This is a genomic window from Actinomadura geliboluensis (assembly GCF_043197915.1).
In the GTDB taxonomy this organism is placed as follows: Bacteria; Actinomycetota; Actinomycetes; order Streptosporangiales; family Streptosporangiaceae; genus Spirillospora; species Spirillospora geliboluensis.
In genome coordinates this window covers 108,260-219,689 of record NZ_JBICUA010000008.1, presented here as the reverse complement: position 1 = coordinate 219,689, position 111,430 = coordinate 108,260, and the positions used below count along the sequence as shown (strand labels likewise).

Below are 111,430 nucleotides of genomic sequence, written 5' to 3'. Positions count from 1 at the left end.
GCCAGTTGGCGCTGGGCGGTCTCGGCGTCGGCGCGGGTCTCCTCCAGGTCGCCGAGGACGATGATGTTCTCGTCGTTCAGCGTCGTGGCGGGCGCGGTGTAGTTGAAGCTGCCGGCGATCACCAGGCGCTCGTCGATGACCATGAGCTTGTGGTGCACCTTCCGGACGCCGGTGCCCGGCTTGTTCTCGAACAGCTGCACCCCGGCGGCCTTCAGCGGCTCCGTGGCGGCCCACGCCTGGGCGCCCTGGCCGTGGTCCAGCACGCCGCGGACGCGCGTCAGGGACGGCGCCAGCCTGATCATCGTGTCGTCGATGCCGGACGAGCGGGCGAAGGTGAACATCGCGAAGTCGACGCTCGACGCGGCCTTGAGCATCTGCTTCATGATCTCCATCTCGGGGCCGTGCCGCGGGGCGAACAGCGGCTTGACGCGGACCTGGCCCAGCCGGAACTCCGCCGGGCGCGGCTCCACGCGCTCGTGCATCGCGCCGAACGTCCCCGAGCGCATCCGGAGGAACTCCTCCAGGTAGAGCGCCGCCGCGCGGCGGCCCCGCAGGATCAGGACGTGGTTGAGGTTGTTGCCCGCCTTGCCGGCGGAGCCGCCCGCCGGGTTGGTGCCGGTGTCGGTGAGGGTGAAGTTCGCCGAGCCGGTCAGCACCGCGGCCGTCGGCTCGCCGGCGTCGCGCACGATGAACTTCTGGTGGAAGATCGCCGGGTTCAGGTCGGTGACGAGGTCCACGCCCGCGCGCAGCAGCGCCGCGTGGATGAGCCGGTTCTCCTCGTTGGCCCCGGCCGCCGCCCACGGATCCGCGGCCGGACGGTCCTCCCGCAGGTAGTCGCCCTCCAGGATGATCTGCACCCGCACACCGCGCGCCCGCGCCGCGAGGATCGCCTGCGCGATCGTCCGGGAGTCCAGTTCCTGCACCGCGACGCGCAGCGTGTGCCGGGCCTCGGTGACGAAGTCGCGGATCACCGCGTCCAGGTCGTCGGGGCCGCCGAGGACGGTAGGTCCCGCGTGGAGTTCGATACCGCCGATCCGGACAGCCATGACGCCCCCAGCCTCGCCGCCACCACTCCCCTACATTTCCCCACAATATGGGGCGATCTTCCAGAGGCAGCTTGACGGCTTCTGATGCGGAGTTACCCTGCCTGACCTGGGCTTATGTGGTCTCGAAAAAATCTTGAAGAAAAATCGGGCGGGATGTCGATTCGGTCGGGGTCCGTGCGACGTGTCAGTGAAGGCCGATGAGATGCACCGCACGGAAGGACCACCGCCATGACCGCTCAGACCGCTCAGACCGTCCAGTCCCCGACCACCGCCGCTCCCGTCGAGTCCACCGCTGACGGTGGCTCGGTGCGCAAGGTGCTGTGGGTGCCGCAGGTGCTGCTCGCGGCGTTCCTGCTGATCGCCTCGGGGCTGCCCAAGCTGGTCGGGCAGGCCGACGCCGTGGAGACCTTCGATCTGATCGGGTGGGGCCAGTGGTTCCGCTACGTCACCGGGATCGTCGAGGTGTCCGGCGCGATCGGGCTGCTGGTGCCGCGCCTGGCCGGGCTGGCGGCGACCGGGCTGATCGGCCTGATGGCCGGCGCGATCACCACGCACCTGCTGGTCCTGGACCCGGCCTGGAGCCTGATGCCCGCCGCGTTCGCCGTCATCTTCGCCGCCATCGCCTGGAACCGCCGCCACGACACCCGCGAGTTCCTGCACTCCCTCAAGCACTGAGCCAAAGCACCGCACGGCGGACGACCCGAGGCCATCCGGCTCCGGGTCGTCCGCCGTTTCAGCGTCCGGTACGGAGGCGCAGGGTCAGCACGGTCGTGAGGGCGGTAGCCGTGGCCAAGGCGAAGGCCGTGCGCAGGCCGATGAGGCTGTAGTCGGACAAGGCCCACACAGTCGTCGCCAAGGCGGGACCTAGGGAGAAGCCGAGTTGGCGGGCCAGGCTCTGTGCCGCTCCGGCCGTGCCCTGGAGGTCGGGTGGCGCGCTCGACATGAGCCTTGCGAACGTCGGGCCCGCGAAGAGGCCGGTGCCCGCGCCAACGATGGCCAGGCGCCAGCTCAGGTCGGCCGGGTGCCAGCCGGTGCCGAGGGGCACCAGCAGCAGGACGCCGGCGGCCGTGACCGCGGCTCCGAGGACGGCCGCGCGGTCCGTCCCCCAGCGGTCGCCGAGGACGCCGCCGACGGGGCCCGCCGCGACCATCGTCACGGGGAACGCCAGGATCGCCGCCGCGGTGGCGGACGGGGAGAGCCCCAGCGTCCGCTGGAGGTAGAACGGCGCGAGGAACTCGGTGAGCGAGATGACCAGGGCGTTCAGCATGATCGCCGCGACGGGCGCGGCCAGCGCCGGGACGCGGAGGAGGGCCCGGACGGGGTCGCTCGCCCTCGTCCGGCCCCAGAGGCAGAGGGGCGGGACGGCGCCGAGGGCCAGGGCCAACCATGCGATGCCGTGGCTCGCCGACAGCGAGAGCGAGAGCAGCAGCGTGACGCTCGCCGCGGCGAGGAGCGCCGTCTCGGCCAGGAAGGCGCGGCCCGGGAGGCGGAGGGCGTCCGGCGGCAGGGTGGTCAGCGCGATGGCCGTGACGAGGACGCCGATCGGGATGTTGATGTAGAAGATCCACGGCCATCCCCAGGCTTGGACGATCAGTCCGCCGAGCGGCGGGCCGCTCACGGCGCCCAGCGGGCCGAGCGTCATGACGAGCGCGCCCGCCCGTCCGGCCAGGTCGGGGCGGACGGAGCGGATCACGATCGTCGGGATCACCGCGAACAGCACCGCCGCGAAGGCGCCCTGAGCGACGCGGGACGCGACCAGTTGTGGGAGGGACGGGGCCAGCCCGGCGGCCAGGCTGCTGAGCGTGAAGCCGGCCACGGCGAGCAGCAGCGCCGCGCGAGGGCCGGTGCGGTCGAGCCACCGGCCGGCGGGGAGCGTGAGCGCGATCAGCGGCGCGAGGTAGCCGAGGACGACCCATTCGGCGGCGGACGTCCGCACCCCGAAGCCGCGTTCGAGCGACGGCAGCGCCACCGCGACGATGCTCGTGTCCAGGGTCGCCATGAAGACGACGAGGCCGCTGCCCGCGACCGGCCACCACTGCCGCACACGTCCCCCTTAACTGCACATGATGTAAAGTTGAAAAGTACACATTCAGTGCAGTTTCGACAAGGCTGGAATCATGGGGCCATGCCCAGGTCGATCGAGGAGCCGCGGAACGCGCGGAGCCGCCGTTCCCGGATGGCGCTGCTGCGGGCCGCCCGCGAGCTCGTCGAGGAGCGCGGCATGGCGGCGACGACGATGGCGGCCGTCGCCGAGCACGCCGGGGTGTCGCGGCGGGCCGTCTACCTGCACTTCGCGTCCCGCGCCGACCTGATCACCGAGCTGTTCGGCTACGTCAACGAGGTCGAGGACCTGGAGGGCCGGTTCGCGCCGATCAGCGAGGCGCCGGACGCGGTGGCGGCGCTGGAGGCGTTCGCGTACCGGCACGCCGACTTCATGGCGCGCATCCTGCAGGTGTCGCGGGCCGTCGAGCGGGAGGCGGGCAACGACCCGGACGCGGCGCGGCACTGGGAGGCGGCGCTGTACTGGCGGCTGGAGACCAACCGGGCGCTGATCCGCCGGCTGGACGAGGAGGGCGTCCTCGCTCCCGGCTGGACGGTCGACACCGCCACCGACATGCTGCTCGCGCTCATCTCCAACGGGGTCGGCGAGACGCTGCTCAACGAGCGCGGGTGGACGCCGGAGCAGATCGGCGAGCACATGGCGCGGTTGCTGCGGTCCACGTTCACGACGGGCGGGTAGGACGATCCCGACTACCCCCGTTCGGGGGTGGCGCGGGTCACCCGGATGGCCAACCATCCAGGTGACCGGGTGTCCGTGCGGCTACGAGGAGAGACCATGCCCGCAGTCGAGTTCCGCGCGGCGCGCGACTTCCTGCTCGCGCATCGCGACGACTACGCGACGGCGTACGAGAAGTTCCGCTGGCCGGTGCTGACCGGTTTCAACTGGGCGCTGGACTGGTTCGACAAGATCGCCGAGGGCAACGACGCGCCCGCGCTGTGGATCGTCGAGGAGGACGGCTCCGAGGCGAAGTACTCGTTCGCGCAGCTGTCGCGGCGGTCCAACCAGGTCGCGAACCTGCTGCGCCGGACGGGCGTGCGCCGCGGCGACCGGGTCATCCTGATGCTCGGCAACCAGGTCGAGCTGTGGGAGACCGTCCTCGCGGTGATGAAGCTCGGCGCGATCATGATCCCGTGCACGCCGCTGCTCGGCACGGCCGACCTGCAGGACCGGCTGACCCGCGGCAAGGCGCGGCACGTGGTGGTCGCCTCGGCCGACACCGGCAAGTTCGACGGCGTCGAGGGCGACTACACGAAGATCGCCGTGGGCGCGCCCGTCGAGGGCTGGACGACGTACGCCGACGCCTACGAGGAGGGCGAGTCGTTCACCCCGTACGGGCTGACGATGTCGCGGGACACGCTGCTGCTCTACTTCACGTCCGGGACGACGGCGCAGCCGAAGCTGGTGGAGCACACCCACGCGTCCTACCCGGCCGGGCACCTGTCGACGATGTACTGGATCGGGCTGCGGCCCGGGGACGTCCACCTCAACATCTCGTCGCCGGGCTGGGCGAAGCACGCGTGGAGCAACATCTTCGCGCCGTGGGACGCCGAGGCGTGCGTGTTCATCTTCAACTACACGCGGTTCGACGCCGACCGGCTGCTCGACACGATGGAGCGCTGCGGCATCACGAGCTTCTGCGCGCCGCCGACCGTGTGGCGGATGCTGATCCAGGCCGACCTCGGCCGCCTCGCGACGCCGCCGCGCGAGGTCGTCGCGGCCGGCGAGCCGCTGAACCCCGAGGTGATCGAGCGGGTGCGGGACGCCTGGGACCGGACGATCCGCGACGGCTTCGGGCAGACCGAGACGACCGTGCAGATCGCCAACACGCCGGGCCAGCCGGTCAAGCCGGGGTCGATGGGGCGCGCCGTGCCGGGCTACAAGGTGGCGCTGATCGACCCGCTGACCGGGGAGCCGGGCGACGAGGGCGAGATCTGCCTGGAGCTGGAGGACCGCCCGCTCGGGCTGATGACCGGCTACCACGGCGACGAGGCCCGCACCGAAGAGGCCATGGCGGGCGGCTACTACCACACGGGCGACATCGGCTCCCGCGACGAGGACGGCTACATCACCTACGTCGGACGCGCCGACGACGTGTTCAAGGCGTCCGACTACAAGATCTCCCCGTTCGAGCTGGAGAGCGTGCTGATCGAGCACGAGGCGGTCGCGGAGGCGGCGGTCGTGCCGTCGCCCGACCCGGTCCGCGCGGCCGTGCCGAAGGCGTACGTGACGCTCGCGAACGGCTGGCAGCCGACCGCCGAGACCGCGAAGGCGATCTTCGAGCACAGCCGGGCGCAGCTGTCGCCGTACAAGCGGGTGCGGCTGCTGGAGTTCGCCGAGCTGCCGAAGACGATCTCCGGCAAGATCCGCCGGGTCGAGCTGCGGACCAGCGAGATCGACAAGCATCCCGGCCCGGACGACCGGCCGCCGGGTGAGTTCCGCGAGGAGGACCTACGATGAACCTCTCCTACGCGTCGGGCGTATCGACCACCCCCCTGCTCGGTGACACCATCGGCGCGAACCTCGACAAGACGGTCGCCGCGTTCCCCGAACGGGACGCGCTCGTCGACCGCACTTCCGGGCGCCGCTGGACGTACGAGCAGTTCGCCGACGACGTGGAGGCCGTGGCGCTCGGCCTGCGCGACCTCGGCGTGGTCAAGGGCGACCGTGTCGGGATCTGGTCGCCGAACTGCGCCGAGTGGATGCTCGTCCAGTACGCGACGGCGAAACTGGGCGCGATCCTCGTCAACATCAACCCCGCCTACCGGGTGCACGAGCTGGAGTTCGTCCTCAACCAGGCGGGCATCCGGACGCTGGTGTCGGCGTCCACGTTCAAGACGTCCGACTACGCGGCGATGGTGGACGAGGTCAAGCCGAAGTGCCCCGCCCTACGCGACGTCATCCTCATCGGCACCTCCGACTGGGACGGGCTCATGGAGGCGGGCCGGACGAGCGACCCGGCCGTCCTCGTCGACATCGCGCGGACGCTCACCGCCGACGACCCCATCAACATCCAGTACACGTCCGGGACGACGGGTTTCCCCAAGGGCGCGACGCTCTCGCACCACAACATCCTGAACAACGGCTACTTCGTCGGTGAGCTGTGCGGCTACGACGAAGAGGACCGCGTGTGCGTGCCCGTGCCCTTCTACCACTGCTTCGGCATGGTGATGGGGAACCTGGCGGCGACGAGCCACGGCGCGTGCGTCGTGATCCCGGCGCCGGCGTTCGACCCGAAGGCGACCCTCGAAGCGGTCGCCGCCGAGCGCTGCACGTCGCTGTACGGGGTGCCGACGATGTTCATCGCCGTCCTGAACGAGCCCTCGCTGGACGCCCTCGACCTGTCCACCCTCCGCACCGGGATCATGGCGGGGTCGCCGTGCCCGGTCGAGGTGATGAAGCAGGTCATCGAGCGGCTCGGGATGGGCGAGGTCGCGATCTGCTACGGCATGACGGAGACGTCGCCGGTGTCGACGCAGACCCGGGCGGGCGACTCCCTCGACCGCCGGGTGTCCACGGTCGGCACCGTGCTGCCGCATCTGGAGATCAAGATCATCGACCCGGAGACCGGCGTCACCGTCCCGCGCGGCGTGCCCGGCGAGTTCTGCACCCGCGGCTACTCGGTGATGCTCGGCTACTGGGAGGAGCCGGACAAGACGGCCGAGGCCATCGACGCGGCCCGCTGGATGCACACCGGCGACCTCGCCGTGATGGACGACGCCGGCTACGTCAACATCACCGGCCGGATCAAGGACATGGTCATCCGGGGCGGCGAGAACATCTACCCGCGCGAGATCGAGGAGTTCCTCTACACCCATCCCGACATCGTGGACGCGCAGGTCATCGGCGTCCCCGACGAGAAGTACGGCGAGGAGCTGATGGCCTGGGTGCGGCTGCGCGAGGGCGTGCCCGGGATGACCGCCGGGGAGCTGCGCGCGTTCTGCGAGGGCAAGCTGGCGCACTACAAGATCCCCCGCTACGTGCACGTCGTGGAGGAGTTCCCGATGACGGTCACCGGCAAGATCCGCAAGGTGCAGATGCGCGCGGAGGCCGTCGACATCCTCGGCCTGGAGGACGCCGCCACCGCGCGGCACGCCTGACCGCCTGCGGAAACCCCCGCGTTTCTCCGCGTCCGGCCTTTCGGGGCGAGGGTCGCGCAGGGCATGCTCGGAGCATGGATGCGGCTGAACCGGGGGCCTCGGGAGGGCGCGCCCCCCGAGGCGCGCGCGACGACGCGGGATCCGTCCGGTCGGCGGTGCTGTCCCTGCACCGCACGACCGGGCTGCCGATGGTGTTCGGCGGCGCCCTGAGCGGCCGGGACCGGCTCTGCATCACCGAGCTGGTCGGCAACACGACCGACTCGCTGAACGGCCTCGTCGTGCGGCGGGGCAACGGGCTCGGCGGCAAGGCGATGGCCCTCGGACGTCCCGCCTGGGTGAGCAACTATCCGTGCTCGGCGGCCATCAGCCACGACTACGACAAGCCCGTGGGGCGGGAGGGGCTGCTGTCGATCGTCGCCGTGCCGATCGTCGTCCGGCGGCGGGTGCGCGGCGTCCTGTACGGCGCGCTCCGCGAACCGCTCGGCCTCGCCGACCGCATCGTGGGCGCCGCCGTCCAGGTCGCCCGCGACCTCGAACAGGACCTCGCCGTCCAGGACCGCGCCGACGACGCGCTCGCGCGGGCGCGGCCCGGCACGTCGGCGGCGCGCTGGGAGGAGGTGCGGGCGGTCCACGCGGAGCTGCGGGCGCTGGCCGAGGAGGTCAGCGACCTGCCGACCCGCGACCGCCTGCGCCGGGCGTCGCTGCGGCTCGCCGCCGCCGGGCTGGACGACGCGGACGCCGCGCCGCGCCCCGTCCTGTCGCCGCGCGAGCTGGACGTCCTGTCGTACGTGGCGATCGGCTGCACGAACGCGGAGGCCGCCGAACGGCTCGGCCTGCTGCCGGAGACGGTGAAGAGCTACCTGCGCTCGGCGATGCGCAAGCTCGACAGCCACACCCGCCTGGAGGCCGTGACCGCCGCCCGCCGCGCCGGCCTGCTCCCGTAAGGCCGCCCTGCGCGGGGGAATGGACCCCGGCCGCCGCCACCGGATCGCGGTGGGACGGGCCGATGGGCCGGTGGGGCCGGTGAGAACCGCGGGGCCGCGCGGCTTCTCGGTGGATCGGCCCGGCGACGGGGTCAGCGCCGCGGGCGGCGACGCGGGCGTGTTCCAGCACAGATCGGCCCCCGTGGCGCACTGCCTGGACACTCGGTCACCACACGCCGGCTGCGCCGGGCCGTGATCGCACGGCCGTCCCGGCTCGAATCCGGCCGGGGACGTCCGGCCCCCGATATTGCACTGAAGACCGTAACACCTCTGGCGAACATGATTGTTCTTAGTGAAAGGGTTACGGCGATCGGCGCGAGCCTGTTGCCAATTTATGCGGATGTGTACCGGCAGCTCCCTCTCCCACCTGCGGGAACTCGCCGAGGACGTCCACCGCCCTGCCGTCAATGGCCATGCGTCCGCCTCCCGTCCGCCGGGGCGGCGGCGAACCGGCCCCTGGCCACCAGCTCCAGTGTGATCAGCACGGCGATCGACTCGATCGCCAGCAGCCCGATGAGGACGAGCAGCTGCACCGCGCCGGCCTGGACCGGGTCGGCGCCGCCGAGCAGCACCCCGACGAACGCGCCCGGCAGCGTGACCAGCCCGACCGTCCGGGTCTGGTCGAGGACGGGGAAGAGCGCGAGCGCCGCCGACGAGCGGCACACCTCCAGCGCGGCGTCGCGCGGCAGCAGCCCGAGCGCGAGGCCGCCCTCGTACTCGCCGCGGCGCGTCGCCAGCTCGTCCAGCGCGCGGCGGCCGGTGAGCCCGGTCGCCGACATGGCGCCGCCGATGAAGATCCCGGCGATCGGCAGCACCGACACCGTGCGGGCCGGGACGAGCGAGGTCGCCATCAGCAGCCCGAGCACGGGCCCGACGCCGCTGATGATCGGCAGTGCCGTCCACCAGCCGGGGCCGCGCCGCGACCGGGTGATGCGGCGGCCCGCCGTCACGACCGCGATCACCACCATGCCGGCGATGAACGCGGCCGTCAGCCCCGCGCTGCGCAGCACCGCCGCGATCAGCAGCGACACCGCGGTGAGCTGCACCGCCGCGCGCACCGAGACGACCAGCATGTCCCGGCCGAGACCGAGGCCGCCGACCCGGACCAGCAGCGCCGCGACGGCCGCCAGCGACGCCAGCACGAAGGCCAGCAGCGGACCGACCTCCGGGGTCGCGCTCACCTGCCGCCCAAATGAGCCGATTGTGATCCCATAGCGACCCCCTACCCGGTTAAAACCTCGATAGCGTGGGACTTGTGGAGGTTGAGGAGTCAGGTGGGACATCCCGCCGCAAAGCGCTTCTGCTGCTGGGTGCCGCCGGTCTCGCCACGCTCGGCGCCGACGCAGCGCGGCCCTCGGGCTCCCGCGCCGCGGCCGCGCCCGCGGCGACGCCCCGCGCGCGGCCGGTGATCCATCCGACGCCGACCCCGACGCCGACGCCGACCCCCACGCCGCGGGCCGCGTCCTGGACGCCGGGCAAGCTCACCGCGCTGGAGAAGCCCGTCCGGGAGCTGTCGCAGCTGGCCCCGCCCGCGCCGCCGAAGTCGATCGCGCTGACCATCGACGACGGCCCGAACCCGACGTGGACGCCGAAGATGCTCGACCTGCTGGCCGAGCACGAGGTCCACGCGACGTTCTTCATCATCGGCGAGCAGGTGAAGGAGTACCCGAAGCTCACCCGCCGCATCGCCGACGCCGGGCACCAGATCTGCAACCACACCATGACGCACCCGATCGCCATCGCGAGCCTGCCGGAGAAGAGGGTCCGCAAGGAGATCGTCGAGGCGCACGACCGGATCGCGGACGTCACCGGCGTCGTCCCGCAGTTCTTCCGCTCGCCCGGCGGCGCCTGGTCGAAGACCGTCCTGGAACTGGTCGCCGAGCACGACATGCTCCCGATCGACTGGGCCGTCGACCCCCGCGACTGGGCCCGCCCCGGCGTGGGACGCATCCGCCGCGCCCTGCTGAAGGGCCAGGAGAACAACATCGTCCTGTGCCACGACGGCGGCGGCGACCGCTCCCAGACCATCAAGGCCCTGCGGGACGCCATCCCGAAGCTGAAGAAGCGCGGCCTGACCTTCGTCGCCCTCTGACCGCGCATCGCCCTCCGACCGGGCGCTGCGAGGTCGGAGGGCGAACAGGTCCTAGCGAGCGGCCACCAAGTCTTCCGTGGTGCCCGCGCGCAGGTCGGGGGCGGGAGCGAGGGCGGGCTCGTCGCCGTGGGAGATGCGGGGCAGCCAGTTCAGCCACGCCGGCAGGTACCAGTTCGCGCGTCCCAGCAGCGACATCACCGCAGGCAGCAGGACGACCCGGACGATCGTCGCGTCGATCAGGACGGCGACCGCGAGGCCGACGCCGAGCTGCTTGAAGTCCTGCATCGACAGCGTGCCGAAGATGCCGAACGTCGCGATCATGATGACGGCCGCGCTGGTCACGACGCCCGCGGTGGCGCGGACGCCCTCGTGCACGGCGCGGGGCGTGTCGAGCCCCCGGTCATACGCCTCGCGGATCCGGGAGACGACGAACACGTGGTAGTCCATCGACAGGCCGAACAGGACGACGAAGACGAAGAGCGGGATCCAGGATTCGAGCGCCCCGGCGCCCGTCGTGCCGACGAGCGAGTCTCCCCAGCCGTGCTGGAAGACCGCCACCATCACCCCGTACGCGGCGCCCACCGACAGCAGGTTCAGGACGATCGCGCTGGCGGCGATCAGCAGCGAGCGGAAGAAGACCAGCATCAGCAGGAACGTGATGGCCATGACGAACAGGAAGACCGGCGCGATGCTCGACTTCAGCTGCCCGTTGTAGTCGGTCGACCAGGCGAGCTGCCCGGTGACGGGCGCTTCGCCGACCTTGCCGACCGTCTCCGGGACGATCCGCTCCCGCAGCGTCTCCAGGGCGTGCTTCGAGGTCGCGTCCGAGCCCGTCCCGGCGAGCGGGACCTCGATCTCGGCGACGTTCGCGCGGTCGTGGACGGTGACGTCGATCGGCTCGTTCAGCTCGCCGGACGCGGCCGCCCGCCGCTTCAGGTCGTCGATCGCCCGCGTGACCTGCGGCGCGTTGATGTCGCGGGCCTTCAGCACGACGACCGCGGGCTCCGGGTTGCCGGGGAACGCCTCGTTCAGCCGCGTGTAGGTCTGCGCGATCTCCTCGCCGGGCGGGATCTGCTGGTCGATGCGCAGCCGCTCGGTCTTCATGCCGAGCGCGGGCGCGGCCAGGGCGAGCAGCAGGCCGGCCGACAGCAGCGCGGCGATGCCGGGGCGGGCCAGCACGGGCCTCAGCAGCGTCCCGACCACGCCGGCGCGCTCCTCCCGGCGGCGCCGGGGCAGCCGGACGCGGCCGAAGTCGACCTTGTCGCCGAGCAGGGACAGCAGCGCGGGCAGGACGGTCACCGAGCCGAGCATCGCGATGAGGACCACGAGGATCGTCGCGATCGCGAACCCCTTGAAGAGCAGCAGACCGGACAGGAACATCCCGGACATCGCGACCATCACGGTGATGCCGGAGACGAGCACGGAGCGGCCGGAGGTCGCGGCGGCGATCGCCAGGGCGGTCTCCCGGTCGCGGCCCTTGCGGCGCTCCTCGCGCTCGCGCTGCAGGTAGAACAGGCAGTAGTCGACGCCGACGGCGAGGCCCATCAGCAGCATCACCGAGTTCGTCGTCTGGTCGACGTGCAGCGCGTGGCTGACCACCGCGAGGACGCCGCCGGCGGCGAGGAACGCGGTGAACGCCAGGACGACGGGCAGCACGGCGGCGAGCAGCGCCCCGAACGCGACCAGCAGGATGCCGAGCGCGAGCGGCACCGCCGTCAGCTCGGCGCGCTTGAAGTCGGCCCCGAGGGCGTCGTCGAACCAGGCGTCGGCGGTGGCGCCGCCGAACTGCCCCATCCGCACGGACGGGTTGCCGCGCTCGGCCTTCGCGACCGCGTCCCGCACGGCGGGCAGCGGGTCGTCCGGCGCCTCCTTCAGCGTGAACTGGACGATCACATGGCGCCCGTCCTTGGCCACCACGTCCGGGCGCAGGTCGGTGATCAGGCCCGTGGCCTGGACGTTCGCCCGCACGTCCGCCACCGCCCGGCGCATCTCCGGCGAGGCCGCGGGGGCGCCGTAGAGCAGCACCGTCTCCCGGTCCGGGTCCTCGATGCCGGCCTCCGCGACGATCTGCGCGGCCCGCGCCGACTGCCCGACGCCCTGCTCGTGGTCCGCCATCGTGATCTGGCCGGCAGCGCCGCCCAGCACCGAGGCCAGCACGACGAACAGCAGCCAGCCGAGGACGGCCGTCACGCGGTGCCGCGCGCTCCAGCCGCCGAGCGCGGCGGCGAGGTTTCGCTTCATGGGGGTTCCCCTGGTTAGGTCGTCTGCGGGGTGACACCCATTGACGCTAGGAAGCGCGCGTCCGGCGGGACATGGCTCTAAACGGCGTTCCGGGGTGGACGTAGGTACACCCCAGGTTCGGTGTGCGGGCACACTGTGGACGTGGGTGCTCGCCAGAAGACTGGATTCCAGATGGCAGGTGAGCCTTGGAGGATCCAGTGAGCGGTGAATTGGTGAAGGAAACACGACTGCTGCGCCATGCGAGGGCGCCCTGGCGCGGGCTGGCGCTGTGGATGCTGGCCGTGCCGGCGACGCTCGCCGGGCTCTGGTTCCTCACGGTCATCTCGATGATCACGAGCTTCATCGGGGTGCTGCTGTTCCCGTCCGCGACGATGCTCATGCGCACCCAGCTCGACGCCTACCGCGAGCGCATCAACAAGTGGACGGACGCCCGGATCGAGCGCCCGTACCTGCCCGAGCCGGAGCAGGAGCCCGGCCTGCACGGGATGTTCAAGCGGTTCATCGCGCTGATCTCCGACCCGGCCACCTGGCGCGACTACCTGTGGGTCGTCACCGACCCGTTCGTGGCGCTGTTCACCGCGGCGCTGCCCGGCCTGCTGATCATCTACGGGCTCTGGGGGTACCTGCTCGCCGCGTTCGCCGGCGACATGATCGGCCACTACGGCGGCAGCGACTGGTACGCCTACGTCCACATCACCGAGGGGTACGGCCGCGAGCCCGGCCGCGTCCTGTCCACCGTGGTCGTCGCCACCGCCTGCATCGCCCTCGGGTACGCGATCGGGCCGAAGATGATGACCGTGTACGGGCGCTGGGGCCGGACGATCCTCGGGCCGACGAAGAAGTCGCAGCTGGCGCTGCGCGTCCAGCACCTCACCGAGACCCGGTCGGAGGCCGTGGACGCGTCCGCCGCCGAGCTGCGCCGCATCGAGCGCGACCTGCACGACGGCGCGCAGGCCCGGCTCGTCGCGATGGGCATGACGCTCGGCGCCATCGAGCACCTCCTCGACAAGGACCCGGAGAAGGCGCGGCTGCTGCTCGCCGAGACCCGCGCGTCGTCGGCGAAGGCGCTGCACGAGCTGCGCGACCTGGTCCGCGGCATCCACCCGCCGGTGCTCGCCGACCGCGGCCTCGGCGACGCGGTGAAGGCGCTCGCGCTGGACCACCCGATGCGCGTCGAGGTCGAGGCCGACCTGCCCGGACGGGCCGAGCCGCCGGTCGAGTCCGCCGCCTACTTCGCGGTGTCGGAGATCCTCACCAACGCCGCCAAGCACGCCGGCGCGTCCCGCGTCTGGATCGACCTGCGCTACGAGGGCGGGATGCTCCGCATCACCGTCACCGACGACGGGCGCGGCGGCGCCACCCTCGACGGCGGGACCGGGCTGCGCGGCATCGAGCGGCGGATCGGTACATTCGACGGCGTCCTCGCCCTCAGCTCGCCCGTGGGCGGCCCGACGATCGTGACGCTGGAGCTGCCGTGCGCGTTGTCCTCGCCGAAGACCTCGCCCTTCTGAGGGAGGGCCTGGTCAGCCTGCTGGAGACGCACGACTTCGAGATCGCCGCCGCCGTCGACAACGGCCCGTCGCTCCTGAAGGCACTGCTCGACCACCGCCCGGACGTGGCGGTGGTCGACGTGCGCCTGCCGCCGTCCTTCACCGACGAGGGCCTCCAGGCCGCGCTGGAGGCCCGCCGCCGGGTGCCGGGCCTGCCGGTGCTGGTGCTGTCGCAGTACGTCGAGCAGCTCTACGCCCGGGAGCTGCTCGCGGACGGCACCGGCGCCATCGGCTACCTGCTGAAGGACCGGGTGTTCGACGCGGCCCAGTTCGTGGACGCGGTCCGCCGGGTCGCGGCGGGCGGCACCGCGATGGACCCCGAGGTCATCTCCCGGCTCGTCGCGTCCAGCACCCGCGACACCCCGCTGAGCCGGCTCACCCCGCGCGAGACCGAGGTGCTGGAGCTGATGGCGCAGGGGCGCTCCAACGCCGCGATCGCGGAGCGGCTCGTCGTCACCGAGCGGGCCGTCACCAAGCACACCGCCAACATCTTCACCAAGCTCGACCTGCCGGTGACCGGCGACGACAACCGCCGCGTCCTCGCCGTCCTCGCCTATCTGAACAAGTAGGGGGCGTTCTCCGCGCCCCGCCGGGGCCGTACCGGGTGGCATAGTCTGCTCCGCGAGACGGCCCCGGGAGGGCGCGATGACGGTGGTTCTGGTCCTGCTGTGCCTGGCGATCGCCGGGCGGGAGCTGTATCTGGCGTTCGAGCGCCGGCATTCCCCGGGCGCGCCGGAGATCGCCGACATCCGCACCCAGCTCCGCGCGCTCAAGGGCACCCGGGACGAGCTGGAGGGGTTCCGCGCCTCGCAGCGGGAGCGGCTCGACCGGCTCACCGCCGAGCAGGACCGCGACCGGGAGGCGCTCGGCGCCGCCGACACCCGGATCCGGTCGCTGATCTCGCAGATCAACGACCGGCTGCTGCCGGACGTCACCGCGCGGCTGAAGCAGCAGCGCGACGCCGCCGCCGAGCAGCGCGACGCCCTCGACCGGCTCGCCGCCGAGGTCGCGGTGCTGCGCGCGCACCTCGTCGGGCGGCTCGACCAGGCCGTGGCCGCCTCCCTCGGCGCCGAGCCCGCCGAGCTGGTCGCCGGGGCGCTCACCGCCGACCCGCCCGACGCGCGGCCCGCGCTGGCCGGCCCCTACGAGCGGTTCGCCGAGCAGTACGGGCTGCGCGTCGAGCTGACCGACCGCGACCGCTACTACCTGTCCGGGCGCAGTCCGCGCGCGCTGGAGCGCGACTTCGTCGACCTCGTCGCCGCGCTGCGCGAGGACTGCCCGGAGACCACCGGCAAGGCCCGCGGCCTGCTGGGCGCGCTGCGCGGCGTCGACCGGGGCGGCGCGCAGATCGGGCCGCTCCTGATCGTCCGGACGCCGGACGCGCTGGTGTGCGGGGTCGTGCCGCTCGCCGAGCTGCGCCGCCCCGAGGGCGCCGTGCCGCTGGACGACCCGTCCGGCGCGGCGCGGCGCCTGCACCGGCTGCCGGAGGGCCGGTTCTGCGACCTGTCGGGCTGGTCCGCCGGCGCCCCGGCCGGGCTCAGCGAGTAGGGGCCGTCCAGGTGAACGCGGGCGCGCGGCGCTCCAGGAACGCGGCGATGCCCTCCTCGACCTCGCCGCTCGCCGCGACCTCCGCCAGCCACCGGTCCGTCTTCTCCCGGACGGGCCCGGCGGCGGCGATCGCGTCCACGATGTCCTTGGTGGCCTGCTGGGTGAGCAGCGACCGGGACGCGAGCGTCGCGGTGAACGCGGCGACCCGGTCGCGCAGGCCGCCCGCCGGGACGACCTCGTCCAGCAGCCCGATCCGCAGCGCGTGCCCGGTGCCGACGAGGTCGGCGGAGAACAGCAGGTACTTCGCGGCGGCCGGCCCGACGAGCCGGACCAGCCGCGCCGTCGCGCCCGCCGGGTAGACGATGCCGAGCTTGGCCGGGGTGATCCCGAACCGGGCGTCCTCGGCGGCGAAGCGCAGGTCGCAGGCCGCCGCGAGCTGGCAGCCGCCGCCGACGCAGTACCCCTCGATCGCGGCCAGCGTCGGCTTCGGGAACGCGGCGAGCGCCCGCTCGGCGACCGTCGACAGGTGCGAGTCGTCGTCGCGGTGGATGTCGTTCAGCTCGGCGATGTCGGCGCCCGCGCAGAAGTTCCCGCCCGCGCCCGTCAGCACCACGACCCGGACGGCCGGGTCCTTGGCGAGGGTCTCCAGGATGCCGGGCAGGGCCCGCCACATGTCCGCCGACATGGCGTTCCGCTTGGCCGGCCGGTCGATGGTGATCGTCCCGACGCCCTCGGCGACCTCGAAGTCAAGCCCGGCGGCCATGGTCCTCCCTCGCCCGGACGCCCCGCCCGGATGTCGTCGCGCCTCGACCCGGCTCATCGTACGGAGCGCGCGGCGCCCGGACGATCCCGGGGCGGCCGGTCCCGGCCGCGGACCGGAGCGCCGTCCGGGAACCTCGGGGCCGCTCGGGGAGTCATACGGTGCAATTGGCCGCCTCTGCCGTCGGGGGACGCGCGCAGGCGGCCGCCGGCGGCGCCGCACGGCGCCGCCGCATCGGTACAGGGGGCTCGACCTTCATGAGGAAAATCGGCGGCGATCGGGGAATGCGCAACCCGCGTCGCGTGCTGTACTGTCAAGGCAGTGCCTTCGGATTCCGTGAATCGCCTCGAAGGCCCTCTCTTCCCCGCCCGGGCCATCTGAGCGCCCGGTGATCCTCCCGGTTCGGCGCGCGCACCTCGGCGTTCCGGACCGCCGCACAAGGGAGCCGACGTCAGCCCGGTGAACCGAGCTGCATCTCTCGCATTCCTCTCGCGTACGCGCCGCGGGTTCCGCCGCCGTACCCGGGAAACGACTCCAGGCGGCGCGGACCGCTCCGCGCGAGCCTGAGAAGGGACCCGCATGTCCACTTCCACCCTCACCTCCGAACCCGCGACCGGGCACACCGCCGCCGGTCGCCGGTCGCAGGCGCACACCGTGCCCGCGCAGAACGCCCGCAAGGGCGGCCAGCAGGCGCGGCGCACCGCCGACGACGGGCCCGCCGTCCCGTTCCACGGCCTCCTCGCCGTCCAGGACAAGCACGCCTTCGTCCGCACCTCCGGCTACCTCGCCGGGCCGGAGGACGTGCACGTCTCCCTCGCCCAGGTCAAGGCGCACCACCTGCGCCCCGGCGACGTCGTCGCGGGCACCGCGAAGGCGCCGAAGTCCGGCCGGGAGAAGTTCGGCTCGCTCGCCCGCGTCGAGACCGTGAACGGCCTCCCGGCGGCCGAGGCCGCGAACCGCCCCGAGTTCGGCAAGCTCACCCCCCTGTTCCCGGACGAGCGGCTCCGCCTCGACACCGGCCCCCTCGCCACCCGCGTCATCGACCTGGTCGCGCCCATCGGCAAGGGCCAGCGCGGGCTCATCGTGTCGCCGCCGAAGGTCGGCAAGACGATGGTCCTGCAGGCCGTCGCGAACGCGATCGCGCAGAACAACCCCGAAGTGCACCTCATGGTCGTGCTCATCGACGAGCGGCCGGAAGAGGTCACCGACCTGCAGCGGACCGTGCGCGGCGAGGTCGTCCACTCGACCTTCGACCGTCCCGCGCAGGACCACACCGCGCTCGCCGAACTCGCCGTCGAGCGGGCCAAGCGGCTCGTCGAGCAGGGCCACGACGTGGTCATGCTGCTCGACTCGATCACCCGGCTCGGCCGCGCCTACAACCTCGCGGCGCCCTCCAGCAGCCGGATCCTCGCCGGCGGCGTCGCGACGACCGCGATCTACCCGCCGAAGAAGTTCTTCGGCGCCGCCCGCAACATCGAGAACGGCGGCTCGCTGACGATCCTCGCGACCGCGCTCGTGGAGACGGGGTCCCGCATGGACGACGTCTTCTTCGAGGAGTACAAGGGCACCGGCAACATGGAGCTGAAGCTCGACCGGGGCCTCGCCGACCGCCGCGTCTTCCCCGCAGTCGACATCGAGGCGTCCGGCACGCGCCGCGACGAGCTGCTGATGTCCCCCGAGGAGCTCGCGCTCTCCTGGCGGCTGCGCCGCGCCCTCCAGGGGCTGGAGAAGCAGCAGGCCGTCGAGCAGCTCCTGGAGAAGATGAAGGGCACCTCGTCCAACGCCGAGTTCCTGCTCCGCCTCCAGCAGACCACCTGAGCCGCCGCCCCGGACTCGGAACGGAGGAGACCCCTCAGTCGCGCTCCTGTGCCTTCTCCTGCTTCTGGTGCTTCTTCGGCTTCTCCGGCCTGAACGACTCCAGGATCCGGTCGTAGAGCCGCTGGCCCGGCGTCCAGTCGGGATCGGGCGCGGAGAAACAGAACTCGTACCCGGCCGCCCGGCTGCACAGCACGTGCCTGACGCCGTCGCCCGTGCCCGACCGCCAGGTGAACTCCCATTCGGCGCCGCCCGCGGCGACCTCGGGGGCGGGTTCCAGCCGCAGCCTGCGGTAGCCCGGGAAGCGGTGCTCCCCCACCGCCCGGTGCTCCTCGGCGCGCAGCCCCGCGAGCGGATCGCCCGGTGCCGGGGAGATGCGCAGGCCCCGCCCCGCCCCGGCGTCCTTCCAGGTCATCACGGTGCCGCTGCGCTCGGACTGCCAGCCCGCCGGCACCCGCACCGAGTAGGCGCCCGTCTCGTGGTACTTCGCGGTCTTGGCGGTCACGCCCGCCGCCGGCCGCAGCGCCACCGCGTCGCTCTTGCCGATCGACGTCCAGCGGGCCGCCCAGGTGCCCGTGCCCGCCGCGAGGACGGCCAGCACCGCGACCCCGGCGACCGCCCCCGGCCGGAGCCGCCGCCCCCGGAACGACGGGGTCTTGAGCGGCGGGGTCTTGAACCGCGGGGCCTTGAACCGCGGAGGCTTGAACCACCGGCGGGAACGCGGCGAACCGCACGGCGCCTTCCCGCTGCGCAGTGTCCACGGGACGCGCGGCCCGCGCAAGGCCCGCCGCGTGGCCGGGACGCGCACCCGCTCGGGGCGCGGCGCCCGCGTGATGCCCGGTTCCGGGAGGTCGGCGACGACGTCCCGCAGCAGGTCCGCCGTGGCCTCGGCGGTCAGCCGCTCCTCCGGCCGCTGCCGCAGCAGCCCCTCGATGACGGGGGTCAGGGGGCCCGCCCGCGCCGGGCGCGCGTAGTCGCCCAGCATCACCGCCATCATCGACGCGAGGGCGTGGCAGCGCAGGAACGGGGCGAAACCCTCGACCGCCATGTAGAGCGTCGCGCCGAGCGACCACAGGTCGGACGCCGGCACGCTCAACTGCCCGTCGATGCGCTCCGGCGGAAGATAAGCGGGAGATCCCTCAATGCCCGTGGGCATTGTGTCGGCCAGCTCCCGGCCATTGTCCATTTGGACGGCGAGCCCGAAGTCGCTGAGCAGAACGCGGCCGTCGTCGCAGAGCAGCACATTGCTCGGCTTCACGTCGCGGTGCAGGATGCCCGCCTCGTGCGACGCCCGCAGCACCGACAGCACGGCGGCGCCGATCTGCGCCGTCCGCCGCACGCTCAGCGGGCCGTCCTCGATGACCAGCCGGTTCAGCGAGCACCCCGCCAGGAACTCCATGACGATCCAGGGCCGGCCGTCCTCCACGATCAGGTCGTGCACGGCGATCACGCCGGGATGCCGCAGCGCGGCCGTCGCGCGCGCCTCCTGCAGCAGCCGCCGGCACAGCACCCTGCGCTCGCTCTGCGTGATGCGCGCCGGCAGGTGCACCTCCTTGACGGCCACGTCCCGGTCGAGCATCTCGTCGTAGGCGCGCCACACGGTGCCCATGCCGCCCCTGCCGACCACAGAGAGCAGGCGATACCGCCGCGCGAGCGGTATCGGCCGATCCCCATTCATGACGTGGTTATTCGCCGGAACGCGCTCAAGGCACGCTCCCTCGGCATCAATTGTTTTTTGACCGCGGTCCAGCGAGAAAAGCGCGCGCAGCCGTGGTATAACCGCGCGGGCCGCATTTACCGGCGCGGTGCCGTCAGCCGAGGACGGTGCGCGCCCACTTGTAGTCGGACTTGCCCACGGCCGTGCGCTGCACCTCGTCCACCAGGGTGATCTGGCGCGGCAGCTTGTAGCCGGCGAGCCGGCCCCGGCAGTGCTCGGTGAGCTGCTCCAGCGTGACGGTCGTGCCGGGGCGGGGCGCGACGACGGCGGCGACGCGCTGCCCGAACCGCTCGTCGGGCAGGCCGACGACGACCGCGTCGTACACGTCCGGGTGGTCCTTCAGCGCGACCTCGACCTCCTCCGGGTAGACCTTCTCCCCGCCCGTGTTGATCACGAGGGAGCCGCGGCCGAGCAGGGTGATCGTCCCGTCCTCCTCCAGGCTCGCGAAGTCGCCGGGGATCGACCAGCGGGTGCCGTCGGCGGCGGTGAAGAACGTCGACGCCGTCTTCTCCGGGTCGTTGTAGTAGCCGAGCGGGATGTGGCCGCTGCGCGCGAGCCTGCCGATCTCGCCGGGCTTGACCACGTTGAGGTCGTCGTCCAGGACGGTGATGCCCGGCTTCATCATGAAGCGGGCCGTCCCCTCCTTGGAGTCGACGGACGGGCCGCACGCGCCGGTCTCCGAGGCGCCGTAGTTGTCGAGGAACATGATGGTCGGCAGGTGCTCCTGGAGGGCCTGCTTGGCGCCCTCGGTGAGCGGCGCGCCGCCGGACGCGATCGCGATCAGCGACGACGTGTCGTACCCGCCGCCCGCCAGCGCCTTCGCGACGGGCCGCGCCATGACGTCGCCGACCAGCATCAGCACGTTCGCCTTCTCCTCGGCGAGGAGCCGCAGCGCCTTGTCGGCGTCGAACGCGTGGTCGGTGTAGAGGACGACCTTGGCGCCGGTGAACAGCCCCATGTACGCGACCCACTGGCCGGCGCCGTGCATGACGGGCGCGCAGTCGAGGACGGCCATCCCCGGCTGGTCGGCGTTGGCGGCCAGTTCCTCGGGGCTGCCGATGGGGTCGCCGAGGACGTTCCCGCCGCCGAGCGCCCCGAAGAAGATGTCCTCGCAGCGCCACTCCACGCCCTTCGGGTAGCCGGTGGTGCCGCCGGTGTACATGATGTAGCGGTCGTCGCTCGAGCGCTCGGGGAAGTCGTCGCTCGGGTCGGCCGCCGCCAGCGCCTCTTCGTACTCGACGGCGCCGGGGATCTCGTCCGCCGAGCCGTCCTCCAGGACGACGACGTGCCGCAGCGCGGGCAGTTCCCCGCGGATCTCCTCCACCTTCGCCAAGAGCGAACGCTCCCCGATGAGCGCGACCGAGTCCGAGTCGGCGAGCACGTGGCGCAGCTCGGCGGCCACGTAGCGGTAGTTCACCGGGATCGGCACGGCGCGGGTCTTGAACGCGCCGAGCATCGCCTCGATCCACTCGGCCCGGTTGTAGGCGAGGATCGCGACGTGCTCGCCGGGCCGCACCCCGGCCGCCGCCAGATGGTGCCCGACCCGGCTCGCACGCTCGCTGAGCTGCCGGTACGTCCGCCGCTCGGTCCCCGCCACGAGGGCCGGACGGTCCGGTCCGGCGGCGGCCAGGATCTCGATCAGGTCGGCCAGGTTGTAGCTACGCGCCATGCCACGTCCTCGCGGGAGTCGGGGTGGGACCGATCCCGATCCTGCTCGTGGACGGCGCGTGAACTCAATGCCTATTGGCGTCCGGTCCAATGAGATGAGTCACATCCCACACCGCCTGATCCGGCCACGCGCGGGGTCCTTACACGGCTCTTATCTGGGTACCGGCATGCTTGGCCGTAACGATTCAGTATCAGACGGGGGTAGTGGTGAGCGCAGGCGCGATGGCGTGGACCCCGCCGACGTGGGAGGAGATCGTCAGCGAGCACTCGACGCGGGTGTTCCGGCTGGCGTACCGGCTGACCGGCAACCGGCACGATGCCGAGGACCTGACCCAGGACGTCTTCATCCGGGTGTTCCGCTCGCTGTCGTCGTACAGCCCCGGCACGTTCGAGGGCTGGCTGCACCGGATCACGACGAACCTGTTCCTCGACCGCGCCCGGCGCAAGCAGCGCATCCGGTTCGACTCCCTCGCCGACGACGCCGCCGAGCGTCTGCAGGGCCGGGAGCCGTCGCCCGCGCAGGCCTACGACGACCGGCACCTCGACGCCGACATCCAGCGGGCGCTGGACTCCCTCGCCCCCGAGTACCGCGCGGCGGTCGTGCTGTGCGACATCGAGGGGCTCTCCTATGAGGAGATCGCCGCGACCCTCAACGTGAAGCTCGGCACCGTCCGCTCCCGCATCCACCGCGGCCGCGGCCAGCTCCGCGAGGCCCTGGAGCACCGCCGCCCCGCCGAGTGCGCGCAGTGACGAGCATCACTAGTGACCGCTGAGTAACTTCCGGCCTACCCTGCGGCCGTGGACATCGTCTTCGACCGCCGCGGCGACGGACCGCCCCTCGTCCTGCTGCACGGCATCGGACACCGCCGCCAGGGCTGGGCCCCCGTCATGGACCTGCTCGCCGCCGAACGCGACGTCATCGCCGTCGACCTGCCCGGCTTCGGCGACTCCCCGGCGCTCCCGCCCGGCACCCCCTACACCCTCGACACCGCCCTCGACGCCCTCGCGGCGAGCTTCGCCGAGCTCGGCCTCGACCGGCCGCACGTCGCGGGCAACTCGCTCGGCGGCCTGTTCGCGCTCGAAGCCGCCGACCGCGGCCTCGCCAGCTCCGCCACCGCGCTGTCCCCGGCGGGCTTCTTCAACGCCCTCGAACTCCGCTACGGCATGTCGGTGCTGCGCGCCTCTCGCCTCGGCGCCCGCGTCCCGGAGACCTTCCTCACCCGCCTGGCCCGCTCGCCGCGCCGCCGCACGCTCATGTTCGGCATGATCTACGGCCGTCCCGACCTGATGGACATCGACGCCCTCACCGGCGACGCCCGCGCCATGCGCGACGCCCCGGGCTTCGAACCCACCCTCCGCGCCGGCCGCACCACCCGGTTCCGCGGCTCCTGCGCGGACGTCCCCGTGACCATCGCCTGGGGCACCAAGGACCGCCTGCTGCTGCGCAGCCAGGCCGTCCGCGCCCAGCGCCGGCTTCCGAACGCCCGCTTCGTCTGGCTGGAGGGCTGCGGCCACGTCCCCATGGCGGACGACCCGCCCCTGGTGGCCAAGATCCTCCTGGAGGGCAGCGCCCACCCGCTGAAGGCGCAGTCCGCCGCCTGAGCCCCGGCACGGCCGAGCGGTCACCGCGCTCGCGCTTCTATTCTAGTACTAGGATAGAAGCATGGCCGCCGAGTTGACGCCCGCCGAGCTGACCCTGCTCGGCCTGCTGATGGAGAAGCCGAGGCACGGCTACGAGCTGGACGAGGTCATCAGCGCCCGCGGCATGCGCGAGTGGACGGAGATCGGGTTCAGCTCGATCTACTACCTGCTGGCCCGGCTGCGCGACCGCGGGCTGATCGCCGAGATCGACGCGGAGCGGCCGGCGCGGGGCAAGGCACGGCGGGTGTACGGGCCCACGACCGAAGGGCGCCGGGCGTGCGCGCGGGCGGCCGAGGCGGCGGTGGCCGAACTCCGGCCGGTGTTCCCGCCCGTCCTGGTCGGCCTGGCCAACCAGCCGGTCATCCCGCCCGAGCGGCTGCGGGCCGCGCTCGACCGGCGGGCGGCGGCCCTCGCGGAGAAGATCGCCGAGATCGGCGCGGCCCGCGACGCCCAGCCGTGGATGCCCGGCTTCGCCCGCGCCGTCTTCGACTACACGCTCGGCCAACTGACCGCCGAACAGCAGTGGCTGGCCGCCTACCGGGCGGAACTGGCCGACGACCCCCGCCAGGAAGGCGACGGCCATGACCCGCTATGACATCAAGCAAGAGCTCAAGCAGTGCTACGCGCCGAGGAACCGCGACTGGGCTCTGGTGGACGTGCCCGCGCAGCGGTTCATCGCCGTCGACGGCAGCGGCGACCCGAACACCAGCGCCGACTATGCCCGCGCCGTCGAGGCGCTCTACACCGTCGCGTACACGATCAAGTTCGCCAGCAAGCGCACCCTTGACCGGGACTTCGTCGTCGGACCGCTCGAAGGGCTGTGGTGGTCCGACCGCCCGGAGGTGTTCACCGCCCGGGACAAGGACGCCTGGCAATGGCGCATGCTCATCAGCCAGCCCGACTGGATCACCGAAGACTTCATCGACGACGCCAAACAGACCGCCCTGACGAAGAAGGGCCTGCCCACCATCGCCGACGTCCGCTACGAGCCCATGCACGAGGGCCTCTGCGCCCAAGTCCTGCACATCGGGCCGTACGACGACGAGGGCCCCATCCTCGCCGCGCTCCATGGGGAGTACCTCGCGGCCAACAACCTGCGCATGACCGGGCACCACCACGAGGTCTACCTCGGCGACCCGCGCCGGAGCGCGCCCGCCAAGCTCAGGACCGTCCTCCGGCAGCCCGTCGAGCGGGCGGACTAGGTCGCCAGGACCGTCCCCAGGACGACGAGGGCGAGGCTGAGGAGGCCGATCGAGGCGCGCAGCAGCCCGGCGTTGCGCGCTCCGCCGCGCACGCGGGCCGCCAGCGAGGCGTCGTCCGGGTGGGCCAGGGCGTCGCGGCGCAGGCGGGTCATCCGGCGCGCCTGAAGGACGCCGAAGGCGAGCGCGGCGACGAGGGCGGCGGCCAGCACGGCGGTCGCGGTGAGGGTGCCGTCCCAGGGGCGGTCGGCGACCAGGGCCGCGCCGCTGCCGAGGGCCAGCACCAGCGCGCCGGTCCCCACACCCAGGTAGAGCCGGCCCAGCGCGCGGAAGAACGCGACCCGGTCACCGGGACCGAGCGTCCGGACGCTGACCCGCGCGACCACGCCGATCGCCACGAACCCGCCGACCCACACGGCCGAGGCGAGGACGAGGATGCAGGCGAGAACGACCTCGACTCCATGAGACATGTGCACCCGCCAGGCTTCCGCGCTGAGACCACCTATTTCTCACTTTTTTACAAGAATGACTGTGTAAATACAAGCCGGAAGCGGTGTGGTCCCGCTCGCTCTCCCGGTCTGAGCCGGGTTTTCGGACGGGCGGGGCCGGGAGTTCCGGGATGGCCGTGGAGGCGGAGCGGAGTGGCCACATGTGGACTCCGACATACGGCACAAACAGGCACATATGTCTCATGTTCGGCCACAAGTGTGCACTTGCTAATGAGGAGGGTGCCGGGCCGGCATGGCCCGGCACCCTTCTCGGGGGTGTGTCAGCCGGTCACCGGGAGGTCGCCGGTCACCGGGGTCGGGACCGGGGCCGGGCTGGACGGCGCCGACGGGGCGGGCGCCGGGGTCTCGGGCGGCGGACCGCTCGGCTTGCCGGGCTGCTCGGGCTCGCCGGGCTTCCCGGGCTTGCCGGCCTTGCCGCAGGTGACGGACGCGATGCTGAGCGTCTGCGTCTTGCCGGCCAGCGTCGCCACCACCTCGATCGCGGTGATCGTGAGGCTGCCGTCCTTGTCCTTGACGTGCTTGTTCAGCGTGATCGCGGCGGTGCCGAGGCCCTTCAGGTCGGCGTTGATCGCGGTGTTGGGCGTCGCGCCGAGCTTCAGCGTCCGGCCGTTGAGCGTCGCCTTCGTCAGGTGCGAGACGCCGTTGCCGTTCTCGCACTTGGCCGTCACGGCGTGCGCGGCGAGCCCGATGCGGGGCACCTTCAGGTCCGCGACGGACGCGCGGCCGTGACCGGACCAGGCGGCGACGTTGAGCAGGCCCGCCTCCACGAGGGGGTTGGCGGGCAGTTCGGCGAGGCTCTTGCGGGCCGGCTGCTGCGCGGACGACGTGACCGTCGGGGTCGCCGGGATCGCGACCGGGCCGGTCGCGGCGACGGCGGTGGCGGAGCCGGTGCCGCCGCTGGTGGCGGACGCGGCCGGGGCCAGGCCGAAGGGCAGGGCCAGCGCGCCGGCGACGGCGACGGCCTTGGTGAGTGACGGCAAACGCACGGTTTCTCCTCAAGTTGGGGGTGCAACGGGACCGGCCACGCGGCCGGAGGTCTGGGTCAGGCGGTGACGAGCACGGGGGTGCCGAGCGGCACCTTGGCCAGCCGCTTCAGCGCGTCCGCCGGGACGCGGACGCAGCCATGCGTGACGGCCTTGCCGAAGACGTCCTTGGACGGCCAGCCGTGGAAGGCGACCGTGCCGGGCCCTCCGCCGAAGGTGTCGAGCGTGTCGGAGTGCGCGCCGACCGGCAGGATCAGCGGGCTGTAGGTCGGTTTCGCGGGGGCGAGGGAGGCGAGCATGAACGTCCGGCCGGTGGGGGTGGGCGTCTTCGGCGCGCCGACGGCCACGGTCCAGGCGCCGACCTTGCGGCCCGCGTCGTAGAGGGCCATCCTGCGGTCGCCGAGGTCGACCTTGACGACGTGTCCGCTGCGCGCGGCCTTCAGTCCGGTGTCGGGGATCCAGCCGGTCACGCCGTTGGGGCGGCTCGGCAGCAGCACGCGCCGCCAGCCGGGCCGGGACTCGACGACGGGCACCCAGGTGGGGCCCTTCAGCTGGGTGCTCGGCAGTTCGGCGACGGCGGGCGCGCCGGGCTTGGCGGAGATCGGGGTCGCGGCCTCGGGGTGCACCACCGTCCCGTCGCCCGCGGTGGCCGCGGTGTCCGTCGGCAGGTCGTCGAGGGTCGTGTAGGTGGTCGCCTGCGGCAGCGCGGTCGCGCCCTTGGCCGGGGCGGCCTTCGCCGGTCCGGGCTCGCTCCCGCCGCCGCAGCCGGTGACGAGCAGGGCCGCCGCCAGCAGGACGGCGGGGACCGCGACCCCGGCCGCCGGCAGGGCGGCGCGCGGTGGTGCATCGCTCACGAAGACTCCAATGATCCCGCCGGAGGGACTCCGGCTCGCCTCTGTGCCCGCTGATTACGCATGAGGCGCGCCGGAGGTTGCACGCTGTGTGGACCGAGTTGCAGGCGGTGAACCACCCCTCCCCGGCGGGCCACCGCGCGGGCGTGGAACAATCCGGGATTGACAGGTGTTTGAACCCTCAACTAACCTTCGACGAGTCGTTGAAGTTTCAAGCAACTACCTCTACGGGAGTCACCATGAGCATCGCCGCCGTCGCCCCCGAGCTGACCGCCGGGACCTGGAACATCGACCCCGGGCACTCCGAGGTCACCTTCGTGATCCGGCACCTGATGACCAAGGTGCGCGGCACCTTCACCGAGTTCACCGGCTCGGTGCAGCTCGCCGAGGAGCTCAGCGAGTCGACCGCGACCGCCGAGATCCAGGTCGGCTCGCTCGACACCCGCAACCCCGACCGGGACGCGCACGTGCGCACCTCCGACGTCCTCGACGTCGAGAAGTTCCCGACCATGACCTTCGCGACCAAGGGCGTGCGGGCCGAGGGCGGCGAGTACTTCCTCGACGGCGACCTGACCATCAAGGGCGTCACCCGCCCGGTCACCCTGTCCGTGGAGTTCAACGGCGTCGCCGAGGACCCGTGGGGCGGGACGCGCGCCGGGTTCTCCGCCGAGACCTCGATCAACCGCAAGGACTGGGGCATCGAGTTCAACGTCCCGCTGAAGGGCGAGAAGGCCCTGCTCAGCGACAAGGTCGACATCCAGCTGGAAATCCAGGCCGTCCGCGCCTGAGCGTCCCCGCACCCCCGCTTCAGCGAGAAGGGCCGTCCGGTTTCGGGCGGCCCTTCTCGCGTCCCTGCGGCGGGACGAGCGGCAGCCGGAGCGCGAACCGGGCCCCGGCGGCGCGGTGGTCCTCGACCCGCAGCGTCCCGCCGTGCGCCCGCGCGATCTCGCGGGCGATCGCGAGGCCGAGGCCGGTGCCGCCGGCGTCCCGGCTGCGGGCGGTGTCGAGCCGGGTGAAGCGCTGGAAGACGCGCTCCCGGTCGGCGGGCGGGATGCCCGGCCCGTCGTCGGTGACGGCGAGCAGCGCCAGCCCGTCCTCCCGCCGCACCTCCACCGTGATGGACGACCCGGCGAACCGCTCGGCGTTGTCGAGCAGGTTCCCGAGCAGCCGGACGAGCTGCATCCGCACCCCGCGCACCGGGACGCCCGCGGACAGCTCCGCGGCGATCCGCACCGGGAACGTGCGGCGTCGCAGCTCCGCGCCGGTGAGCACGGCCAGGTCGATCGGCTCCTGCACCGCCGTCCCGCTCGTGCCGATGCGGGCGAGCAGCAGCAGGTCGGTGACGATCGACTCCAGCCGGTCGGTGTCGCGCAGCGCCGACCGGACGACCTCCCGCAGGTCGGTGTCGTCGGGGTGCATCGCGGCGTCCTCCAGGTTCGCCCGGAGGCCGGCGATCGGCGTGCGCAGCTCGTGCGAGGCGTCGGAGGCGAACTGGCGCTGCCGCGCGACCGCGCGCTCCAGCCGGTCGAGCGTCGCGTTCGCGGTGCGGGCGAGCTGGGCGATCTCGTCCTCGCCGGGCGGCTGCGGGACGCGCCGGCTGAGGTCGGTGGCGCCGATCTCGGCGAGCTGCGCGCGGATGGCCTCGACCGGGCCGAGGGTGCGGCCGACGATCCGCCAGGTGACCCACGCGACGCCCCCGGCGAGCAGCAGGACCGCGGCGCCGAGCACCCCCTCCAGCACCCCGTTCACCAGGTAGGACGGCAGCCGCTCCGCGGCGTACACGACGACGGAGTCCGGCGCGGTGCTGACCCGGATCGCCTCGACGACGTAGCAGTCCCGGCGCGGCCAGGCGCCGTCGCACACGGTGAAGTCGCGGACGCGCAGGTTGCTCGACGGCCAGAGTCTGCTCACCGGCGGGCGGTGCGCCGCGCCGGGCGTGGCGTTCGTCACCCGCCCGCCGGGCTCGACGACCTGGATGAGGAGGCGCCCCCTGGTGTCGTCGGGGATCGCGCCCTCCAGCGAGCCGTCGCGGACGCCGCCGCTGACGCGGCGCGCGTCCACCTGGGTCTGCCGGAGGAGATCGGCCTTGACGTCGACGCGCACGGCGACGTCGACGCCGGCCGCCGTGATGCCGAACACGAACGCGGCGATGACGGCGGCGGCGAGCGTGTCCCGGGCCCGGATGGACCGGGGGCGCATGCGCATGGTCCCTCCCGGGGAGACACGTTATCCATCGCTCACCGACGGGGAGTCCCACCATGGATGCCGGGTTTTCGCCTTCGCTTACCGGGACATCCCGTTTTATGACGGTTCCTCCGAAGCACAGGGACGGACACATGGGCAGGGACGTGGCTTCGGTCACCATCAGCGGCGAGGACCGGCGGCGGTATCGCGACAAGGTGCGCAGGTGCCTCGACGTGCTGGCCCGCATGCTGGGCGAATCCCAGTTCGACTTCGAACGCCCGCACATCGGGCTGGAGATCGAGCTCAACCTGATCGACGCGCTCGGCGACCCGCTGATGCGCAACGCGGACGTCCTCAAGGCGATCGCCGACCCGGCCTGGGCGACGGAGCTCGGCCAGTTCAACCTGGAGATCAACATCCCGCCGCGCGAGCTCGGCGGGGAGAGCACCGGCGAGCTGGAGGCCGAGGTCCGCGACCACCTCCGGCACGCCGACGACCGCGCCACCGAGGTCGGCGGCCGGCTCCTCATGATCGGCATCCTGCCGACCCTGCGGCGCACCGACATCGGTGAGGAGACCCTCTCCGCCAACGCCCGCTACAAGATGCTCAACGACCAGATCTTCGCCGCCCGCGGCGAGGAGATGCGCATCGCGATCGACGGGCGCGAACCGCTGCGCATGCACGCCGACACGATCATCCCCGAGGCCGCCTGCACCAGCGTCCAGTTCCACCTCCAGGTCAGCCCCGACCAGTTCGGCGCGTACTGGAACGCCGCCCAGGCCATCGCCGGCCCCCAGGTCGCGATGGGCGCCAACTCCCCGTTCCTGTTCGGGCACCGGCTCTGGCACGAGACCCGGATCACGCTGTTCGAGCAGGCCACCGACACCCGCCCCGACGAGCTGAAGACGCAGGGCGTCCGCCCTCGGGTCTGGTTCGGCGAGCGCTGGATCACGTCCGTCTTCGACCTGTTCGAGGAGAACACCCGCTACTTCCCGTCGCTGCTGCCGCTGTGCGACGACGAGGACCCCCGCGAGGTGCTGGACGACGGCCGCATCCCCGAACTCGGCGAGCTCACCCTCCACAACGGCACGATCTACCGCTGGAACCGCCCCATCTACGCGGTCGTGAAAGGGCGCCCGCACCTGCGCGTCGAGAACCGGGTGCTGCCCGCCGGGCCGACCGTCGCCGACGTCGTCGCCAACGGCGCCTTCTACTACGGCGTCGTCCGGATGCTCGCCGAGGCCGACCGCCCCGTCTGGACCCGGATGTCCTTCGCCACCGCCGAGGAGAACCTGCACCGCGCCGCCCGCGACGGCCTCGACTCGACCCTCTACTGGCCCGGCATGGGCGAGGTGCCCGCCGCCGAACTCGTCCTCCGCAAGCTGCTGCCGCTCGCCCACGAGGGCCTCGACCGGTGGGGCGTCGACCCCGCCCGCCGCGACCGGCTCCTCGGCATCATCGAGCGGCGCTGCGTCACCGGGCAGACCGGCGCCGCCTGGCAGATCGCCACCGTCAACGCCATCGAGGAGTCGTCGGGCACGTCCCGCCACGACGCGCTCCGCATGATGACCCGCTCCTACACCGAGCACATGCGCGCCAACACCCCCGTCCACCTGTGGCCCACCGGGCCCTGATCTTCACGGCACCTCCACATTCCACGCCCTGCGCACGCATACCGGGCTCTTAGAGTCTGGTCCCGTGACGGGTAACGAGACTCGCGTCCTCGTGGTCGAGGACGAGCCGACGATCGCGCGCGCCGTGGCGGACCGGCTGGCCGCCGAGGGCTTCGGCGTGGAGACCGCCGGCGACGGACCCTCGGCGGTCGAGCGGGCGCGCGCGTACGAGCCGCACCTCATCGTGCTGGACGTGATGCTGCCCGGATTCGACGGCCTCGAGGTGTGCCGCCGCGTCCAGGCCGAGCGCCCCGTGCCGGTGCTCATGCTGACCGCGCGCGACGACGAGACGGACCTCCTCGTGGGACTCGGCGTCGGCGCCGACGACTACGTGACCAAGCCGTTCAGCATGCGCGAGCTGGTCGCGCGCATCCGGGCGGTGCTGCGGCGCGTCGAGCGGCCCGCCATGGAGCCCGCCGACGGCGCCGTGCGCGTCGGGGCGCTGGAGATCGACGAGCGCGCCCGCCGCGTCCGCCGGGACGGCCGCGAGGTGCACCTCACCCCCACCGAGTTCGACCTGCTCACCTGCCTGCTGCGCAACCGCGGGGCGGTGCTGACCCGCGCCGTCCTGCTGGAGCAGGTGTGGGACTGGGCGGACGCCTCCGGGACCCGCGTCGTCGACAGCCACGTGAAGGCGCTGCGCCGCAAGCTGGGGCAGGAGCTGATCCGCACGGTGCACGGCGTCGGCTACAGCCTGGAGCCGGCGCCGTGACCCCGATCGTCCACAGGCTGTGGGCGCGGCTGCCCCGCCCGCTGGACCCGCTCCGGTCGATCAAGGTGAAGTTCGGCGTCGTGGTCGTCGTGACCGCGTGCGTCGCCGTGCTGATCGTCCTGTGGGGGTACCCGATGGGGTTCCGCGCGCGGCAGACGATGCCGGTCGGCGTGCTGATCTCCCTCGTCGTGATACAGCTCCTCGCGCACGGGATGACGGCGCCGCTCCGGGAGATGACGGCGGCGGCTCGGGCGATGGCGCGCGGCGACTACAGCCGCCGGGTGCGGGCCACGTCGCGGGACGAGGTCGGCGAGCTGGCGCAGGCGTTCAACCGGATGGCCGCGGACCTCGCCGAGGTGGAGCAGCAGCGCCGCGACTTCGTCGCGAACGTCTCGCACGAGCTGCGGACCCCGATCAGCGCGCTGCGGGCCGTCCTGGAGAACGTCGCGGACGGCGTCACCCCGGCGACGCCCGACGTCCTCGAGACCGCGCTCGACCAGACCGAGCGGCTCGGGCGGCTCGTCACCCAGCTCCTCGACCTGTCGCGCGTCGAAGCGGGAGCGGCCGTCCTCGACCTCGCCGACATCGACGTGGCCGAGTTCGTGGACGGCGTCATCGCCGAGGCCCGCGCCGGGCACCCGGAGGCCGTGTTCGCGACGGACGTCGCCACCGACCTGCACGCCGTCGCCGACCGCGACCGGCTCCACCAGATCGTCGCGAACCTGCTCGACAACGCGGCCCGGCACGGCCCGGACGGCCGCCCCGTCACGGTCACCGCGCGTCCCGCGAACCTTCCGGGCGGATTGATCATCGAAGTGGCCGATGAGGGACCCGGCATTCCACCCGAAGAGCGGGCCCGCGTGTTCGAACGCTTCTCCCGCGGCACCGCGTCCGGCACCCGCGCCGGCACCCCCGGCGGCGGCACCGGCCTCGGCCTCGCCATCGCGAACTGGGCCACGGACCTGCACGGCGGCGACATCACCGTCCTGGACACCCCGACCGGCTGCCGCATCCGCGTCCTGATCCCCCCGACGACCGGAGACCCCACATGACCCAGACCCCCGAGGACCCGCCCGAACCTCCCGCCCCCGGCGAGGCCGCGGACCAGACGCCGACCCCCGACGCGGGCGGACCGCCCGGTGCCGACGGAGCACCCGGTGCCGACGGAGCACCCGGTGCCGAGCCGGCTGCGACGCCCTACGCGAAGCCGGGCCGGACGCCCGCGGCGGGTGGCGAGGGCGCACCCGCGGCGGCGGGCGCCGCCCGGCCGCCGGTGGCGGGCGGGTTCGTGCCGCCCGGGACGGCGCCGCCTCCGGGCGCGGTGCCCTATCCGCCGTATCAGGGGCGGCCGGGGCAGCCGTTGTACGGGGCGCGGCCGGGGTATCCGGCGCCGCCGCTCGTGTACGCGCCCACCAAGCTCGAAAAGGCGCTGAAGGCGTGGAAGCGGCCGGCGCGGCCGATGGCGCCGTCGCTGCTGGCCGGCATGCTGATCGCCGGAGCGATCGGGGCCGTCACGGTCGGGCCGCCGCTGCGGGAGGGGCTGTTCGGCGTCGGCGCCGTCATCGCCGCCGTGGCCGTCGCGTACGTGGCGGCGGCGTCGGCGTGGTCGGCGGGACGGATGGTCCGGCCCGGCTCCGGGAAGCGGCGGCCGCGGGTCAACCGGACGGCGATCGTGTTCGGGCTGCTCTCCCTCGGCCTGGCCTCGACCGTCGCGCTGCGGGAGGCGGAATGGGTCGTCGTGCCCGCGCTGCTGCTCGCCGTCGCCGTCGGGTCGTACGCGGCGTCCGGCGGGCGGTCGTGGGCGGAGGTCCTGCTCGGCGGGCTCGCGGTCGTGCCCGCGGGCGGCGCCATGCTGCCCTGGGTCGCGGAGAGCGCTTACGGGACGGTCACGTCCGACAAGAGCAGGGCGTGGCCGGTCATCCGGACGTCCCTCATCGCGGGCGGGCTGATCGCGGTGTTCGGCGCGCTGTTCGTCGGGGCGGACGCGGCGTTCGGCAGCCTCGCCTCGGGCCTCGTCCCCGAGGTGTCGCCGTTCTCGGTGGTCGTCTACGGGGCCGCCGGCGTCGTGACGATGGCGCTGGCGTCCGCCGGGGCCTACCTCGGGCAGGCGCCGCCGCCGCTGCGCATGCTGGCCCCCGGCCGCGGCAGGCCCGCCGGGCGCTGGTCGTGGGCGGTGCCGATCGCGGCGCTCGACCTGCTGTTCCTGCTGTTCTGCGCGATCCAGGCCGGGGTGTTCCTCGCCGACGACAAGGACGAGCTGCTGCGCTCGACCGGCCTCACCTACGCCGAGTACGCGCGGCAGGGGTTCTTCCAGCTCGTCGTGGTGACCGTGCTGGTGCTCGTGGTCGTCGCCGTCGCGAAGCGCTACGCCCCGGACCGGGGCCGGGGCGACGACGTGACCGTCCGGGTGCTGCTCGGGCTGCTGTGCGGGCTGACGCTCGTCGTCGTCGCGGTCGCGCTGCGCCGCCTCTACCTGTACGAGGAGACGTTCGGCTGGACGCGGCTGCGGCTGTGGGTGCACGCGTTCGAGCTGTGGCTCGGCCTCGTCGTGGTGCTGGTGGCCGTCGCCGGGGTGGTGCGGGGGCGCGTCCCCTGGCTGCCGCGCGCGGTCGCGGGCAGCGGCGCGGCGGCGATGATCGCCCTCGCGCTGCTCAACCCGGACGGGTTCATCGCCGAGCACAACGTCGCCCGGCACGCCGAGACCGGCAAGATCGACGTCCCGTACCTGCGGGACCTGTCCGCCGACGCGGTGCCCGCGCTGGACCGGCTGCCGGAGCCGCTCCGGACGTGCGCCCTGCGCGAGATCGCCTACGACCTGGACCAGGACGAGCCGGCGATGAGCGCCAACCTCGCGCGGGCGCGGGCCAGGAAGATCCTGGAGCGGCGCCCGGCCGACGGCTCGGTGGACTGCTTCAGCTCGTCTCGTCCATCGTGAGCAGGGCGTAGGCGGCGAGCGTCGAGTCGTCGGTGATGCGGCCCGCCCTGATGAGCGCCTTGAACTCGTCCCTGGACACCCACTTCTGCCGCATGTCCTGCTCTTCGGGCTCCCGGTCGGCCTCCCCGGCCGCGAGGTCGGACGCGACGAAGATGTCGAAGCCCTGGCCGCTCGTCCCGTGCGAGCAGTTCAGGTGGCCGAGGTGCCGCAGCGTCCCGGCGCGCAGGCCCGTCTCCTGGGCGAGTTCGAGGCGGGCGAGCTCCTCCGGGTCGGCGGCCCGCCGGCCGGGGAGCGAGCCCTGCGGGAAGCTCCAGGTGCGCCTGCCGATCGGGTACCGGTACTCCTCGACGAGGTGGAAGCCGCCGTCCTCGACGGGGATGACCAGCACGAAGTCGGGCTTGTCGACGACGCCGTAGATGCCGCGCGAGCCGTCCAGGCGCTCGACCTCGTCCTCCCGGACGACCATCCAGGGGTTCTCGTAGACGATCCGCGATGCGACCTGGCGGACTGCGGGCTCTTCGGTCATGTCAGGCTCCCGACCCGTAGCGGTAGACGAGTTCGTGGCGGTCGCCGACCACCACCCGGTGGGTGACCTCGACGACGCGGTCGTCCTGGTCGTAGGCGCGCCGCCACAGCGTGAGGACGGGCTGGTCCGGGCCGATCCGGAGCGTCTCCTGCTCGTCCGCGCGGGGCAGCCGGCACGTCACGGTCTCCTCGAAGGTGATGCGGTGCCCGGCCTCCTCCAGCCGCGAGTAGATGCCGCCGGGCCCGGTGTTGACCTCCAGCAGCACCGGGATCTGCTCGACGACGGGCCAGATCACCCAGGTCGTCGCCGTCTGGACGGGCGGCTCCCCCTCCACGCCCTGGACGCGCGCCCGCTCCAGCACACGCGTCCCGACGGGGACGTCCAGCCGGGGCGCGAGCCGCTCGCAGGCGCAAATCTCCGACACGGTCGTGCGGGTGAACGGGCGGCGCCCGCCCGTCTGCGCCGACACGTGGAAGCCGCGCCACTCGCCGACCTGCCGGGTGATGTCGGCCGCCGCGCGCCGCACCCGCGGCGCGGTGCGGACCTGCGCGCCCGCGCCGTGCCGCAGCTGGACCAGGCCCGCCTCGGCGAGGATCCGCAGCGCCCGCCGCACGGTGGACCGGTCGGCGCCGAACTCGTCCGCCAGCCGCCGCTCGGACGGCAGCCAGGACCCCGGGTCGAGCTCGCCCTCGACGATGCGGGCGGCGAGCGCGTTCGAGATCACCTGTGCCTTCGTGGGGGGTCGCGGCATACCAGATCAGATCCTGCTCCGGGTCGGTGCGTTGACCTCACACCGTACAGATCCCACCCGTCCCGGCGGCCTTTTGGGGTTCTGCGGAACGCGTTGTGGGCGGTGCTTGGTAGTCCTATGGTAGACCTACCATAGGCCGACCGAGGGAGCCCCGGACCATGTCGGTGACCATGTGCATGCCCGGATGGCGCAGCGAACGCTCGGACGAGGGGCTGCGCGCCACGAGGGTCACCCGGCTGTCGGACTACCAGCTCGTCAACGGCTGCCTGGAGGAGATCCACGCGACGGACGAGGGCGAGCTGTGGCTGCTGTGCGACGCGCAGACCCGGCTCGCCGAGCGCGTCGCGACCGCCGAGCGGCTGCGCTCCCTCCGCCGCGTCTAGCCGCGGCGGAGGGCCCGGCCGGGGTCAGCTCCGGCGGAAGCTGACCACCTCGCCGGAGTCGCCGACCGCCTCGCGGGACGGCGTGATGATCCGCTCGCCCGCGTTGTCGGCGAGCAGCGCGCGGGCGCGCAGCACGATCTCCAGGTCGAAGCGCAGGTCCGGGTCGAGCAGCTGGTCGCCGAACAGCTCCTCCAACTGGCGCAGCCGGTACCGGACGGTCTGCGGGTGGACGTGCAGCCGCATCGCGACCTCGTTGGCGTTGCGGCCCGACTGGAGCCAGGCGAGCAGCGTCTCGGCGAGCCGGTCCTGCTGGCTCGGGCGCAGGTGCGCCAGCGGCGCGAGGCGCAGGTCGGCGAGCGAGGTGATGAGACCCTCGTCCTGGAACAGGATCAGCGTGGACATGTGCTCCACGCTGCGGATCACGCCGCTGTCCGCCTCGATGACGCCGCGCTGGACGAGCGACAGCGTCTTGCGCGCCCACTGGATGGACCGCGCCGCCTCCATCAGCGGGACCGTGGGCCCGACGACGGCGAGCGTCCCGGACAGGGCGCGGTCGACGAGCTTCGCGCGGCCGGGGCCGTCCGGGTCCGGGATGATCAGGCTGGGGGTGCGGCGGGTCAGGTCGGCGAGGACGTCCGGCGGGAACGCGGGCTGCCGGGCGTCCTGGTGGTGCCGGCCGAGCGCGACCGCCGCGACCGTCCGGGGGACGGGCCAGTGCGCGGCGGCGGCGAGGTCGGCGATGGCCTCCTGCGCGGCCGGCGGGTCGGCGAACAGCAGGTCGAGCAGCCGCTTGCGGCGGCGCTGCATCTCGCCCGCGACGGCGGCCTTGGCCTGCGAGAAGCCCTCGGCGGCGGCGTGCGCGAGCTCGTCCTGGAACTGCATCAGCACCTCCCCGACGGCGCCGAGCGTGCGGGGGGAGACCTTCAGCGCCTCGGCGCCCTCGGTCATCCGGCGCCAGGCCACCATGCCGCCGACCCGCATCGCGGTCTGCATGGCGTCGAGGCTGCGGCCCTCGCCGGCCTCGCCGCGGCCGATGGCGCGGAAGAAGTCGGTCACGGGTGCGGGGTCGTGCGCCGGGTCGCCCACCCGGTCGACGAAGAAGTGCAGCACGCGCTCGACGGCGAGGCGCAGGGTGCCGGAGTAGGAGCCGTCCCCGGGGCGGTCGTACTCCCTGACGCGCGTCTGGATCTCCAGGATCATGTCGTCCGCCACCTCGTCGAGGTGCGGCCTCATGTGATCTGCCAGTTCCCTCGGCAGATCCGCCCACGGGCGCCCATTAGTGGTCGAACCGTCGTTCGCCACAGGTTCTCCCCCTCCTCGTCCCCCAGCGTTGCGCGCCGTACACGGGGGGTAATTAATTACTTATGAGACCTATGTGGGGCAAATCATGACCCGTGGCGAGCCTGGGCGCAAAGTCTAGGTCGACATTCGACCAGCTTCGGCCGACCGAATGACCGAGATTCGACAGGTCCGAGAACCCTCGCCGAAGACCTGTCACCCCCGGCGTCCTCCGTCACTCTCAGTCACCCGCGCCCCGGCAAGTACTTGACGGATCGGAAAGTAGAAAGTACTTTCTTCATCGGAAAGTACTTCTTGAGCAAGCAGGAGCCCCCCATGAGCGACCAGTTCACCGACGCCTCCGAGGCCCTCGCCGCGATCGAGCGGACCCAGCAGCGCGCCTACGCCGACCAGCGGCTGCCGGTCTGGTACCTCCCGGGCGTCATCGGTCTCGGCACGGCCGCCGCGGTCGGCGCCGAGCTGGACGGGGCCGCCCAGGTCGGCCTCACCGCCGCCGCGGTCGCCGGGCTCCTCGGCCTCGTCGCCGCGCTGTCCGCCCGCACCCGCATCAGGTTCCGGCCGCACACCTGGACGCCGAAGGCCGGTGCCCTGATGGCGCTGTGGATCACCTCGATCTTCGTGGTCTGGGGCGTCGTCCCGCCCCTCGTCGGCCTGGTCACCGACTCGGGCGGCTGGCAGAAGGCCGTCGCGGGCGCCGTCGCCGCCGCCTACAGCGCGGCGACCCTGCGCCGAGCGGAGACCATGGTGTTCGCGCGGCTCGCCGGGAAGGTCGCCCGATGAACCTCGACCCGGTGATCCACACCCCCGCGCGGCTGCAGATGGTCTCCCTGCTGGCGACGGCGACCGAGGCCGAGTTCGGCTTCGTCCGCGACAGCCTCGGGCTGAGCGACTCGGTGGTGTCCAAGCACGCGAGCGCGCTGGAGAAGGCCGGCTACGTCGAGATCCGCAAGGGCTACGTCGGCAAGCGCCCCCGCACCTGGTTCAAGCTCACCCGCGAGGGCCGGCGCGCGTTCGACGAGTACGTCGCCACGCTCCAGCGGATCGTCGGCCGTCCCCTCGCCGGCACTCCGGCCGAGGACGACCGCTGATCGCGCGGGCCGCCGGAGAAAGCGGTCCGCCCGAGACATAGCGGCGCGCGACCGGAGGCGTCTGAAGGGGGACAGCAATCCGGAGGTGACGATGGACGACGCAGCGGAGCGGCGTTTCCGCGAGTTCGTCGAGACGAGGTCGGTGGCCCTGATGCGGCTGGCGTACCTGCTCGCGGGAGGCGACCAGCACGCGGCAGAGGACCTCCTGCAGACCGCGCTCGCCAAGACCGCGGCGCGCTGGGGCAGCGTCGACAACCCCGAGCCGTACGTGCGGCGGACGATGTACCGCCAGCAGGTCAGCAACTGGCGGCGGACGCGGCGGCGGCGCGAGACGCAGGTCGGCGTGCTCCCCGACCAGGCCGGGCGGGCCGGGCCGGACGCCGCGTCGGCGGTCGATCTGAAGCTGACCGTGCGGACGGCCCTGGCCCGCCTCACGCCCAAGCAGCGCGCGGTACTGGTCCTGCGGTTCTTCGAGGACCTGCCCGAGGCGGAGGTGGCGCGCATCCTCGGCTGCGGCGTCGGCACGGTGCGCAGCACCACGCACCGCTCGCTCGCCAGGCTGCGCGAACTCGCCCCCGAACTGAACGCACTGGAGCCGGAGGAGGCCCGCCGATGAAGCCGGACACGATCGTCAAGAGCGCGCTCGACGAGTGGGCGGGCGAGGCGCGCGTCCCCGCCGGGCTCGCCGACCGCGCGCTGCGCCGCCGCGCCCGCCGCCGCACCGTCAAGGTCGCCCTGTTCGGCGGGACGAGCGCGCTCCTCGCCGGGGCGACCGCCGTCGCGCTCGTCGCGGGCGGTGCCACCGGCGGCGGCCCGGACCGGCCGGAGGTCGCGTTCGAGCCGGTGTCCCTGTCGTCGGACACTTCGCTGCGGACGGACCTCGGCAGCGCGTTCCCCCGCCGCCTCGTCGCCGCGGGCCACACGGCCGTGGCCGCCTACTACACCACCAACGCCGGCATGAGCCGCGACGCCGGCACCGTCCGCCGCACCTGGCACCTCTACAACCCGTCGACCGGCGAGTACGAGCGGACGAGGTGGACGTACCTCAGCGTCGCGCCCGGCATGCAGCGCGCGGCCGTCCTGCAGGGCCCGCTGCCCGCGAGCAAGGTCGGGGTGCTCGACATGAAGACGCGGAAGGTCACGCACTGGATCCCGGTGGACCGGCCCGTGGGAGGGGCGGCCTGGTCGCCCGACGGCCGCCGGCTGCTCCTGACGTCCTACGCCTCGAACCCCGACGTGATGGGGCAGCCGCCAGAGACGGCGCCGAGGACCGGCTACTACATCGCCGACGGAACGGCCGGCGCCGGCCCGTTCCACCCGCTGCCGCCGGCGCCCGGCAACCCGAACTACCGGCAGGACCTCGGCTGGAGCCGGGACGGGACGCTGATCTGGGCGCCGACCGCCCAGGTCCCGAGCAAGGTCTTCTACGCCCCCGGCGGCGGGCGGCGCCCCGCGCCCGCGCACGAGGCCGGCGACCAGGAGGCGGCGGGCCTGTCCCCGAACGGGAAGTTGCTGCCTGAGTTCGGCCCGCGTCCCGGTCCCTCCGTCACCGTCACCAACGTGGAGACCGGCCGGAAGGCGGCGGTGCTCCCCGTCCAGCAGGCCCTGGCCTGGGCGGACGACGACCGCCTGTTCGCCATCGGCTGCGACGTGAAGAAGTGCACCCGCAAGAACGAGTTCCGCAACCGGCTCCTGCTGGTCGACCTGAAAGGGAAGATCACCCCGCTCACCGGCTACCAGCGCTCCGACCGGGCGGGCTCCTGGATCCCGGTCTTCACCCACCGCTGATCCCGCCCGCCGGAGCCCTACGGGGTGAGGCGGGCGCGTTCGAGGGCGGCCGTCCGGGATGCGATCGCGTGCACGACCGCGGCCATGTCGGACGGCCCGTGCCCCTGCTCCTCGGTCTCGCGGTAGAGGGCATGGCAGGCGTCCAGGACGGGCGAGGCGATGCCCTCGTGCCGGGCGGCCTCCGCGATGAGGCGGTTGTTGTCCAGGACGTTGGTGATGGACGCCTGGACGCTGAAGTCGCCGTCCAGGAGCTTGCGGGCCTTGGCGCGGGAGACAGTGCTGGCCATCGGGCCTGCGTCGAGGACGTCCCGCAGCAGCCGCCGGTCGAGCCCGTACCGGTCGGCGAAGTGGAACGCCTCGGCCAGCCCGGTGACCATCGTGATCAGGTGCAGGTTGACGGCGAGCTTCATCAGCAGCGCCCCCGGCACCGGCCCGCACGCGAACACCTGCCGGCACATCGGGGTGAGCAGCGGGCGGACCGTCTCGACGTCGGCGGGCTCGCCCGCCACCAGCGCGACCAGGTCGCCGGTCTCGGCGGGCCCGCGCGACCCGGACACCGGCGCCTCGACGTACCGGCCGCCCGCCGCCGCGACGTCGGCCGCCAGGCCGCGGGAGTAGCCCGGTGACGTGGTGCCCATGTGGACGATCACGCGTCCCGCGACGGCGGCGGCGAAGCCGGGCGTGCCGCGCCCCAGGACGGCGTCCATCGCGGGGCCGTCGGCCAGCATGAGCAGGACGACGTCCGCGCGCCGGCACACCTCGGCGGGGCCTGACGCCACCTCCGCGCCCGCCGCGCGCAGCGCCTCGCTCCCGGCGGCACTGCGGTTCCAGACGGTGAGGGGGACTCCGGCGCGCGCGAGGTTGAGCGCCATGGGGCGTCCCATGACGCCGAGTCCGATGAAGCCGATGTTCGCGTCCACCTTCGCCTCCGGTTCCGGGCCGGGCGGCGCTCCGCCCGGGGTGGCGGCGGAGCGCGCGCGGGACCTGCCGACCTTGCCGATTATGACAGCGGTCATGATAATGGTCCAGGTGAAGCCGGAAATGGACGATCGAGGGCCCCGGGAGCGGATGGTCTTCAGCGCCGCGCAGCTCATCCGCCGGGACGGCGTCGCCGCCACCGGGATGCGCGAGGTCGCCGCCCGCGCCGGCGCGCCGCGCGGCTCGCTGCAGCACTACTTCCCCGGCGGCAAGGAGCAGCTGGTCAACGAGGCCGTCGAGTGGGCGGGCCGGTACGCCGCCGCGCGCATCGACCGGTTCATGGCGTCGATGCCCCGGCCGACGCCCGGCGGGCTGTTCGCGGCGATGGTGCGCCAGTGGACGGACGAGTTCCGCGCGCAGGGCTCCATGGGCGGCTGCCCGGTCGCGGCGGCGACGGTCGACTGCGCGGACTCGGTCGCGTCCGCGCGGGCCGCCACCGCCGCCGCGTTCGCCGAGTGGCGCCGCCCCATCGCCCGGGAGCTGACCGCGATGGGGGTGCCGTCCCGCAAGGCCGCCGGTCTCGCGACGCTCATGGTCGGCGCGCTGGAGGGCGCGATCCTGATGGCGAGGGCCGAGCAGAGCGTCCGCCCGCTGAACACCGTCGCCCGCGAGCTGGGCCCCTACCTGGACTCCTGCGTCGAACGCGGCTCAGGCCAGGACCCGGTCTAGGACGAGGTAGGCGCCCAGCCCGATCATGGCGGCGCCGGACAGGCGGCTGATCAGGCGCGTCTTGCCAGGCGCCCCCTTCAGGACGCTCCGGGTGAGCGTGCCCAGGCAGAGGTACCAGACCCAGCAGGTGGCCATGAAGGTGAGGCCGAGAACGCCGATCTGCACGGCGATGGGCCAACTGCCGTCGGGATCGGTGAACTGGGGCAGGAGGGCCAGGAAGATGAGCAGGCCCTTGGGGTTGAGCCCGCTGACGCCCATGCCGCGCAGGAAGGCACGCCGCCCGGTACCGGCCTCGGGGTCGGCGCCGGCCGTGGCGGGATGGGCGAGGGTCGTCGCGCCGTGCCAGATGAGGTAGGCGCCGCCGACCAGCGTCAGGGCGGTCAGCGCGGCCGGAGAGCCCGCGACCAGGGCACCGACGCCCGCCGCGACGACGAGTGTGATGGCGGCGTAGCCGGCGACCAGCCCGCCCACCGCCGGGAGGACGGAGCGGCCGCGCAGACCGGCGCCGATGGTGAACGCCCAGTCCGGGCCCGGCACGGCGATGAGCAGTAAGGCGATCGTCCAGAAGGCGAGTACGGAGCCTGCCCCCATGATTTCCTCCCCATGTCCGCCAATGCGGGAAGGCTAATCACGATCGGCCAGAAGGTGTTCCCAACTTTTCCCCGAAAGCTGGGCCATCATGGAAGGATCTTCTTCATGGACGCGATCGACCGGAAGATCCTTGCCGTCCTCCAGGAAGACGGGAGGCTCACGATCACGGAACTGGCCGCGCGGATCGGGCTGAGCGTCTCGCCCTGCCACCGGCGGCTGCGGGAACTGGAACGCAGCGGCACCATTCGCGGCTACCGGGCGGTCGTCGACGCCGCCGCCCTCGGCCTGACCTTCCAGGCGCTCGTGTTCGTCACCATGCGGCAGGAGGACAGGGACACGCTGCTCGGCTTCGAGGAGGCCGTGGCGCGGGTGCCGGAGGTCGTCCAGGCGCAGCGGCTGTTCGGCGACCCCGACTACCTGCTGCGCATCGTCACCGCCGACCTGACCGCCTACCAGGAACTGGAGGACGACGTGCTGTCCGCGCTGCCCGGCGTGCAGCGGCTGAACTCCACGCTCGTGATGAAGCACGTCGTGGACGAACGGCCGCTGCCCACCTGAGCGGCTCCTACTGGCGGACGATCCAGTGGTCGTTCGCCCCGGCCTTCACGAATTGCAGGGACGGGCACAGGTAGTCGTCCGGATCGGGCGTCGCGGTCGGCTCCCAGGGCGAGTCGGACGGCGCGGCCGGGCGCCACACGCCATTCCGGCGGAGCTGAATGCCGCTGCTTTCGAAGACGACGTTCCTCGCGTCGGCGCAGTAGTAGGCGTTCCCGGTGCGCGGGTCGCGGGTCGCGTATATTTCGAAGATGTCCCAGCCGTAGCCGAGACTGCTCGTGTCGCTGCCGGCCTTGCTGTAGAAGAGATTCCAGCTGCCGGTCGTGTGGTTGTAGAGATACGCCGACCAGGCATTGGTGGACGCGTTCGTCCGGACGAGCTGGACGCTGTAGGCCGGGTGGCCGTTCACGGGCCGGGTGTAGGTCTGGAGGAAGCCGGCGTCCATCGCGATCTCCTTGCGGGGCCCGTTGCCGCCGCACCAGTCCCACGCCCAGATCTCGTTCCCGACGGCCTGCGAATACACCGTCGTGATCTCCATGCACGACCCCGCGGCCTTGATGGTGGGCGTATAGGTGAAGTCGGCGCTGTTCGACACCCGGTAGCTCGTGTCGACGCTCTGGGATGCCATGAACCCGTCGTGCGTTCCGGCGGCGGGCTCGACGCCCCAGAAATGATGGATCTGCTCGCGGCGGAGCCGGGACCGGTGCAGCCCGCGGAACTTCTCGACGGCCTCGGCGTTGCGGGCGGACGGCGTGAACGTCCGCGCACCCGCCACCACGCCGCGCTTCGGCGCGTCCGGGCTCGGTGCGACGGGCGGTTCCAGGGTGGAGGCGGCGGCGCCGGCGGAGGCCGGAACGGCGGTGAAGGCGGCGAGGACGGCGCAGGCGAGCAGGGTGCGACGCTGCATCACACAACTCCTTGTCGGGGCGGGGAGCAGTCTGCAAGCGCGCGCTGACCGTGGCGTGAATTGGGGTGGATCACGCCGTCACAAAGAATCCGTCCCGCGTTCCCCTACTGTCAACGAGTCGTTTTTCAACGCCCGTCCAGTACGCGCTGAAAAAACGTGTCATCCGACCGCCCCGCACGGTGAGGCGAAGTTCACTCCCCGAAGAGATCACACCAGGCACGGTGATCACGATCACATCAGTCCGCCCGCATTCACCATTTCACCCTGCGTCATTTCCGCTGATCAGCCGGGCCGATGTGGGAAGAAGTCGCGCGGACGCGAGCGGTGGTTTACGCGGCCATCGCGGATGACCATGTCCGGCCATCGGGCGGGTGGACCGTCCATATGCCCTGGTGGAGCGGCCGGACATCGCTAAGCTACGGGCTCAACATTCTCCTTCGTCTCCCTGGCACCGTCCTGCGAGTGCCCTGCATTGCCAGCCGCCGGCCCGCGGCACATCCCCCGCCATTGCACGGTGCGAATCTCGCTTCGCCCGGGACACGGAGAAGCCCCCAACAGAGGAGAAGACCAATGCGCGCAAGTCGGCTGGCTGCGGTGGGAATCGCTGCGGGCTCCATGATGCTCGGAATGGCCGCCCCCGCCTTCGCCACCCCGGACACCACGCCGAAGGTGGGCGACGAGTGCACGACGGCGGGCGAGACCGCCAAGGACGCGGAGGGCATGGGCCTGACCTGCGTCAAGGGCGAGGACGGCAAGCTCACGTGGGTCGCGTCCCCCGTGAAGCCGGGTGACCCCGGCGGCGAGAACCCCGGCGGCGAGAACCCGGGCAACGAGAACCCGAAGCCGACCTTCAAGTTCGGCTACGACAAGGTGAAGCTGTCGAGCCTGCGCGTCGCGCCGGGCTACAAGACCACCTTCACCGTGACCTGCCCGACCTCGGTGATCATCACCGGCAACGGCTACACGCAGAAGTCGCTGCCCGTGAAGAAGACCGGCGAGAACACCTGGACCGCCACCGGCACGTTCCGCAAGAACCTGCCGAACCCGACCATCGCCACGGTCGTCTGCAAGGACTTCGGATCGGTCAAGTACAGCACCCAGCCGGAGAAGGGCGAGACCAAGCCCGGCAAGCCCGGCAAGCCCGGCCAGATGAAGCCGAAGACGCCGAAGATCCCGACCGGCCGCATCGACACCGGTGACGGCAGCACCTACGTGCAGAACGAGGGCGCGCCGGCCGGCCTGCTGGCCGCGGGGTTCGGCGCGCTGATGGCCCTCGGCCTCGGCGCCGTCGCGCTGCGCCGCCGGACGGCCGGGGAGCGGTCGTAACGTTGCCGGAACTGCCTGCTTCGGCCATCGGTCGCCGCGCCGCCGGCGCGGTGACCGGTGCGCTGCTCATCGGACTGCTGCTCGGCGGCTGCGGCGGCGGGGACGGCGACACCGCGTCGCCCGGCACCCCGGAGCCCGCGGCGACGCAGTCGACGGGCGCGACCGCGCCCGCGTCGAACGTCCACCCGCTGACCGAGTCGCTGCCCACGAAGATTTCCATCCCGAAGATCGGCGTGTCGGCCCCGGTGGGCTCGATCGGGCTGCGGCCCGACGGGCGCGTCGAGGAGCCGCCGCTGAGCAAGCCGAACCTCACGGGCTGGTACGACGAGGGCGTCACCCCGGGCGAGGTCGGCCCGTCGGTGATCCTCGGCCATGTCGACGCCAACGGGAAGCCGGCGGTGTTCGCCCGGCTGAAGGACCTGAAGCCCGGCGACAAGATCGCGGTGTCCCGCAAGGACGGCTCCACCGCGACGTTCGCCGTCCAGCAGGCCCAGCGCGTCGACAAGGACGCCTTCCCGCACGAGAAGGTGTTCGGTGAGGCGCTCGACCACGCGTCGCTCCGGCTGGTCACCTGCGGCGGCGCCTTCGACAAGAAGATCGGCCACTACAAGGACAACCTGATCGTCTACGCCAAGCTGATCAGCTCCTGACCCGAAGTACAAAGAACGCCCGCCAGTGGACGCACCGGCGGGCGTTCTGCATCCCCCACCCACCGACCAGGTGGTCAGTGGGTGGTGATGAGGCCGGACTCGTAGGCGATGATGACCAGTTGGGCGCGGTCGCGGGCGCCGAGTTTGGTGAGCAGGCGGCCGATGTAGGTCTTCACCGTGGCCAGGCTCAGGTGCAGGTGCCCGGCGATCTCGGTGTTGGACAGGCCACGGGCGACCAGGGTGAGGACTTCGCGCTCCCGGTCGGTGACGCCGTCGAGGGTGCGCGGGAGCGGGCGTTCGGGCTGGGGCAGGCGGGCGAACTCGGCGATGAGGCGGCGGGTCACGGTGGGCGCCAGGAGCGCCTCGCCCGCGGCGACGACGCGGACGGCGTTGAGGAGGTCGGCCGGCGGGGTGTCCTTGAGGAGGAAGCCGGCGGCACCGGCGCGCAGGGCCGAGAAGACGTGCGCGTCCAGGTCGAACATGGTCAGCATGAGCACCCGGACGTCCGCGGTGTCGGTGTCCTGGTGGATCCGGCGGGTGGCCTCGATGCCGTCCATGTGGGGCATCCGCACGTCCATCAGGACGACGTCGGGCCGCCGGGCGCGGACGAGCTCGACGGCCTCGGCCCCCGTGGCGGCCTCGCCGACCACCGTGAGGTCGGGGGTGGTCTCGATGAGGGCGCGGAAGCTGCCGCGCAGCAGGGCCTGGTCGTCCGCCACCAGGACGCGGATCGGTTCGGTCACCGGTCGCCGCCGTGCGGGAGGGTGGCGGCGACCGCGAAGCCGCCCTCGGCGCGGGGTCCGGCGCTGAAGGATCCGCCGTACATCGCGACGCGTTCGCGCACCCCGACCAGCCCGTGACCGCCGGGGGCCGATTTCGGGGGCGGGCGGCCCGTGCCGTCGTCGGCCACCTGGATGCTCACCTGGCGTGCCGTGACGTCCACCGTGGCCCGGCAGCGGGTGGGGGCCGCGTGCTTGACGACGTTGGTGAGCGCTTCCTGGACGATCCGGTAGACGGTGAGCTGGAGCGCTTCCGGAAGAGCGTGCTCGCCGGACACCGCGAGTTCGACCTCGACCCCGGCGGCCTGGACGTGCCGGGCCAGGTCCTGGAGCCCGTCGATGCCCGGCTGGGTGAGGTCGGTGCCCGGTGCCGCGTCGTGGCGGAGCATGTCGAGCAGACGCCGCATCTCGGCCAGGGCGTCCCTGCTGGTCGTCTCGATCACCTGGAGCGCCTGACGGGCCTCCTCGGGACGCGTCTCGGCGATGTGGTTGGCGACGCCCGCCTTGACGGCGATCATCCCCATGCCGTGCGTGACCACGTCGTGCAGTTCGCGGGCGATCCGCAGCCGCTCGTCCGCCAGGATCCGCTGCGCCCGCTGCTCGGCCAGGCACGCCGCGTTCCACCTGCGGCGCCGCAGCAGGTGGCCGACGAGCCACCCGCAGGCGAGCAGCAGCCAGGCCGCCGCCGTCCAGCCGATGGCGACCGCCGGGCCGTACCGGGAGTGGACGACCTCGGCGACCACCGCGGCGGCGGCCACGGCGGCCGCGCACCCGCCGAGGGCGCGGACCGACCGCCTCGGATGCTCGACGGACGCGACGGTGCACAGCACGAGCGCGGGCGCCGCGAACGGATCCCACAGCACGCCGGTCACGGTCGCGACGCATGAGAGCGCCACGGTGGCCGTGAGCACGCGCCGGGGCCAGAGCCGCCGCACGGCGACCAGCACTCCCAGCACGACCGCCACCAGGCAGGACGCCAGGAAGGGCAGCGTGAAGTCCGGCCGGTCCTTGAGCATGTTCCCGGCGACGAACACGATCATCGCGACGAGCACGACCGCCAGGAGCACGTCGAGGACGCGCAGGCGCCCCCGGCGCAGCAGGCGTGCCTGATCGGCCTCGAAGTCGGCTTCGTCCACGGGGCGCAGATTATCCACCGAGGTCACCGGCCGCATCAGACCAGAGTGGATCATCCCTGGGGCGAACGCGGGCGGGCATGACGTCGGGCGGTGTCCACGCGAGGCTGAACCGGGAATGCCGGTCTGGGGCCGATCCGCCGGGGAGGTCCGCGCAGACAGCCTGTGGGCATGACTTCTCCGCAGCCTTCGGCACAGATCGTCTTCGCATTTCCGGGACGGTGGCTCGCCGGCACCTCGCTGTTGCTCGGGCCCGTCCTGCTGCTGGCCGGCGTGGTGCTGCGGGCGCGGTTCCACTTCTTCTTCCCCGACCAGCTGGCCGCCTACGAACAGCACCCGACGCTGATGACGGCGTCCTACAGCTGCTTTGCGGCCGGGACCGTGGCCCTATGGCCTGCCATCAGCGCCCTGGCCGCTCGCATCGGTACCGCCCGTCCGACCCTGGCGGGTCTCGGCGCTGGCCTCACCCTGCTAGGGCTGTTCGCCCGCACGTTCCACGCCGGAGTCGACCATATGGCCTTCCGGCTCGTCGACGCCGGAGGAGTACGGTCGGCCACGACGACCGTGGGCGACTCCTACCAGTCCTTCCACATCTTCCAGTACGCCTCGTTCGCGATCATGCTCGGCTGGGTCGTGCTGGCGGTCGGAGCCTGGCGCTCCGGCGCCTTCGGCCCGGTGCGCTCCCTGGCGCTGGCGCTCATGGCGCTCCTGCCGCTCGGTGTCCTGAAGGGCACGACACCGCTGTCGATCGTCGGCACGGCGGGGCTGTGCATAGCGCTCGTCCCCCTCGGACTCACGATCCTCTCCACCGGCCCCCGCCCCACCCGCCGAGCCGCAGCCCAGTTCGGCATCGGTGCCCTGGCAGTCATCACCCTCGCCTTCATCTCCTCACTGGGATGAACCGGCACCGTGTTCGGTGTTCGGTCATGACCGAACACCGAACACTTGGCTACACTAGGCCACATGACAGGCGCGGAGCGGATCGATGACTTCGTGGCCGCGGTGACCGGCATCGGTGCGGACGTGGTCGATGAGCGGGTCGGCCCGAACTCCGGATACGACCTGTCGATCACCTTCGGGGGAGCGCCCGCCAGAATAGAGATCAAGCAAGCAGGCACGGTGACGCCTGCCATCGTCAACCGTCTCGTGAGGGCCCGGGAGAGACGCAACGAGGCGCCGGATGCGATCCCCGTCCTGGTGGGTGAGCGAATATTCGACGCGTCGCGGGCGCTGCTGCGTCACCATGGATGGGGTTGGTTGGACCTTCGCGGCCACTTGCATCTAGAAGGTCCAGGAATCTTTATTGACGCTGAAGTTCAGCCCTTTATTTCTCGCCCAAGGCGCTCCAACGCCCTCGCCGGCTCGGTCGGGCTCGAAGTAGCCGCACTACTGTTGCTGCACCCCGGTGAACGGCCTAGCGTGCGAGGGATCGCCCGAACGTTGAAGCGATCCGCCAGTACCGTTTCAGAGGTGCTGAACGGCCTTCGAGACGAGGGAATCCTGACCGGCTCCGACCCCCCAGAGCCGCGAAGCCTGTTCTGGCGCCTGGCCGACTCCTGGAGCACTGCGACGGCCTCCCTCGCCGCCCTGCCCATGACCGACTCCGGGTCGGTCGACAAGGCCCTGAGACTAGGGCTGCGAGATCCCGAATCAACACTGGGCTGGGCCATGACGGACACGATGGCCGCCGCACTGTACGGCGCACCCGTCGGCGTTCGCACCGGCTACCCACCGGATTTCTACGTACCGACCGAGGCTGTGTTCAGCCGGGCGATCCGCCTCCTCGGCAGCGCCGAGGACCCCTCCGACCGGAAGTGCCGGATACGAGTGGCTCCCGTCATGATGGCCTGCGACCACCGCATCGACGCAGCGCAGGCCCACCTCGGGGACGCACGCTGGCCGCTGGCCCATCCACTCTTCGTCGCCCTGGATCTCGCCGCCGATCCGGGCCGCGGCAGCGAGATCCTAGAGGGCTGGAGTCCGCCGGAGCCGTGGCAACGTGTTTGGTGAGGAGACAGGTGCCCCGACGGCCAGGCTGTTCGGGCATGTCATGGAGGCACTGGTACTCGCGATTCCCGAGATCGAATCACGGACGGACCGACCGGTCATGGCTCACGCCTGGGCCGTCGATACGGCGACCCCGATGTCCATCGAGGTGTTCAACGCCGATGCCTCTCCTGAGCCCACGATCCAGCGTGTCCGAGTCGCATCACCGGGTTCGTTGATCGCCATGAAACTGCAAGCGATCATGAACCGGCCGGCGGCCAAGGAGGGAACCGATCTGCTGGACATCGTTCGGTTGACGCTGGACTCCGTCACCGGCCCGCCGGCCCGAACGCAACTCCGCGAGGCGGGCGCCCGGATCCGGCAGGACGCCGCACTCCATGCTCGAAAATGGTTCGTAGACCAGCGAGTCAACACCGTCCAACGGATCAATGCGGTCTCGCCCGGCGATGAGATCGACATGGACACGGTCGGTCTAGTGGCGGATCTACTCCTCGGCGAGCTCGAACAATGACAGTTCGGCAGGGCTCGCCGAACGAGCAGCGGCCTCGACCGGCTCGCGCACGCTACAGCGACGGCAGGTGAAGCCGCCCAGCCTGTGCCCGGCTCGGGTAAAGATCTTTCGTTGACAGGGGCTTGTCCCCTCCAGTGCACTTGACAGGATGTTCAGCCCTATTCAGCCTTAGCTTCGGCTGACGATTTTCCATGGCGATCACCGGGGGCGGGCATGTCTTTCTGGAGTCGGCGGATATTCGTGCGGAGTGCGGCCGGGCTTCTGTTGCTCGCGGGATTTCCGGTCGCATTCGGCGCGGAACCCGCCATGGGGGCCGCCGACTCGGCTGTCACGGTCTGCGCGGTGCCGAAGAGCGCCCCGCATACAGAGAAGACCGTGCAGGTCGCGAAGCGGGCTGTCGGCAAGCTGCTCGCCCGCTCCCTCTCCTATCCCGGGCCGTGCGCCCAGTACGGGCAGAGCGCACCCCTCGGGAACGGGAGGCTCACCGCGTTCTCGCAGACGAGGGGGAAGACGCCGCTGGTCATCGGGCTCCTCGCCAAGGACGGCACCTACGACGGTCTTCCGTACGAGCCGCCCACCAGCGGGATCTGGTGCTACGACAAGAACGGCGACGGCACCGTCGACCAGCACCGTGAATGCACGGGCGGGCATGAGAGATCCCTCCGATTGAGCCCGAAGTTCACGAAGAGGGTCGACTCGCCGTTCACCTACGTCCTGGCCAACTGGAATCCGATGGGGCACATGCCTCCCCACATTTGGGACGTACCGCATTTCGACGTCCACTTCTACATGAATCCCGAAGCGGAGCGGCTGGCGATCCGCCCCGGACCGTGCCCGCAGCTCACCAACTGCGATGACTACCCCAAGGGCAAGATTCTCCCGGCCGCGAAATACCGGCATCCCGACTACGAGGACACCGACGCCGTCGAGCCCGGAATGGGCAACCATCTGGTCGACACAACCGCCCCCGAATTCCATGGGGGGAAATTCACGTCCTCCTTCATCTACGGCATCTGGAACGGGAAGGTCACCTTCTACGAGCCGATGGTGAACCTCGCGCAGTACAACGGGCTGCGCAACGGCACCATTGATGACCGCTGCGTTCCGCTCAAGCTGCCGCAGGCGTATGAGCGTTCGGGCTGGTACCCCACGCGGTACTGCATGCGGCACCGCTACAACCGCGCCGAGACAGTGACCTCGCTTGAGGGGTTCGTCTACAGGACGGCGGGCTGACGGTCATCACTCTCGCCTTCGTCTCGTCCCTGGGCTGACCCCGACGCATGGGACGGGGTGCCGGCGGTCGGGTGTATCGCGGGCGTATTGAAAATCGCATACGCCACCGCAACAGTCTCCGGTTTTCGATGGAGGCGCGGAGCAGGGGCGCGGGTGAAGGCCCGGTGACCCGGCTTCGCAGTCCATCGCGAGACTGGGAGAAGGAAACGGACATGGCCGGTGCGAGTGGCGGGGCATGGGAACGGCGTTCGATGTTGCGGGGCGCCGCAGTGGCGGCCGTCGCCGGCGCAGTCACACCGCTACTGGGCGGGACGGCCACGGCACGAACCGGCAGAGGTGCGCAGCTCGGCCCGATCCCGCCGGACACCCGTCCCGGCGGCGCCTACGACCGGTACATCGCGAAGCTGGCCGCCGAGGACAGGTTCTCCGGCGTGGTGCTGCTGTCGCACCGGGGCCGGACGGTGCTGTCGCGCAGCTACGGCATGGCCGACGAGGAGAAAGGGATCCGCAACCACGAAGGTGTCGCGTTCAACCAGTACGGCGGGCCGTTCGTCAGCCTGTCCATCGTGCAGTTGGCCCAGCGGGGCAAGGTGAAGCTGTGGGACACGGTGGGCACCTACCTGACCGGTTTCGCCAAGGAGATCGCTGAGCAGGTGCGCGTCCATCACCTGCTCGTGGGTACCTCGGGGTTGTCCTTTCCGGAGCGTGACTACCAGGGCATCTTCCACAGCGAGGAAGAGCAGCGGGAGTACGACCAGCAGTACGCCCGGCAGGCCACGCTGGTCGCGGCCCCCGGTGCGGGTTCGGAGAAACCCGGCTGGGGTTCGGAAGTCGTCGTGCAGATCGTCGAGGCGGTGTCCGGCATGACGTTCTGGGACTACGTGCAGAAGCACATCTTCGAGCGCTGCGGCATGACCGGCTCGGGGTACTACACCAGACCGCAGTGGCTGGCCGACGAGCACATCGCGCGCTCGTACATGAGACAGGCCGACGGCAGCCGGGTGGACGCCGTCCGCAACCTGGACAAGGGCAGCCCTCACCCGGGTATGGCGGGCATGAACAATGCCCGCAACTTCGTCCCGGACGGCGGGTTCGTCACCGCACCGGACATGGTCCGGTTCGCGGAAGCGCTGTACGACGGCACCGTGCTCGACCCGCCCTGGGCCGACGTGTACACCTCGGTCAAGGCCCCCAACTTCCGAGGCTCACCGGGGTTCGCCACCTACGGGCCGACGGCCCACATCGTCGAAGGCCAGTGGGAACTCGGGCGCGGCGGTCCCCACCCCGGCAGTTCCACCTACTACAGCATCTACCCGGATAGCGGGTGGGTCGGCGTCATCCTCGGCAACTACGACGACATACCGCTGCAGGAGATCACCGGGCGGCAGACGCAGGCCATCACCGGGGCCGCACCCGGCGACGGCGGCGGCTGACGCGCGGCCACGGGTGATCCGCGCCTTCGTCTCCTCGCTGGGCTGACCCCGGCGCGCCCGATGTTCGGTGTTCGGTCATGACCGAACACCGAACACCCTTGTCGGCGGTCAGGGGAGGTCGTGGGCGCCGGCCGTGACGCGGCGGGCGAATGCGCGCCACTCGGCGGACGTGAAGGCCAGCTTCGGGCCGTCCGGATCCTTGGAATCCCGAACCGCGACCACCCGCGCGACACCCGCGACCTCGACGCAGTTGCCGCCCTCGTGACCGCTACGGCTTGCCTTGCGCCAGACCTCAGCTGAGACGGACGGGAGGGCGCCGACCTCGACGCAGTCGCCGCCCTCGTGACCGCTGCGGCTTGCCTTGCGCCACTTCACGTTCGACAGATCCGGTGAGGGGATCATCCGTACACCTCCAGGACGCTCTTGAGCAGCATCCACGATTTCTGGATACGAAGCGCCTCGCCCGGCAGTGAGCCGGACGTCACTTCGAGTTCAGCGACAACTCGCGACTTCGTGATGGAGGCGTGTGCGCGAGCCCCCACCCGGAAGGGGCAGGGGCTCGTCGGTCAGGGGGTCAGGGCAGGTCGTGGGCGCCGGACGTGATGCGGCTGGCGAACGCACGCCATTCGCTGGATGTGAAGGCGAGCTTCGGGCCATCTGGGTCCTTGGAGTCGCGGACTGCGACCACCTGCGAGACGCCCGCGACCTCGACGCAGTCACCGCCATGGTGATCACTTCGGCTCGCCTTGCGCCACTTCACGGCCGACAGATTCGGTGTGGGGATCATCCGTACTCCTCCAAGACGCTCTTGATCAGAGTCCGCGATTCCTCGACGCGAAGCGCGTCACCTCGCAGTGAGTTATACGTTACTCCGAAGGTGGTGACGGTTCGCGGCTCTGTTATGAGCATCCCGTGCCCAGCGATTTCGCCGTAGACGACATCGGGCGCGGCGGCGAAGCTCAGGAGCGTGAAGCTGCCAGCGAGTCCCGGATAGTACCCAGTGCTCATTGGAACGACGTCGACTGAGATGTTGGGACGTTCCTCCAGGGAGAGGACGTGCTCCAGTTGTTCGCGCATGACCTCCGGAGGGCCGATCTCACGGCGTAGTACCGCTTCGTCGAGCGTGAACCACATGTAAGGCGGGTCCTCGCGGGCGAAGACCTCCTGCCGCTTGAGACGTTCGGCGATCAGCCGCTCGGCCGTGTCCGGGTCTTGCCGGTGGCAGACGACGGCACGGATGTAGTTCTCGGTCTGAAGCAGGCCGGGGATCATGGCCAGTTGGTAGACGCGGAACTGGGTGGCCTCGGCCTCGCGTTCGGCGTACTCGGTGAAGCCGGGCGGGAGGATGGCCTGGTGGCGGGTGTCGATGATGCGCTTCCACAGCCGGTGGAACAGGCCGTTGGTCTTGAAGAACGTATCGAGGTTCTCCGCGAACTCCTTGGACGGGATGCTCTTGGCGGACTCGATCTGGCTGATCCACTGGGGCGTGTAGCCGAGAGCCTCGGCGAGGGCGGTCTGGGTGAGGTCCGCGTCCATTCGCCACGCCACCAATTCCGTGGCGAATGTCTGAATTGCCGGAGCTTCATATGGTTCGCTCCTTGTTCCCATGGGGGGCTCCTTGCCGAAACCCATGTCCGGGTTTCTTCGATCTTCCGGGGGGTTGTACGCCGCTCTTGACTTCTTCCTGGTCAGAAGTCATGCGCGCTGTGATTCTTATAACACATTCACTGGCGGCGAAAACGACTACGGGACCTTCCATGGAAGACACAATTGCGTTCGATAACCCCGCACTCGATCGGCTGCGCGAGGACTTCCCCGGGCACCACATCTGGCGGTCGCGCCGGTGGGACGGGCGGCTCGGCGAGTACGTCGCCACGCTCATCGACCCCGCGGCCGGGGTGGACGCGACCGTCATGCGGCCCGACCCGGTGGAGCTGCGGGCCGAGCTGATGCGGGAGGCCGCGCGGGCGCGCGGCTCCCTCCGAGACCTCCGGTGAGCTCGGCGCCGGAGCGGGCCGTCCGCCCCCGGACGGCCCCGGGGAGGGAGGCGGCGCGGCCGGGCGGGCTCCCCCCGGGCCCACCGGTCGCGCCGTCCCTCCCGGACGCCTGGCGGGCGCGCCGGCATCTCAACCGGCTCGCCCGCCGGTTACGGCGGGGCGGGTGGACGGCCCAGCCGCGCTACGACGAGTCGCCGCCGCTGCTGCGGGTGTTCGATCCGCGCGTTCCCTGCGTCGGGGAGAGTGTTACCGCCGTCCGGGACGGCAGCGGGTGGTGGTTCGTGTCGAGCACTGTTGGCCGCCTGGGCGCCTGCTCCGACCTGGACGGGACGTGTGCGAGGGTTGCCGCGTCGCTCGTTCCGTGGGTCGTCCAGGCGCTTGGCGGCAGAAAGCCCTGACCGCCGGGACGGGCCCGGCGGTCAGGGGGTCATCGGTCAGTCCTTGACCAGTTCGGGGGCGGGTTGCGTTGGGGACGGGCGGGTCGTGCGGCCTCCTGTGGTGGCGACGAGGAGTAGGGCGGCGGCCGTCAGGATCACGCCGAACCAGGCGATGTTCGTGACGCCGAGGTGGTCGGCGAAGAGGCCGCCGAAGAGGGCGCCCAGGGCGATGGACGTGTTGTAGGCCATCGTGTTGAGCGACATCGCGGCCTCGAAGGTCTCCGGTGCGGCGGCCAGGGTCATGTTGACCTGGGAGAGCTGTACGACGCCGAACGAGACGCCCCAGAGGATCAGCGCGATGACGGCGCCCGTCCTACCTCCGCCGATCGCCAGCAGGAGGAGAAGGGACGTCACCAGGCCCACGGAGCCGACGATGAAGCTGCCCCGCAGGCTCTTGTTCACCGTGTAGCCGGCGATGAAGTTGCCGACCGCTCCGCCGAGGCCGAAGAGCATCAGGACGACGGTGATGAAGACGGCCGAGGCGGACGCGGTGTCCTCCAGGAACGGGCGCACGAACGTGTAGGCGCCGAAGTGGCCGAGGACGAACAGGACGACGGCGGTGAGGACGAGCCGCAGCCGGGCGTTGTGGCGCGGCAGGCCGAAGACCTCCCGGACCGACACCGCGTTCGCCGACGGCAGGGACGGCAGGACGGCGGCCACGGCGAGGAGGACGAGCAGGCTGAGGCCCGCCCAGATGAGGAACGTGGTCCGCCAACTGGTGAGGTCTTCCAGGATCGTCCCGAGGGGGACGCCGACGACGGTGGCGATCGAGATGCCGGACATCACGACGGCGGCGGCCCGGCTCGCGTGGCGTTCCGGGACGAGCCGCATCGCCATGCTCACGCCGATCGCCCAGAACACGCCGCTCGCGAAGCCCATGATGAGCCGTGTCGCCAGCACCGCCGGGTAGTTCGGCGCGACGGCCGTGATCAGGTTGCCCAGGGCAAGCACCACCAGCAGGGTGGACAGGAGGACGCGCCGGTTGACGCGCCGCGTCCACGCCACGATGAACGTCACGGCGAGGCCGGCGGAGACGCCGTAGAGGGTCACCATCAGACCGGCGATGCCGACGGAGATGTCCAGGCTCTCGCTCAGCGGGGTGAGCAGGCCGACGGGCATCAGCTCCGTGGTGAGGAAGACGAAGAGGCTCGCCGTGATGGCGGCGACGCCCAGCCAGGCCCGTGCGGGGCTGTGCTCGGTCATGGTGCTCATCCCTCCGCGTCCTCGGGGTACCAGCGCAGCTCGATGACGTTGCCGTCGGGGTCCTCGACGTAGACCGAGCGCGCCATGCCGCGGGCGCCGAACCGGTCGACCGGGCCCTTGATGACGGTGAACTCGCCGGAGTCGATCAGCTCCTGCCAGTCCAGGGGTTCGACGGCGAGGCAGAAGTGGTGGACGTTCGTCCCGTCGCGCGGGGCGTCCAGCAGGTCGATGATCGTGGACTCGTTGATCCGGACGGTCGGGAAGCCCGCCTGCCCGGCCCGCCATTCGTCGACGCGCTCCGGCTGGAGCCCGAGCGGGCCCGTGTAGAACTCCAGCGCCCGCTCGACGTCCCGCACGTTGAGCACCAGGTGGTCGAGGGCCGTGACGCGCACCATGGCCTCCTCCAAGTGACCTTTTAACGTTGAAATCTTCAACGCTAAGGACTGTAGGCGAGGTGATAGCTTTGCGTCAAACACTTCAACGTTGAGGAGTTCAGGTGACGCGCGACGCCCTCGACCTCGTCCTGGAGCAGTGGGCCCGCGCCCGCCCGGACCTGGACGCGTCCCCGATGGGCGTGCTCGGCCGCCTGTCCCGGGTGACGCGGATCGCCGAACGCGAACTCAAGGCGCTGTTCGCCGAGTTCGGGCTGGAGCGCGGCGAGTTCGACGTCCTCGCCACGCTGCGGCGCGCGGGCGCGCCCGGCGGCATGACCGCGGGCGCGCTGGCGCGCTCCTCGATGGTGACGTCCGGAGCCGTCACCAACCGGCTCGACCGGCTCGTGGCGAAGGGCTACGTCACGCGCGACGTCGACCCCGCGAACCGGCGCACGGTCGTCGTCGCGCTCACTCCCGAAGGGCGCGACCTGATCGATCGGGCCGTCTCCGCCCACCTGGAGAACGAGCGGCGCATCCTCGCCGCGCTCGGTCCGCACGAGCAGGAGGCCCTCGCCGGGCTGCTGCGCACCCTGCTGCTCGGCCTCGGCGACGGAGCCGACGACACCGCGCTGGCGGACGAGAGATGAAAAAAGGACGGGCCCGGCGAACCGGGCCCGTCCCTTCGAGTGACCGTCAGCGGCGGTAGAGGTTCAGCTTCTCCTCGCCGATCTTCTCGCGGAGGATCGGGTCGTCCACGCCCTGGCCCTCCTTCTCGGCGCCGCACAGAACGGCGACCTTGCCGATGTGCTGGTTCGTCTGGACGGCGCGGGTCGCCTCCCCGGCCTCCTCCAGCGGGAACGACTTCGACAGCGTCGGGTGGATCATGCCGAGGCTGAACAGCCGGTTCACCTCGGCGGCCTCGTGGTAGTTGAAGCCGTGCGAGCCGATGATGCTCTTCAGCCGCATCCACAGGAATCGGTTGTCGTACTCGTGCTTGTAACCGGTGGACGAGCCGCAGGTGACGATCTTGCCGCCGCGCTTGGCGACGTAGACGGACGCGCCGAACGTCTCGCGGCCGAGGTACTCGAACACGATGCCGGGGTCCTCGCCGACGAGGCTCCGGATCGCCTCGCCGAGGACGCGGCCCGCCTTCGGGTGGCGCAGGCCCTGCTCGCCGAGGTTCAGCTCGTTGCGGTTGATGACGTGCTCGCAGCCCTGCGCCCGGACGATGTCGGCCTTCTCGTCCGACGACACGACGCCGACGGGGATACCGCCGCCGTTCTTCACGAGCTGCGTCGCGAACGAGCCGAGCCCGCCGGTCGCGCCCCAGATCAGCACGACGTCGCCCTGCTTCATCCGGGCGCCGTGGGTGCCGACGAGCATCCGGTAGGCGGTGGCGGCGCACAGCGTGTTGGAGCCCGCCTCCTCCCAGGTGAGGTGCGCGGGCTTGCGGATCAGCTGGTTCGCCTTGACGATGCAGTACTCGCCGAGCGACCCGAAGTTCGTCTCGAAGCCCCAGGCGAGCTGGGTCTCCGACATCATGCCGTCGTCGTAGGAGCCGTGGTCCTCCTCGTCCACGTAGGACGGGGACAGCACGACCTTGTCGCCGACCTTCCAGTGCTTGACGCCCGCGCCGGTGCGGACGACGACGCCGGAGCCGTCCGAGCCGAGGATGTGGTACGGCAGGTCGTGCCGGGCGCCGTACCAGCCCTGCCGGCCGAACTTCTCCAGGAACGCGAACGTCGGCACCGGCTCGAAGATCGCCGACCAGACGGTGTTGAAGTTGATCGCGGCGGACATCACCGCGACCACGCACTCGTCGGGCGCCAGCTCGGGCATTTCGACCTCGCCGACGTGCAGGGAGCGGCGCACGTCCTTGTCGGTCTGGCCCTCGAAGATCCCCACCTCGTCCTTGCGGGTGAACGCGGCGCGAAAGCGCGTCGGCAGGTCGATCTCCTGCAGCTCGGGGCCGCTCGCACCGGAGCGGACGGCGTCGAGCAGGGCGTGGGACGAGCCGGACTGGGCCATGGGTGTCCTCCGTGGAACGACGGGGTTCAGGGGGGTGAGCCGGCCCTCAGCGGGCCGTTGTGGACGTGAGGACGGCGTCGCGCTCCCGCCGTCCGGCCAGCCTGCCCTCCAGGTGCGCGGCGAGAGCCTCCACACCGGGCGGGTCCAGCAGGTTGAGGTGGTGCACCCCGGGGATCGTGACGATCTCCAGGTCGGAGCAGAGCCCGCCGAAACCGTTGGTCCCGTCGAGCACATAGCGGGCGTCCCGGACGGCCCAAGGGGTTTCCTCGGGCGCGTAGTACAGGATGACCCGGCCGTCGTACGGCTCTGGCTGGTACGCCTCCAGGGAACGGGTGTCCTGGTGCGACGTGAGCTGGTGGGTGAGGGCCGCCGGGGGGATGTGGTCCACGAGCGGGGCCGCGCGCTCCATGACGAGCGCGAACTGGGCCTCCTCGTCCAGGCCGGACAGCTCCTCGTAGGTGAGGGCGACCTCCAGGCCGTACGTCTCGTTGATGTAGTCGGCGAAGGCGGCGAAGCGGCGGGCGAGGGTGTCGGACTCGTCGTCCACCGGCAGCGGCAGGCCCGCGTCGAACAGCGCGACGAACTCGACCTCGCGTCCGGCCGCGGCGAGCTGGCGGGCGGTCTCGTAGGCGAGGACGCCGCCGAACGACCAGCCGCCGAGCCGGAACGCGCCCTCGGGCTGCGCTTCGAGGAGGTGCCGGACGTAGCGGGCGGCGCGCTCCTCGACGGACGGCGCGTCCTCGAACCGCTCCAGCCCGTACACCGGCTGGTCGTCGCCGAGCAGGTCGATGAGCTGGCGGTAGCAGGCGGTGGTGCCGCCCGCCGGGTGCGCGATGAAGATCGGCCGCCGGGCGCCCGAGGTCTTCAACGGCCGGACGGTCTGCCGCGCGGCCTCCTCGTCGGCGGCCCGGATGAACTCGGCGACGTTCTCGGCGGTCGGGACCTCGAACAGCTCGCCGCGGGTGACCTCGGCGCCGAGTTCGGCGCAGACGCGGGCCACGACCTCGTCGGCCTGGTGGTCCTGGCCGCCGAGCTCGGCGAAGAAGTCGGCGGTGACGCCGACGCGGTCGAGGCCGAGGACGTCCTCGATGATGCGGACCGCGAGCCGCTCGGCGGCGTCGCGCGGCATGACGTAGCCGGACTCGGCGTTCGACACGGCGGTGGGGGCCGGGGCGCCGGCGAGGCCGAGCTCGCCCGCCGCCCACTCCTCGAACACGTTGACGCTGGCGCCCTGCAGCAGTACCGACGCCGGGACGGTCAGCCCGAGGTCGTGCTCGACGCCGCTCTTGATCCGGACGGCGACGAGCGAGTCCAGGCCGAGGTCGGTGAGCGGGACGGCCGGGTCGAGGCGCTGCGGGTCGAAGCCGAGGACGGCCGCGATCCGGTGCCTGACCTGCGCGGCGATCAGCCCGCGGGCGGTGGCGGGGTCGAGGTCCTTGAGCGCCTCCACTCCGGGCCAATCGCCGGCGGCGTCGCCCCCGGCCGCGTCCGCCGCCTCGGTCAGCGCGGCGAAGTACGGCATGTTCCGGATCTCGGGGAACAGCCCGACGGCCGTCGCCGGGTCGAAGCGCAGCACGCCCGCCGCCGGGAGGTCGTGGACGAGCAGCGCTTCGAGCGCCTCCGCGCCCTCCGCCGGGCTGATCGGGTCGATGACGGTGACCGACGCGTCGGCGGCGCCGCCGACCTGCGACCAGGTGCCCCAGTTGATGGTGGTGCCGGGCAGCCCGTGGGCGCGGCGGTGGGCCATCAGCGCGTCGATCGCGGCGTTCGCGGCGGCGTAGGCGCCCTGGCCGGGCGAGCCGAGCAGCGCGGCGGCCGACGAGTGCATGACGAGCCAGTCGAGGTCGAGGTCCCCGACCGCCTCGCTGAGCCGGCGTGCGCCCTCGACCTTCGCCGTCCACACCCTGTGGAGATCGTCGGGGCCGAGGTCGGCGATCAGCCGGTCGTCGATGGCGCCCGCGCCGTGCACGATGCCGTACAGCCGCTTGCCGCCCTCCCTCGCGACCCTGACCAGCCGCTCGGCGGTGCCGGGCGCGGCGATGTCACCGAGCACGACGCCGACGTCCACGCCGTCCTCGCGCAGCCGCGCGATCACCTTCTCGGCGTCGGCGTCGGGGCCGCTCCGCCCGGACAGGACGATGCGCCCGGCACCGCGCTCGGCCAGCAGCCGCGCGGTGACCAGGCCGATCCCGCCGTACCCGCCGGTGATGATGTAGGCGCCGCCGCGCCGGACGATCCGCTTGCGCTTCGCCGGGGCGGCGTGCAGCGCGGCCTGCCCGAGGCGCGCCGTGTACCGGGTGCCGCCGCGCCAGGCGACCTCGCGGGAGCCGTCGGCGGCGAGCAGTTCCGCGACGAGGTCCTGCGGACGGTCGACGTCCACGTGGGTGGCGCGCTGGACGGTCCGCTCGAACGCCAGGACGCGCGTGATCGCGCTGATGAACCCGTGGCCCGGCAAGCCCGCCGCGCCGTGCAGCGGGAGGGCGTTGCGGGTCGCGACGTAGAGGCGCGGGCCGTCCGGCAGCGAACGGCTCACCCCGACCGTGGCGAGCACCAGCTCCTCGTCGACCAGGTCGGCGGACGGGACGAGCACGACGCCCTCGACCGGCTCCGCCATGGCGGGGTGGTCGTCCGGCGGGCGGTTCGTCACCCGGTGCCGGATGACCCGCTTGCCGCGCTCCTCCAGGCCGGCGGCCGTCGCGGCGGCGAGCGCGTCGTCCTCGTCGGACAGGACGAGCCATGTGCCGCCGTCCGCCGCCTCGGCGTCGTCGGGGAGGGGCGACTCGTCCCAGATCAGCTCGACCAGCTTGTCTTCGAGCGGCACCGGGATGTCAGGGCGCTCGACGCGGCGCAGGACGATGCCGGTCGCCTCGGCGAGCAGGTCGCCCTCCGCCGACAGGAGCATGACCGAGCCGGTCACGCCCTCCTCGTCGCGGACGACGCTGGCCCGCACGTGGCCGCCGCGATGCGTCGGGCCGTGGACGCGGAGGCTGCCGATCGTCTCCGCGAGCCAGACGCCGCCGTCGCCGTTCGCCGCCCCGTCCGACAGCGCCGCCTCGTCCGACAGGACGGACAGGCAGCGGTCGAAGACCTCCGGGTGCAGCCGGTAGTGGCGGCTGCCGCGCTCGGCGCCCGCGACCTCGGTGGCCGGGCCCGGCTCGGGCGCCGCCGGCCCGCGGTGGTCGTCGCCGACGTCCGCGCTGGCCAGCCGCGCCCAGGTGCCCGCCGGGGTCAGCGCGTGGATCTCCACCCGCTGCTCGGCCTCGGTGAACGTGGTGGTGACGGTGGTGTGGTCGGCGAGCGCGAGCGGCCGCTCCATCCACAGGCTGTTGACGCGGACGTCCTCGGTGCCGAGCGCGGTCGCGCCGGCGGCGAGCGCCATCTCCGCGAACGCGGCGACCGGCAGCGCGCGCAGGCCGTGCACGGCCAGGCCGTCCAGCCACGGCTGCGCGGCCGTGCCGACGTCGGCGCGCCAGGCGTGCCGGTCCTCGCCGGGCAGCTCGACGTGCGCGCCGAGCAGCGGGTGCTCGTCGCTCCTGCCGGACGCGCGGGACGACAGGTCGACCCAGTGCCGCTCGTGCCGCCACGGCGACTGCGGGACGTCGACGACGCCCCCGTCCGCCGGGACGGCGACCTTGAGGCCGTGGGCGGCGAGGGTCGCGAGCTGCGCGTGGAACGTCAGCGTGTCGTCGGTCTCCTCGCCCTTGCGCGCGCGCTTGAGCGTGTGGGTGACGAGCGCGCCCGTCCCTTCGAGGGTCTCGCCGACCGCGTGGGCGAGGATCGGGTGCGCGTTGACCTCGACGAACGTCCGGAAGCCGTCCTCGGCGGCGGCGGACACGGCGTCGGTGAGCCGCACCGCGTTGCGCAGGTTCGCGGCCCAGTGGTCGACGCCGAGCGCCGCGTCGGAGCCGAGGTAGGCGCGCGGGTCGTCAAGGGCGGTCGTGTAGAGCTTGATGTCGTCGGCGAGCGGGGTGCCGCGCTCCGCGCCGACCTCGGCGAGGAGTTCACGCAGCTCGGGCAGCAGCGGGTCGACCTGCGGGGAGTGCCCGGCGCCCTCGGCCTGCACCATCCGGGCGAGCCGCCCCTCGGCCTCGGCGCGCTTCACGACCTCGGCGACCTGGCCGGCGTCGCCGGTCACGACCGTCTGCTTCGGGGACGAGTGGACGGCCGCGTACACCTCGGGCAGGCCGTCCGCGAGCCGCGCGACCTCCTCGGCGGACGCGCCGAGCACCGCCATCGCGCCGCCGCCGACGAGCCGCGTGAGCAGCCGGGACCGGCGGCAGATCACGCGGACGCCGTCCTCGGTCGTGAGAGCCCCGGCGACGACGGCCGCCGCGACCTCGCCCATCGAGTGGCCGACGACCGCGCCCGGCGTGACGCCGTACGACTTCCACATGCGGGCCAGCCCGAGCTGGATCGCGAACAGCACCGGCATGGCGTCGGCGGGGCCGTCCGGCTTGCGGCCCTCCTCGAGCAGCGACCACAGGTCGGGGCCGCCCTCCTCGGCGAAGAGGCCGTCGAGGTCGTCGATCGCCTCGGCGAACGCGGGCTCCTCCTCAAGGAGGCGCTGCGCCATGCCCGCGCGCTGCGCGCCGTACCCGGAGAAGACCCACACCGGACGGCCGGGAACGCCGAGCGCCGAACCCGTGACAACACCGGGGTGGGGACGTCCTTCGGCGAGAGCGGTCAGCCCTTCCACGAATCCCGCGCGGTCGCGGGCGGAGACGGCGGCGCGGGCACGGCCGCGGCCTGCGCGCCGGTGCAGGGTGCGGGCGACGTCGGCGAGCTTCACGTCGTCGCGGTCCGAGAGCCACCCGGCGAGGAGGGCCGCGTGGTCGCGGACGCGGTCGTCGCTCGTGTCGGACAGCGGAAACGTCCGGACGACGGCCGGCTGCACGGTCGTCTCCTGCGCGGGCGCCTCCTCCAGGATGACGTGCGCGTTCGTCCCGCCGAAGCCGAACCCGGACACGCCCGCGCGCGCCGGGTGGCCCCTCTCGGGCCACGGGACCTCGTCCGCGACGACCGACAGGTGCAGTTCGTCGAACGGGATGTGCGGGTTGGGCTCCTTGTAGTGCGCGCTGGCCGGGATGACCCGGTGGTGCAGCGCGAGGACGGCCTTGATGAGCCCGGCGATACCCGCCGCCGACTCCATGTGGCCGAGGTTCGACTTCGCGGAGCCGAGCAGCAGCGGCGCGGCGGCGTCGCGTCCCGCGCCGAGGACCTCGCCGACCGCCTTCGCCTCGATCGGGTCGCCGAGGAACGTGCCCGTCCCGTGCGCCTCGACGTAGTCGACCTCGCGCGTGTCGATGCCCGCGCCCGCGTAGACGTCGCGGAGCAGGGCGCGCTGCGCGTCGGAGTTCGGCGCGACGAGGCCGTTCGAGCGGCCGTCGGAGTTCACGCCCGAGCCCCGCACGACCGCGAGGATCCGGTCGCCGTCGCGCTGCGCGTCCGACAGCCGCTTCAGCACGACGGCGCCGCAGCCCTCCGCGCGGACCATGCCGTCGGCGGACGCGTCGAACGCCTTGCAGTGCCCGTCCGCCGCCGTCCCGCCGGCGAGGTCGAACGTCATCGTGACGGTCGGCGACAGCAGCAGGTTCACCCCGCCCGCGAGCGCCACGTCCGCCTCGCCGCTGCGCAGCGCCTGCACGGCGAGGTGCGTGGACACCAGCGACGACGAGCACGCCGTGTCGACGATCATGCTGGGGCCGCGCAGGTCGAGCAGGTACGACAGCCGGTTCGCGATGATGCTGAGCGCGGCGCCGGTCGCCGTGAACGGCTCCAGCGACGCCAGGTCGGAGGCGGTGAACGCCGCGTACTCCGGCGCCGACACCCCGACGAACACGCCGGTGCGGCTGCCGCGCAGCGACGCCGGGCCGATGCCCGCGTGCTCGAACGCCTCCCACGCCACTTCCAGGACGAGCCGCTGCTGCGGGTCCATGACGGCGGCCTCGCGCGGCGTGATGCCGAAGAACTGCGCGTCGAACCCGGCGAGGTCGTCGAGGAACCCGCCGAGCCGGGTCGTCCTGCCGAGCAGGTCGCCGACCTCGGGGGAGCCGTCGTCGAACGGGTCCCAGCGGCCGTCCGGCACCTCGCGGATCGCGTCACCGCGCCCGGTCAGGAAGCGCCAGTAGTCGGCGGGGCCGGTCAGGTCGCGGTCGCCGCCGGGGAAGCGGCAGCCGATGCCGACGACGGCGATCGGCTCGTCGTTCGCGGCCCCCCGGGCGGGCGCCGGCACCGGCGCGGCGGGGGCGGCGGGCGCGCCGCCGGCCAGCGCGACGGAGAGCTTGTTGATCGTGGGGTGCTCCCAGACGAGCGTCGCCGGCAGGGACCGGCCGAGCAGCTGCTCCAGCTCGCCGGCGATCGCGACCGCGTCCCGGGACGCCAGCCCGAACTCCTCCAGCGGACGGTCGGGGTCGATGTCGGCGGCGGTGGTCCGGGAGCGGCGCGCGATCTGCTCGATCAGATGCCGGCGAATCGAATCCCCAGTGATCCGAGTCTCGTCCTGCGGGGTCTCCCGCGCGGCTCCGGAACGATCGTTGCTCTGCATGCGGTGGGTTCCCCCCATGAAACCGGGATCGTTCATCGAAGCGGAGGGACCACTTTGTCCCACACTGACCGGCTCACGATGCGCACCCAGACCACTTTTCTCATCGAGGTCTTGTCACGGTGATGACAAGACTCGGCAGTAACCAATGTGGCCTGATGGGATAGTTGAGTTCGCCCGGCAGATGTCAGGGCTGAGTAACGGAGCGCCAACCAATAGTAACAATAGCGACGACTGCTTTTAGGGGGAAGCGGCGGATTTCCCGGCGGTCCGGGGACCCCCGCCGTACGGACTCTTGACCCGGGGCCGGTACCGATGGGCACTGGCGGTGGTGGCCGTCAGCGCGTTCATGACCACCATGGACAACACGGTGGTCTTCACGGCGCTGCCCACGATCATGGACGACCTCGACATGTCGTCCTCGGCCAAGGACTGGGTCGCCACCGGGTACATCCTGATGTTCTCCTGCCTGATGATCACGGGCGGGCGGCTCACCGACGTCTTCGGCTGCCGGGTGACGTTCACCACCGGCATGGTCGTGTTCACCGCAGCGTCCGCCGTGTGCGGCCTGGCGCAGACCTCCGAGGTGCTTATCCTCGCCCGCATCGTGCAGGGCGCCGGCGCCGCGCTCGCACTGCCCGCCACGCAGGTCATGGTCACCGTCGGGCGCACCGACAAGCAGCGCTCCATCGGCAACATCATCTTCATCGGCGCCGCGTCCGGCGCGACCGCGCTCGGCCCCACCATCGGCGGGATCATCGTCCAGCACTGGCACTGGGGCTGGATCTTCCTGATCAACATCGTGCCCGGCATCCTGGTGATCCTGCTCGGCCTCGTCACCCTCACCGGGAAGGGCGAGAACACGCACGCCCGCATCGACCTGCCCGGCGTGCTGATCTCCGCGACCATGCTGTTCGCGTTCATCTACGCGCTGGAGGTCGGCAACAAGCGCGGCTGGGGCGACCCGTCCGTGCTCAGCGTCTTCGCCCTCGGCGTGATCGCGCTGGTCTGCTTCATCGTGGTGGAGAGCTGGGCCCCCGACCCGATGATCGACCTGCGGTTCTTCCGCAACCGGGTGTTCACCGGCGGGCTGCTGTCGCAGATGCTCTACGGCATCGGCTTCAACGGCATGATGTTCTACTCGCAGCCGTTCCTGCAGCGCTTCCTCGGCTTCTCGCCGCCCGAGGCGGGCCTGGTCATGCTGCCGCCCGCCATCGCGATCATCCTGCTGACCCCGCTGGCGTTCCTGATGGCCGCCAAGCTCGGCCCGCGCCCGGCGATCGGCGTCGGGATGGCCCTGATGGGCCTCGGCATGGTGCTGTTCTCCATGCTCCAGGTCGGCGACGGCTACGCCGACCTGATGCCCGGCGTCATGCTCGTCGGCGTCGGCGCCGCGCTCGGCATGCCGCTGGTGATGTACGTGCTCAAGGCCGTCCCGGAGAAGCGGGCCGGGGTCGCGAGCGGCGTCATCAACGTGATCCGCGAGGCGTCCGGCGCGTTCGGCATCGCGATCGTCGGGCTGCTCGTCCACCACGTCCCGGACCAGGGCGCCAGCGCCGCCGAGCTGGAGACGTTCCGCGCGGGCACCTCCTCCGGGCTCATCCTCGGCGCCGTGCTCGTCCTCATCGGCGGCCTGATCAGCGGGATCACGCTGCCCAGCCGGCGCGGCTGGCTCGGGCCGAAGCACGGCAAGACCTCGCCGGTCATCCCCGACACCCCGAAGTTCGACCCGGCCGCGACGCCGCGCGACCCGATCCCCGCCCTGGTCGGGCCCGCGCCCGACCCCCTCGCGGCGCCGCTCGCCGAACCCGTCGCCGTCGCGACCGCCGCGCCGCCCGGCGCGCCCCTCCCGCTTCCCCTCACCTGGGAGGACGACCCCATGCCGGACGACCCCACCCCCACCCCGACGCCCGGTCCCCACTGGTGGACGGACGCCGCCTCCGAGCCCCTGGACGACGACCGGGTGGACGGCGACCGGCCCGCCATCCCGACGCCCTGGCCGGCACCGCCCGGGACGGCCCCGCCGCCGGCCTCCGCCACGCCGCCCGCTCCTGCCGTCCCACCGCCCGCACCGCCCGAGCCGCCCGCGCAGCCGCCTGCTCCGCCTGCGGCTGCGAACGCCTGGGAGGACTGGCCGAGCGGCGAGGGCGCCCCTCCCACCGCCCCGATCCCGGCGGTCCCGCCGCAGGCCGGCGAAGGGGCGTCCGCGCCGGCCGACCTCGGGACGGCGCCGGTGTGGCGGGTGCGCGGCGGCAGCCTCGCGGAACCCGACGCGGACGCACCCGAGGCCGCCGAGGCGCCGGTCACGGACGCCGCGGACCCCGGAGACAGCGCGGACGCCGAGGAGCGGCCCGCGCCGCCCGAGGGCTGGTACGAGCCGTACGTCCCGGAGGAGGAGGGCCCGGCCGACGGTCCGCAGCCCGTCCCGCGCAGCGACGCCTGGTAGGAGGCACCGTGAGCAGAATCGTGATCTTCGCGGCCGGGTCGCGCGGGGACATCCAGCCGTGCGTCGCGCTCGGCCGGGCGCTGCGGGCGCGCGGCGACGAGGTGCGGCTCGTGGCGAGCGCGCGGTACGCGCCGATGGCCGTCGCGGCGGGCCTGGAACTCGCGCCGCTGACCGCCGATCCGACCGAGATCCTGGAATCGGACGCCGGGCAGGAACTGCTCGCGGGCGGCCGGAATCCGGTGAAGTTCCTCGGCGGGTTCCGGCGCATCCTCGGCCCGATGGCGGAACGGCTCCTCGCCGAGTGTTCGGACGCCTGTAAGGGCGCGGACCTCATCCTCGGGCCCACACTCGGATTCCTTCCCCGCCATATCGGCGAGCATCTCGGCGTGCCATGGGCGCTGATTCATTTCCAGCCGAGCGAACCGACCGGCGCGTTCCCGCATCCGTTCGTCCCGCAGGCGCGAATGCTCGGGCCATGGGGGCGGCGCGCGAGTTTCCGGGCGGTCGACGAGATCGCCTGGCAGCTGTCGCGGCCGTTCATCAACCCGTGGCGGGACGCCTCGCTCGGGCTGCCGAGGCTGCCGCTGCGGGGCCGGCGCCCGGACGGCCCGGTGCTGGCGTGCTTCAGCCCGGCGGTCGTGCCGCGGCCCGCCGACTGGGGCCCCGGCGTGCACCTCACCGGGTACTGGTTCCTCGACGAGCCCGAGTGGGAGCCTCCGGCGGAGCTCGCGGAGTTCCTCGCGGCCGGTCCCGCGCCCGTCTACGTCGGGTTCGGGAGCATGGTGCCGAAGGACTCCGCGATGACCGACCTCACCGTCCGGACGGCTTTGAAGCTCGCCGGGGTGCGCGGCATCGTGCAGGGCGATCCGGCGACGTCGGACGAGCACGTCCTCGCCGTGCGGGACGTCCCGCACGCGTGGCTGTTCCCGCGCATGGCGGCGGTCGTGCACCACGGCGGCGCCGGGACGACCGCGGCGGGGCTGCGGGCCGGCGTGCCGACCGTGGTGTGCCCGTTCTTCGGCGACCAGCCCTACTGGGGCGAGCGCGTCGCCGCGCTCGGCGCCGGGCCGCGGCCGCTGCCGTTCCGGGCGATGACGGTGCCCCGGCTCGCGGCCAAGGTCCGGCGCGCCGTCCAGGACCCCGACGTCGCGGACCGCGCCGACGACCTCGGCCGGCGCATCCGCGCCGAGGACGGCGTCGGCCGCGCCCGCGAGGTCATCGACACGCTGCTGCGCTGAGCCCCAGACGGCGTCGCGGCACGCGCGTCAGCGGTCGTCGGCGGTGTCGCTCCAGCGCCAGCCCGACCCGTCCGGGGCGGGGACGATCGCCCGCCTCGCACGCGGCCGCTGGGGCGCCCTCGGCTGCGGCGGGCCGTCCGCCCAGGGCCGCCACGGCGCCCCGCCGGACGCGGCCTCGGCGGACGCGGCCCCGGCGCCGTTGGCCGACCGGAACACCAGCTGCGGCGGCTCCGGCTCGGCGGGCGGCTGCGGAGCGGGCCGGAAGGCGTCGTGCGCGTCCACCGGCTGCGGTTCAACCGCCGGTGCGGCCTTCACCTCCGCCCAGTTCAGGGCGTAGGGGAAGGGCTGCTCGTCCGGCATGCGCGGCGGCGCGGCGGTCGCGCCCGCCGGAACGGCGGCGGTGTGCTCGCGCAGGTCCATGCGGGCGTGCAGCCCGGCGAGGAAGGGCGGCAGCCACCAGTTCGCCGCGCCCATGAACCGCATCGTCGCCGGGACGAGCAGCGACCGGACGAGCGCCGCGTCCACCACGACCGCGACGAACATGCCGACGCCGATCAGCTTCACGACCGTGATGCCCGCCATGCTGAACGCGGCGACCACCACGAGGAACAGCAGCGCCGCGCTGGTGATGATGCCGCCGGTGTGCTGCATGCCGGACGCGACCGCGACGCGGTTGTCGTGCGTGAGGTCCCATTCCTCGCGGATGCGGCTGAGCAGGAAGACCTCGTAGTCCATCGACAGGCCGAACACGACCGCGAGGATGAGGATCATGCTGGTCGCCTCGACGCCGCCCGTCGGGGTGAAGTCCAGGACGCCGGCGAGATGCCCGTACTGGAAGCCCCACACGATCGCGCCGAACGAGGCGCCGATCGACAGGACGTTCATCACGATCGCCTTCAGCGGCAGCACGATCGACCCGAAGAACATGAAGAGCAGGATGAACGTGGCGACCCCGACGAACAGCGCCATCTTCGGCAGCGTGCGCATCAGGCTCGACATCAGGTCCATCTGCGAGGCCGTGCTGCCGCCGACGTCGACGTGCATCGGATAGCCGTCCTTGGACAGGCTCATCGCGCGGATGTCCTTGACGAGGTCCTGGGCGTGCTGGTCCATCGGCTCGTACTTGTGCGTGACGGAGATGCGCACACCGCCGTACGCGCCCGAGTAGCCGGTGAACTGCGCCTCGGTGACGCCGGGGAGCTTCGCCAGGTTCTGCCGGAACTCCTCCAGGTAGGGCGGGATGGGGTCGCCCTTCTTGGCGGGCTTCCAGTCGCGCGGGATGAGGTCGCCGGAGACGACCACGTCGATCGGCTCGGCGGACCCGTTCGGGAACTCCTTCTTGACCGTCTCGACGACGGCGCGGGTGGGGCTGTCCTTCGGCAGGACGCGCGCGTCCACGCTGCCGAACTGGACGTTCAGGAACGGCACGAACATCACGCCGAGGATGACGAGCACGACCGCGAAGTACGGCAGCGGATGCTTCATCACGCTGTGGCCCAGCCGGTACCAGAAGCCGCTCTCCGGGTCGCGCTGCGCGCGCCTGGCCGTGGGCCGCCGCCACGGCATCCGCCCGAACTCGACGCCCCTGCCGAGAATCGCCAGCAGCGTCGGCAGCAGGACGATGGCGCCGAACACGGCGACCATGACCGTGGCTATGCCGGCGAGGCCGATCGTCCGGAGGAACATCTGCGGGAAGAGCAGCAGGCCCGCGAGAGCCGCCGACACGGTGATGCCGCTGACCATGATGGTGCGGCCCGCGGTCGCCATGGTCGCGGCCAAGGCCGACTCCCGGATCGGCTCCAGGGCCTCCTTGTACGCCTTCTTCGCGGCCTTGCGCGCGGCCTTGTCCCGCTCCCGCTTCCAAGGTTTGCCCGGTGGCAGACCTTGCGCGGACATGCCTCTCTCCAGTTCCTCACGGAACCGGCTGATGATGAACAGCGAGTAGTCGATCGACAGGCCGACGCCCATCATCGTGACGACTTCGAGGGCGAACGACGTCACGTCCGCCGCGTACGTCACCACATGGAGCACGGCCAGGCCGCCGACGGTCGCGAAGATCGCCACGGCCATCGGCAGCTGCGCCGCCGTCCACGCCCCGAACAGGATCATCAGCAGGATGAACAGCGGCAGCGCCGTGATCAGCTCGGCGCGGACGATGTCCTTGACGACCTGCTGGCCGAACTCCTCGCCGAGCGGGATGCTGCCGCCGAGCTGGACGCGCAGCCCCGGCGCCGCCGACAGCCGGTCCTCGACCGCGTGGTAGTTCTCGGCCTTCTCGGCACCGGTCTTGCCGCGGATCTTCACCGCGACGAACGTCGAGCGCCGGTCGTGGGACGCGAACGACTTCGCCGCGTCGCCGTCGAACGACCAGTAGGAGATGATCTCCTCGACGTTCGCCGTCGGCAGCCGCGCCACCGTGCCGATGACGCTCGCCTCGTAGCGCGGGTCGTCCACCGTCATCGTGTCGCTCGTGTAGAGGACGAGGACGTCGGGGTTCGTGCTGCCGAAGTAGGTCGCGCCGAGCTTGGCGACGAGCGTCGAGGACGCGTCCGGGTCCTCGAAGCCACCCTCCTTGAACTTGGCGAACACGCCGAGGCCCCAGCCGCCCGCGACCACGGTCGTCAGCAGGATCAGCACGAGGCTGGTCCAGCGTCGCCGGTGGATGAGACGCCCCAGCCCCGAAAGCATGATCCTCCTGTGTCACCGCGGGCGGCGGGCCGCCCGTGTCGAAGCTACTTGCGGGACGCCAGCCGCGCCGCCGTCGTCGGCAGCGCGCCATCGAGGTACCGCCGCCGCGTCGCCGCACGTGCGATCTTTCCGCTCGACGTGCGCGACACGCCACCCGGTTCGACCAACACGAAGTCGTGCACGCCCATCTCGTGCTCGATGTTGACGGCGCCGCGCACCGCCGCCTCGACCTCGTCCAGGTCGAGCCGGCCGAGCGGGACGCGGCGGTTGCGCTCGGCGACGACGACGAGCCGCTCGGTCTCCTCACCGGTGAGCGCGAACGCGGCGACGTGGTCGGGGCGGACCGCGGCGTGCGCCTCCTGCGTCGTGACCTCGATGTCCTGCGGGTAGTGGTTGCGGCCGTCCACGATGATGAGGTCCTTGATGCGGCCGGTGACGTACAGCTCGCCCTCGTGAACGACGCCGTAGTCGCCGGTCTTCATCCAGGGCCCGGCCGGGAGGTCGCCGGGCTCGCTCAGCTCGCCGCCGAACGTGTCCTGGCTGCGCTCCGAGTTGCGCCAGTAGCCGGGGGCCGTGTTGGGGCCGTGCACCCAGATCTCGCCGACCCGGCCGTCCGGCTGCTCGACCCGCGTCTCCGGGTCGACGATCGCGACGAGCTGCCCGCAGGGGCCGCCGCACGACACCAGCTCGGACCCGCCCTCGCGCAGCCGCAGCTCGCCCTGCGTGAGCGCCTCCCGGTCCACCGAGATGACCTTCGGCGGGACGTCCTCGGCCGCCGCGGTGACGAACACCGTCGCCTCGGCGAGCCCGTAGCCGGGGGCCTGCGCGCCCGGCCGCAGCCCGGCCGGCGCCAGCGCGTCCGCGAACACCGACAGCGTCGACGGGCGGATCGGCTCGGCGCCGTTCAGGCAGGTCGTCAGCCCGGACAGGTCCAGGCCGGCGATCTTCTCCGGCGTCGCCGCCGTCGCGACGTACTCGAACGCGAAGTTCGGCCCCGCCGTGTAGACGTTCCTGCCCGGCCGCGACGCGATCAGCTGCAGCCAGCGCATCGGGTTCATGATGAACGACACCGGGTCGGTGTAGATGGCGTGGTCGCCGTTCACCAGCGGCAGCGCCATCGTCGCGATCATGCCCATGTCGTGGAACAGCGGCAGCCAGCTCACCAGCTCCGGGTTCGGCTTCTCGGGCGCCCACCCGGACCACAGCTGCGCCGCGTTCGCCGTCACGTTCCCGTGCGTGATCTCGACCCCGGCCGGGCGGCGCGTCGACCCCGACGTGTACTGCAGGTACGCGAGGTCGTCGAAGCCGATGGGCTCGTCCTCCCACCGGTCGGCCAGCGCGAGGTCGACCTCCTCGGCGAACACGATCTCCTTGGGCCGGGGGACGTCGTGGTCGGCGAGGAACTTCTCCACGTGCGGCAGCGCGTTCCGCGTCGTGACGATGACCGCGGGCTCCGCGTCGGCGTAGGCGCCGATCAGCCGGTCGGCGTGCCCGGGCAGGTCGGGCGAGAACAGCGGCACCGCGATGACGTGCGCGTGCATCGCGCCCAGCATCGTCATCATGTACTCGAGGGTCTGCGGCAGCAGCAGCGCGGCCCGCTCGCCCGGCCCGGTGACCTGCCGCAGCGTCGCCGCCATCGCGCGCGCCCGGCGGTCCGTCTCGGCCCAGCTCGCCGTGACGTGCGCGCCCGCCGGGTCGGCCGAGTAGTCGACGAAGGTGTAGGCCGGCGCGTCCGGCTTCTCCCTCGCCCACCTCGCGACCCGTTCGATCAGCGGGGTGCGGCCGGAGCCGCCGGGCAGCAGTTCGGGAAGCAGCGAGCCCAGAGCCATTGAACATTCTCCCGAGGGGACGGGCCGGACGGGGCCCTCGTGCGGACGGGCGGGCGCCATCGGCGGAGCCGGGCCGCGTCGGCCGGGGCGCGCCCCCCGGCGACCGGCGATGATCGTCAAGCTACCGGATGGTAGTCAGCACGCGATATTAGCTCCCGGCCACATTCGCCGAAGCCGGGTTTGTCACCCCCGTGACAAGCGGAAAATCCCTTTCACGCCTGGGCGTTCGCCCGGTCACCGACCGTGCCCGCGCTCACGCCTCGCCGGAAAAGATCCGCTCCACGATGCCCCGGCGGTGCCGCCCCTGGTACGTCGTCTCCGGGTTGACCTCGTCCGGAAGCTCCGCGAGATAACGGCTCTCGGCGTCGATCAACTGCTCCAGTTCGCCGCGGTCGAGGAACACGCCCTTGCATCCCGGGCATTCCTCGATCACCACGCCGTGGCGTTCGTGGGTGTCGAGCTTCGACTCGCACTTCGGACACTGCAGCGTCGTCTCTGACATACCGGATCCCCTGTCCGTAACGACGGCTTTACTGTCAGGCGGACAGCCTACTGACATGGCGGCCGTTTCGGTATGGTCCGCCATTCGATCCGTCTGTCCGAAGGCGACGCGCCCCCGTTCGCGTCGCCTTCCACCCGTCCGGGCGCGTCACCCGGCGGCGGCGTCACCCGCCTCCAGCGACCGCCGCAGCGCCAGCCGCCGCCTGTAGAGGCCGATGCAGGCGGCCCCCCAGAGCAGCCCGATCTCCGCGATGAGCGCGACACCGACGACGACCGCCCAGTCCAGCTCGTCGCCCTGCTCCAGCCCGACCGGCGCCATCAGCGTCATCCGGTTCGCGCCGGACGCGGCCCGCGGCCCTTGAGCCGCGCTGACGGGCGGCAGCACGACCTCCTTCGGGGGCGCGACGCTGGGCGGCGGCGGTCCGCCGGCCCCCGGCCCCGGAAGCACACCCCCGTCCGGACCGTCGCCACTCCCTGGAGGCCCCACCGCGACGCAGGGCTCGTCCTCGCCGCACTGACCGTCATCAGGCGCATCAGTGGCCTGACCGCTGAAACTGGGCAGCTCCGCAGGCTTCTTGGTGGGGTGAGCGCTCGTGCTGGGCTCGGGCACAGACGCCTCTGGCTCAGCCACCTCCGGCACAGGCACCTTCGGCGCAGTCGGCTTCGGCACGGTCGTCTTCGGCACTGACTGCTTCGGGCTGGACGCCTTGGGGCTGGACGTCTTCGGGCTGGACGTCTTCGGGGCGTGGCTGCCGCCCGTACTCAGCTTCGGCGTGGACGGGCTAGGAGTCGCCTCAGGGCTCTCCGAGGCGAGGCAGGGCTTCGAACCCTTGCGCGGCTTGCCAGTGCCACACGGCGTACTTGTCGGCAAGTGGCTGCCGCTTGGGCTCGGCCTCGGTTGACCGGCCGTGGGTGCGGGGCCGGAGTGCCCACTTGAGGTCGGCTTCGGATCGGACGTCTCCGGCGTAGGGCATGGGCTCCGTCCCAGACTCGCGTCGCCCGTGGTGCAGGGATCGGCGGTAGGCGAGGTGTCTGCCTCTGGCTTATCCGAATCGGTCGGTGAGTGAGCGTTCTGCTCAGGAGCGGACGGTTCGGCGGACGCGCAGGCGCTGCCGTCGCTGCTCAACTCCCCGGACGGGCAGGGGCTGGGGACGGGCTTCGGGCGGGACGGTTCCGTGGGGCACGGTGCGCCGTCACAGGACGGCTCGGACGTGGGCGCAGACGAAGGCGTGGACGTAGGCGTGGGCGAGGTCGAGGTGGTGTCCGAGAAGCCGAACACGGCGTCCAACGAACGGCCGGCGGCGTTCGGGGCGTCCGCCATCGCGCGGATGTTCAGGGGCTTCGCCGACGGTTCCGACACCCTTGACGCGGGGAGCCGCAGCGTGGCCGTCCGTTCCCGTGGCTTCTCGCCGACGTCACCCAGCGCGCAGTCGAGGCGCCCTGGACCGGCCTCGGTGCAGTCAGCCGGGCGACTCGTCCAGGCGAGAGGGCGCTCTGCGGTGAGGCGCAGGGTCGCGCCGCGCGCGATGCCGCCTTCCGCATGGACACGGACCGTGTACACCACGGCGTACTCAGGTCCGGACGTGGTGACGCCGGCGAGCTCCTGGTTCATGAGTAAACGGACGTTCGCCGGGCGTCCGTCCGGTACGGCCTCGGCGGCCGGGCTCATCAGCACGAGCGGTACGGCCAGCGTGCCGGTGGCAGTGATCGCACCCCAGCATGTCCTTCGGCGCACCGTTCCCCCTAGCGGTCTCCTTCATGGCTGCCAGGGGGGCGGCGCCGCGGCGCCGGGCACAGACAGTTATTGCCAAAACGCCGGTGCTAGTAACGTGCATCACTCCGGTGGCGGACCCTCTTTCACATAGCGAAAACGGTTCTCCGTAGAATCGGGTTTGGCTGCGGCGAGGGAGAGGAGACCGGGGTGGCGGAGGCCGTTCGGTCGCTGGAGCGCGCGTTCGACCTGCTGGAGCATCTGGCGGACGCGGGCGGCGAGATGGCGCTGTCGGAGCTGACGGAGGTCTCCGGGCTGCCGATGCCCACGATCTACCGGCTGATGCGCACGCTCGTGAACAAGGGCTACGTCCGGCAGGAGCCGTCCAAGCGGTACGCCCTCGGGCCGCGGCTCATCAGGCTCGGCGAGGGCGCGAGCCGGCTGCTCGGCACGTGGGCGCGGCCCGTGCTGGCCCGCCTGGTGGACGAGATCGGGGAGACCGCCAACATGGCGGTGCTGGAGGGCGACGAGGCCGTCTACGTCGCGCAGGTGCCGTCCAAGCACTCGATGCGCATGTTCACCGAGGTGGGGCGGCGCGTCCAGCCGCATTGCACCGGCGTGGGCAAGGCGCTGCTGTCGCAGCTGTCCGACCAGCGGGTGCGGGAGATCCTGGCGCGCACGGGCATGGACGCGCACACCCCCAAGACCTTCACCGACCCGGACGCGCTGCTGGCCGAGCTGGACCGGATCCGCGAGCAGGGCTACGCGCTGGACGACGAGGAGCAGGAGATCGGCGTCCGCTGCGTCGCGGTGCCGCTGCCGGGGACGCCGACGCTGACGGCGATCTCGGTGTCCGGCCCGTCCGGGCGCATGACGAGCGAGGCCGTCCCGGGCGTCGTGCCCATCATGCGGGACGCCGCCGAACGCTTCGCGAAGGAACTGAGCCCCACGACGTCCTGACGCGCGCGGGCTGTCAACCTTCCACCGCCCCCGCCGCGTTAGAGCGCCGTGAAAGAGACAACGCACGACGACGCGTACAGCGCCTTCGTCGCGGCGGCATGGACCCGGCACTACGGGCTGGCCGTTCTCCTGACCGGCGACCCCCACCTCGCGGAGGAACTGCTCCAGGACTGCCTGGTGCGGCTCTACGTGCGGTGGCGCCGCGTCTCGGCCGGCGAACCCGACGCCTACCTGCGGCGCATGCTCGTCAACGGCAACGTCAGCCGGTGGCGGCGGCGCCGCAGGGAGACGCTCACGGCCGCCGGGCCCGACCGCGGTGTCGCGGCGCCGGCGGGACCGGACGACGAGCTCCGCCGCGCGCTGCTGGCCCTGCCGCAGCGCCAGCGCGCCATCGTCTTCCTGCGCCACTACGAGGACATGACGGAGAAGTCGGTCGCGGCGGCACTGGGGTGCTCCGTCGGGACCGTCAAGAAGCAGCATTCCCGGGCGATGGCGCGGCTGCGCGGCCTGCTCGGCGCGAAGGAGGAGGTCTCCCTGTGAACGTTCAGGAGCGGCGGCTCACGGACGCGCTCGGCTCCCTGTCCGGCGGCACGCCGTCCCCGGCCCCGGTGGACGAGGTGCTGCGGCGCGGCAGGCGAGCGAAGCGGACTCGGCGGGCGGCGGTGCTCGGCGGATCCACCACCGCCGCCGCGGCCGGCGCGCTGGCGGTCGCGCTCGCGGCCGGGACGGCCTCCGGGACGGCTCCCGTGCAGTCGCCCGGGAAGGCGGACGGCCGGACGACGCTGGTCGCCGCCGTGGAGGCGACCTCCGCGACGAGCTTCACCGTCGAGATGACCAACACGATGCGGCAGGGGGACCGGCGCCCGCACGTCGAGCGGTACCGGGGGGCCTTCGACGCCGCGAAGCACCGCGGCTACCTGCGCGGACCGCTGTCCGCGCGGACGGCACCGGAACTGCGGTTCGTCGACGACCGGACGTACGTCTACCGCGGGACCTGGAAGGAGATCGAGGGCGGCTTCGGCATGCTGTCCCGGGGCACGCTCGCCCCGGCGTCGCTCGCGGCGGACCCGGCGTCCCTGCTGCGGCGCCTGCAGACGCTCGGCAGGGTGACGCCCGCCGACGAGGGGACGTACACGTTCACGTACGCGCCCCTCAAGACCGGTGGCCCCCCGACGGGCGACCGCGTCGACGGGACGGTCACCGTGGCCGATCGGAAGGTGCGGCGGATCGAGCAGACGACCGTCATCAGGTCCGCGGACCCCGAGATCGCCGACCGCGACCCGGTGCGGTTCACGTCCGTGATCGAGTTCTCCGGCTACGGCACCCCGGTCCACGTCGAGGTGCCCTGACCGGCCGCGGCGTCCCCGCCCTACGCGGGGGCGCCGCGCGCTCGTCGGTCGACGGGCGCGTCAGTCGACGGGCTCGCCGACGATGACGGTCGGGCGGCCGCTGCGCTCCCAGGTGACGAAGTCGCCGGCGGAGCGGACGAGCACGGCCGCGAGCCACAGGGCCAGGCCGGTGTCGTCGGCGATGCCCACGACCGGGATCACGTCGGGGACGGCGTCGATCGGGGAGACGATGTAGACGAGGCCGAGGGCGAGCAGGCCGAGCGTCCCGAAGGACATGCCCTTGTACTGCCCGCGCAGGACCGACTTGAGCATCCGCGGAACGGCGCGCACGCGCTCCCAGAACCCCGGCGCGTCGGGCTTCAGGGTCTCGCTGTAGATCTGCCATGCCTGGCCGGCGGCGGCCGCGCTGCGCTTCCTGTCCACGAGCACTCCTCGTCCGAACGGGTCGTGAGGGCGCGCCCCCGCGGCGCCCACGTCTGACTACGACGCGACGACCGTCGGAAATGTTCCCTCTTGTCGGATCACGCGGCGACCTTCGAGGCCAGGAGAGGTGAGTTCTTCATCACTCCCGCGGTCGAGGTGCGGCGATTCGCGGCGTGTTGCCCGGCGTCCGCTGCCAGCATGTCCCTACGGGCGGCTCCCCCAGCACGACCGGCACGTTCCTTTTTTCAAGGAGTGACGAACCGATTTGACATTCTCCCCTCGTCAAGAGGGGGTCCCACGGTCACCCGTGAGGCTTCCTGCTTCACCGCCGGTTGCCCGCCGAGGAGGTCTCCTCTTGAGGTCTTACACCAGCTCCACAGGCGTTTCAGCTCTCCGCCAGCCCGGCGGCGAGCACGTTCTTGGCCGCATTGACATCCCGGTCATGTACAGCGCCACAGACGCAGGTCCATTCGCGGATGTTCAGTGGCATCTTCCCACGTATGGTCCCGCACGCGGAACACAGCTTGGAGGAGGGGAACCAGCGGTCCACGACCACCAGCTCCCGCCCGTACCAGGCGGCTTTGTACTCCAGCATTGTCCGCAGTTCGCGCCAGGACGCGTCGGAGATGGCGCGGGCAAGGCTGTGGTTCTTGACCATGTTGCGTACGGTGAGGTCCTCGATCACGACCGTTTGGTTCTCGCGGACGAGTCGAGTGGTGAGCTTGTGCAGGTGGTCCCGCCGACGGTCGACGATCCGTGCGTATATGCCAGCGACCTTCCGTCGGGCCTTGTCCCGGTTGGCCGAGCCCTTCTCCTTGCGAGTCAGGGTCTGTTGTGCCTTGGCCAGCTTCTTGCGATCGTTCCGCTCGTGCTTGGGGTTGACGATTCTCTCTCCGGTGGACAGCGTCGCCAGCGCGGTGATTCCCGCGTCCACGCCTACCGACTGCTCCACCGGAGGAAGCGGGGAGATCTTCTCCTCGACCAGCATCGACACGAACCAGCGGCCTGCCGCGTCCCTCGACACGGTCACGGTGGACGGCTCCGAGCCTTGCGGCAGCGGCCGCGACCACACGATGTCCAGCGGCGCATCCATCTTCGCCAACGTCAACTGGCCGTCCCGCCAGCGAAAGGCGGAGCGGGTGTACTCCGCCGCCGCCCGGGACTTCTTACGGGATTTGAACTTCGGGTACTTGGCCCGCCTGGCGAAGAAGTTCGCCAACCCTGCCTGAAGGTGCCGGAGCGCCTGCTGCAGAGGGACCGAGGACACCTCGCCCAGGAACGCCAGTTCGGGTGTCCTCTTCCATTGGGTGAGCGCCGCCGAGGACTCCACGTAAGAGACGCGGCGGCCCTCCAGCGTGTAAGCGCGGGTTCGCTCTTCGAGAGCTTTGTTGTAGACGAGGCGGACGCAACCGAATGTCCGGGCAAGCTCGCCAGCCTGCTCGGGAGTCGGGTAGAAGCGGTACTTGAAGGCCCGCCTCACGGTCTGCGCCATGGCTCACATCGTACCGCGAGATCAGTTAAGACCGGCTCTGTCATGGTAGATCACGAACCGCCTGCCCCTGTTCTGCTCCGCAGCAGGCCGATTCCTCCCCCACCTGAAGGTGGGGACTTCCTCGGAGGCTTCTGATGAGCGGCGACCATACGAACCGTCCCGTCCATGGCACCGCGGCAGGCGACGCCTACGTCGCGCTGCCCCCGACCGCGGTCGACGCCGAAGCCTCCGGCCCGGTCCGGCTGATCGTGGCCTGGCCCGGGTTCGACCCGCCCCGCACGGCCGCGGCGCTCGCGGCGGCGGTCCCGATGACGGGCGTGCCGGTGTGGCGGGTCTTCCTCGACCTGCCGGGCCGCTCGCCCGGCGGGCTCGGCTCGGGCGCGATCCTGGAGACCGAGGCCATCGAGGCGTACTGCGCGGCGGTCGAGGACGCCGTGGAGCGGCTGCCCGCCGCCCTCGCCGAGATCCGCCGCGACCTCGCCCTCCCGGACGGCCCGGTCGCGCTGGCCGGGTTCAGCACGGGCGCCGCCGCCGCGCTGCTGGCCGTCCTGAGCGACACCGTGCCGGTGCGCACCGCCGCGCTCGTCGCGCCCGTGACCGCCCCGGCGCGGGCCGCGCGGGCGGTGGAGCAGCGGTCCGGCCGCGAGCGGGACTGGACGCCCCACGCCGCCGCCCGCGCCGACCGCCTCGACCTCGGCGCGCTCGCCCCCGGCCTCGCCGGACGCGACGTCCCGACGCTGCTCATCGGCGGCGCCAAGGACCGCGTCGTCCCGCCCCGCGAGATCACCGCCCTGCGCGACCTGCTGCGCCGGCACGGCACCGGAGCCGTCGAGTCGACCACGTTCCGGATGGGGCACGCGCTGGCCGCCGAGCCCGGCACCGAGCCGCGCCCGCCCATCACCGAGGCCGTCCAGGTGGACACCGCCCTCACCGACTGGTTCCGCGACCATCTGGCCGACACCGGGCCGGCCGAGGACGGCAGGCACGGCGCCTGGTCGGCGGACGGCGCGGCCGGCGCCGCCCCGGCCGCGCGGCCGGGAGCGGTCGCCGGCCACCCCTCGTGACCGGCGGGAGATGACGCGGCTCAGCCGCGCGACAGCACCTCGTAGCGGACGGGGATCACACCCGACCCGGTGCCGCCGACCTTCTTCATCGCCGCCCTGGACAGGTCCAGGCAGCGGCCGCCCGCGTACGGGCCGCGGTCGTTGATGCGGACGACGACCGAACGGTCGTTGTTCTTGTTCGTGACCCGGACCTTGGAGCCCATCGGCAGCGTCTTGTGCGCGGCCGTCAGCTCGTCGGGGTCGAAACGCTCACCGCTCGCGGTCATCTGGCCCTCCCAGTAGTAGGAGGCCTTGCACGATCCCGACTCGATGACCTTGTGCTTCTTCGCGGTCTTCTTCTTCGGCTTCGCCAGGTGCGCGGCGGCGGCGTCCGACTTCGGCGCCTTCTCCCGCTCCTTGGGCCGCTGCTGGTTCTCCGGGTCCTTCGACGCCGTCGGCGACGGCTCCGGTGCGCGCGTCCCGCCGCGGCTCACCCGCGGCGCATCGGCGTCCGGGCGGTCGGCGAGCGGGTCGGCGGGCCGCTTCGCGGTCTGCGCCGCCTGCGCGGATCTCGCCGACCCGTCACCGTTGACCAGGGCGAACGCCCCGGCGGCGAGGACGGCGACGGCGGCGCCGGAGACGATCAGGACGGTGCGCAGGCGCGCGCGAAGCAGACGTCTAACAGGGCTGCTCACAGAGGAGTCCTTTGTTAGGGGACAGGGCCCCGGACGCCCGGCTTCATCTCACGGCGCGCTCAGGCGACCTCTCCGTCCCCCGAGTCCTCCGCCGCCGGCGGGCGCGCTCGCCCGTCCCGTCTCCGCGCCGCTCTCAGGCGCGTCCGCGTCATCGCGGTCCGGCGTCCGGCAGGTGCGGCGGGAAATGCTTCTTCACTTTTGATCACTAAAGCGCCGCACAAGTCCTTGACCGTACGTTGTGTCTCGTGTGAATCAAGACGTAGGGCCCTGGTTTGTGGGGTTTGTCACCCGACTCTTTGCGCTGCGGAGTCGATCAACTTCACGCGGTCACGCCCTATGTAGATCGTCTTTACTCTCCCTTGACCGGCGATCTCGGGCAGATAACAACCGTTCGCGGACAACGCGACGGGGCGTCCCGGGGATGCCGATCGCATCCGCGGAACGCCCCGTCGCGGTGGACTAGAGGGTGCGCGTCACCCGAGTCCGGGCACGCCGAGCCCGGTCGTGCTCAGCATGGACAGCGGGCCCGCCAGCGGACCGTTCTCCAGCGGACCGCCCTCCAGCGGACCGGCCGCCGGGCGCGGGCCGGGGCCGTCCGCCCGGCGCTCGGTCGCGCCCTTGGCCTTCAGCACGTCCACGACGTTGCCGAGCCCCTCCTGGGTCTGGTCGAGCTTCACGCCGGCGTCGTTCACGGCCCCGTTGGTCTGGCCGAGGACGTCGTCGGCCGGCACCGGCGTGGCGCGGCGCTCGCGCGGCGGGAAGAGCATCGTGCCGACCGGCACCCCGACGGCCTTCGCGGCGGCGAGCGTGGCCGGCACGTTGGCGACGTTCGCGGGCAGCACCTCCTGCAGCCCGTCGGCCGGCATGCTCACCGGCGCGCCGGTGCGGCGCGCGCCCGGCTCGGCGGCCCGCGCGCCCGGCAGGTCGCCGATGGCGCCCTGGCCGACCGTGTCGCCGAGCTTCTTCAGGAGCGCCCCGCCGTCCGCCACGCCGGAGTCCGGCGGGGCGGGCACCGCGGCCGTCCGCCGGGCGGAGACGGGCGCGATGTCGGTGGCGCCCGGAGCGGCGCGGAGCGCGTCGTCGACGGCGCCCGTCGCGCGCTCGGCGGTCTGACCGCCGGTCCGCAGGACGGGGTCCGGGACCGCCCCGCTGATCGGGTGGGCGGCGGCGGCCGTGTCGTAGAGGAGCTCGGTGGACGGGCCCGGCACGTCCCCCGCCGGCGTGTGCGCGGCGTTCGCGGGCGCGGACGCGACCGCGAGCACGGCGGCGAACGGAGCGACGACGGCGGCGCCCAGCAGACCTCTGGCAGATCGGTTCATGTTTCCCCCCGGTTTTTCCGGCTTGACCCTGCACGTGTGATGTGCGCCCGCCGGACCGGCGAATTCGGCGCACCGTCGAGCGGGGACGTTAGTACAACCGGAAGGCGCGTACGGCCGATTAGGGAATCAATTGCCGAACCGCGGAAAGATCTCCCTGGAATTGATACTCGGCCGTGCCCGAGTCGGCCAAGGATGACAATTTCCCGACATAAGAGAAGGCGGGGGCGCCGCGCCCGGCGCCCCCGCCTCCGTCCGGCCCGGTTACTCGGCCGCGCCGAGCGAGATGGCCTCGTCGACCTCGTCCTTGCGCGCAGCGACCTCCGCCGCGTAGCGCTCCTCGTCGACCTTCTCGGCGATCTCCTCGTCCTGCTTCATCAGCGCCTCAAGGTCGGCCTTGGCGTTGTCGAGAACGCCCATGTCCTGGTAGGCCGCCTGCACCTTGTCGCCCCAGAGGCCGACGTCCCGGACGCACGGCACGATCCGGCTGAACAGCAGGGACTGATAGAGGGTGTACATATCGGAGTTGTCGACGAACTCCATGCACTTCTCGACGGGCATGTCGAGCGTCTCGAAGATCTCGCGCCCCTTGAAGCGGTCGCGCATCAGGTAGCAGCCCTCGACGACGAACTCCTCGCGCTCGGCCCGCTCCTTCTCGGTGAGCTCGGCGTAGTAGTCCTTGAGCGCGAGCCGCCCGAACGCGACGTGCCGCGCCTCGTCCTGCATGACGTACGCCAGCAGCTGCTTGACCAGCGGGTTCGTCGACATGTCGCGGTACAGCCCGAACGCGGCGAGCGCGAGGCCCTCGATGAGGACCTGCATGCCGAGGTAGGGCAGGTCCCAGCGGCTGTCCTCCAGCGACTCGGCGAGCAGCTTCGCCAGGTCCTGGTTGATCGGGTAGTACATCCCGATCTTCTCGTGCAGGAACTTCGTGTACAGCTCGACGTGCCGCGCCTCGTCCATCGTCTGGGTCGCGGCGTAGAACTTCGAGTCCAGGTCGGGGACGGACTGGACGATCCGCGCCGACACGTTCAGCGCCCCCTGCTCGCCGTGCAGGAACTGGCTGAACAGCCACGATCCCTGGTGCCGGCCGAACTCGTCCCGCTCCTTCTGCGACATCTTCTCCCAGATGTCGGACCCGAAGAGGGGGTTGAAGTTCTCCGGCAGCCCGGCGACGTTGAGGGGGTCCACCTCAAGGTCCCAGTCGATGCGCTTCTGCGCGTCCCACTGCTTGTCCTTGCCCTTCTGGTACAGGTTCAGCAGCCGGTCGCGTCCGTCGTCGTACTCCCAGGTGAAGCGGGTCTCTCCCGCCATGGGGACGTTCCACGTCTCGGTCGGGACCGGGGTGGAGTAGAGGTCAAAGGAACTCACGGGGGGATCCTCCTCCAGGCGTTGCGCCGCGCCCTCGCGACGCCGGTCTGCACCGCCCACGGCTTTACATACCTTCGTAACATGTAAAGCCCGGGGAAACCAGGGCCCTCGCGGGAACGTCCCAAAGCCGTCGCCCGCACCTCCCCGGAGGGAGATGCGGGCGATGTGACGAGGCGGGTCGGTGCGCGCCGGGCGCCGGGTCAGCGGGACTGGAGGGCGTCCAGGCCGACGGCCTGCGCGATGACGAGCCGGCGGTCGAGGCGCGGGTCCTTGATGTCGACGGTGTAGCGGTCGCGGAACCCGAACTTCTTCTCCACCGAGAAGACGACCTGGTCGCCCGCGTAGAAGTCGAAGTGGTACGGCCAGGCGAACGGCAGGCTGTCCACGTACGGGATGATCTGCCAGACGCGCCGCAGCACGGCCACGAACTTGTTGCGCTCGCTGCCGGTGGTCACGCCGAGGCCCGGCTGCTCCATGTGCCAGGTGGAGGCCAGCAGCGACTTCTTGAAGTCCTTGCGGAAGACGCCGATCGGCTGCCCGTGCGCGTCGGTGATGTCGTAGGCGGACGCGAGGTCGATCCGCTTGCGCGCCTTGAAGCCGAGGATCGGACGCGTCTTGGTGTCGTCCGAGTACAGGGTGACCTGCTCCTTGAACGCCAACCGCTTCTGCTGCGCGAAGGCGAGCAGCTCGCCCTCCCCGCCGCCGGGGGCCTCGGCGTGCACCTCGTACTGGTTCACCATCAGGCGCACCCGCTGCCGGATCAGCAGCCTGTTCTGCGCCTGCAGTCTCTCTTCGTCCAGCGGACTCACCCGTTCTGTCGCGTTGTGCGGTGGGAGTCTGCCACAGCGCGTCCCCGACATCCCGGTTTTTCCGGGAGTGGGGGACCCCGACGCCTTTGGGCGATGGGGGAGGGCGCCGATCAGGAGTGCTGGATGTGGGAGGCGAGATAGGCGTGGATCATGCGCTCGGCCTCGGCGACGATCTCGGGGTCGCCCTCGGGGCTGCGGCGGAAGGCCATCTTCAGCACGGCGTCGCCGGCCTCGACCGCGATGGCGAGGGCGGTGGCGAGGCCGGGGGTGTCCTGGACGTCGAACGTACCCACGATCATGCGGCGCAGCCGGTCGGCGACGACGGCGTTGTTGTCGGCGTCGGAGTCGAGCAGGTTGACGTCGGCGACGTCGCCGAACCGCAGCACGCGGAAGCCCGGGACGGTGCGGTGCATCTCGACGAAGATCTCGATGATGGCGCCGACCGTGTCGGACCAGTCGCCGAACCCGCCCGCGGCCAGCCGCGCGGAGATGCGGTCGCCGAACTCCTCCAGGTTGCGCAGGGCGAGGGCCTGCGCGACGGCGCGCTTGTCGGGGAAGAACTGGTACACCGAGCCGATCGCCACTTCGGCGCGCTGGGCGATGCGCGTCGTGGTGAGGCCGTCGTAGCCGTCCTCGTCGAGGATGTCCGCGCAGGCGTCGAGCATCCGCTGGACGCGTTCGGCGCTGCGGCGCTGGGCGGGACGGCGGCGGAGCGGGGTCCGGATCTCGGTCACCAGGTCATTGTCCCCGACCGCGGGGGTGCCCCGCATGGACCGCCTAGCCGTTACCCACCCCGGGGCCACCGGAGTCTTCCGCCCGCACCACCCCGCCACTAATATCCGAAGGCTATTCGCATTTTCGGGAGGGGATCGCGATGGGGCTTCCGGAAGGCTTCCGCTGGGGCGTCGCCACCGCCGCCTACCAGATCGAGGGCGCGGTGGACGAGGACGGGAGGGGCCCGTCCACCTGGGACACCTTCGCGCGCACGCCGGGACGCGTCCGGGACGGCCACACCGGCGACGTCGCCTGCGACCACTACCACCGGTGGCCGGAGGACGTCGCGCTGATGGCGGGCCTCGGCGTCGACGCCTACCGGTTCTCGATCGCGTGGCCGCGCGTCCAGCCGTCGGGGAGCGGGCCCGTCAACGCCAAGGGCCTCGACTTCTACGACCGGCTCGTGGACGGCCTGCTCGCCGCCGGCATCTCCCCCGCCGCCACCCTCTACCACTGGGACCTCCCGCAGCCGCTCGAAGACGCCGGCGGGTGGCTGGAACGTGACACCGCCTACCGGTTCGCCGAATTCTCCTACCTGGCGGCCGAGCGGCTCGCGGACCGCGTGGACATGTGGATAACCCTGAACGAGCCCGTGGTCGTCATGGCCTACGGCTACGCGTTCGGCGTCTACGCGCCCGGCCGGGCGCTGATGTTGGACGCGCTCCCCACCGCGCACCACCAGCTCCTCGCGCACGGCCTCGCCGTCACCGCGCTGCGCAGCCGCAACGCCCGCGCCGTCGGGCTGACGAACCACTACTCGCCGGCGTGGGCCGCGTCCCCCGCCGACCAGCCCGCCGCCGACGCGTTCGACATGTTCATGAACCGGCTGTTCACCGACCCCGTGCTGCTCGGCCGCTACCCCGACCTGATGGGGGACGCGCCCTACATCCGTTCGGCGGACATGTCGGTCATCGCCTCGCCCATCGACTTCCTCGGCGTGAACTACTACCAGCCGACGCGGCTGAAGACGCCGGCCGAAGGGCCGCTGCCGTTCGAGATCACGGAGATCACCGAGTACCCCACGACCGGCATGGGCTGGCCGATCGTCCCGGACGCCTTCCTGTCACTGCTCCGCACGCTCGACACCCGCTACGACCTGCCGCCGCTCTATATAACGGAGAACGGGTGCTCGTTCCCCGACGAGATCGGCGCGGACGGCACGGTGGACGACTCGTCCCGCATCGCGTTCATGGACGCCCACATCAAGGCCATGCGCACCGCCGTCGACGAGGGCATCGACGTCCGCGGCTACTTCGCGTGGTCGCTGCTGGACAACTTCGAATGGTCCGAGGGCTACCACCCGCGCTTCGGCCTCGTCCACGTCGACTACGCGACGCAGAAGCGCACCCCAAAGAAGTCCTACGGCTGGTACAGGGATCTCATAGCGTCGCCGTAACCGGTTTTACGCTGGGTGTATGGCCGTCGAAGGACAAGTCCTCGGTAGAGCCCTCAGGCAGGCCCAGTACCGGCACCACAGGGCCCTTGACGGCAGGCTCGCCGGCGTCGGCACCACGCTGGCGCAGTGGGACGCGCTCCGGGCGATCAGCCGCTCCCCGGGCGCGTCCGCCCGGGCGCTCGCCGCCGAGACGTTCCAGAGCGAGCAGGCGTTCGGGACGCTCGCCGGGCGCCTCACCGCGCAGGGGCTCATCGACCGGCGCCCGGGCGCGGGCCGGAGCATCGAGCACCACCTCACCCCCGCCGGCGAGAAGACCCTGGCGGCCGGGCACACCGTCGCCGACGAGGCCCTCGCCGAACTCTTCGCCCCGCTGGCGGAGGACCAGCGGGCCGCCCTCCTCGACCTGCTCCTGCGCATCGGCCGGACGGACTGACCCGCGCGCCGCGGCGGACCTCCCGGATAGTCTGCTCTCTCCGCTTTCGCCGGGGAGGTAGTGGATGCCGGAAAGTCGTCCGTTGCGCAGCAACGATCCGCGCGAGGTGGGCGGATTCCGGCTGACGGCCCGGATCGGCGAGGGCGCCCAGGGCACCGTCTACCTGGGCGAGTCGGACGAGACCGGGCAGCGCGTCGCCGTGAAGCTGCTGCACGCCGACTTCGGCCGGGACCCGCGGGCCCGCACCGCGTTCGAGCGGGAGCTCGCCGCGGCCCGCCGCGTCGCCCCGTTCTGCACCGCCCGCGTCCTCGCCGCCACCGCCGACGACGACCTCCCGCACATCATCACCGAGTACGTCGACGGCCCGTCGCTGAAGGACCTGATCGCCGAGCGCGGCACCGCGTTGCCCGACGAGCAGGTCCGGCTGGCGATCGGCACCGCGACCGCGCTGGCCGCGATCCACGAGGCGGGCGTCGTCCACCGCGACTTCAAGCCGGCCAACGTGCTGCTCGGCCCGGACGGCCCGAAGGTCATCGACTTCGGCATCGCCCGGCCGCTCGACGCCACGTCCGCCACCATGACCGGCGCCGTCGGCACGCCCGCCTACATGGCGCCCGAGCAGGTGTCGGGCTCGTCCGGCGGCGCGCCCGTGGACATGTTCGCGTGGGCCTGCACGATGGCGTTCGCCGCCAACGGGGCGCCGCCGTTCGGCGGCGGCTCCGTCCCGGCGATCATGCAGCGCATCCTGTACGGGGAGCCGGACCTCGGCGCGCTCACCGACCGGCTCCGCGATCTCGCGGCGTCCTGCCTGGCCAAGGACCCGGCGGACCGGCTCACCGCCACGCAGGTGCTCCAGCGGCTCCTCGGCATCGGGCCGGACGCCAACCTCCTCGCCGAGGGCACCTCCGCCGCCACCCGTCCCGCCGGTACCGCGCCCGCCGCCGCGCCGATCGCACCCCCGCCTCCGGCCGGCCCGTGGACGCCGCCGGCCGCCGCCCCCGCGCCGCCCAACGCCGGGCCTCCGTTCGGCGGGGGCACCGCTCCCGGCGCCGGCCCGGTCGGGCTGCCGCCGGGCTTCCCCGCCGCCGCCGCGAGCACACGCCCGGCGAAGGGACGGAGCAAGCGTCCGCTGCTCGTCGCCGGTGCGGCGGCGGCCGGTGTGCTGCTGGTGGTGGGCGGGCTCACCACCGCGATCCTGCTGAACGGCGGCGACGAGTCCGGCAAGAAGAAGACGGACGATCCGAACAGCGGCAAGCCGGTCGCGCAGACGACGCACGCCGGAGCCAAATGCACCTACCCGCCCTCGTCCAGCAATCAGGTGAAGTTCGTCGGGACGCCGCCGGTCAGCCCGCCCCAACTGCCCACCAAGGCCACCATCAAGACCAACGTCGGCGTCCTGGAACTGAAACTGGACCCGGCGGCGCCGTGCACGGTGAACTCGCTCGCATTCCTCGTCAAGAAGAACTTCTATAACGGCACGTCATGCCACCGCCTGACCACGAACCCGAGCCTGAAGGTCCTCCAATGCGGTGACCCGACCGGAACCGGAGCCGGAGGCGCGTCCTACGTGTTCGCCAACGAGAACACGTCCGCGCCCTACAACAGGGGCACCGTGGCCATGGCCAACGCAGGCCCCGGCACTAACAGCAGCCAGTTCTTCATCCTCTACGGGGACGCACCGGCCATCGACCACTCCTATTCGGTCTTCGGGCAGGTCACCTCCGGTCTGAACGTCATCGACCGGGTCGCCGGGAAGGGCACGGAGAGCGGCGACGACGGCCAGCCCAAGCAGAAGGTCACGATCACCGAGTTCACCACCTCGGCGGCATAGCGCCCGATTGCCATCCCTTCCCGTATTCGCCACTTCTGCGTCTCCTGACCTACACCCCGCCGCACCGGTCCGCTTTAATGGCGGTCGACTCGCCCCGGCGAGCGGAAACCTGAACATCGGAGCACGGGGAGCCGCGGTGGAGGACCTGCGACCTGGAGACCCTCGCGCGGTCGGCCGATATGCGCTCTCGGCCCGGCTGGGCGCGGGCGGAATGGGGCAGGTATTCCTCGGCTCGTCGCCGGGCGGGCGCCCGGTGGCGGTCAAACTCGTCCATCCGGGGCTGGCCTCCGACGCCGAGTTCCGGCGGCGTTTCAAACGCGAGGTCGAAGCGGCGCGCCAGGTCGGCGGCTTCCACACCGCCCCGGTCGTGGACGCGGATCTCGACGCCCCCGTCCCGTGGCTGGTCACGGCCTACGTCCCCGGTCCGTCGCTCGCCGCCGCCGTCGCCGAGCACGGGCCGTTCCCGCTGGAGTCGGCCCTCGTGCTGGGCGCCGGGTTAGCGGAGGCCCTGGAGGCCATCCACCTGGCCGGCGTCGTGCACCGCGACCTCAAGCCCTCGAACGTCCTGCTCGCGGCCGACGGCCCGCGCGTCATCGACTTCGGCATCGCCCGCGCCGTGGACGCGTCCGGTGTCACCGCGCACGCCGGGACGCCCGGATTCATGGCGCCCGAACTGCTGTCCGAGGGGACGGTCACGCCCGCCTGCGACGTCTTCGTCCTCGGCGCCGTCCTCGCGCACGTCATGGGGGTGCGGCCCTTCGGCGAAGGGCCGTCGGAGGCCCTGGTCTACCGGGTCGTCCACAAGGAACCCAACCTGGACGCCCTGCCCGCTCCCCTCCGGGACATCGTCGCGAGCTGCCTCGCCAAGGACCCGGCGGCACGTCCGAAGCCGCCGGAACTGCTGGACGCACTGCGCCCGGCCGGAGGCAGCGGGGCGTGGCTTCCGCAGCCCGTCCAGGAAATGCTGACCCGCTATCCCGCCCCCGGCACCGATCCCGCTTTCGGGACCGGCCCCCGGGTTGGAGCCGGGCAAGGAGCCGGAACCGGTCAAGGAGCCGCGAGCGAGGCCAGCGGGTGGACGCTCGTCGCCCCCGAAACCCATGCCACCACGCGGCTTCCGCCCGTGCTGTTCAAAGGCAACAGACTTCCCGTCGCGCTGGCGCTCGTCGGGCATTCGCTCCGCTTTCTGCTCGGCCTCGTCCTCGGCCTCTTCACCTTGAAGGGCGTGGTCAGCATGGCGGACTCAGGGGGCGAGCCCTTGCTCGTGCTGATCCTCGCGGTGCTCTTCGTGATGGCCATCGCGCTCGTCCGCGTCCCCGTGGCCTGGCTCGTCCCGCTCATCAGGGAACTGCTGAGCCCGTGCGACCTGGAAATCAGCCACAACGGCATCCAGGTCCGGTTCGGCGGCCGGCTCGTCCGCTACCCGTGGCAGGGGATCGGCCGCGTGGTGGTCCGCCGCGCGGACTCACCCGCCGGATGGTCGCTCTGCGTCTCCCCTGCCGCCGGCACCGGTCATCCACCGACGAGAGGGCCGCGCACCCCGCTGTGCTACCTGGAGAGGAAGACGGGCTGGATCGTCGTCATGCCCGTCCACCGGATCAAGGGTTCCCGGCAGGAGCTCGAAGGCGTCCTCATGCGCTACAGCGGCCCGCGCTGGGGCGGAAACGGCTGACTCCGGGCGAGCTGGAATGATCGCCCCATGGATTCGCTGAACGAGGTGCGGGCCCGGATCGACGGCATCGACGGCGAGCTCGTCCGCCTGCTGGCGGAGCGGCAGGGCCTGGTGCGCGCCGCCGCCGCCTTCAAGACCGACGAGCAGGCGGTCCGCGCCCCGGACCGGGTGGAGCGGGTCGTCGCGCTGGCGCGGCGGCGGGCGGCGGACGCGGGCCTCGCGCCCGAGGTCGCGGAGGCCGTCTGGCGGGCGATGATCGCCGCGTTCATCGAGCTGGAGCTGGCGGAGCACGCCGCTCAGCGCCCGAGCTGACCCGAGAGCCGCCCCGCGGCCGGCACCGTCCGGCGGCGGTAGTAGTGGACGGTCAGCACCGCCAGCAGCGGCCCCCAGGCGAGGAACGGCGCGTAGGCGGCCGTCATGACGGCCCCGGCGAAGCCGTGCGGGCTGTCGCTGTCGGCCATCGCGTCCGTCCAGCCGGAAGCGCCCACCAGGCCCAGGGCCGTTACGGCCGCCGCCCCCAGAGACGCCGCGCCGACGGCGAACGGCACGGGCACGCGGCGCCCGCCGACGAGCGGGAACCAGCGCGGGAACACCTCGCCCCACGGCCGGACCAGCCCGAACGCGAGCAGCGCGAAGAGCTCGCAGACGACGCTCAGCGCGAAGACGTACGGGGTGCCGATCGGATGCGGGAAGTCGGCCATCTCGCCGCCCTCCGCGAACCCCATCGGCACGCCGAGGCCGAGGGCGATCCGCCACAGGCCGGACGGCAGGACGGTCAGCGGGACGAGGTGGGCGACGCGGTCGGCCCACACGGGCACCGGACGGGTGGTGGTGGTGGTCATGGACTTCATGCTCATCGGCGCGGCCCCTCCGCCACGTCACCCGCGAGAGCCGTGACCATCCCCCGCCGGAGGGAAACGGGCCGTCCGGGCCTACGCGTTCGCGCGCTCGGCGCCGAGGACGCCCAGCGGGTCGGCCAGCAGCGCGGCGAAGCCCAGCTCGGCGGCGCCCGCCAGCGTCGCGTCGTAGCCGAGGGCGGCGGTGCGGAGCGCGACCCGCTCCCGCGACACCGGCAGGCCGCTCGTCCGGACGCGGGCCCGGACCTGCGGCGCCGCGCCCCGGTAGATCTCGCTCAGCATGCCGCCGAAGACGACGACGCCGGGATTGAACAGGTTGATCAGGTTGACGACGCCGATGCCGAGCCAGCCGCCGACCCGGTCCAGGGCGTCCCGGGCCGCCGGGTCGCCCCGCTCGGCCGCCGCGACGACCGCCCGCACGCCGTCCCGGCCGACCGGCCCGCCGGCGCGTCCGGCGGCCTCCAGCAGCGCCGGTTCGCCGACCTCCGCCTCCAGGCAGCCGCGCGAACCGCAGTTGCAGGGCCGCCCGTCGTACGGGTTCACGATCATGTGGCCGAGTTCGGCGGCGTAGCCCTCGTCGCCGTCCAGCAGCCGGCCGCCGACGATGATGCCGCCGCCCACCCCGACGTCCCCGTGCAGGTAGACGAGGTTGCGGCTGCCGACGCCCGCGCCGCGCACGTACTCGGCCAGCGCGCCCAGGTGGGCCTCGTTGCCGACCGCCACCGGCAGCCCGAGCCCCAGCCGCCGGCCGAGCTCCGGGCCGACGTCGAGGTCCGTCCAGCCCATGGTGGGCGCCAGCCGCACCTTGCCGTCGACGGCCCTGATCATGCCGCAGTACGACACCCCGACGCCGACGCACTCCGCTCCGTCGGGCGCGGCGGCCACGAGCGCGCCGCCGAACCCGGCGAGGGCGCCGACCACCTCGTCGAGGTCGTCCTCGCCGCGGCGGCGCGGCGCCTCCCGGCGCTCCAGCACCGTCCCGCCGAGGCCGACCCTGGCGGCGACGAGCCGGTCCACGGCGACGTCGAAGGCCAGCACGTACGCCCGCGCGCTCTCCGCGCGGACGACCAGCGACGGCCGGCCCGCGCGGCCCGTCGCGGCGGCCGGCTCCTCCCGCACCAGCCCGGTGGCGGCCAGCTTCGCGATCAGTGTGAGGATCGTGCTCCGGTTGACGCCCATCCGCTCGGCCAGTTCGGTGCGCGACACCGCCCCGTCCCGGTGCACCTCCCGCAGCACGGCGCCGGCGTTGCGCCGCCGCGTCGGCTGCGGCACCCGCCGCGCGGGGCCGGTGACACCCGACAGGAGAGAGGAGGACATGCCGTCCAAGCTACCCAAGGAGCGGCCCCCGGCCCCATCGCGGACGGATTAGAACAGGGTTGCCCGAGCGTTGGAAAGAAGAGCGGGCATCGCTCCCTGACCAGGAAGGACATTGACCGATGGCCCTGAAGCGACCGTCCTTCCTGCCGTCGCTGGACGACCTCGAACGGCAGGCCGAGGCGCGTTCGGAGCACCGCGGCCGCCCCGGCTCCCAGTTCGACCACCCGACGGCGAAGAACGTCTTCGTCGCGGTCCTGATCATCACCGTGGTCGCCCACCTCGTCGGCGGCATCGTCTTCCTGCTCCTCGGCCACTGACGCGCCGCGAAAACGGGATGCGGCCGGGCGCGCCGACCCGGCATCGTGAGGGAATGCTGGTCGACCACTTCCCCGTGCTGGGGCTCCGGCTGAGAACACCGCGCCTCGAACTGCGGCTGCCGTCCCCGGAAGAACTCGGCGCGCTGGCGGACGTCGCGGCCGAGGGCGTCCACGCGCCGGACACGATGCCGTTCATGGTCCCGTGGACGGACCGGCCGCCCGCCGAGATCGCCCGGGGCGTCGTCCAGCACCACTGGGAGACGCTCGGACGCTGGACGCCCGAGAACTGGCAGCTCAACCTCAGCGTCTTCCACGCCGGCGAGATCGTCGGCCAGCAGGACCTCAGGGCCCGCGACCTCGCCGTCCTGCGCCAGGTGCACAGCGGCTCGTGGCTCGGCATGCGCCACCACGGGCGGGGGATCGGCACCGAGATGAGAGCCGCCGTCCTGCACCTGGCCTTCGCCGGGCTGGGCGCCGACGAGGCCCTGTCCAGCGCCTTCGCCGACAGCCACGCGTCCCGCGCGGTGTCGCGCAAGCTCGGCTACACCGACAACGGCATCGGACGCCAGGTCATCCGCGGCGCGGCGACCACCGAGCACCACGTGCGCCTCACCCGCGCGGCCTGGGAGAAGCACGCCGCCGTTCCCGTCACCGTCGAGGGCCTCGCCCCGTGCCTCCCCATGTTCGGAGTCTCCGACCGATGAACCCGCCGATCGACCGCACCTTCGAGGAACTGCTGGACGAGGCCGAATCGGCGCCCGTCGAAGGCTGGGACTTCTCCTGGTTCGACGGCCGCGCCACCGAGCAGCGCCCCTCCTGGGGCTACCAGCGGCTCATGAGCGACCGCCTGGCCCGCGCCACCGCGGCGCTCGACATCGAGACGGGCGGCGGGGAGGTCCTGGCCGGTGCCGGGACCTTCCCGCCGACCATGGCCGCCACCGAGTCCTGGCCGCCGAACCTCGCCAAGGCCACCCGCCTCCTGCACCCCCGGGGCGTGGTCGTGGTCGCCGACACCGGCGTCCTGCCGTTCGCCGACGAGGCGTTCGACCTCGTCGTGAGCCGCCATCCCGCCACGGTCCGATGGGCGGAGATCGCCCGCGTCCTCGCCCCCGGCGGGACGTACTTCGCGCAGCACGTGGGCCCCGCGAGCGTCTTCGAGCTCACGGAGTACTTCCTCGGCCCGCAGCCGGAGGCGCGCGGCGCCCGCCATCCCGACGTCGAGAGCGCCGACGCCCGCGCCGCCGGGCTCGACATCGCCGACCTGCGCCACGAGCGCCTCCGCATGGAGTTCTCCGACATCGGCGCGGTCGTCCACTTCCTGCGCAAGGTCATCTGGATCGTCCCCGGCTTCACCGTCGCCGAGCACCGCGACCGCCTCCGCGCCCTGCACGACCGGATCCGCCGCGAGGGGCCCTTCATCGCCCACTCGTCCCGCGTCCTCATCGAGGCCCGCAAGCCCGGCTGACCCGCCCGGCGGTCTGTCGGAGGGCCGTGCGATTCTCTAATCCCGCTGGTCACGCCGAGCATGGGGGCCGCTGATGATGCACTTCCAGGACGCCGCCGCATGGGAGGCGTGGCTGGCCGCGCACCACGACTCCGAGGACGGCGTCTGGCTGAAGATCGCGAAGAAGGGCGCGCCCGTCGACTCGCTCAGGATCGGCGACGCGCTGGACGTCGCGCTGTGCCACGGCTGGATCGACAGCCGGCGCAAGGGCCTCGACGAGCACTTCTACCTGCAGCGCTACTCGCGGCGCCGCAAGGGCAGCCCGTGGTCGCGGGTCAACGTGGAGCGGGCGGAGGCCCTGATCGCGGCCGGGCGGATGCGCCCGGCGGGCCATGCGGAGATCGACGCCGCCCGCGCGGACGGCCGCTGGACGGCGGCCTACGTCCGGCAGCGCGACGCCGCCGTCCCGCCCGACCTGGCCGCCGCGCTCGCCGCCCGTCCGGAGGCCGCCGCCCGCTTCGAGAAGCTGGGCAAGACCGACCGCTACCTGCTCATCCTCCCGCTCCTCAAGGCCCGCACCCCGGCCGGCCGCACGGCCCGCCTGAACAAGGCGATCGAGTCCCTGCTGGCCGGCTGAAACCTGCCGGCCGGCTGAAAGGGTCAGGCCGACAGGCGGTACGTCGTGCCGCTGCTGCTCTGCACCCAGGCGTCGGGCAGCGCGGCGGCCAGGGCGTGCTGGGCGCGCCAGCCCGTGCAGTGCCCCGGGACGAGGAGGCTCGGCGCGAGGTCGGTCAGCGCGGCGACGGTCGGCGGGATGACCGGTTCGAAGGCCGGGCCGCCGAGATGCAGGCCGCCGACGAGCGCGTGCAGCCGGTCCACGCCGGTGAGCCGGCGCGCGTGCCGGACGATGTTGACCGCGCCCGCGTGCCCGCAGCCCGTCAGCACGACCAGGCCCCGGTCGCGGACGTGCACGACGAGCGCCTGGTCGTCGGCCACCAGCGGGTCGTGCACCCAGCCGGAGCCGGTCCACGCCTGGTGCGGCGGCGGCATGCCGCGCTCGAACTCGGTGGTGCGGTCGACCTCGCCGGTGATCAGCACGCTGCCGTCCAGCAGCAGCGACGGCTCGCGCCGCTCGATGACCTCGAAGCCCTCCCCGGCCAGGGCGCGGGGGCTCAGCGTCGGCAGTTCCTCCGGCTCGCGGCCGGGCACCGCGAGGCGCCGCCGCGTCCAGGCGAGGGGGTGCACCACCATCGGCAGCGACCGGACGCCGCGCCTGTCCGCCAGCCCGGCGAGCCCGCCCGCGTGGTCGAAGTGGCCGTGGCTGAGCACGACCGCCTGGATGCCGCCGAGGTCGAGGCCGAGCCGGTCGGCGTTGGTGACCATCGCGTCCGGGGACAGGCCGGTGTCGAACAGCAGGGTGGTGGAGCGGTCGCCCCGGCGCACCGTGACCAGCGCGGAGAAGCCGTGCTCGGCGACCATCCCGGCGAAGGTCCGGCCCTCCTCGAACTGCGGCGCCGTCACCGCGCCCTTGCCGGCGCCGGCGCGCCGGGTGCGCTCGCCGTCGGTCAGCAGGGCGTCGTAGACGTTGTCCACCAGGGTGACGATCTCGACCTCGTCGACCGGCTCCAGCGCGATCGGATCGACCGCCGCGCCCGTCGCCGGACGCGGCATGGACGCCGGCGCCTCCGCTTGCCCGCCGCCTGTCTCGCACATGATCGCAAGCCTAACCGCGGCGCTCCGCCGCGCTCTCCGCGGCCGCGAAGCGCCGCCGGTAGGCGGACGGGCTGAGGCCGGTGCGGCGGCGCAGCTGGGCGCGCAGGTTGGCGGGGGTGCCGAGGCCAGTGGCGCGCGCCACCGCGTCCAGCCGGGCCTCGCCGCGCTCGATGATCCGGCAGGCCAGCTCGACGCGCTCGGCGGTGAGCCAGGCGAGCGGGGTGGTGCCGAGTTCGGCCTGGAAGCGGCGGTGCAGCGTGGCCGGGCTGACGGCCGCGCGGGCCGCCAGGGCGGGCACGGTCAGCGGCTCGTCCAGCCGCTCCCGCGCCCAGTCGAGCAGGGCCGCGAGCGAGCCGTCCGGGATGTCCGGCATCGGGCGCTCGATGAACTGCCGCTGGCCGCCGTCGCGGTGCACGGCGAACACCAGCCGGCGGCTCACCGCGTTCGCGATCTCCGCGCCGTGGTCGCGGCGGACGAGGTGCAGCCCGAGGTCGAGTGCGGCGGCGCTCCCGGCGGAGGTCAGGACGTCGCCGTCGTCGACGAACAGCACGTCCGGTTCGAGGCGGACGCGGGGGAAGCGCGCCCGGAACGTCTCCGCCCAGCGCCAGTGCATGGTCGCGCGGCGCCCGTCGAGGACGCCCGCCGCCGCCAGCGTGAACGCGCCGGTGCACAGGCCGACCAGCCGGGCTCCCCGCGCGGCGGCGGCCCGGACGGCGGCCAGGACCTCGGGCGCGGGGTCCTCGTCCGGGTCCGGACGGTTCGGCACGATCACCGTGTCCGCGCGTTCGGCGGCGGACAGGTCCGCGATGCCCGACATGGTGAACAGCCCCGCGTGCATGACGGCCTCGCCGCCCGCGGCGCACAGCGCGAAGTCGTACCAGGGGCGGTCCAGCTCGGGGCGGCGCAGGCCGAACAGCTCGGTGGCCACGCCCATCTCGAACGGGTTGGAGCCGGTGTCGACGATCATCACCACGCGGTGCGAGGATCCTTGCGGCATACGCGATTTCTAGCACTCACGGCGGGGTGCGGCGTCCCGGCAGGGTGGTGGGGTGAACAGCGAACCCATCGAACTCGCGGCGGCGCTGGCCTCCTTCAGCGACCTGTGGAGCCCGCGCATCGTCGCCAGTGTGAACGACTACGACGTCCGTGTCGCCAAGGTCGAGGGCGACCACGTCTGGCACGCCCATGACGACACCGACGAGTTCTTCCTCGTCCTCGACGGCGAACTCGCCATCGCCCTGCGCGACGCGCCCGGCGGCGGCGAACGGACGGTCACCCTTCCCAAGGGAGCGGTGTTCGTCGTCCCGCGAGGCGTGGAGCACAAGCCGTCCGCGCCCGGCGGCGCCGCGATCCTGCTGTTCGAGCCGACCGGCACCCTGAGCGTGGGCGACCGCCATGAGGCCGTGCCCTCTTCGGTGGACGCCACCACGGGCCACCCGCTGAATTGATCCGGGGCTAGAGCCTCACCGTGGCCGCGATGCCGAAGTGGTCGGAGAGGGGGGCGGCGGTGCCGTCGGGGAGGCGGATCTCGTCGGTGAACACCAGCCGGGGCTCCGCCTCCAGACCCGGCCTGTAGAGGAACTGGTCGATCGCCCCGATATCGGCGTACTCGGGGCGGAAGGTGGGCTCCGCGCGGCCGGCGAGGGCGTCCCGAAGGCCGGCGGCGGCCGCGAAATCCGCGAAATAGCGCGAGTCGCGGGGCACGTTGAAGTCGCCCATGGCGATCAGCGGTTCCGCCGGGTCGATCCTTTTGATCGCGCTAGCGAGCTGCCCCAGTTCGGACTGCTCCACCTTGGTATAGGCATTCGACGGGGACCAGTCCATGTCCATGTTCGCGGAAAGGTGCGTGTTCACCACCGTCAGGCAGCCGCCCGGCAGCCGTATGCGGGTGAACAGCGCGCCTTTGTTCAGCAGCCATTCCGGCCGGACGGGGCGGGCGAGCGCGTACGGCTGGAAGTGGGTTCTGGCGATCGGCCACCGGGAGAGCGTGACCAGGCCGCCGCGGACGATCGGAAATCCCCCGGCCCGCGCCGTGAACGGGAAGGACGCCGTCGCCCGGCGGAACCGTGCGAGGACCGGCGGCGATACCACTTCCTGCAGGCAGACGATGTCGTAGTCCGATTCGTCGACGAGCCGGGCCAGCGCGTCCATGCGGGCCCGGACGCGGCCCCGGAACAGCGTGTTGAAGGTGAGAACGCGGATTCGCCGCGCGTCGTCCCGCATCGCCATGCCGCCACCCTACGTCGCCGGCCCCCCGGCCGCCCGCGCTCCGGCCGTGGGGCGCTTTGTTCGGGGAAATGCACCTTTTGCGTTATTTGTCGTTAGCCGGATGCCGCGCTGGACTATCCCATTCGCGTTGAAGCCCGGCACCCGGTGGTCCATGATGGAGGCTGCCGAACATCTGCCACCCGACCCCGCGACATCGAAAGTGCCCCTTGATGCACAGCGATCCCCTCCATGGCGAACAATCCTGCTCGATGCCGCGTTGTGGTCGCCCGTCGTGCTTCCATGTGCGGCTGGAGGCAGCCGCCCGGACGGAGACCGGACGCGATTCCTGCGGCGCCCATCTCGCCGAAGTCGTGCAGGAATTGGCGCTGCGCGCCCGCGAGCGGCGCAAACGGCCGGCGCGCGTCGTCGTGTACGCCACGGGAGAGCGCCGGCGGACGAAAGAGCCCGGTCCATTCGACCGGCTCGCGCTCGGCACCATCCCGGTGTGAGCACCCGGCCGCCGCCGGCCGTTGCCGATCGTCCCCCGGCTTCCGATACTGGGCGGGCAATGCCGAACGCCGCCGGACGGAAAGAGGTCGGCATGGGATTCCAGCTTGGCTTGTTCTCCCCCAACACCGAATCGGGACTGGCGATCACGAAGGCCCCGGAAAGGTGGCACGCGACCTGGGAGAACAATCTCCGGCTCGCCCGGATCGCGGACGAGAGCGGCATCGACTTCCTGCTGCCCGTCGCCCGGTGGACCGACTGGGGCCCCGACACCGACTTCCACCGCAGCGCCCTCGACCCGCTCGTCTGGGCGTCCGGGCTCCTCGCCAGCACCAAGCGGCTGCGGGTGTTCAGCACCGTCCACACCGCGTTCCACCACCCCGTCGTCGCCGCCAAGCAGCTCGCGACCGCCGACCACCTCAGCCAGGGCCGGGTCGGGCTGAACATCGTCGCGGGCTGGCACGCGCCCGAGTACGAGATGTTCGGCCTCACGCTGCCCGACGACCACGACACCCGGTACTCGCTCGCGCAGGAGTGGTGGGACGTCGTCAAGCGCATCTGGTCGACCGACGAGCCGTTCGACCACGACGGGCGGTTCTTCAAGCTCCAGCACGTCGTGGGGCGCCCCAAGCCGTTCAACGGGCACAGCCTGCCGGTCATCAACGCGGGGTCGTCCAGGCAGGGGCGCTCGTTCGCCGCGCGCAACGCCGACCGGGCCTTCACCGTCGTCGCCGGTCCCGAGGACGGCGCGGAGATCGTGAAGGCCATCCGCGCGGAGGCCGCGTCCCACGGCCGGACGGTCGGCGTCTTCACGCTCGGGCACGTCGTGTGCCGGCCGACCAGGAGCGAGGCGGAGGACTTCCTGCGCTACTACGCCGACGAGCAGGCCGACTGGCCCGCCGTCGACGAGGTGATGCGGCTGCAGGGGCTGCACGCCCAGTCGTTCACGCCGGAGATGCTCCAGATCTACCGGGACCGGTTCGCCGCCGGCCACGGCAGCTGCCCGCTGGTCGGCGACCCCGACGACGTGGCGGACGGCATCGCGGAGTTCGCGCGTGCGGGCTTTGACGGTATCGCTCTGTCGTTCCTCAATTACGCTGATGAACTGGGCCACTTCGCCGCCGAGGTCATGCCTCGGCTGCGGGCCCGGGGTGTCCTGTCCATCGACCGTCCCGAACCGGCTCCGTCCGCCCGACCATGACTCCCACCCGACCATGATTTTCATCCGGCCATGACTCTCACCGATGCCTCGCCGCCGCTGTCGGCGTACCAGCGGGTCGTCAGCGCGGACATCGACGTCCTGCACGACTCGGTCGAACCCTTCGCCGTGGGCCACGACCTCCAGGCCCGCGACCCCGGCGCCCCTCTCGACGGTGCCGTCAACGCCCTCGCCCTGGGCGCGGTCAACCTGGTCTGGGTGCGGTACGGGGGCGGCGGGGTCATCGTCGACACGCCTCCGACGGAGGGGCACTTCGCCATGTGCGCACCCATGGCGCCCATGGGCGTCGAGTACCGGTCCACGCACAACAACGACGTCGCGGGCGGCAGCCTGGTGCTGTCGCACGACGAGGCGATGCGGATGACGCCGCATCCGACGCTGGGCTGCCTGGTCATCGCCACGAGCACCGGGCGGCTCGCCGACCACCTCGCCTGCCACCTCGGGCGCGACTACACCGCGCCGCTGCGCTTCCACCGGGCCGACAGGCCCGCGATCGCGCCCGCCTCGATCGTGGAGCGCACCTGGCGGCACGTGTGCGACGTCCTCGATCACGCGACGAGCCGGGGCGGGCTGCACCCGCTGGCGGCGCGCACGCTGGAGGAGTCGCTGCTCACCGCCCTCCTGCTCGGCCTGCCGCACACGGCCACCGAATGCCTCGCCGAGCCGCCCGCGCGGTCACCGCACCATCTCGCCGGCACCATCCGCGAGTGGGTGGAGCATCACCACCACCGCCCCATCGGCGTCACCGACATCGCGGCGGCGGTGGGCATCAGCGTCCGCCAGCTCCAGGCGATCTGCCAGGACGAGTGGGGCCTCACCCCCACCCAGCTGTTGCGCGGGGTCAGGCTCGACCACGCGCGCGCGGCGCTCAGCGTGGCGCAGCGCGGCCCCGGCACCGTCACGGACGTCGCCAAGGCCGCCGGGTACCTCCACATGAGCCGGTTCGCCGCCCACTACAGGCAGCGCTTCGGCGAGACCCCGACGCACACCCTCAAGCGCATCGGCTGAGCCGCCCGCAGGGCGTTCAGGGGCGTTTCAGGACGCCGGACGTCAGGACTCCGGACTGGCCGAGAGCCCCGTGCAGCCGCGCAGGCCGTTCCACCGCTTCAGCTCCGCCTTCGCCGCGGCGCCCTTCATCGGGATGGGGACGCCGCCGCTGATGAGGGCCGGGCTCCACTTGTCCTTGGTGACCTTGCCGTCCTGCACCTTCAGGAACAGCACACCGGACTTCGCCGTCTGGCCGTTGGCGGAGTAGAAGACGAAGTTGCCCATGCCGTAGTGGACGTACGCGTTGTCCATGTAGCCGCCGCCCAGCGGAATGTGCGCGTGGCCCCCCACGATGATGTCGGCACCGGCCTCGACGAGCTGCTGGGCGAGTTCCTTCTGGCGCGGCAGCGGGCACGGCTGGAGTTCGGCGCCCCAATGCAGGTGGACGATGACGACGTCCGACCCCTTGCGAGCCTCCTTCACCGCCTGCACCATCCGGGGGACGTTCTTGGCCGAGGCAAGACCGCCCTTGGTGTCGGTGGCCGTCCACGCCTGGATCAGGTTGTCGTCCAGCACCTGCGTGGCGCCGACGACGGCGAGCTTGTTGCCCTTCACCGTGACGCGGTACGGCTTGAAGGCGTCGTCCTCGTCCTTGCCGATGCCGACGACCGGGAACCCTGTCCGCTTGATGGCGGCCAGGGAGTCGCGCAGGCCGCCGTCCATGAAGTCCATGCCGTGGTTGTTGGCCATGGAGACGACGTCGACCCCGGCGGCCTTCAGCGCCTTGAACGCGGTCGCCGGGGCCCGGAAGGCGTACTGCTTGCCGGGCGCGGGCGTACCGCCGGTCGTGATGGCCGTCTCCAGGTTCAGCATGGTGAAGTCTGCGGCGCGGAGCTGCCGGGCCACCGGGCCGAGCGCCGTGGACGGGTTGCCGAGCCGGGCGCGGAGCTGCCCCTCGAAGTGGGTGTCGCCGCCGAACGCGATGACGATCGGCTCCTTCGCGGGCGCCGGGGGCTTCGTGGCCCCGCCGCCCCCCGCGGCGCCGGACGTCGCGGACGGCGGCCCCGCCCCCTCCGCCTCGGAGTCGCCCGAGCCGCCGCACGCCGCCGCCGTCATGGCCATCCCGACCAGGACCGCCGCCACGGCCGCCTTCCCCCGCCTGCTCATCGCTTCGCCTCCGTCCGGCCCAGTGGACCTGCTGGGTCGGCCAAGCATGCCACGAGCGGGCGACCAGGCCCACTAAAGGCAAACCGATCATTATCTTGAACCGGTCGTGTCTATGACGTTAGATTGAGCCGACCGCGACGCGGTCCCGCAGCCCACCTCCAGAGGGACGGCACGGCCTCGAGCCGCCTCTCACCCCCTGAAGCGGCCGGGTGGCCTCCCCCGCCCGGCCGCTTCGCCACGTCTGCCCCGAACGTCAGTCGCGCTCTTCGGGTGCCCCCTTGGCCTCGTCCAGAGCGCCGTTGAAGGCCCGGCTGACCGCCTGCAGCGCGGACGTCACCTCGCTGGGGATGACCCAGAAGGTGCTGCCCTGGCCCTCGGCCAGCTTCGGGAGGGTCTGGAGGTACTGGTAGGCGAGGAGCTTCGGGTCCGGGTCGGCCTTGTGGATCGTGTTGAAGACCTGCTCGATCGCCGCCGACTGGCCCTCGGCCTCCAGGATCGCGGCCTGCCGGGCGCCCTCCGCCTTCAGGATCGTCGACTGCCGCTCGCCCTCCGCGGTGAGGATCGCGGACGCGCGGGCGCCCTCGGCGGTGAGGATCGCGGCGCGCTTCTCCCGCTCGGCGCGCATCTGCTTCTCCATCGCGTCCTTGATGGACGGCGGCGGCTCGATCGCCTTGATCTCCACGCGGGTCACCCGGATGCCCCACTTGCCGGACGCGTCGTCCAGCACGCCGCGCAGCGCCGTGTTGATCCGGTCGCGGGACGTCAGCGTGGCCTCCAGGTCGAGGGTGCCGATGACGTTGCGGAGGGTCGTCGCGGTGAGCTGCTCGATCGCCTTGATGTAGTTCACGATCTCGTAGTCGGCGGCGCGCGGGTCGGTGACCTGGAAGAACAGCACCGTGTCGATGTGGACGACGACGTTGTCCTCGGTGATGACGGGCTGCGCCTTGAACGAGACCACCTGCTCGCGCAGGTCGAGGAGCGGCTTCACCCGGTCGACGAACGGGACGACGAAGCTGATGCCGGGTTCGAGGGTGCGGTGGTAGCGGCCGAGGCGCTCGACGTTGCGGGCGCGGGCCTGCGGGATGATCCAGACCGCCCGCATCACGGCGGTGGCCAGGACGAACACCCCGGCGAGCACGACGACGAGCAGGGCGATGGCGACATCGGTCATGGTGGCTCCTCGGCCGAGACCGGATACAGCAGGGCCGTGGCCCCTTCGATGGCGAGGACGTCGGCGGTCGCGCCGGCCGGGATGACGAGGTCGGGGTCGTAGGGGCGGGCCGTCCACTCCTCGCCGCCGATGCGGGCGCGGCCGCCGTGCCGGTTCACCTCGGTGAGCGTGTACGCCTCGCGGCCGACCAGCGCGGCGGTGCCGGAGCGCAGCGGCGGCGGCTGCCTGATGTGCCGGGTCGCGAAGGGCCGGACGAACGCGAGGCCCGCGACCGCCCCCACGCCGAACACGGCGGCCTGCGCGGCGAGCGGCAGGCCCAGCGCCCCGGTCAGCCCGGCGGCGAGCGCGGCGACGGCGAGGATGCCGAGGGCCAGCGTGAGGCTGAGCAGCTCGGCGATTCCGAGCAGCGCGGCGACCAGCAACCAGGCGACCCACGGCTCCATAGCAGCTCCCTAGCGGCTGCCGAAAGTCCTCGTATTAAAAGTAACTCTCAAAACCGCGCTTCGGCCATGCCTCGGGGGGCGGCCATGGCGCGGTATGGACGCACCGGTCATCATGGGACAACGGTCCCGTTTGACAAGGAGTGTCTCGATGGGCGACCGCACGGCGTTCCGCACCTGTCCCCTTTGCGAAGCCCTGTGCGGGCTGGAACTGACCCTCGACGACTCGGGAGCGGTAACCCGCGTACGCGGCGACGTTAAGGACCCGTTCAGCAAAGGCTTCATCTGCCCCAAGGGCGCGACCCTCGGCAGCCTGGACGGTGACCCAGACCGCCTGGCGGAACCCCTCGTCAACGGCGAAGCGGCCGGATGGGACGAGGCGTTCGAAGCCGTCCGGCAAGGTCTGGCCGGCGTCATCGAGCGGCACGGGCGCGACGCCGTCGCCGTCTACATCGGCAACCCGACCGCGCACTCGATCGCCGGGCCGCTGTACGTCTCCGCCATCGTGAAGGCGCTCGGCACCAGGAACCTGTTCACCGCCAGTACCGCCGACCAGATGCCGAAGCACGTCGCGTGCGGGCACATGTTCGGCGACCCCCTGGCGATCCCCGTCCCGGACCTCGACCGCACCGACCACCTGCTCATGCTGGGCGCGAACCCGCTGGAGTCGAACGGGAGCCTGGCCTCGGCCCCCGACTTCCCCGGACGGCTCAAGGCGATCCAGGCGCGCGGGGGCAAGGTCACCGTCGTGGACCCGCGCCGCACGCGGACGGCCGCGCTCGCCGACGAGCACCTGTTCATCCGCCCGGGGACGGACGCGTTCTTCCTCATGGCGCTCGTCCACACCCTGTTCGCCGAGGACCTCGTCGCGTCCCCCGAGCACCTGGCCGGACGCGTCAACGGCCTGGACGACCTGCGCGCCCTCGCCGTCGACTTCGCGCCCGAACGCGTCACGCCCGTCACCGGCATCCCGGCGGACGTGATCCGGCGGACCGCCCGCGAGCTGGCCGGAGCCGGCCGCGCCGCCGTCTACGGCCGCATCGGAACCTGCACGCAGGCGTACGGGACGCTCAACAGCTGGCTCGTGGACGCCCTGAACGTCCTCACGGGGAACCTCGACCGGGAGGGCGGCGCGATGTTCCCGCGGCCCGCCCACATGCCCGTGTACCGGCGCAAGAAGCCGTTCACGACCGGGCGGTGGCGCAGCCGCGTCCGCGGCCTGCCCGAGGTCAACGGGGAGCTGCCGGTCGCCACGCTCGCGGACGAGCTGGAGACCCCCGGCGAGGGCCAGGTCAGGGCGCTCGTCACGATCGGCGGGAACCCGGCGCTGTCGTCCCCGAACGCCGCCCGGCTGGACCGCGCGCTCGCCGGGCTGGAGTTCATGGTCAGCGTCGACCCCTACCTGAACGAGACGACCCGGCACGCGCACGTGGTCCTGCCGCCGCCGCGCCCGGCGCAGACGCCGCACTACGACATCGCGCTGACGGGGCTCGCCGTCCGCGACTACGCCCGCTACTCGCCGCCCGTCGTCCCGCTGCCGGACGGGCGCCCCAGCGAGGCCATGCTCCTCGCGCGGCTCGCGATGGCCGCGACCGGCGCGGACGGCGACCCCGCCGCCCTTGACGAGATGATCATCGCGTCGACGCTGGCGAAGGCCACCGCGCTCGCGGGCTCCCCGGTGCACGGCCGCGAGCCGGACGAGCTGCGCAAGATGCTCGACAGCGGCACGTCCACCGAGCAGCGGCTCGACATGATGCTGCGCCTCGGCCCCTACGGCGACGGGTTCGGCGCCGACCCGTCCGGCCTCACCCTCACGCGCCTGCGCACCGAGCACCCGCACGGCCTCGACCTTGGCGCCCTCAAGCCGCGCCTGGACGAGGTGCTCTGCACGACGTCCGGACGGGTCGAACTGTGCCCGTCCACGTTCGCCGCAGATGTCGACCGGCTGCACGCTGCCCTGAGTGCCCCGCAGAACGACGGCACCGTACTGATCGGCCGCCGCCATCTGCGCTCCAACAACAGTTGGCTGCACAACGTCCCCGAACTGGTGCGCGGCTCCAACACCTGCACTCTCCAGCTCAACCCCGCTGATGCCGAACGTATAGGCGTCGCTGCGGGTGACACCGTCCGCGTCACGTCCCGCACGGGCACCGTGGAGGCCGTTGCAGAACCCACCGACACCGTCATGCCAGGCGTCGTCAGCCTCCCGCACGGATGGGGTCACGACCGCCCTGGGACGCGTACCGCCGTCGCGCGCGAGCACGCCGGCGTCAACGTCAACGCCGTCACCGACGAGCAGGAGATCGACCCCCTGTCGGGCAACGCGGTGTTCAACGGCGTCCCCGTCACGCTGGAGGCGGTATCGCCCGCGCCGGTGTCCTGACCCCGTTGTTTAGCCCCTCCCGGCCGCAGGTAGGTATGACTGGCCGCAGGAGAACGCGGAAGACTAATGTCGCATCAGGCGTCTCATAGCCGCGGAGGAGGGACATGCACCGACGGGTGAACATATTCCGGCGCGGGTCCCGGCCGCAGGCGTCCCCGGGGATCGCGGACGCCACCGAGGCACTGGAGCAGGCGAGCGGATTGGACCGTACCATCCGCGTGCTGTCCACGGCGGTGCGGCGGACGCTGCGACCCGGCCCGGCCAAGGACGCCCTGCACGGCGTCCCGCTCGGCCAGCCCGCCCATCCGCCGCTCACCGACGTGCCCGTCGGCCTGTGGGTCTCCGCCGCCGTCCTCGACCTCATGCCGGGGACGCGCCGCGCCGCGCAGGCCCTCGTCGCCGCCGGCCTCGCCGGAGCCGTGCCGACCGTGCTCACCGGCATCGCCGACTGGGGCTCGCTGCACCGCGAGCAGCAGCGCGTCGGGCTCGTCCACGCCGCCGGGATGGCCACGACGAGCCTGCTGTACTCGGCGTCGCTCATCGCCCGCCACCAGGGCCGCGACGGCGCCGGCCGGGCGCTCGGCTTCGCCGGGCTGTCCACGCTCGTCGCGGGCGCCTACCTCGGCGGGCACCTGGCGTTCCGGCAGGCCGCCGGCGCCAGCCACGCCGACCAGGTCGCCCACCTCGTCCCGCTCGGCTGGCACGACCTGTGCGCCGCCGAGGAGCTCCCGGACGGCTGGCCCGTCACCCGCAGGCTCGGCTACATCCGGCTGTTCGTGCTGCGGACCGGCGACGACGTCCACGTCCTCGCCGACCGCTGCAGCCACCTCGCCGGGCCGCTCCACCAGGGCCGCATCGTCACCGACGACGAGGCCGACATCTGCGTCGTCTGCCCCTGGCACGGCAGCACGTTCCGCGTCGCGGACGGCTCGGTCGTGCACGGCCCCGCCACGGCCCGCCAGCCCGCCTTCGAGACCCGCGTCACCGAAGAGGGCATGCTCCAGGTGCGGCCCGTCTGACGCACGGCCCGCCTAAGCGGGCTCGGCGGGCTCGGTGCCGACGGGATGCTCCACCAGGGCCAGCACCCGGCTGGACATGAAGCGCGCCGTCCGGACGGGGGTGCCCGTCCGGGTGACCTCGGTGACCTCCACGACGCCGCGCCTGGTCGCGATCTCCACGCGGCGGCCGGCGCGGCTGGCCGCGACCTCGTACGTCCGCGTTCCGTCGCCCCCGGCGTCGACCACGATCTCGACCCTGTCGCCCTTCATCCGCGCGAACCTCCGGTAGTCGAACGTATATTCGAGATATACCCGAAATGCCGGCCCGCGAATCCCGGCACGGCCCCCGAAAACGCTGGTCAGGCCAGCAGCAGGTTCACGATCGCGGCCACGCCGACGGCGACGATCACGCCGCGCAGCACCAGCGGCGGGATGCGCCGGCCGACCCGCGCGCCGATCATGCCGCCGCAGGTCGAGCCCGCCGCGATCATCAGCACCGCGAGCCAGCTGACCTTCGTGTCGGCGAACAGCCACATGAGCGTGAACAGCAGCGCGGCGGTGCCGTTCACGACCGCCGACAGGACGTTCTTGCCCGCGTTGATGCGCTGCAGGTCGTCGTCCAGCATGATGCCGAGCAGGGCGATGAGGATGATGCCCTGCGCGGCGCCGAAGTAGCCGCCGTACATGCCCGCGAACAGCACGCCCGCCCACAGCACCGGGCCGCCGTGCGGATTGTGCTCGCCCTCGCGGCGCCGCATCATCCACCGCTGGAGCCGCGGCTGCACGACGACCAGGACCAGCGCGATGATGATCAGCGCGATGACGATGACGTTGAACGCCTCGGCGGGCAGGCCGAGCAGCAGCAGGCCGCCGATCACCGCGCCGAGGAAGGACGCGCTGGCCAGCCGCACCAGCCGGCTCCGCTGGCCCTTCAGCTCCTCGCGGTACCCGTAGGCGCCGGTCACGCCGCCGGGGACGAGCCCGATGTTGTTGGAGATGTTCGCCACGACGGGCGGGTAGCCGAGCGCCAGCATCGTGGGGAAGGTGATGAGGGAGCCGGACCCGACGACCGTGTTGATGCTTCCGGCGGCCACCCCGGCCGCGAAAATGGCGGCCGCGTCCAGCAGGTTCACGTGCGTCCCATCTCAGCGCTGCGAGTTCACGGCGGTGCGCACATCGTAGGGACACCGGTGCCGGACACCGTCGATCGGGGGTGGTTCGGACGGGTTCCGCCCGATATCAGCGGAGCGAGCGGGCGTACCAGCGGCCGTTCTGGCGGTCGACCGTCAACGGCAGCCCGAAGGTGTCCGAGAGGTGCTCGGGGGTGAACACCTCGTCCACCTTGCCCTGCGCGACGATCTGGCCGCCGCGCAGCAGCAGCGCGTGCGTGAAGCCCTCCGGAACTTCCTCCACGTGGTGCGTGACCATCGCCATCGTGGGGGCGGCCGGGTCGCCGGCCAGCGCGGCGAGGCGGGCGACGAGGTCCTCCCGGCCGCCGAGGTCGAGGCCCGCGGCGGGCTCGTCCAGCAGCAGCAGCTCGGGGTCGGGCATGAGGGCGCGGGCGATCTGCACGCGCTTGCGCTCGCCCTCCGACAGCGTGCTGAACGTCCGCCGGACCAGGTCGGCGCAGCCGAGCGCCTCCAGCAGCGCGACGGCGCGGCCGACGTCCGTCGTGTCGTACTCCTCCCGCCACCGGCCGATGATCGCGTACGAGGCGGTCAGCACCAGGTCGATGACCGTCTCACCGGCCGGGACCTTCTCCGCGACGGACGAGCTGGCGATGCCGATGCGGGGCCGCAGCTCGAACACGTCGGTGCGGCCGAGCTCCTCCTCCAGGATCTCGACACCGCCCTCGGTGGGGTGCAGCATCGCGGCGGCGACCTGGAGCAAAGTCGTCTTGCCGGCCCCGTTCGGCCCCAGGATCACCCACCGGTCGCCCTCGTCCACCGTCCAGTTGACATCGCGCAGCAGGGACGCCCCGCCGCGCCTGACCCCGACTCCGCGGAGCTGAAGCACCTCGCCGGCCATCGCGCGCCTTCGTCTCCCATCCGGTAGCCCGTGATCTCTCTCTCAGGAAAGAACCTATGCGATCCCGGGTGGCGGTGGGCGGCCGGATCCCCGGCGGAAACGGCGGCCCCACGGTGCTCCTCCGGCGCGATAGGTCCCTTACGTCCGGTGGAACCGGCGATCCGAGCGCTTATCGTGGATCGCATGCCCATTGCGAACTGTCTGGGAATGAGCCCGAACGCATGAGCGGGGCCGTCGCCACCGCGCTGGTCGCCTGGGGCAACGCCTGGCTGACGGGGCACGTCGGGCTGGACGAGTCGGTCGACGCGGTCGAGAAGAACGCCGGCCCGCAGATCCTCGGCGGCGAGCCCGCCGAGGTGACGCTGCGCCGCGGCCTCGGCGATCTGCGCGTCGGCGGGCTGTCGGCGCTGCGGCTAGCGCTGCCCGAGCCCGGCGACCCGCTGGGGCTGACCGGCCCGCCCGCGTTCAACACCGCGGCGATCGAGGCGGGCGCCGCCGTAGTCGCCGTCCTGGACGGCCGGGCGATGGGCCTGGTCCCCACCGAGGACCGGCGCGGCTCGTCCTACGTCGGCGTCCGCTGGACGCCCCACGAGGCGTCGGCGGCCCTGCCGGACGTCCCGTCCCTGGCCGAGGCCGACCGGAGCCTCACGCTAGCGATGCGGGACGCCACGGAGGCGCTGCTGACGGTGGACGACTTCGCCGGCGTCCCGCCGGAGATCGCGGACGCGCTGGTCGACCTGCGCGACCCCGACCGCGGCGACCACCCCCTGGCCCCCGGCTACCCGCAGCGCGCACACCGCGTAGCCGCACTGGCCGGCCGGCTCTCCCTAGTCGTAGACCTGGCCCGCCAGATGGACGACCGCGGCCTCAGCGCCGACCAGATGAGCCGCAGAGGCGAGGCCCTGCGCCTCCTGGACAGCGCCGTCCGCCGCGCCCTAGTAGCGGCCTGCAACAGCGCATTCGACCCGGTCCCCAGAACAGACCGCTAGCAAAAGGGACCGCCCAACCACCACAAGCCAGGAACACAAAAAGCCCCCACAAGGGGGCCGTAGGCCGAACCCCACGAGGGGGTGTAGGGGGAACCCCACAAAAGGGGGTGTGGGGGGAACCCCCACCGGGGGGCGTGGGGGGCTGGCCCCCCACCGGGGGGGGGGGGGGGGGGGGGGGGGGGGGGGGGGGGGGGGGGGCCGGGGCGGCCCCCCCCGGGGGGGGGGGGGGGGGGGGGCCGCCCCCCGCGGGCGCGG

At 72.2% G+C, this 111,430-nt stretch carries 104 protein-coding genes and 2 pseudogenes (1 of these 106 only partly in view); 58 read left to right on the top strand and 48 right to left on the bottom strand.

From position 1 onward, the window contains the following. On the bottom strand, positions 1-1,046 hold the 5' portion of the coding sequence (locus ACGFI1_RS25860) for a phospholipase D-like domain-containing protein (protein ID WP_138640088.1). The gene continues 58 nt to the left of window position 1, outside the view; only the first 1,046 of its 1,104 coding nucleotides appear in the window; the start codon lies at positions 1,044-1,046; its stop codon lies beyond the left edge, outside the window. Positions 1,047-1,274: 228 nt separating this feature from the next. On the opposite strand from ACGFI1_RS25860, the gene ACGFI1_RS25855 reads away from it, so the two are divergent. After that, positions 1,275-1,721: a DoxX family protein gene (locus ACGFI1_RS25855; RefSeq protein ID WP_392788627.1), complete on the top strand. Its 447-nt coding sequence runs from the start codon at positions 1,275-1,277 to the stop codon at positions 1,719-1,721. A gap of 58 nt (positions 1,722-1,779) precedes the next feature. Here ACGFI1_RS25855 and ACGFI1_RS25850 read toward each other — a convergent pair whose 3' ends face one another. Continuing rightward, a complete protein-coding gene (locus ACGFI1_RS25850; RefSeq protein ID WP_392788624.1) occupies positions 1,780-3,090 on the bottom strand; it encodes an MFS transporter in 1,311 nt (436 codons plus the stop codon). Between the two features lie 81 nt (positions 3,091-3,171). Between ACGFI1_RS25850 and ACGFI1_RS25845 the strand changes: the two genes are divergently transcribed. The 4 genes from ACGFI1_RS25845 to ACGFI1_RS25830 all read left to right on the top strand — a co-directional run bounded on the left by ACGFI1_RS25845 (position 3,172) and on the right by ACGFI1_RS25830 (position 8,149). Beyond that, positions 3,172-3,786 (top strand): TetR/AcrR family transcriptional regulator, encoded by a 615-nt coding sequence (locus ACGFI1_RS25845; RefSeq protein WP_392788622.1) that lies wholly within the window; start codon positions 3,172-3,174, stop codon positions 3,784-3,786. Positions 3,787-3,882: 96 nt separating this feature from the next. After that, the gene (locus ACGFI1_RS25840; RefSeq protein ID WP_392745067.1) at positions 3,883-5,565 is read left to right on the top strand and encodes an AMP-binding protein; all 1,683 of its coding nucleotides are present in this window, start codon (positions 3,883-3,885) and stop codon (positions 5,563-5,565) included. After that, the gene (locus ACGFI1_RS25835) at positions 5,562-7,205 is read left to right on the top strand and encodes an AMP-binding protein (protein WP_392788620.1); all 1,644 of its coding nucleotides are present in this window, start codon (positions 5,562-5,564) and stop codon (positions 7,203-7,205) included. Before ACGFI1_RS25840 ends, ACGFI1_RS25835 begins: the two co-directional genes overlap by 4 nt. Positions 7,206-7,279: 74 nt before the next feature. Then, entirely contained in the window at positions 7,280-8,149 is an 870-nt protein-coding gene (locus tag ACGFI1_RS25830; protein WP_138640082.1) for a helix-turn-helix transcriptional regulator, read from the top strand. A gap of 443 nt (positions 8,150-8,592) precedes the next feature. On the opposite strand, the gene ACGFI1_RS25825 is transcribed toward ACGFI1_RS25830, so the two are convergent. Beyond that, positions 8,593-9,369 carry an ABC transporter permease gene (locus tag ACGFI1_RS25825; protein ID WP_392788617.1) on the bottom strand — a complete coding sequence of 259 codons (777 nt, stop codon included), beginning with the start codon at positions 9,367-9,369 and terminating at the stop codon, positions 8,593-8,595. Positions 9,370-9,443: 74 nt separating this feature from the next. Between ACGFI1_RS25825 and ACGFI1_RS25820 the strand changes: the two genes are divergently transcribed. After that, positions 9,444-10,280, top strand: coding sequence for a polysaccharide deacetylase family protein (locus tag ACGFI1_RS25820; RefSeq protein WP_138640080.1), 837 nt, complete (start codon positions 9,444-9,446; stop codon positions 10,278-10,280). A 51-nt stretch (positions 10,281-10,331) separates the two neighbouring features. On the opposite strand, the gene ACGFI1_RS25815 is transcribed toward ACGFI1_RS25820, so the two are convergent. Beyond that, positions 10,332-12,521, bottom strand: coding sequence for an MMPL family transporter (locus ACGFI1_RS25815; protein ID WP_392788614.1), 2,190 nt, complete (start codon positions 12,519-12,521; stop codon positions 10,332-10,334). Between the two features lie 197 nt (positions 12,522-12,718). Here ACGFI1_RS25815 and ACGFI1_RS25810 point away from each other — a divergent pair, with 197 nt between their 5' ends. The 3 genes from ACGFI1_RS25810 (at position 12,719) to ACGFI1_RS25800 (ending at position 15,619) form a co-directional block, all read left to right on the top strand. Then, entirely contained in the window at positions 12,719-14,032 is a 1,314-nt protein-coding gene (locus tag ACGFI1_RS25810; RefSeq protein ID WP_392788612.1) for a sensor histidine kinase, read from the top strand. Further along, complete coding sequence (locus ACGFI1_RS25805) at positions 13,996-14,640, top strand: LuxR C-terminal-related transcriptional regulator (protein WP_392744173.1); 645 nt, start codon at positions 13,996-13,998, stop codon at positions 14,638-14,640. The genes ACGFI1_RS25810 and ACGFI1_RS25805 overlap by 37 nt, the downstream gene beginning before the upstream one ends. 76 nt (positions 14,641-14,716) lie before the next feature. Beyond that, complete coding sequence (locus tag ACGFI1_RS25800) at positions 14,717-15,619, top strand: hypothetical protein (protein ID WP_138639271.1); 903 nt, start codon at positions 14,717-14,719, stop codon at positions 15,617-15,619. On the opposite strand, the gene ACGFI1_RS25795 is transcribed toward ACGFI1_RS25800, so the two are convergent. Continuing rightward, positions 15,609-16,382: an enoyl-CoA hydratase/isomerase family protein gene (locus ACGFI1_RS25795; protein WP_301174489.1), complete on the bottom strand. Its 774-nt coding sequence runs from the start codon at positions 16,380-16,382 to the stop codon at positions 15,609-15,611. The genes ACGFI1_RS25800 and ACGFI1_RS25795 overlap by 11 nt on opposite strands. Before the next feature lie 669 nt (positions 16,383-17,051). Between ACGFI1_RS25795 and rho the strand changes: the two are divergent. Continuing rightward, a pseudogene (gene rho, locus ACGFI1_RS25790) lies at positions 17,052-18,197 on the top strand (transcription termination factor Rho); the annotation flags it as partial. Positions 18,198-18,231: 34 nt separating this feature from the next. Here the strand turns inward: rho and ACGFI1_RS25785 are convergent. Both ACGFI1_RS25785 and ACGFI1_RS25780 read right to left on the bottom strand, forming a co-directional pair. After that, entirely contained in the window at positions 18,232-19,872 is a 1,641-nt protein-coding gene (locus tag ACGFI1_RS25785) for a serine/threonine-protein kinase (protein WP_392788609.1), read from the bottom strand. A 133-nt stretch (positions 19,873-20,005) separates the two neighbouring features. Continuing rightward, entirely contained in the window at positions 20,006-21,580 is a 1,575-nt protein-coding gene (locus ACGFI1_RS25780) for an acyl-CoA synthetase (protein WP_392788606.1), read from the bottom strand. A gap of 221 nt (positions 21,581-21,801) precedes the next feature. Between ACGFI1_RS25780 and sigE the strand changes: the two genes are divergently transcribed. The 4 genes from sigE to ACGFI1_RS25760 all read left to right on the top strand — a co-directional run bounded on the left by sigE (position 21,802) and on the right by ACGFI1_RS25760 (position 24,422). Beyond that, positions 21,802-22,329: an RNA polymerase sigma factor SigE gene (gene sigE / locus ACGFI1_RS25775; RefSeq protein WP_138639281.1), complete on the top strand. Its 528-nt coding sequence runs from the start codon at positions 21,802-21,804 to the stop codon at positions 22,327-22,329. Between the two features lie 48 nt (positions 22,330-22,377). Next, positions 22,378-23,181 carry an alpha/beta fold hydrolase gene (locus ACGFI1_RS25770; RefSeq protein ID WP_392788604.1) on the top strand — a complete coding sequence of 268 codons (804 nt, stop codon included), beginning with the start codon at positions 22,378-22,380 and terminating at the stop codon, positions 23,179-23,181. 61 nt (positions 23,182-23,242) lie between these two features. Next, a complete protein-coding gene (locus ACGFI1_RS25765; protein WP_392788601.1) occupies positions 23,243-23,815 on the top strand; it encodes a PadR family transcriptional regulator in 573 nt (190 codons plus the stop codon). Next, entirely contained in the window at positions 23,802-24,422 is a 621-nt protein-coding gene (locus ACGFI1_RS25760) for a GyrI-like domain-containing protein (RefSeq protein ID WP_392788599.1), read from the top strand. The genes ACGFI1_RS25765 and ACGFI1_RS25760 overlap by 14 nt, the downstream gene beginning before the upstream one ends. Here the strand turns inward: ACGFI1_RS25760 and ACGFI1_RS25755 are convergent. The 3 genes from ACGFI1_RS25755 to ACGFI1_RS25745 form a co-directional block, all read right to left on the bottom strand. Continuing rightward, on the bottom strand, positions 24,419-24,889 hold the full coding sequence (locus ACGFI1_RS25755) for a hypothetical protein (RefSeq protein WP_392788597.1): 471 nt from the start codon (positions 24,887-24,889) through the stop codon (positions 24,419-24,421). The two genes, ACGFI1_RS25760 and ACGFI1_RS25755, sit on opposite strands and share 4 nt — an antisense overlap. A 299-nt stretch (positions 24,890-25,188) precedes the next feature. Beyond that, positions 25,189-25,914, bottom strand: a complete 726-nt coding sequence (locus ACGFI1_RS25750) for a hypothetical protein (RefSeq protein WP_392788594.1) — start codon at positions 25,912-25,914, stop codon at positions 25,189-25,191. A gap of 56 nt (positions 25,915-25,970) precedes the next feature. Beyond that, positions 25,971-26,765 carry a L,D-transpeptidase gene (locus tag ACGFI1_RS25745; protein WP_392788593.1) on the bottom strand — a complete coding sequence of 265 codons (795 nt, stop codon included), beginning with the start codon at positions 26,763-26,765 and terminating at the stop codon, positions 25,971-25,973. Between the two features lie 236 nt (positions 26,766-27,001). Between ACGFI1_RS25745 and ACGFI1_RS25740 the strand changes: the two genes are divergently transcribed. Continuing rightward, positions 27,002-27,550 carry a YceI family protein gene (locus ACGFI1_RS25740; RefSeq protein WP_301174481.1) on the top strand — a complete coding sequence of 183 codons (549 nt, stop codon included), beginning with the start codon at positions 27,002-27,004 and terminating at the stop codon, positions 27,548-27,550. A gap of 19 nt (positions 27,551-27,569) precedes the next feature. Here the strand turns inward: ACGFI1_RS25740 and ACGFI1_RS25735 are convergent, their stop codons facing one another. Then, on the bottom strand, positions 27,570-28,967 hold the full coding sequence (locus tag ACGFI1_RS25735; RefSeq protein WP_392788590.1) for a sensor histidine kinase: 1,398 nt from the start codon (positions 28,965-28,967) through the stop codon (positions 27,570-27,572). Positions 28,968-29,098: 131 nt separating this feature from the next. On the opposite strand from ACGFI1_RS25735, the gene ACGFI1_RS25730 reads away from it, so the two are divergent. The 4 genes from ACGFI1_RS25730 (at position 29,099) to ACGFI1_RS25715 (ending at position 34,266) form a co-directional block, all read left to right on the top strand. Continuing rightward, entirely contained in the window at positions 29,099-30,580 is a 1,482-nt protein-coding gene (locus ACGFI1_RS25730; RefSeq protein ID WP_138641381.1) for a glutamate--cysteine ligase, read from the top strand. A 64-nt stretch (positions 30,581-30,644) separates the two neighbouring features. After that, positions 30,645-31,331 (top strand): response regulator transcription factor, encoded by a 687-nt coding sequence (locus ACGFI1_RS25725; RefSeq protein ID WP_138641382.1) that lies wholly within the window; start codon positions 30,645-30,647, stop codon positions 31,329-31,331. After that, complete coding sequence (locus tag ACGFI1_RS25720) at positions 31,328-32,383, top strand: HAMP domain-containing sensor histidine kinase (RefSeq protein ID WP_392788587.1); 1,056 nt, start codon at positions 31,328-31,330, stop codon at positions 32,381-32,383. Before ACGFI1_RS25725 ends, ACGFI1_RS25720 begins: the two co-directional genes overlap by 4 nt. After that, a complete protein-coding gene (locus ACGFI1_RS25715; protein ID WP_392788585.1) occupies positions 32,380-34,266 on the top strand; it encodes a DUF4153 domain-containing protein in 1,887 nt (628 codons plus the stop codon). Before ACGFI1_RS25720 ends, ACGFI1_RS25715 begins: the two co-directional genes overlap by 4 nt. Here ACGFI1_RS25715 and ACGFI1_RS25710 read toward each other — a convergent pair. Both ACGFI1_RS25710 and ACGFI1_RS25705 read right to left on the bottom strand, forming a co-directional pair. Then, positions 34,244-34,792, bottom strand: a complete 549-nt coding sequence (locus ACGFI1_RS25710; RefSeq protein WP_392788582.1) for an NUDIX domain-containing protein — start codon at positions 34,790-34,792, stop codon at positions 34,244-34,246. The genes ACGFI1_RS25715 and ACGFI1_RS25710 overlap by 23 nt on opposite strands. 1 nt (position 34,793) lies before the next feature. Then, positions 34,794-35,516 carry a GntR family transcriptional regulator gene (locus ACGFI1_RS25705; RefSeq protein WP_392788577.1) on the bottom strand — a complete coding sequence of 241 codons (723 nt, stop codon included), beginning with the start codon at positions 35,514-35,516 and terminating at the stop codon, positions 34,794-34,796. Positions 35,517-35,701: 185 nt separating this feature from the next. Here ACGFI1_RS25705 and ACGFI1_RS25700 point away from each other — a divergent pair, with 185 nt between their 5' ends. After that, on the top strand, positions 35,702-35,926 hold the full coding sequence (locus ACGFI1_RS25700) for a hypothetical protein (protein ID WP_138637300.1): 225 nt from the start codon (positions 35,702-35,704) through the stop codon (positions 35,924-35,926). 24 nt (positions 35,927-35,950) lie between these two features. Here ACGFI1_RS25700 and ACGFI1_RS25695 read toward each other — a convergent pair whose 3' ends face one another. Next, entirely contained in the window at positions 35,951-37,159 is a 1,209-nt protein-coding gene (locus ACGFI1_RS25695; protein ID WP_386872034.1) for a helix-turn-helix domain-containing protein, read from the bottom strand. Between the two features lie 381 nt (positions 37,160-37,540). Here ACGFI1_RS25695 and ACGFI1_RS25690 point away from each other — a divergent pair, with 381 nt between their 5' ends. From ACGFI1_RS25690 to ACGFI1_RS25675, 4 genes are all read left to right on the top strand, one after another. Next, complete coding sequence (locus ACGFI1_RS25690) at positions 37,541-38,005, top strand: hypothetical protein (protein ID WP_392788574.1); 465 nt, start codon at positions 37,541-37,543, stop codon at positions 38,003-38,005. Next, positions 38,002-38,313, top strand: a complete 312-nt coding sequence (locus tag ACGFI1_RS25685) for a winged helix-turn-helix domain-containing protein (RefSeq protein WP_392788572.1) — start codon at positions 38,002-38,004, stop codon at positions 38,311-38,313. Before ACGFI1_RS25690 ends, ACGFI1_RS25685 begins: the two co-directional genes overlap by 4 nt. A gap of 91 nt (positions 38,314-38,404) precedes the next feature. Beyond that, complete coding sequence (locus ACGFI1_RS25680; protein WP_392788569.1) at positions 38,405-38,929, top strand: SigE family RNA polymerase sigma factor; 525 nt, start codon at positions 38,405-38,407, stop codon at positions 38,927-38,929. Continuing rightward, positions 38,926-40,101 (top strand): hypothetical protein, encoded by a 1,176-nt coding sequence (locus ACGFI1_RS25675; protein WP_392788567.1) that lies wholly within the window; start codon positions 38,926-38,928, stop codon positions 40,099-40,101. The genes ACGFI1_RS25680 and ACGFI1_RS25675 overlap by 4 nt, the downstream gene beginning before the upstream one ends. Before the next feature lie 17 nt (positions 40,102-40,118). Here the strand turns inward: ACGFI1_RS25675 and ACGFI1_RS25670 are convergent, their stop codons facing one another. After that, on the bottom strand, positions 40,119-41,117 hold the full coding sequence (locus ACGFI1_RS25670) for an NAD(P)-dependent oxidoreductase (protein ID WP_392788564.1): 999 nt from the start codon (positions 41,115-41,117) through the stop codon (positions 40,119-40,121). Positions 41,118-41,142: 25 nt separating this feature from the next. On the opposite strand from ACGFI1_RS25670, the gene ACGFI1_RS25665 reads away from it, so the two are divergent. Beyond that, positions 41,143-41,748 carry a TetR/AcrR family transcriptional regulator gene (locus ACGFI1_RS25665; protein WP_392788563.1) on the top strand — a complete coding sequence of 202 codons (606 nt, stop codon included), beginning with the start codon at positions 41,143-41,145 and terminating at the stop codon, positions 41,746-41,748. Here ACGFI1_RS25665 and ACGFI1_RS25660 read toward each other — a convergent pair. Continuing rightward, positions 41,728-42,339, bottom strand: a complete 612-nt coding sequence (locus ACGFI1_RS25660; RefSeq protein WP_301174469.1) for a LysE family translocator — start codon at positions 42,337-42,339, stop codon at positions 41,728-41,730. The genes ACGFI1_RS25665 and ACGFI1_RS25660 overlap by 21 nt on opposite strands. A 105-nt stretch (positions 42,340-42,444) precedes the next feature. Between ACGFI1_RS25660 and ACGFI1_RS25655 the strand changes: the two genes are divergently transcribed. Continuing rightward, positions 42,445-42,897 (top strand): Lrp/AsnC family transcriptional regulator, encoded by a 453-nt coding sequence (locus ACGFI1_RS25655; protein ID WP_364547209.1) that lies wholly within the window; start codon positions 42,445-42,447, stop codon positions 42,895-42,897. Between the two features lie 7 nt (positions 42,898-42,904). Here ACGFI1_RS25655 and ACGFI1_RS25650 read toward each other — a convergent pair whose 3' ends face one another. Next, a complete protein-coding gene (locus tag ACGFI1_RS25650; RefSeq protein WP_392788560.1) occupies positions 42,905-43,801 on the bottom strand; it encodes a carbohydrate-binding protein in 897 nt (298 codons plus the stop codon). A gap of 627 nt (positions 43,802-44,428) precedes the next feature. On the opposite strand from ACGFI1_RS25650, the gene ACGFI1_RS25645 reads away from it, so the two are divergent. Together ACGFI1_RS25645 and ACGFI1_RS25640 are read left to right on the top strand one after the other, a co-directional pair. Next, positions 44,429-45,127, top strand: coding sequence for a hypothetical protein (locus tag ACGFI1_RS25645; RefSeq protein WP_392788558.1), 699 nt, complete (start codon positions 44,429-44,431; stop codon positions 45,125-45,127). A 2-nt stretch (positions 45,128-45,129) separates the two neighbouring features. Beyond that, a complete protein-coding gene (locus ACGFI1_RS25640) occupies positions 45,130-45,777 on the top strand; it encodes a class F sortase (RefSeq protein ID WP_392788556.1) in 648 nt (215 codons plus the stop codon). 74 nt (positions 45,778-45,851) lie between these two features. Here ACGFI1_RS25640 and ACGFI1_RS25635 read toward each other — a convergent pair whose 3' ends face one another. Together ACGFI1_RS25635 and ACGFI1_RS25630 are read right to left on the bottom strand one after the other, a co-directional pair. Next, positions 45,852-46,520: a response regulator gene (locus ACGFI1_RS25635; RefSeq protein ID WP_392788553.1), complete on the bottom strand. Its 669-nt coding sequence runs from the start codon at positions 46,518-46,520 to the stop codon at positions 45,852-45,854. Next, the gene (locus tag ACGFI1_RS25630; RefSeq protein WP_392788550.1) at positions 46,517-47,692 is read right to left on the bottom strand and encodes a sensor histidine kinase; all 1,176 of its coding nucleotides are present in this window, start codon (positions 47,690-47,692) and stop codon (positions 46,517-46,519) included. The genes ACGFI1_RS25635 and ACGFI1_RS25630 overlap by 4 nt, the downstream gene beginning before the upstream one ends. A 168-nt stretch (positions 47,693-47,860) precedes the next feature. On the opposite strand from ACGFI1_RS25630, the gene ACGFI1_RS25625 reads away from it, so the two are divergent. The 5 genes from ACGFI1_RS25625 to ACGFI1_RS25605 all read left to right on the top strand — a co-directional run bounded on the left by ACGFI1_RS25625 (position 47,861) and on the right by ACGFI1_RS25605 (position 52,873). Continuing rightward, positions 47,861-48,589 carry a hypothetical protein gene (locus tag ACGFI1_RS25625; RefSeq protein WP_392788546.1) on the top strand — a complete coding sequence of 243 codons (729 nt, stop codon included), beginning with the start codon at positions 47,861-47,863 and terminating at the stop codon, positions 48,587-48,589. Positions 48,590-48,652: 63 nt separating this feature from the next. Beyond that, positions 48,653-49,699, top strand: coding sequence for a hypothetical protein (locus tag ACGFI1_RS25620; RefSeq protein ID WP_392744111.1), 1,047 nt, complete (start codon positions 48,653-48,655; stop codon positions 49,697-49,699). A 133-nt stretch (positions 49,700-49,832) separates the two neighbouring features. Then, on the top strand, positions 49,833-50,207 hold the full coding sequence (locus tag ACGFI1_RS25615; protein ID WP_392788543.1) for a hypothetical protein: 375 nt from the start codon (positions 49,833-49,835) through the stop codon (positions 50,205-50,207). Between the two features lie 342 nt (positions 50,208-50,549). Continuing rightward, positions 50,550-51,440: a hypothetical protein gene (locus tag ACGFI1_RS25610; RefSeq protein WP_392788541.1), complete on the top strand. Its 891-nt coding sequence runs from the start codon at positions 50,550-50,552 to the stop codon at positions 51,438-51,440. A 212-nt stretch (positions 51,441-51,652) separates the two neighbouring features. After that, the gene (locus tag ACGFI1_RS25605; RefSeq protein ID WP_392788538.1) at positions 51,653-52,873 is read left to right on the top strand and encodes a serine hydrolase domain-containing protein; all 1,221 of its coding nucleotides are present in this window, start codon (positions 51,653-51,655) and stop codon (positions 52,871-52,873) included. A 108-nt stretch (positions 52,874-52,981) separates the two neighbouring features. On the opposite strand, the gene ACGFI1_RS25600 is transcribed toward ACGFI1_RS25605, so the two are convergent. From ACGFI1_RS25600 to ACGFI1_RS25590, 3 genes are all read right to left on the bottom strand, one after another. After that, positions 52,982-53,275 (bottom strand): DUF397 domain-containing protein, encoded by a 294-nt coding sequence (locus tag ACGFI1_RS25600; protein ID WP_392788536.1) that lies wholly within the window; start codon positions 53,273-53,275, stop codon positions 52,982-52,984. A gap of 172 nt (positions 53,276-53,447) precedes the next feature. Beyond that, positions 53,448-53,660 (bottom strand): DUF397 domain-containing protein, encoded by a 213-nt coding sequence (locus tag ACGFI1_RS25595; protein WP_392788534.1) that lies wholly within the window; start codon positions 53,658-53,660, stop codon positions 53,448-53,450. Beyond that, positions 53,657-54,481, bottom strand: a complete 825-nt coding sequence (locus ACGFI1_RS25590) for a helix-turn-helix domain-containing protein (protein WP_386872410.1) — start codon at positions 54,479-54,481, stop codon at positions 53,657-53,659. The genes ACGFI1_RS25595 and ACGFI1_RS25590 overlap by 4 nt, the downstream gene beginning before the upstream one ends. 149 nt (positions 54,482-54,630) lie before the next feature. Between ACGFI1_RS25590 and ACGFI1_RS25585 the strand changes: the two genes are divergently transcribed. After that, positions 54,631-54,870, top strand: coding sequence for a hypothetical protein (locus ACGFI1_RS25585; RefSeq protein WP_364547178.1), 240 nt, complete (start codon positions 54,631-54,633; stop codon positions 54,868-54,870). Between the two features lie 434 nt (positions 54,871-55,304). Here ACGFI1_RS25585 and ACGFI1_RS25580 read toward each other — a convergent pair whose 3' ends face one another. Together ACGFI1_RS25580 and ACGFI1_RS25575 are read right to left on the bottom strand one after the other, a co-directional pair. Then, entirely contained in the window at positions 55,305-56,519 is a 1,215-nt protein-coding gene (locus ACGFI1_RS25580) for an MFS transporter (protein WP_392788531.1), read from the bottom strand. Next, positions 56,516-56,905, bottom strand: a complete 390-nt coding sequence (locus ACGFI1_RS25575) for a VOC family protein (RefSeq protein WP_387069424.1) — start codon at positions 56,903-56,905, stop codon at positions 56,516-56,518. Before ACGFI1_RS25575 ends, ACGFI1_RS25580 begins: the two co-directional genes overlap by 4 nt. A gap of 101 nt (positions 56,906-57,006) precedes the next feature. Here ACGFI1_RS25575 and ACGFI1_RS25570 point away from each other — a divergent pair, with 101 nt between their 5' ends. Then, positions 57,007-57,531: a MarR family winged helix-turn-helix transcriptional regulator gene (locus ACGFI1_RS25570; RefSeq protein WP_392788528.1), complete on the top strand. Its 525-nt coding sequence runs from the start codon at positions 57,007-57,009 to the stop codon at positions 57,529-57,531. A gap of 46 nt (positions 57,532-57,577) precedes the next feature. Here the strand turns inward: ACGFI1_RS25570 and ccrA are convergent, their stop codons facing one another. After that, positions 57,578-58,912 carry a crotonyl-CoA carboxylase/reductase gene (gene ccrA, locus ACGFI1_RS25565; protein WP_138640023.1) on the bottom strand — a complete coding sequence of 445 codons (1,335 nt, stop codon included), beginning with the start codon at positions 58,910-58,912 and terminating at the stop codon, positions 57,578-57,580. Positions 58,913-58,958: 46 nt separating this feature from the next. Next, complete coding sequence (locus tag ACGFI1_RS25560) at positions 58,959-65,456, bottom strand: SDR family NAD(P)-dependent oxidoreductase (protein WP_392788525.1); 6,498 nt, start codon at positions 65,454-65,456, stop codon at positions 58,959-58,961. Positions 65,457-65,781: 325 nt separating this feature from the next. Between ACGFI1_RS25560 and ACGFI1_RS25555 the strand changes: the two genes are divergently transcribed. Continuing rightward, entirely contained in the window at positions 65,782-67,899 is a 2,118-nt protein-coding gene (locus ACGFI1_RS25555) for an MFS transporter (protein WP_392788523.1), read from the top strand. A gap of 8 nt (positions 67,900-67,907) precedes the next feature. Continuing rightward, a complete protein-coding gene (locus ACGFI1_RS25550) occupies positions 67,908-69,137 on the top strand; it encodes a glycosyltransferase (RefSeq protein ID WP_392788520.1) in 1,230 nt (409 codons plus the stop codon). 27 nt (positions 69,138-69,164) lie between these two features. On the opposite strand, the gene ACGFI1_RS25545 is transcribed toward ACGFI1_RS25550, so the two are convergent. The 4 genes from ACGFI1_RS25545 to ACGFI1_RS25530 form a co-directional block, all read right to left on the bottom strand. Further along, the gene (locus ACGFI1_RS25545) at positions 69,165-71,825 is read right to left on the bottom strand and encodes an MMPL family transporter (RefSeq protein ID WP_138634815.1); all 2,661 of its coding nucleotides are present in this window, start codon (positions 71,823-71,825) and stop codon (positions 69,165-69,167) included. 44 nt (positions 71,826-71,869) lie between these two features. Further along, positions 71,870-73,654, bottom strand: coding sequence for a fatty acyl-AMP ligase (locus tag ACGFI1_RS25540; RefSeq protein ID WP_386871980.1), 1,785 nt, complete (start codon positions 73,652-73,654; stop codon positions 71,870-71,872). Between the two features lie 253 nt (positions 73,655-73,907). Then, entirely contained in the window at positions 73,908-74,156 is a 249-nt protein-coding gene (locus ACGFI1_RS25535; RefSeq protein ID WP_171068862.1) for a TFIIB-type zinc ribbon-containing protein, read from the bottom strand. 147 nt (positions 74,157-74,303) lie between these two features. After that, positions 74,304-74,540 carry a hypothetical protein gene (locus tag ACGFI1_RS25530; protein WP_392788517.1) on the bottom strand — a complete coding sequence of 79 codons (237 nt, stop codon included), beginning with the start codon at positions 74,538-74,540 and terminating at the stop codon, positions 74,304-74,306. 208 nt (positions 74,541-74,748) lie between these two features. Between ACGFI1_RS25530 and ACGFI1_RS25525 the strand changes: the two genes are divergently transcribed. From ACGFI1_RS25525 to ACGFI1_RS25510, 4 genes are all read left to right on the top strand, one after another. Next, positions 74,749-75,057: a hypothetical protein gene (locus tag ACGFI1_RS25525; protein ID WP_392788515.1), complete on the top strand. Its 309-nt coding sequence runs from the start codon at positions 74,749-74,751 to the stop codon at positions 75,055-75,057. 1,019 nt (positions 75,058-76,076) lie between these two features. Further along, positions 76,077-76,826 (top strand): IclR family transcriptional regulator, encoded by a 750-nt coding sequence (locus tag ACGFI1_RS25520; protein ID WP_274704589.1) that lies wholly within the window; start codon positions 76,077-76,079, stop codon positions 76,824-76,826. Positions 76,827-76,874: 48 nt separating this feature from the next. After that, positions 76,875-77,366 carry a SigE family RNA polymerase sigma factor gene (locus tag ACGFI1_RS25515; protein ID WP_138634803.1) on the top strand — a complete coding sequence of 164 codons (492 nt, stop codon included), beginning with the start codon at positions 76,875-76,877 and terminating at the stop codon, positions 77,364-77,366. Beyond that, positions 77,363-78,175 (top strand): hypothetical protein, encoded by an 813-nt coding sequence (locus tag ACGFI1_RS25510; RefSeq protein WP_392788511.1) that lies wholly within the window; start codon positions 77,363-77,365, stop codon positions 78,173-78,175. The genes ACGFI1_RS25515 and ACGFI1_RS25510 overlap by 4 nt, the downstream gene beginning before the upstream one ends. 60 nt (positions 78,176-78,235) lie before the next feature. Here the strand turns inward: ACGFI1_RS25510 and ACGFI1_RS25505 are convergent, their stop codons facing one another. Next, positions 78,236-78,598 carry a YkvA family protein gene (locus ACGFI1_RS25505; protein WP_387069440.1) on the bottom strand — a complete coding sequence of 121 codons (363 nt, stop codon included), beginning with the start codon at positions 78,596-78,598 and terminating at the stop codon, positions 78,236-78,238. 245 nt (positions 78,599-78,843) lie between these two features. After that, positions 78,844-80,090 (bottom strand): annotated as a pseudogene (locus ACGFI1_RS25500) (RNA-guided endonuclease InsQ/TnpB family protein). A 134-nt stretch (positions 80,091-80,224) separates the two neighbouring features. Between ACGFI1_RS25500 and ACGFI1_RS25495 the strand changes: the two are divergent. Further along, entirely contained in the window at positions 80,225-81,154 is a 930-nt protein-coding gene (locus tag ACGFI1_RS25495) for a hypothetical protein (protein WP_392788508.1), read from the top strand. A 20-nt stretch (positions 81,155-81,174) separates the two neighbouring features. Here ACGFI1_RS25495 and ACGFI1_RS25490 read toward each other — a convergent pair whose 3' ends face one another. The 5 genes from ACGFI1_RS25490 to ACGFI1_RS25470 form a co-directional block, all read right to left on the bottom strand. Next, entirely contained in the window at positions 81,175-81,828 is a 654-nt protein-coding gene (locus ACGFI1_RS25490; RefSeq protein ID WP_387069442.1) for a septal ring lytic transglycosylase RlpA family protein, read from the bottom strand. A gap of 473 nt (positions 81,829-82,301) precedes the next feature. Continuing rightward, positions 82,302-83,147: a hypothetical protein gene (locus tag ACGFI1_RS25485; RefSeq protein ID WP_392788506.1), complete on the bottom strand. Its 846-nt coding sequence runs from the start codon at positions 83,145-83,147 to the stop codon at positions 82,302-82,304. Between the two features lie 261 nt (positions 83,148-83,408). Beyond that, on the bottom strand, positions 83,409-84,515 hold the full coding sequence (locus tag ACGFI1_RS25480) for a ferritin-like domain-containing protein (RefSeq protein WP_138634792.1): 1,107 nt from the start codon (positions 84,513-84,515) through the stop codon (positions 83,409-83,411). 200 nt (positions 84,516-84,715) lie between these two features. Continuing rightward, entirely contained in the window at positions 84,716-85,324 is a 609-nt protein-coding gene (locus ACGFI1_RS25475) for a hypothetical protein (RefSeq protein ID WP_240807242.1), read from the bottom strand. Between the two features lie 110 nt (positions 85,325-85,434). After that, positions 85,435-86,058: a TetR/AcrR family transcriptional regulator gene (locus tag ACGFI1_RS25470; protein WP_138634789.1), complete on the bottom strand. Its 624-nt coding sequence runs from the start codon at positions 86,056-86,058 to the stop codon at positions 85,435-85,437. Between the two features lie 140 nt (positions 86,059-86,198). On the opposite strand from ACGFI1_RS25470, the gene ACGFI1_RS25465 reads away from it, so the two are divergent. The 5 genes from ACGFI1_RS25465 to ACGFI1_RS25445 all read left to right on the top strand — a co-directional run bounded on the left by ACGFI1_RS25465 (position 86,199) and on the right by ACGFI1_RS25445 (position 91,742). After that, positions 86,199-87,494 carry a GH1 family beta-glucosidase gene (locus ACGFI1_RS25465; RefSeq protein ID WP_392788503.1) on the top strand — a complete coding sequence of 432 codons (1,296 nt, stop codon included), beginning with the start codon at positions 86,199-86,201 and terminating at the stop codon, positions 87,492-87,494. 19 nt (positions 87,495-87,513) lie between these two features. Beyond that, complete coding sequence (locus ACGFI1_RS25460) at positions 87,514-87,927, top strand: MarR family winged helix-turn-helix transcriptional regulator (RefSeq protein WP_392788501.1); 414 nt, start codon at positions 87,514-87,516, stop codon at positions 87,925-87,927. Positions 87,928-88,009: 82 nt separating this feature from the next. Continuing rightward, positions 88,010-89,758 (top strand): protein kinase domain-containing protein, encoded by a 1,749-nt coding sequence (locus ACGFI1_RS25455; RefSeq protein WP_392788498.1) that lies wholly within the window; start codon positions 88,010-88,012, stop codon positions 89,756-89,758. A gap of 136 nt (positions 89,759-89,894) precedes the next feature. Next, entirely contained in the window at positions 89,895-91,430 is a 1,536-nt protein-coding gene (locus ACGFI1_RS25450; protein WP_392788496.1) for a serine/threonine-protein kinase, read from the top strand. Between the two features lie 27 nt (positions 91,431-91,457). Further along, the gene (locus ACGFI1_RS25445) at positions 91,458-91,742 is read left to right on the top strand and encodes a chorismate mutase (RefSeq protein ID WP_392788493.1); all 285 of its coding nucleotides are present in this window, start codon (positions 91,458-91,460) and stop codon (positions 91,740-91,742) included. Here ACGFI1_RS25445 and ACGFI1_RS25440 read toward each other — a convergent pair. Both ACGFI1_RS25440 and ACGFI1_RS25435 read right to left on the bottom strand, forming a co-directional pair. Next, on the bottom strand, positions 91,727-92,272 hold the full coding sequence (locus tag ACGFI1_RS25440; protein ID WP_392788490.1) for a hypothetical protein: 546 nt from the start codon (positions 92,270-92,272) through the stop codon (positions 91,727-91,729). The genes ACGFI1_RS25445 and ACGFI1_RS25440 overlap by 16 nt on opposite strands. Positions 92,273-92,362: 90 nt before the next feature. Next, on the bottom strand, positions 92,363-93,604 hold the full coding sequence (locus tag ACGFI1_RS25435; protein WP_138634768.1) for an ROK family transcriptional regulator: 1,242 nt from the start codon (positions 93,602-93,604) through the stop codon (positions 92,363-92,365). 119 nt (positions 93,605-93,723) lie between these two features. Between ACGFI1_RS25435 and ACGFI1_RS25430 the strand changes: the two genes are divergently transcribed. From ACGFI1_RS25430 to ACGFI1_RS25415, 4 genes are all read left to right on the top strand, one after another. Continuing rightward, a complete protein-coding gene (locus ACGFI1_RS25430) occupies positions 93,724-93,921 on the top strand; it encodes a hypothetical protein (protein ID WP_138634765.1) in 198 nt (65 codons plus the stop codon). 53 nt (positions 93,922-93,974) lie between these two features. Beyond that, positions 93,975-94,625, top strand: a complete 651-nt coding sequence (locus ACGFI1_RS25425) for a GNAT family N-acetyltransferase (RefSeq protein ID WP_392788487.1) — start codon at positions 93,975-93,977, stop codon at positions 94,623-94,625. Continuing rightward, the gene (locus ACGFI1_RS25420) at positions 94,622-95,386 is read left to right on the top strand and encodes a class I SAM-dependent methyltransferase (RefSeq protein ID WP_387069453.1); all 765 of its coding nucleotides are present in this window, start codon (positions 94,622-94,624) and stop codon (positions 95,384-95,386) included. Before ACGFI1_RS25425 ends, ACGFI1_RS25420 begins: the two co-directional genes overlap by 4 nt. A gap of 73 nt (positions 95,387-95,459) precedes the next feature. Next, entirely contained in the window at positions 95,460-96,002 is a 543-nt protein-coding gene (locus ACGFI1_RS25415; RefSeq protein ID WP_392788485.1) for a YdeI/OmpD-associated family protein, read from the top strand. Positions 96,003-96,025: 23 nt separating this feature from the next. Here ACGFI1_RS25415 and ACGFI1_RS25410 read toward each other — a convergent pair whose 3' ends face one another. Together ACGFI1_RS25410 and ACGFI1_RS25405 are read right to left on the bottom strand one after the other, a co-directional pair. Beyond that, positions 96,026-97,078, bottom strand: a complete 1,053-nt coding sequence (locus tag ACGFI1_RS25410; RefSeq protein ID WP_392788483.1) for an MBL fold metallo-hydrolase — start codon at positions 97,076-97,078, stop codon at positions 96,026-96,028. 10 nt (positions 97,079-97,088) lie between these two features. Beyond that, on the bottom strand, positions 97,089-98,075 hold the full coding sequence (locus ACGFI1_RS25405; RefSeq protein ID WP_392788480.1) for a helix-turn-helix domain-containing protein: 987 nt from the start codon (positions 98,073-98,075) through the stop codon (positions 97,089-97,091). Between the two features lie 52 nt (positions 98,076-98,127). On the opposite strand from ACGFI1_RS25405, the gene ACGFI1_RS25400 reads away from it, so the two are divergent. Then, positions 98,128-98,526, top strand: coding sequence for a cupin domain-containing protein (locus ACGFI1_RS25400; protein WP_392788478.1), 399 nt, complete (start codon positions 98,128-98,130; stop codon positions 98,524-98,526). Between the two features lie 7 nt (positions 98,527-98,533). Here the strand turns inward: ACGFI1_RS25400 and ACGFI1_RS25395 are convergent, their stop codons facing one another. Next, a complete protein-coding gene (locus ACGFI1_RS25395; protein WP_392788475.1) occupies positions 98,534-99,307 on the bottom strand; it encodes an endonuclease/exonuclease/phosphatase family protein in 774 nt (257 codons plus the stop codon). Positions 99,308-99,516: 209 nt separating this feature from the next. On the opposite strand from ACGFI1_RS25395, the gene ACGFI1_RS25390 reads away from it, so the two are divergent. The 3 genes from ACGFI1_RS25390 to ACGFI1_RS25380 all read left to right on the top strand — a co-directional run bounded on the left by ACGFI1_RS25390 (position 99,517) and on the right by ACGFI1_RS25380 (position 102,020). After that, a complete protein-coding gene (locus ACGFI1_RS25390) occupies positions 99,517-99,795 on the top strand; it encodes a hypothetical protein (RefSeq protein ID WP_392744034.1) in 279 nt (92 codons plus the stop codon). Positions 99,796-99,887: 92 nt separating this feature from the next. Further along, positions 99,888-100,994 (top strand): LLM class flavin-dependent oxidoreductase, encoded by a 1,107-nt coding sequence (locus ACGFI1_RS25385; RefSeq protein WP_138634741.1) that lies wholly within the window; start codon positions 99,888-99,890, stop codon positions 100,992-100,994. 30 nt (positions 100,995-101,024) lie between these two features. Then, on the top strand, positions 101,025-102,020 hold the full coding sequence (locus ACGFI1_RS25380; protein WP_392788473.1) for an AraC family transcriptional regulator: 996 nt from the start codon (positions 101,025-101,027) through the stop codon (positions 102,018-102,020). 42 nt (positions 102,021-102,062) lie between these two features. Here the strand turns inward: ACGFI1_RS25380 and ACGFI1_RS25375 are convergent, their stop codons facing one another. From ACGFI1_RS25375 to ACGFI1_RS25365, 3 genes are all read right to left on the bottom strand, one after another. After that, positions 102,063-103,166 (bottom strand): CapA family protein, encoded by a 1,104-nt coding sequence (locus tag ACGFI1_RS25375; RefSeq protein ID WP_392788470.1) that lies wholly within the window; start codon positions 103,164-103,166, stop codon positions 102,063-102,065. A gap of 253 nt (positions 103,167-103,419) precedes the next feature. Then, positions 103,420-104,337, bottom strand: a complete 918-nt coding sequence (locus tag ACGFI1_RS25370) for an SPFH domain-containing protein (RefSeq protein WP_364547097.1) — start codon at positions 104,335-104,337, stop codon at positions 103,420-103,422. After that, on the bottom strand, positions 104,334-104,780 hold the full coding sequence (locus tag ACGFI1_RS25365) for an NfeD family protein (protein ID WP_138634729.1): 447 nt from the start codon (positions 104,778-104,780) through the stop codon (positions 104,334-104,336). Before ACGFI1_RS25365 ends, ACGFI1_RS25370 begins: the two co-directional genes overlap by 4 nt. A 148-nt stretch (positions 104,781-104,928) precedes the next feature. On the opposite strand from ACGFI1_RS25365, the gene ACGFI1_RS25360 reads away from it, so the two are divergent. Then, entirely contained in the window at positions 104,929-107,160 is a 2,232-nt protein-coding gene (locus ACGFI1_RS25360) for a molybdopterin oxidoreductase family protein (RefSeq protein WP_392788466.1), read from the top strand. Positions 107,161-107,264: 104 nt separating this feature from the next. Beyond that, positions 107,265-108,179 (top strand): Rieske 2Fe-2S domain-containing protein, encoded by a 915-nt coding sequence (locus ACGFI1_RS25355; protein ID WP_138634723.1) that lies wholly within the window; start codon positions 107,265-107,267, stop codon positions 108,177-108,179. Positions 108,180-108,191: 12 nt separating this feature from the next. Here the strand turns inward: ACGFI1_RS25355 and ACGFI1_RS25350 are convergent, their stop codons facing one another. The 3 genes from ACGFI1_RS25350 to ACGFI1_RS25340 all read right to left on the bottom strand — a co-directional run bounded on the left by ACGFI1_RS25350 (position 108,192) and on the right by ACGFI1_RS25340 (position 110,186). Beyond that, the gene (locus tag ACGFI1_RS25350; RefSeq protein WP_138634720.1) at positions 108,192-108,428 is read right to left on the bottom strand and encodes a hypothetical protein; all 237 of its coding nucleotides are present in this window, start codon (positions 108,426-108,428) and stop codon (positions 108,192-108,194) included. Positions 108,429-108,517: 89 nt separating this feature from the next. Next, positions 108,518-109,291, bottom strand: coding sequence for a sulfite exporter TauE/SafE family protein (locus tag ACGFI1_RS25345; RefSeq protein ID WP_301175326.1), 774 nt, complete (start codon positions 109,289-109,291; stop codon positions 108,518-108,520). Between the two features lie 106 nt (positions 109,292-109,397). Then, the gene (locus tag ACGFI1_RS25340; protein WP_138634714.1) at positions 109,398-110,186 is read right to left on the bottom strand and encodes an ABC transporter ATP-binding protein; all 789 of its coding nucleotides are present in this window, start codon (positions 110,184-110,186) and stop codon (positions 109,398-109,400) included. 221 nt (positions 110,187-110,407) lie between these two features. Between ACGFI1_RS25340 and ACGFI1_RS25335 the strand changes: the two genes are divergently transcribed. After that, the gene (locus ACGFI1_RS25335) at positions 110,408-111,175 is read left to right on the top strand and encodes a hypothetical protein (RefSeq protein WP_392788463.1); all 768 of its coding nucleotides are present in this window, start codon (positions 110,408-110,410) and stop codon (positions 111,173-111,175) included. Positions 111,176-111,430 lie beyond the last annotated feature (255 nt).

Bases quoted from the DNA above. Each gene is read 5' to 3' on its own strand.
- ACGFI1_RS25855 (WP_392788627.1), top strand. From the start codon at position 1,275: ATGACCGCTCAGACCGCTCAGACCGTCCAGTCCCCGACCACCGCCGCT.
- ACGFI1_RS25845 (WP_392788622.1), top strand. From the start codon at position 3,172: ATGCCCAGGTCGATCGAGGAGCCGCGGAACGCGCGGAGCCGCCGTTCC.
- ACGFI1_RS25840 (WP_392745067.1), top strand. From the start codon at position 3,883: ATGCCCGCAGTCGAGTTCCGCGCGGCGCGCGACTTCCTGCTCGCGCAT.
- ACGFI1_RS25835 (WP_392788620.1), top strand. From the start codon at position 5,562: ATGAACCTCTCCTACGCGTCGGGCGTATCGACCACCCCCCTGCTCGGT.
- ACGFI1_RS25830 (WP_138640082.1), top strand. From the start codon at position 7,280: ATGGATGCGGCTGAACCGGGGGCCTCGGGAGGGCGCGCCCCCCGAGGC.
- ACGFI1_RS25815 (WP_392788614.1), bottom strand. From the start codon at position 12,521: ATGAAGCGAAACCTCGCCGCCGCGCTCGGCGGCTGGAGCGCGCGGCAC.
- ACGFI1_RS25800 (WP_138639271.1), top strand. From the start codon at position 14,717: ATGACGGTGGTTCTGGTCCTGCTGTGCCTGGCGATCGCCGGGCGGGAG.
- ACGFI1_RS25795 (WP_301174489.1), bottom strand. From the start codon at position 16,382: ATGGCCGCCGGGCTTGACTTCGAGGTCGCCGAGGGCGTCGGGACGATC.
- ACGFI1_RS25785 (WP_392788609.1), bottom strand. From the start codon at position 19,872: ATGAATGGGGATCGGCCGATACCGCTCGCGCGGCGGTATCGCCTGCTC.
- ACGFI1_RS25780 (WP_392788606.1), bottom strand. From the start codon at position 21,580: ATGGCGCGTAGCTACAACCTGGCCGACCTGATCGAGATCCTGGCCGCC.
- sigE (WP_138639281.1), top strand. From the start codon at position 21,802: ATGGCGTGGACCCCGCCGACGTGGGAGGAGATCGTCAGCGAGCACTCG.
- ACGFI1_RS25765 (WP_392788601.1), top strand. From the start codon at position 23,243: ATGGCCGCCGAGTTGACGCCCGCCGAGCTGACCCTGCTCGGCCTGCTG.
- ACGFI1_RS25760 (WP_392788599.1), top strand. From the start codon at position 23,802: ATGACCCGCTATGACATCAAGCAAGAGCTCAAGCAGTGCTACGCGCCG.
- ACGFI1_RS25755 (WP_392788597.1), bottom strand. From the start codon at position 24,889: ATGTCTCATGGAGTCGAGGTCGTTCTCGCCTGCATCCTCGTCCTCGCC.
- ACGFI1_RS25740 (WP_301174481.1), top strand. From the start codon at position 27,002: ATGAGCATCGCCGCCGTCGCCCCCGAGCTGACCGCCGGGACCTGGAAC.
- ACGFI1_RS25735 (WP_392788590.1), bottom strand. From the start codon at position 28,967: ATGCGCATGCGCCCCCGGTCCATCCGGGCCCGGGACACGCTCGCCGCC.
- ACGFI1_RS25730 (WP_138641381.1), top strand. From the start codon at position 29,099: ATGGGCAGGGACGTGGCTTCGGTCACCATCAGCGGCGAGGACCGGCGG.
- ACGFI1_RS25715 (WP_392788585.1), top strand. From the start codon at position 32,380: ATGACCCAGACCCCCGAGGACCCGCCCGAACCTCCCGCCCCCGGCGAG.
- ACGFI1_RS25710 (WP_392788582.1), bottom strand. From the start codon at position 34,792: ATGACCGAAGAGCCCGCAGTCCGCCAGGTCGCATCGCGGATCGTCTAC.
- ACGFI1_RS25700 (WP_138637300.1), top strand. From the start codon at position 35,702: ATGTCGGTGACCATGTGCATGCCCGGATGGCGCAGCGAACGCTCGGAC.
- ACGFI1_RS25695 (WP_386872034.1), bottom strand. From the start codon at position 37,159: ATGAGGCCGCACCTCGACGAGGTGGCGGACGACATGATCCTGGAGATC.
- ACGFI1_RS25690 (WP_392788574.1), top strand. From the start codon at position 37,541: ATGAGCGACCAGTTCACCGACGCCTCCGAGGCCCTCGCCGCGATCGAG.
- ACGFI1_RS25685 (WP_392788572.1), top strand. From the start codon at position 38,002: ATGAACCTCGACCCGGTGATCCACACCCCCGCGCGGCTGCAGATGGTC.
- ACGFI1_RS25680 (WP_392788569.1), top strand. From the start codon at position 38,405: ATGGACGACGCAGCGGAGCGGCGTTTCCGCGAGTTCGTCGAGACGAGG.
- ACGFI1_RS25675 (WP_392788567.1), top strand. From the start codon at position 38,926: ATGAAGCCGGACACGATCGTCAAGAGCGCGCTCGACGAGTGGGCGGGC.
- ACGFI1_RS25670 (WP_392788564.1), bottom strand. From the start codon at position 41,117: ATGACCGCTGTCATAATCGGCAAGGTCGGCAGGTCCCGCGCGCGCTCC.
- ACGFI1_RS25665 (WP_392788563.1), top strand. From the start codon at position 41,143: ATGGACGATCGAGGGCCCCGGGAGCGGATGGTCTTCAGCGCCGCGCAG.
- ACGFI1_RS25660 (WP_301174469.1), bottom strand. From the start codon at position 42,339: ATGGGGGCAGGCTCCGTACTCGCCTTCTGGACGATCGCCTTACTGCTC.
- ACGFI1_RS25655 (WP_364547209.1), top strand. From the start codon at position 42,445: ATGGACGCGATCGACCGGAAGATCCTTGCCGTCCTCCAGGAAGACGGG.
- ACGFI1_RS25650 (WP_392788560.1), bottom strand. From the start codon at position 43,801: ATGCAGCGTCGCACCCTGCTCGCCTGCGCCGTCCTCGCCGCCTTCACC.
- ACGFI1_RS25645 (WP_392788558.1), top strand. From the start codon at position 44,429: ATGGCCGCCCCCGCCTTCGCCACCCCGGACACCACGCCGAAGGTGGGC.
- ACGFI1_RS25625 (WP_392788546.1), top strand. From the start codon at position 47,861: ATGACTTCTCCGCAGCCTTCGGCACAGATCGTCTTCGCATTTCCGGGA.
- ACGFI1_RS25620 (WP_392744111.1), top strand. From the start codon at position 48,653: ATGACAGGCGCGGAGCGGATCGATGACTTCGTGGCCGCGGTGACCGGC.
- ACGFI1_RS25615 (WP_392788543.1), top strand. From the start codon at position 49,833: ATGTCCATCGAGGTGTTCAACGCCGATGCCTCTCCTGAGCCCACGATC.
- ACGFI1_RS25605 (WP_392788538.1), top strand. From the start codon at position 51,653: ATGGCCGGTGCGAGTGGCGGGGCATGGGAACGGCGTTCGATGTTGCGG.
- ACGFI1_RS25600 (WP_392788536.1), bottom strand. From the start codon at position 53,275: ATGATCCCCTCACCGGATCTGTCGAACGTGAAGTGGCGCAAGGCAAGC.
- ACGFI1_RS25595 (WP_392788534.1), bottom strand. From the start codon at position 53,660: ATGATCCCCACACCGAATCTGTCGGCCGTGAAGTGGCGCAAGGCGAGC.
- ACGFI1_RS25590 (WP_386872410.1), bottom strand. From the start codon at position 54,481: ATGGGAACAAGGAGCGAACCATATGAAGCTCCGGCAATTCAGACATTC.
- ACGFI1_RS25585 (WP_364547178.1), top strand. From the start codon at position 54,631: ATGGAAGACACAATTGCGTTCGATAACCCCGCACTCGATCGGCTGCGC.
- ACGFI1_RS25580 (WP_392788531.1), bottom strand. From the start codon at position 56,519: ATGAGCACCATGACCGAGCACAGCCCCGCACGGGCCTGGCTGGGCGTC.
- ACGFI1_RS25575 (WP_387069424.1), bottom strand. From the start codon at position 56,905: ATGGTGCGCGTCACGGCCCTCGACCACCTGGTGCTCAACGTGCGGGAC.
- ccrA (WP_138640023.1), bottom strand. From the start codon at position 58,912: ATGGCCCAGTCCGGCTCGTCCCACGCCCTGCTCGACGCCGTCCGCTCC.
- ACGFI1_RS25560 (WP_392788525.1), bottom strand. From the start codon at position 65,456: ATGCAGAGCAACGATCGTTCCGGAGCCGCGCGGGAGACCCCGCAGGAC.
- ACGFI1_RS25545 (WP_138634815.1), bottom strand. From the start codon at position 71,825: ATGCTTTCGGGGCTGGGGCGTCTCATCCACCGGCGACGCTGGACCAGC.
- ACGFI1_RS25540 (WP_386871980.1), bottom strand. From the start codon at position 73,654: ATGGCTCTGGGCTCGCTGCTTCCCGAACTGCTGCCCGGCGGCTCCGGC.
- ACGFI1_RS25535 (WP_171068862.1), bottom strand. From the start codon at position 74,156: ATGTCAGAGACGACGCTGCAGTGTCCGAAGTGCGAGTCGAAGCTCGAC.
- ACGFI1_RS25495 (WP_392788508.1), top strand. From the start codon at position 80,225: ATGAGCGGCGACCATACGAACCGTCCCGTCCATGGCACCGCGGCAGGC.
- ACGFI1_RS25485 (WP_392788506.1), bottom strand. From the start codon at position 83,147: ATGAACCGATCTGCCAGAGGTCTGCTGGGCGCCGCCGTCGTCGCTCCG.
- ACGFI1_RS25465 (WP_392788503.1), top strand. From the start codon at position 86,199: ATGGGGCTTCCGGAAGGCTTCCGCTGGGGCGTCGCCACCGCCGCCTAC.
- ACGFI1_RS25460 (WP_392788501.1), top strand. From the start codon at position 87,514: ATGGCCGTCGAAGGACAAGTCCTCGGTAGAGCCCTCAGGCAGGCCCAG.
- ACGFI1_RS25445 (WP_392788493.1), top strand. From the start codon at position 91,458: ATGGATTCGCTGAACGAGGTGCGGGCCCGGATCGACGGCATCGACGGC.
- ACGFI1_RS25440 (WP_392788490.1), bottom strand. From the start codon at position 92,272: ATGACCACCACCACCACCCGTCCGGTGCCCGTGTGGGCCGACCGCGTC.
- ACGFI1_RS25435 (WP_138634768.1), bottom strand. From the start codon at position 93,604: ATGTCCTCCTCTCTCCTGTCGGGTGTCACCGGCCCCGCGCGGCGGGTG.
- ACGFI1_RS25430 (WP_138634765.1), top strand. From the start codon at position 93,724: ATGGCCCTGAAGCGACCGTCCTTCCTGCCGTCGCTGGACGACCTCGAA.
- ACGFI1_RS25425 (WP_392788487.1), top strand. From the start codon at position 93,975: ATGCTGGTCGACCACTTCCCCGTGCTGGGGCTCCGGCTGAGAACACCG.
- ACGFI1_RS25420 (WP_387069453.1), top strand. From the start codon at position 94,622: ATGAACCCGCCGATCGACCGCACCTTCGAGGAACTGCTGGACGAGGCC.
- ACGFI1_RS25415 (WP_392788485.1), top strand. From the start codon at position 95,460: ATGATGCACTTCCAGGACGCCGCCGCATGGGAGGCGTGGCTGGCCGCG.
- ACGFI1_RS25410 (WP_392788483.1), bottom strand. From the start codon at position 97,078: ATGTGCGAGACAGGCGGCGGGCAAGCGGAGGCGCCGGCGTCCATGCCG.
- ACGFI1_RS25405 (WP_392788480.1), bottom strand. From the start codon at position 98,075: ATGCCGCAAGGATCCTCGCACCGCGTGGTGATGATCGTCGACACCGGC.
- ACGFI1_RS25395 (WP_392788475.1), bottom strand. From the start codon at position 99,307: ATGGCGATGCGGGACGACGCGCGGCGAATCCGCGTTCTCACCTTCAAC.
- ACGFI1_RS25390 (WP_392744034.1), top strand. From the start codon at position 99,517: ATGCACAGCGATCCCCTCCATGGCGAACAATCCTGCTCGATGCCGCGT.
- ACGFI1_RS25385 (WP_138634741.1), top strand. From the start codon at position 99,888: ATGGGATTCCAGCTTGGCTTGTTCTCCCCCAACACCGAATCGGGACTG.
- ACGFI1_RS25380 (WP_392788473.1), top strand. From the start codon at position 101,025: ATGACTCTCACCGATGCCTCGCCGCCGCTGTCGGCGTACCAGCGGGTC.
- ACGFI1_RS25375 (WP_392788470.1), bottom strand. From the start codon at position 103,166: ATGAGCAGGCGGGGGAAGGCGGCCGTGGCGGCGGTCCTGGTCGGGATG.
- ACGFI1_RS25370 (WP_364547097.1), bottom strand. From the start codon at position 104,337: ATGACCGATGTCGCCATCGCCCTGCTCGTCGTCGTGCTCGCCGGGGTG.
- ACGFI1_RS25365 (WP_138634729.1), bottom strand. From the start codon at position 104,780: ATGGAGCCGTGGGTCGCCTGGTTGCTGGTCGCCGCGCTGCTCGGAATC.
- ACGFI1_RS25360 (WP_392788466.1), top strand. From the start codon at position 104,929: ATGGGCGACCGCACGGCGTTCCGCACCTGTCCCCTTTGCGAAGCCCTG.
- ACGFI1_RS25355 (WP_138634723.1), top strand. From the start codon at position 107,265: ATGCACCGACGGGTGAACATATTCCGGCGCGGGTCCCGGCCGCAGGCG.
- ACGFI1_RS25350 (WP_138634720.1), bottom strand. From the start codon at position 108,428: ATGAAGGGCGACAGGGTCGAGATCGTGGTCGACGCCGGGGGCGACGGA.
- ACGFI1_RS25340 (WP_138634714.1), bottom strand. From the start codon at position 110,186: ATGGCCGGCGAGGTGCTTCAGCTCCGCGGAGTCGGGGTCAGGCGCGGC.
- ACGFI1_RS25335 (WP_392788463.1), top strand. From the start codon at position 110,408: ATGAGCGGGGCCGTCGCCACCGCGCTGGTCGCCTGGGGCAACGCCTGG.